Origin of the sequence: Actinomadura rudentiformis, from assembly GCF_008923185.1 — a bacterium.
GTDB lineage: Bacteria > Actinomycetota > Actinomycetes > Streptosporangiales > Streptosporangiaceae > Spirillospora > Spirillospora rudentiformis.
Genome location: NZ_WBMT01000001.1, coordinates 1 through 115343 on the forward strand (window position 1 = coordinate 1; position 115343 = coordinate 115343).

The 115343-nt window shown below is 69.1% G+C and carries 103 protein-coding genes, 7 tRNA genes, 1 rRNA gene, 2 pseudogenes and 1 riboswitch (1 of these 114 running past the window's edge); of the genes and pseudogenes, 53 read left to right on the forward strand and 60 right to left on the reverse strand.

All coding sequences use genetic code 11. From position 1 onward, the window contains the following. Positions 1-184 precede the first annotated feature (184 nt). Positions 185-301, forward strand: a 5S ribosomal RNA gene (rrf, locus tag F8566_RS00005). 39 nt (positions 302-340) lie between these two features. Here the strand turns inward: rrf and F8566_RS50735 are convergent. The 7 genes from F8566_RS50735 to mhpA form a co-directional block, all read right to left on the reverse strand. Continuing rightward, positions 341-1693: an amidohydrolase family protein gene (locus F8566_RS50735; protein ID WP_225992709.1), complete on the reverse strand. Its 1353-nt coding sequence runs from the start codon at positions 1691-1693 to the stop codon at positions 341-343. Next, positions 1690-1851 carry a hypothetical protein gene (locus tag F8566_RS49565; protein WP_192809429.1) on the reverse strand — a complete coding sequence of 54 codons (162 nt, stop codon included), beginning with the start codon at positions 1849-1851 and terminating at the stop codon, positions 1690-1692. Before F8566_RS49565 ends, F8566_RS50735 begins: the two co-directional genes overlap by 4 nt. Continuing rightward, the gene (locus F8566_RS00020) at positions 1848-3554 is read right to left on the reverse strand and encodes an AMP-binding protein (RefSeq protein ID WP_151556696.1); all 1707 of its coding nucleotides are present in this window, start codon (positions 3552-3554) and stop codon (positions 1848-1850) included. The genes F8566_RS49565 and F8566_RS00020 overlap by 4 nt, the downstream gene beginning before the upstream one ends. Further along, on the reverse strand, positions 3551-4462 hold the full coding sequence (locus tag F8566_RS00025) for a VOC family protein (protein ID WP_151556698.1): 912 nt from the start codon (positions 4460-4462) through the stop codon (positions 3551-3553). The genes F8566_RS00020 and F8566_RS00025 overlap by 4 nt, the downstream gene beginning before the upstream one ends. A 1-nt stretch (position 4463) precedes the next feature. Then, on the reverse strand, positions 4464-5324 hold the full coding sequence (locus F8566_RS00030; RefSeq protein WP_151556700.1) for a fumarylacetoacetate hydrolase family protein: 861 nt from the start codon (positions 5322-5324) through the stop codon (positions 4464-4466). Between the two features lie 115 nt (positions 5325-5439). After that, positions 5440-6708 carry a PucR family transcriptional regulator gene (locus F8566_RS00035; RefSeq protein ID WP_151556702.1) on the reverse strand — a complete coding sequence of 423 codons (1269 nt, stop codon included), beginning with the start codon at positions 6706-6708 and terminating at the stop codon, positions 5440-5442. Then, positions 6705-8222, reverse strand: coding sequence for a bifunctional 3-(3-hydroxy-phenyl)propionate/3-hydroxycinnamic acid hydroxylase MhpA (mhpA, locus tag F8566_RS00040; RefSeq protein ID WP_151556704.1), 1518 nt, complete (start codon positions 8220-8222; stop codon positions 6705-6707). Before mhpA ends, F8566_RS00035 begins: the two co-directional genes overlap by 4 nt. Before the next feature lie 189 nt (positions 8223-8411). Between mhpA and F8566_RS52120 the strand changes: the two genes are divergently transcribed. Next, entirely contained in the window at positions 8412-8534 is a 123-nt protein-coding gene (locus tag F8566_RS52120; RefSeq protein ID WP_264159272.1) for a hypothetical protein, read from the forward strand. A gap of 53 nt (positions 8535-8587) precedes the next feature. On the opposite strand, the gene F8566_RS00045 is transcribed toward F8566_RS52120, so the two are convergent. Beyond that, entirely contained in the window at positions 8588-9196 is a 609-nt protein-coding gene (locus F8566_RS00045) for a TetR/AcrR family transcriptional regulator (protein WP_151556706.1), read from the reverse strand. A gap of 83 nt (positions 9197-9279) precedes the next feature. Between F8566_RS00045 and F8566_RS00050 the strand changes: the two genes are divergently transcribed. The 5 genes from F8566_RS00050 (at position 9280) to F8566_RS00070 (ending at position 17174) form a co-directional block, all read left to right on the forward strand. Next, positions 9280-11094, forward strand: coding sequence for an acyclic terpene utilization AtuA family protein (locus tag F8566_RS00050; protein WP_151556708.1), 1815 nt, complete (start codon positions 9280-9282; stop codon positions 11092-11094). Further along, complete coding sequence (locus tag F8566_RS00055) at positions 11091-12683, forward strand: acyl-CoA carboxylase subunit beta (RefSeq protein ID WP_151556710.1); 1593 nt, start codon at positions 11091-11093, stop codon at positions 12681-12683. The genes F8566_RS00050 and F8566_RS00055 overlap by 4 nt, the downstream gene beginning before the upstream one ends. A 17-nt stretch (positions 12684-12700) precedes the next feature. After that, positions 12701-14674, forward strand: coding sequence for an acetyl/propionyl/methylcrotonyl-CoA carboxylase subunit alpha (locus tag F8566_RS00060; protein ID WP_151557828.1), 1974 nt, complete (start codon positions 12701-12703; stop codon positions 14672-14674). Continuing rightward, on the forward strand, positions 14671-15825 hold the full coding sequence (locus F8566_RS00065) for an acyl-CoA dehydrogenase family protein (RefSeq protein WP_151556712.1): 1155 nt from the start codon (positions 14671-14673) through the stop codon (positions 15823-15825). Before F8566_RS00060 ends, F8566_RS00065 begins: the two co-directional genes overlap by 4 nt. Positions 15826-15959: 134 nt before the next feature. Beyond that, a complete protein-coding gene (locus F8566_RS00070; RefSeq protein WP_151556714.1) occupies positions 15960-17174 on the forward strand; it encodes an RDD family protein in 1215 nt (404 codons plus the stop codon). On the opposite strand, the gene F8566_RS00075 is transcribed toward F8566_RS00070, so the two are convergent. The 6 genes from F8566_RS00075 to F8566_RS00100 all read right to left on the reverse strand — a co-directional run bounded on the left by F8566_RS00075 (position 17171) and on the right by F8566_RS00100 (position 23152). After that, a complete protein-coding gene (locus tag F8566_RS00075; protein ID WP_151556716.1) occupies positions 17171-17758 on the reverse strand; it encodes an AAA family ATPase in 588 nt (195 codons plus the stop codon). The two genes, F8566_RS00070 and F8566_RS00075, sit on opposite strands and share 4 nt — an antisense overlap. Continuing rightward, positions 17755-18813: an enolase C-terminal domain-like protein gene (locus F8566_RS00080; RefSeq protein WP_151556718.1), complete on the reverse strand. Its 1059-nt coding sequence runs from the start codon at positions 18811-18813 to the stop codon at positions 17755-17757. The genes F8566_RS00075 and F8566_RS00080 overlap by 4 nt, the downstream gene beginning before the upstream one ends. Positions 18814-19088: 275 nt before the next feature. Then, entirely contained in the window at positions 19089-19385 is a 297-nt protein-coding gene (locus tag F8566_RS00085; protein WP_151556720.1) for a hypothetical protein, read from the reverse strand. Positions 19386-19480: 95 nt separating this feature from the next. After that, positions 19481-19915: a hypothetical protein gene (locus F8566_RS00090; RefSeq protein WP_151556722.1), complete on the reverse strand. Its 435-nt coding sequence runs from the start codon at positions 19913-19915 to the stop codon at positions 19481-19483. A gap of 63 nt (positions 19916-19978) precedes the next feature. Further along, complete coding sequence (locus tag F8566_RS00095) at positions 19979-21484, reverse strand: LCP family glycopolymer transferase (protein WP_151556724.1); 1506 nt, start codon at positions 21482-21484, stop codon at positions 19979-19981. Positions 21485-21715: 231 nt separating this feature from the next. After that, complete coding sequence (locus F8566_RS00100) at positions 21716-23152, reverse strand: GuaB1 family IMP dehydrogenase-related protein (RefSeq protein WP_225992710.1); 1437 nt, start codon at positions 23150-23152, stop codon at positions 21716-21718. 716 nt (positions 23153-23868) lie between these two features. Here F8566_RS00100 and F8566_RS00105 point away from each other — a divergent pair. Beyond that, positions 23869-24780 (forward strand): Lrp/AsnC family transcriptional regulator, encoded by a 912-nt coding sequence (locus tag F8566_RS00105; RefSeq protein ID WP_151556728.1) that lies wholly within the window; start codon positions 23869-23871, stop codon positions 24778-24780. Positions 24781-24852: 72 nt separating this feature from the next. Here the strand turns inward: F8566_RS00105 and F8566_RS00110 are convergent, their stop codons facing one another. Both F8566_RS00110 and F8566_RS00115 read right to left on the reverse strand, forming a co-directional pair. Continuing rightward, the gene (locus F8566_RS00110; protein WP_225992711.1) at positions 24853-26457 is read right to left on the reverse strand and encodes a Na+/H+ antiporter; all 1605 of its coding nucleotides are present in this window, start codon (positions 26455-26457) and stop codon (positions 24853-24855) included. Between the two features lie 60 nt (positions 26458-26517). Next, the gene (locus F8566_RS00115) at positions 26518-27384 is read right to left on the reverse strand and encodes a LysR family transcriptional regulator (RefSeq protein ID WP_151556730.1); all 867 of its coding nucleotides are present in this window, start codon (positions 27382-27384) and stop codon (positions 26518-26520) included. 97 nt (positions 27385-27481) lie between these two features. Here F8566_RS00115 and surE point away from each other — a divergent pair, with 97 nt between their 5' ends. Continuing rightward, entirely contained in the window at positions 27482-28402 is a 921-nt protein-coding gene (surE, locus tag F8566_RS00120; protein WP_151556732.1) for a 5'/3'-nucleotidase SurE, read from the forward strand. A 95-nt stretch (positions 28403-28497) separates the two neighbouring features. Here the strand turns inward: surE and F8566_RS00125 are convergent, their stop codons facing one another. The 5 genes from F8566_RS00125 to F8566_RS00145 form a co-directional block, all read right to left on the reverse strand. Then, positions 28498-30075: an MFS transporter gene (locus F8566_RS00125; protein WP_151556734.1), complete on the reverse strand. Its 1578-nt coding sequence runs from the start codon at positions 30073-30075 to the stop codon at positions 28498-28500. Continuing rightward, a complete protein-coding gene (locus F8566_RS00130; protein ID WP_151556736.1) occupies positions 30075-30338 on the reverse strand; it encodes a UBP-type zinc finger domain-containing protein in 264 nt (87 codons plus the stop codon). The genes F8566_RS00125 and F8566_RS00130 overlap by 1 nt, the downstream gene beginning before the upstream one ends. A gap of 43 nt (positions 30339-30381) precedes the next feature. Further along, on the reverse strand, positions 30382-31416 hold the full coding sequence (gene gmd / locus F8566_RS00135) for a GDP-mannose 4,6-dehydratase (protein WP_151557832.1): 1035 nt from the start codon (positions 31414-31416) through the stop codon (positions 30382-30384). Between the two features lie 203 nt (positions 31417-31619). Then, positions 31620-32180, reverse strand: coding sequence for a CGNR zinc finger domain-containing protein (locus tag F8566_RS00140; RefSeq protein WP_151556738.1), 561 nt, complete (start codon positions 32178-32180; stop codon positions 31620-31622). Positions 32181-32404: 224 nt separating this feature from the next. Beyond that, a complete protein-coding gene (locus F8566_RS00145; RefSeq protein WP_151556739.1) occupies positions 32405-32977 on the reverse strand; it encodes a hypothetical protein in 573 nt (190 codons plus the stop codon). Positions 32978-33174: 197 nt separating this feature from the next. Here F8566_RS00145 and F8566_RS00150 point away from each other — a divergent pair, with 197 nt between their 5' ends. The 6 genes from F8566_RS00150 to F8566_RS00175 all read left to right on the forward strand — a co-directional run bounded on the left by F8566_RS00150 (position 33175) and on the right by F8566_RS00175 (position 34176). Beyond that, on the forward strand, positions 33175-33672 hold the full coding sequence (locus F8566_RS00150) for a PaaI family thioesterase (protein ID WP_151556742.1): 498 nt from the start codon (positions 33175-33177) through the stop codon (positions 33670-33672). 78 nt (positions 33673-33750) lie between these two features. Then, positions 33751-33822, forward strand: a tRNA-Trp gene (locus F8566_RS00155). A gap of 17 nt (positions 33823-33839) precedes the next feature. Continuing rightward, a tRNA-Ala gene (locus F8566_RS00160) sits at positions 33840-33910 on the forward strand. Between the two features lie 22 nt (positions 33911-33932). Continuing rightward, a tRNA-Gly gene (locus F8566_RS00165) sits at positions 33933-34004 on the forward strand. A 6-nt stretch (positions 34005-34010) separates the two neighbouring features. Continuing rightward, positions 34011-34083, forward strand: a tRNA-Lys gene (locus F8566_RS00170). A 5-nt stretch (positions 34084-34088) separates the two neighbouring features. Next, positions 34089-34176, forward strand: a tRNA-Ser gene (locus tag F8566_RS00175). Positions 34177-34255: 79 nt separating this feature from the next. Here the strand turns inward: F8566_RS00175 and F8566_RS00180 are convergent. Beyond that, complete coding sequence (locus F8566_RS00180) at positions 34256-35608, reverse strand: pyridoxal phosphate-dependent aminotransferase (RefSeq protein WP_151556744.1); 1353 nt, start codon at positions 35606-35608, stop codon at positions 34256-34258. A 138-nt stretch (positions 35609-35746) separates the two neighbouring features. On the opposite strand from F8566_RS00180, the gene F8566_RS00185 reads away from it, so the two are divergent. Next, positions 35747-36685: a LysR family transcriptional regulator gene (locus F8566_RS00185; protein ID WP_151556746.1), complete on the forward strand. Its 939-nt coding sequence runs from the start codon at positions 35747-35749 to the stop codon at positions 36683-36685. Positions 36686-36697: 12 nt separating this feature from the next. Here F8566_RS00185 and F8566_RS00190 read toward each other — a convergent pair whose 3' ends face one another. Next, a complete protein-coding gene (locus tag F8566_RS00190) occupies positions 36698-37177 on the reverse strand; it encodes an SCP2 sterol-binding domain-containing protein (RefSeq protein WP_151556748.1) in 480 nt (159 codons plus the stop codon). Positions 37178-37621: 444 nt separating this feature from the next. Between F8566_RS00190 and F8566_RS00195 the strand changes: the two genes are divergently transcribed. The 9 genes from F8566_RS00195 to F8566_RS00235 all read left to right on the forward strand — a co-directional run bounded on the left by F8566_RS00195 (position 37622) and on the right by F8566_RS00235 (position 45898). Further along, positions 37622-38332 carry a VC0807 family protein gene (locus tag F8566_RS00195; RefSeq protein ID WP_225992713.1) on the forward strand — a complete coding sequence of 237 codons (711 nt, stop codon included), beginning with the start codon at positions 37622-37624 and terminating at the stop codon, positions 38330-38332. Between the two features lie 221 nt (positions 38333-38553). Then, on the forward strand, positions 38554-39690 hold the full coding sequence (locus F8566_RS00200) for a L,D-transpeptidase (protein WP_225992714.1): 1137 nt from the start codon (positions 38554-38556) through the stop codon (positions 39688-39690). Between the two features lie 199 nt (positions 39691-39889). Beyond that, complete coding sequence (locus F8566_RS00205; protein WP_225992715.1) at positions 39890-41134, forward strand: L,D-transpeptidase; 1245 nt, start codon at positions 39890-39892, stop codon at positions 41132-41134. A 172-nt stretch (positions 41135-41306) separates the two neighbouring features. Then, positions 41307-42515 carry a glycosyltransferase family 4 protein gene (locus F8566_RS00210; RefSeq protein ID WP_404800248.1) on the forward strand — a complete coding sequence of 403 codons (1209 nt, stop codon included), beginning with the start codon at positions 41307-41309 and terminating at the stop codon, positions 42513-42515. 125 nt (positions 42516-42640) lie between these two features. Next, a tRNA-Glu gene (locus tag F8566_RS00215) sits at positions 42641-42712 on the forward strand. Between the two features lie 5 nt (positions 42713-42717). Continuing rightward, positions 42718-42793, forward strand: a tRNA-Glu gene (locus F8566_RS00220). Positions 42794-43187: 394 nt separating this feature from the next. Further along, positions 43188-44333, forward strand: coding sequence for a DUF3466 family protein (locus F8566_RS00225; protein WP_151556754.1), 1146 nt, complete (start codon positions 43188-43190; stop codon positions 44331-44333). A gap of 249 nt (positions 44334-44582) precedes the next feature. After that, positions 44583-45284, forward strand: coding sequence for a helix-turn-helix domain-containing protein (locus F8566_RS00230; RefSeq protein WP_151556756.1), 702 nt, complete (start codon positions 44583-44585; stop codon positions 45282-45284). A gap of 59 nt (positions 45285-45343) precedes the next feature. Next, positions 45344-45898 carry a dihydrofolate reductase family protein gene (locus F8566_RS00235; RefSeq protein WP_151556758.1) on the forward strand — a complete coding sequence of 185 codons (555 nt, stop codon included), beginning with the start codon at positions 45344-45346 and terminating at the stop codon, positions 45896-45898. A gap of 151 nt (positions 45899-46049) precedes the next feature. On the opposite strand, the gene F8566_RS00240 is transcribed toward F8566_RS00235, so the two are convergent. Then, positions 46050-46409 (reverse strand): hypothetical protein, encoded by a 360-nt coding sequence (locus F8566_RS00240; protein WP_151556760.1) that lies wholly within the window; start codon positions 46407-46409, stop codon positions 46050-46052. A gap of 253 nt (positions 46410-46662) precedes the next feature. On the opposite strand from F8566_RS00240, the gene F8566_RS00245 reads away from it, so the two are divergent. Both F8566_RS00245 and F8566_RS52770 read left to right on the forward strand, forming a co-directional pair. Next, positions 46663-46947, forward strand: a complete 285-nt coding sequence (locus F8566_RS00245) for a hypothetical protein (RefSeq protein WP_151556762.1) — start codon at positions 46663-46665, stop codon at positions 46945-46947. Further along, positions 46944-47305: pseudogene (locus F8566_RS52770) on the forward strand (DUF6980 family protein). The gene F8566_RS00245 and the pseudogene F8566_RS52770 overlap by 4 nt, the downstream one beginning before the upstream one ends. Positions 47306-47779: 474 nt before the next feature. Here the strand turns inward: F8566_RS52770 and F8566_RS00255 are convergent. After that, on the reverse strand, positions 47780-48811 hold the full coding sequence (locus F8566_RS00255) for a GNAT family N-acetyltransferase (RefSeq protein WP_225992717.1): 1032 nt from the start codon (positions 48809-48811) through the stop codon (positions 47780-47782). Between the two features lie 63 nt (positions 48812-48874). On the opposite strand from F8566_RS00255, the gene F8566_RS49570 reads away from it, so the two are divergent. Together F8566_RS49570 and F8566_RS00260 are read left to right on the forward strand one after the other, a co-directional pair. Beyond that, positions 48875-49069, forward strand: a complete 195-nt coding sequence (locus tag F8566_RS49570; RefSeq protein WP_192809430.1) for a hypothetical protein — start codon at positions 48875-48877, stop codon at positions 49067-49069. A gap of 8 nt (positions 49070-49077) precedes the next feature. Further along, positions 49078-49779 (forward strand): TetR/AcrR family transcriptional regulator, encoded by a 702-nt coding sequence (locus F8566_RS00260; RefSeq protein WP_151556764.1) that lies wholly within the window; start codon positions 49078-49080, stop codon positions 49777-49779. Positions 49780-49815: 36 nt separating this feature from the next. Here the strand turns inward: F8566_RS00260 and F8566_RS00265 are convergent, their stop codons facing one another. The 5 genes from F8566_RS00265 to F8566_RS00285 form a co-directional block, all read right to left on the reverse strand. Continuing rightward, entirely contained in the window at positions 49816-52002 is a 2187-nt protein-coding gene (locus tag F8566_RS00265; RefSeq protein ID WP_151556766.1) for a xanthine dehydrogenase family protein molybdopterin-binding subunit, read from the reverse strand. Then, on the reverse strand, positions 51999-52982 hold the full coding sequence (locus F8566_RS00270) for an FAD binding domain-containing protein (protein WP_151556768.1): 984 nt from the start codon (positions 52980-52982) through the stop codon (positions 51999-52001). Before F8566_RS00270 ends, F8566_RS00265 begins: the two co-directional genes overlap by 4 nt. Then, complete coding sequence (locus tag F8566_RS52555; RefSeq protein WP_192809431.1) at positions 52979-53935, reverse strand: 2Fe-2S iron-sulfur cluster-binding protein; 957 nt, start codon at positions 53933-53935, stop codon at positions 52979-52981. Before F8566_RS52555 ends, F8566_RS00270 begins: the two co-directional genes overlap by 4 nt. Before the next feature lie 462 nt (positions 53936-54397). Further along, positions 54398-54763, reverse strand: a complete 366-nt coding sequence (locus F8566_RS00280) for a hypothetical protein (RefSeq protein ID WP_151556772.1) — start codon at positions 54761-54763, stop codon at positions 54398-54400. Between the two features lie 223 nt (positions 54764-54986). Continuing rightward, positions 54987-55958: a helix-turn-helix domain-containing protein gene (locus tag F8566_RS00285; RefSeq protein WP_151556773.1), complete on the reverse strand. Its 972-nt coding sequence runs from the start codon at positions 55956-55958 to the stop codon at positions 54987-54989. 1215 nt (positions 55959-57173) lie between these two features. Between F8566_RS00285 and F8566_RS00295 the strand changes: the two genes are divergently transcribed. Next, a complete protein-coding gene (locus tag F8566_RS00295; RefSeq protein ID WP_151556775.1) occupies positions 57174-57575 on the forward strand; it encodes a hypothetical protein in 402 nt (133 codons plus the stop codon). 36 nt (positions 57576-57611) lie between these two features. Here F8566_RS00295 and F8566_RS00300 read toward each other — a convergent pair whose 3' ends face one another. Further along, positions 57612-58466: an aldo/keto reductase gene (locus tag F8566_RS00300; protein ID WP_225992718.1), complete on the reverse strand. Its 855-nt coding sequence runs from the start codon at positions 58464-58466 to the stop codon at positions 57612-57614. A 184-nt stretch (positions 58467-58650) separates the two neighbouring features. Here F8566_RS00300 and F8566_RS00305 point away from each other — a divergent pair, with 184 nt between their 5' ends. Then, a complete protein-coding gene (locus F8566_RS00305; protein ID WP_151556777.1) occupies positions 58651-59049 on the forward strand; it encodes a hypothetical protein in 399 nt (132 codons plus the stop codon). 309 nt (positions 59050-59358) lie between these two features. Beyond that, positions 59359-59952 (forward strand): ASCH domain-containing protein, encoded by a 594-nt coding sequence (locus tag F8566_RS00310; protein ID WP_151556778.1) that lies wholly within the window; start codon positions 59359-59361, stop codon positions 59950-59952. Between the two features lie 325 nt (positions 59953-60277). Here the strand turns inward: F8566_RS00310 and F8566_RS00315 are convergent, their stop codons facing one another. After that, entirely contained in the window at positions 60278-61366 is a 1089-nt protein-coding gene (locus F8566_RS00315) for a hypothetical protein (RefSeq protein WP_151556780.1), read from the reverse strand. A 460-nt stretch (positions 61367-61826) separates the two neighbouring features. On the opposite strand from F8566_RS00315, the gene F8566_RS00320 reads away from it, so the two are divergent. Beyond that, the gene (locus tag F8566_RS00320) at positions 61827-62414 is read left to right on the forward strand and encodes a hypothetical protein (RefSeq protein WP_225992719.1); all 588 of its coding nucleotides are present in this window, start codon (positions 61827-61829) and stop codon (positions 62412-62414) included. 161 nt (positions 62415-62575) lie between these two features. On the opposite strand, the gene F8566_RS52125 is transcribed toward F8566_RS00320, so the two are convergent. From F8566_RS52125 to F8566_RS00340, 6 genes are all read right to left on the reverse strand, one after another. Continuing rightward, positions 62576-62701, reverse strand: coding sequence for a hypothetical protein (locus F8566_RS52125; protein WP_264159273.1), 126 nt, complete (start codon positions 62699-62701; stop codon positions 62576-62578). 29 nt (positions 62702-62730) lie between these two features. Beyond that, on the reverse strand, positions 62731-67770 hold the full coding sequence (locus tag F8566_RS00325; protein ID WP_404800249.1) for a DNA repair ATPase: 5040 nt from the start codon (positions 67768-67770) through the stop codon (positions 62731-62733). A 31-nt stretch (positions 67771-67801) separates the two neighbouring features. Further along, positions 67802-69877 carry a flotillin family protein gene (locus F8566_RS00330; protein WP_151556782.1) on the reverse strand — a complete coding sequence of 692 codons (2076 nt, stop codon included), beginning with the start codon at positions 69875-69877 and terminating at the stop codon, positions 67802-67804. Positions 69878-69994: 117 nt separating this feature from the next. After that, a complete protein-coding gene (locus F8566_RS00335; RefSeq protein ID WP_151556784.1) occupies positions 69995-70699 on the reverse strand; it encodes a hypothetical protein in 705 nt (234 codons plus the stop codon). A 124-nt stretch (positions 70700-70823) separates the two neighbouring features. After that, on the reverse strand, positions 70824-70949 hold the full coding sequence (locus F8566_RS52130) for a hypothetical protein (RefSeq protein WP_264159274.1): 126 nt from the start codon (positions 70947-70949) through the stop codon (positions 70824-70826). A gap of 461 nt (positions 70950-71410) precedes the next feature. Further along, positions 71411-71878 carry a CBS domain-containing protein gene (locus tag F8566_RS00340; protein ID WP_151556786.1) on the reverse strand — a complete coding sequence of 156 codons (468 nt, stop codon included), beginning with the start codon at positions 71876-71878 and terminating at the stop codon, positions 71411-71413. Positions 71879-72011: 133 nt separating this feature from the next. Here F8566_RS00340 and F8566_RS00345 point away from each other — a divergent pair, with 133 nt between their 5' ends. Together F8566_RS00345 and F8566_RS00350 are read left to right on the forward strand one after the other, a co-directional pair. After that, the gene (locus F8566_RS00345) at positions 72012-73289 is read left to right on the forward strand and encodes an ArsB/NhaD family transporter (RefSeq protein ID WP_151556788.1); all 1278 of its coding nucleotides are present in this window, start codon (positions 72012-72014) and stop codon (positions 73287-73289) included. Between the two features lie 431 nt (positions 73290-73720). Continuing rightward, positions 73721-74119, forward strand: coding sequence for an STAS domain-containing protein (locus F8566_RS00350; RefSeq protein ID WP_192809432.1), 399 nt, complete (start codon positions 73721-73723; stop codon positions 74117-74119). A gap of 533 nt (positions 74120-74652) precedes the next feature. Here F8566_RS00350 and F8566_RS00355 read toward each other — a convergent pair. Next, positions 74653-75030 (reverse strand): STAS domain-containing protein, encoded by a 378-nt coding sequence (locus F8566_RS00355; RefSeq protein ID WP_192809433.1) that lies wholly within the window; start codon positions 75028-75030, stop codon positions 74653-74655. A gap of 578 nt (positions 75031-75608) precedes the next feature. After that, complete coding sequence (locus F8566_RS00360) at positions 75609-75935, reverse strand: STAS domain-containing protein (RefSeq protein WP_192809434.1); 327 nt, start codon at positions 75933-75935, stop codon at positions 75609-75611. A gap of 713 nt (positions 75936-76648) precedes the next feature. Between F8566_RS00360 and F8566_RS00365 the strand changes: the two genes are divergently transcribed. Further along, positions 76649-78628, forward strand: coding sequence for a sensor histidine kinase (locus F8566_RS00365; RefSeq protein ID WP_151556796.1), 1980 nt, complete (start codon positions 76649-76651; stop codon positions 78626-78628). Positions 78629-78651: 23 nt separating this feature from the next. On the opposite strand, the gene F8566_RS00370 is transcribed toward F8566_RS00365, so the two are convergent. Then, entirely contained in the window at positions 78652-79257 is a 606-nt protein-coding gene (locus F8566_RS00370) for a response regulator transcription factor (RefSeq protein WP_151556798.1), read from the reverse strand. 140 nt (positions 79258-79397) lie between these two features. Between F8566_RS00370 and F8566_RS00375 the strand changes: the two are divergent. Then, positions 79398-79598: pseudogene (locus tag F8566_RS00375) on the forward strand (MFS transporter); the annotation flags it as partial. Positions 79599-79831: 233 nt separating this feature from the next. Then, the gene (locus tag F8566_RS00380; RefSeq protein ID WP_151556800.1) at positions 79832-81094 is read left to right on the forward strand and encodes a PP2C family protein-serine/threonine phosphatase; all 1263 of its coding nucleotides are present in this window, start codon (positions 79832-79834) and stop codon (positions 81092-81094) included. A 278-nt stretch (positions 81095-81372) separates the two neighbouring features. On the opposite strand, the gene F8566_RS00385 is transcribed toward F8566_RS00380, so the two are convergent. Both F8566_RS00385 and F8566_RS00390 read right to left on the reverse strand, forming a co-directional pair. Beyond that, positions 81373-82215, reverse strand: a complete 843-nt coding sequence (locus tag F8566_RS00385; RefSeq protein WP_151556802.1) for an NAD(P)H-binding protein — start codon at positions 82213-82215, stop codon at positions 81373-81375. 102 nt (positions 82216-82317) lie between these two features. Beyond that, positions 82318-83505, reverse strand: a complete 1188-nt coding sequence (locus F8566_RS00390) for an epoxide hydrolase family protein (RefSeq protein WP_151556804.1) — start codon at positions 83503-83505, stop codon at positions 82318-82320. Positions 83506-83829: 324 nt separating this feature from the next. Here F8566_RS00390 and F8566_RS00395 point away from each other — a divergent pair, with 324 nt between their 5' ends. Next, positions 83830-84585, forward strand: a complete 756-nt coding sequence (locus F8566_RS00395; RefSeq protein WP_151556806.1) for an ABC transporter ATP-binding protein — start codon at positions 83830-83832, stop codon at positions 84583-84585. Positions 84586-84600: 15 nt separating this feature from the next. Then, positions 84601-87189 carry an FtsX-like permease family protein gene (locus F8566_RS00400; protein WP_151556808.1) on the forward strand — a complete coding sequence of 863 codons (2589 nt, stop codon included), beginning with the start codon at positions 84601-84603 and terminating at the stop codon, positions 87187-87189. A 331-nt stretch (positions 87190-87520) separates the two neighbouring features. Here F8566_RS00400 and F8566_RS00405 read toward each other — a convergent pair whose 3' ends face one another. Further along, positions 87521-87934, reverse strand: coding sequence for a PPOX class F420-dependent oxidoreductase (locus tag F8566_RS00405; protein ID WP_151556810.1), 414 nt, complete (start codon positions 87932-87934; stop codon positions 87521-87523). Between the two features lie 110 nt (positions 87935-88044). After that, positions 88045-88566: a pyridoxamine 5'-phosphate oxidase family protein gene (locus F8566_RS00410; RefSeq protein WP_151556812.1), complete on the reverse strand. Its 522-nt coding sequence runs from the start codon at positions 88564-88566 to the stop codon at positions 88045-88047. 20 nt (positions 88567-88586) lie between these two features. Between F8566_RS00410 and F8566_RS00415 the strand changes: the two genes are divergently transcribed. Next, entirely contained in the window at positions 88587-89543 is a 957-nt protein-coding gene (locus F8566_RS00415; RefSeq protein ID WP_225992721.1) for a LysR family transcriptional regulator, read from the forward strand. A 257-nt stretch (positions 89544-89800) separates the two neighbouring features. After that, positions 89801-91249 carry a sialidase family protein gene (locus tag F8566_RS00420; RefSeq protein ID WP_151556816.1) on the forward strand — a complete coding sequence of 483 codons (1449 nt, stop codon included), beginning with the start codon at positions 89801-89803 and terminating at the stop codon, positions 91247-91249. A gap of 559 nt (positions 91250-91808) precedes the next feature. Here the strand turns inward: F8566_RS00420 and F8566_RS00425 are convergent. After that, complete coding sequence (locus F8566_RS00425; RefSeq protein WP_151556818.1) at positions 91809-92549, reverse strand: dihydrofolate reductase family protein; 741 nt, start codon at positions 92547-92549, stop codon at positions 91809-91811. A 2-nt stretch (positions 92550-92551) separates the two neighbouring features. Then, positions 92552-93079 (reverse strand): pyridoxamine 5'-phosphate oxidase family protein, encoded by a 528-nt coding sequence (locus F8566_RS00430; RefSeq protein WP_151556819.1) that lies wholly within the window; start codon positions 93077-93079, stop codon positions 92552-92554. A 79-nt stretch (positions 93080-93158) separates the two neighbouring features. Here F8566_RS00430 and F8566_RS00435 point away from each other — a divergent pair, with 79 nt between their 5' ends. Together F8566_RS00435 and F8566_RS49575 are read left to right on the forward strand one after the other, a co-directional pair. After that, complete coding sequence (locus tag F8566_RS00435; protein WP_151556821.1) at positions 93159-93839, forward strand: winged helix-turn-helix transcriptional regulator; 681 nt, start codon at positions 93159-93161, stop codon at positions 93837-93839. Positions 93840-94086: 247 nt separating this feature from the next. Beyond that, entirely contained in the window at positions 94087-94254 is a 168-nt protein-coding gene (locus tag F8566_RS49575; protein ID WP_192809435.1) for a hypothetical protein, read from the forward strand. 38 nt (positions 94255-94292) lie between these two features. On the opposite strand, the gene F8566_RS52775 is transcribed toward F8566_RS49575, so the two are convergent. The 8 genes from F8566_RS52775 to F8566_RS00470 all read right to left on the reverse strand — a co-directional run bounded on the left by F8566_RS52775 (position 94293) and on the right by F8566_RS00470 (position 101011). Continuing rightward, positions 94293-94439, reverse strand: coding sequence for a Mu transposase domain-containing protein (locus F8566_RS52775; protein WP_404800257.1), 147 nt, complete (start codon positions 94437-94439; stop codon positions 94293-94295). A gap of 51 nt (positions 94440-94490) precedes the next feature. Next, positions 94491-94982 (reverse strand): hypothetical protein, encoded by a 492-nt coding sequence (locus F8566_RS00440; protein WP_151556822.1) that lies wholly within the window; start codon positions 94980-94982, stop codon positions 94491-94493. Continuing rightward, the gene (locus tag F8566_RS00445; protein ID WP_151556824.1) at positions 94979-95188 is read right to left on the reverse strand and encodes a hypothetical protein; all 210 of its coding nucleotides are present in this window, start codon (positions 95186-95188) and stop codon (positions 94979-94981) included. Before F8566_RS00445 ends, F8566_RS00440 begins: the two co-directional genes overlap by 4 nt. Before the next feature lie 143 nt (positions 95189-95331). After that, entirely contained in the window at positions 95332-95700 is a 369-nt protein-coding gene (locus F8566_RS00450; RefSeq protein WP_151556826.1) for a hypothetical protein, read from the reverse strand. Between the two features lie 280 nt (positions 95701-95980). Then, positions 95981-97015 (reverse strand): hypothetical protein, encoded by a 1035-nt coding sequence (locus F8566_RS00455; protein WP_192809436.1) that lies wholly within the window; start codon positions 97013-97015, stop codon positions 95981-95983. Between the two features lie 767 nt (positions 97016-97782). Then, positions 97783-98295, reverse strand: coding sequence for a hypothetical protein (locus tag F8566_RS00460; RefSeq protein WP_151556828.1), 513 nt, complete (start codon positions 98293-98295; stop codon positions 97783-97785). A gap of 293 nt (positions 98296-98588) precedes the next feature. Next, the gene (locus F8566_RS00465) at positions 98589-99101 is read right to left on the reverse strand and encodes a hypothetical protein (RefSeq protein WP_225992722.1); all 513 of its coding nucleotides are present in this window, start codon (positions 99099-99101) and stop codon (positions 98589-98591) included. Between the two features lie 602 nt (positions 99102-99703). After that, the gene (locus tag F8566_RS00470) at positions 99704-101011 is read right to left on the reverse strand and encodes an ankyrin repeat domain-containing protein (protein WP_151556830.1); all 1308 of its coding nucleotides are present in this window, start codon (positions 101009-101011) and stop codon (positions 99704-99706) included. Between the two features lie 650 nt (positions 101012-101661). On the opposite strand from F8566_RS00470, the gene F8566_RS00475 reads away from it, so the two are divergent. From F8566_RS00475 to F8566_RS00495, 5 genes are all read left to right on the forward strand, one after another. After that, the gene (locus F8566_RS00475; RefSeq protein WP_151556832.1) at positions 101662-102288 is read left to right on the forward strand and encodes a lytic transglycosylase domain-containing protein; all 627 of its coding nucleotides are present in this window, start codon (positions 101662-101664) and stop codon (positions 102286-102288) included. A gap of 553 nt (positions 102289-102841) precedes the next feature. Next, positions 102842-103831 carry a phytoene/squalene synthase family protein gene (locus F8566_RS00480; RefSeq protein ID WP_151556833.1) on the forward strand — a complete coding sequence of 330 codons (990 nt, stop codon included), beginning with the start codon at positions 102842-102844 and terminating at the stop codon, positions 103829-103831. A gap of 22 nt (positions 103832-103853) precedes the next feature. Then, positions 103854-104972 (forward strand): polyprenyl synthetase family protein, encoded by a 1119-nt coding sequence (locus F8566_RS00485; protein WP_151556835.1) that lies wholly within the window; start codon positions 103854-103856, stop codon positions 104970-104972. A 252-nt stretch (positions 104973-105224) separates the two neighbouring features. Next, complete coding sequence (locus tag F8566_RS00490) at positions 105225-105749, forward strand: DUF6230 family protein (RefSeq protein ID WP_151556837.1); 525 nt, start codon at positions 105225-105227, stop codon at positions 105747-105749. A gap of 31 nt (positions 105750-105780) precedes the next feature. Then, positions 105781-106164, forward strand: a complete 384-nt coding sequence (locus F8566_RS00495; RefSeq protein WP_151556839.1) for a DUF6114 domain-containing protein — start codon at positions 105781-105783, stop codon at positions 106162-106164. A 1330-nt stretch (positions 106165-107494) separates the two neighbouring features. Here F8566_RS00495 and F8566_RS00500 read toward each other — a convergent pair. Further along, positions 107495-108280 carry an alpha/beta fold hydrolase gene (locus F8566_RS00500; protein WP_151556840.1) on the reverse strand — a complete coding sequence of 262 codons (786 nt, stop codon included), beginning with the start codon at positions 108278-108280 and terminating at the stop codon, positions 107495-107497. Positions 108281-108447: 167 nt separating this feature from the next. Continuing rightward, a riboswitch (cyclic di-AMP (ydaO/yuaA leader) is annotated at positions 108448-108595 on the forward strand. On the opposite strand from F8566_RS00500, the gene F8566_RS00505 reads away from it, so the two are divergent. Beyond that, the gene (locus F8566_RS00505) at positions 108596-109600 is read left to right on the forward strand and encodes a CHAP domain-containing protein (protein ID WP_151556842.1); all 1005 of its coding nucleotides are present in this window, start codon (positions 108596-108598) and stop codon (positions 109598-109600) included. A gap of 49 nt (positions 109601-109649) precedes the next feature. On the opposite strand, the gene F8566_RS00510 is transcribed toward F8566_RS00505, so the two are convergent. The 3 genes from F8566_RS00510 to F8566_RS00520 form a co-directional block, all read right to left on the reverse strand. Continuing rightward, a complete protein-coding gene (locus F8566_RS00510) occupies positions 109650-110171 on the reverse strand; it encodes an aspartate carbamoyltransferase (protein WP_151556844.1) in 522 nt (173 codons plus the stop codon). A gap of 78 nt (positions 110172-110249) precedes the next feature. Further along, positions 110250-110678 (reverse strand): MarR family winged helix-turn-helix transcriptional regulator, encoded by a 429-nt coding sequence (locus F8566_RS00515; protein WP_151556846.1) that lies wholly within the window; start codon positions 110676-110678, stop codon positions 110250-110252. Between the two features lie 213 nt (positions 110679-110891). Continuing rightward, the gene (locus F8566_RS00520; protein ID WP_225992723.1) at positions 110892-111479 is read right to left on the reverse strand and encodes a TetR/AcrR family transcriptional regulator C-terminal domain-containing protein; all 588 of its coding nucleotides are present in this window, start codon (positions 111477-111479) and stop codon (positions 110892-110894) included. Between the two features lie 45 nt (positions 111480-111524). On the opposite strand from F8566_RS00520, the gene F8566_RS00525 reads away from it, so the two are divergent. The 3 genes from F8566_RS00525 (at position 111525) to F8566_RS00535 (ending at position 114562) form a co-directional block, all read left to right on the forward strand. Further along, positions 111525-112937 (forward strand): FAD-dependent monooxygenase, encoded by a 1413-nt coding sequence (locus F8566_RS00525; protein ID WP_151556848.1) that lies wholly within the window; start codon positions 111525-111527, stop codon positions 112935-112937. Positions 112938-113154: 217 nt separating this feature from the next. Beyond that, complete coding sequence (locus tag F8566_RS00530) at positions 113155-113889, forward strand: DsbA family protein (protein ID WP_225992724.1); 735 nt, start codon at positions 113155-113157, stop codon at positions 113887-113889. Then, on the forward strand, positions 113870-114562 hold the full coding sequence (locus F8566_RS00535) for a vitamin K epoxide reductase family protein (RefSeq protein ID WP_151556850.1): 693 nt from the start codon (positions 113870-113872) through the stop codon (positions 114560-114562). Before F8566_RS00530 ends, F8566_RS00535 begins: the two co-directional genes overlap by 20 nt. A 130-nt stretch (positions 114563-114692) precedes the next feature. Here F8566_RS00535 and F8566_RS50750 read toward each other — a convergent pair whose 3' ends face one another. Then, positions 114693-115343 carry the 3' portion of a hypothetical protein gene (locus F8566_RS50750; protein WP_151556852.1) on the reverse strand. 279 nt of this gene lie beyond the right edge of the window, so the window shows 651 of its 930 coding nt (coding positions 280-930); its start codon lies beyond the right edge, outside the window — the gene reads right to left on this strand; its stop codon occupies positions 114693-114695.

A 115343-nucleotide genomic window follows, 5' to 3' on the forward strand; every position in this document is an offset into this window, starting at 1 on the left:
ACTGGTACTAATAGGCCGAGTGGCTTGAACACACACAACGTTCAAACCAATCGCTGCACGATGTTCGCGTCCCTGTGTGGTTCCCAGAAAACAAACGGGAACCGCGACAACACAACTCTATATTTCTGAGCCTTGGCTCGGACGACGAGTTTGCCGGCCCCTGTTTGGGGTTGTGCGTTGGTCGTTCGGTGGTTATGGCGAAGGGGAAACACCCGGTCCCATCCCGAACCCGGAAGTTAAGCCCTTCAGCGCCGATGGTACTGCACGGGAGACTGTGTGGGAGAGTAGGACACCGCCGGACACATATTAAGAAAGGCCCCGCCTCACGGCGGGGCCTTTCTCATTTCCGGAGACGATAACGAAGCCAGACGATCCCGTCGTCGAAAGTCTGGCTGGCGATGCGCTCCAAACGCTTCGTGGTGAGCGACTGCGTTCCGTACCAGGGCTTGCGTTCCTCGGACCCGGCCAGCAGCGGATGCACGAGAAGACTGACCTCGTCGATGAGCGAGCCCTGTAGCAAGGCGCCGGTAAGGGCGCCTCCGCTGTCCACTCGGACGACGTTGACGCCTCCCAGATCGTTGATCGACGTCAATGCGGCGTTGAGGTCGACGCGTTCGCGGCCGATGACGAGCTCGCGGACTGCACGGCCCGGCGGCCGCGGCGGGGTCTTCTCGGCGTGCAGGGCGAGTACGTCGGACCAGTGGCCGGCTTCGCGGAGGGCGTCCCATCCCCGCACTCGGCCCTGGCCGTCGACGACGATCAGCAGAGGGCCGTCCTCGGCGGGACCGGGGCGAGGGGCGTTCGCGAGCGCCTCCTCCTGGGCGAGGATGGTGTCGGCTCCTGTGAGCGTGACGTCCTCGTCCCAGCGTGCCGCCAGTTCGTAGAAGAGACCGATGTTCGGCTGGAAGCCTGTCGTAGAGCCGTCGAGGGACACGGCCACGTGGACCACCACATAGGGCCGTCCCGATGGCGTGCCGGTGGTGATGGGTGACATGGCACCCAAGGTAGGACGGGAGTCGGACGGTTTGTCCTGCTGTGGCCGATCAGGTGGTCGACGTCGGCCTTTCGCGGTCGAGGATCTGGTCGAGGGCCGCGGTGAGGGCGCGGTCGGGCTCGACGACAGGGCCGTGTCGAAGTAGAAACCGGCCAGGTCGTCCAGGACCGTGCCCGGATCGCGGCCCGTCTCGGCGAACAGGCTGACCGCCAGCCGGCGCGCCGCGTACGGCACGAAGCCGCCCGCGTGGGACAGGACGAAACGCATGCGCGGGAACCGGCGCGGCACGTCATGGCGCACGAGGTTGTACGCCGCGCGGGTGGTGTCCAGGAGGAAGTCGGCGGCGAACGGCCGGATGCCGACCGCCGGAGGCCCGGGCAGCTCGGCGGGGTGCACGAACACCACCGCACCGCGCCCGTCGAGTTCGGCCATGAGCGGGTCGAACGCCGGATCGCCCAGATAGACGCCGCGGCTGTTGGCCAGCAGCACCACCCCGTCGGCCGACAGCTCGTCCAGCGCGTGCGCCGCCGCCGCGACGGCGCCGTCCACGTCGGGCAGCGTGAGCGTCGCGAACAGCCCGAACCGGTGCGGGTGGTCCTTGACCAGCTCGGCGCCGAACTCGTTGACCTCCCGTGCCGCCGCGGCCGCCTCCCGGTCGTCGCCGAGGTGCACGCCCGGCGTGCTCAGCGACAGGATCACGGTCGCGATGCCTGCCGGCCATGAGCTCCAAAGGCCATGGCCGGGCTCCATCCCGGTAGGTCGCGGACGCCGGGCGCGGTGATCCCGTGACGCCGCAGCCGGTCGGCGTCGGCGGCGGGCACCAGGTGCTGGTGAACGTCGATACGGCCACCGGTCATGGGCCCTCCTCGGTCATCCGGCGAACGGCGTCCGCGACGAGCGCGGGCTTGAAGATCTTGCCGATGGACGTCGTCGGCAGCTCGTCCACGATGTGGACGGCCTTGGGTGCCGCGGCGGGTTCGGGTGCGCGCTCGCGGGCCCAGGCCAGCAGTTCGTCCGCGCCGATCCGCGCCGACGCCGTCACATACGCGACGGGCACCTCACCGGCGTGGTCGTCGGGCCGCCCGACGACGGCGGCGCCGGTGACGAGGGGGTGCGCCAGCAGCGACTCCTCGACGGGCCGGGGGTCGATGTTGTGCCCGCCGCGGATGATGAGGTCCTTGGCGCGTCCGGTCAGGTAGACGTAGCCGTCGGCGTCCACCCTCCCGAGGTCGCCGGTCAGCAGCCAGCCGTCGACGACCTTGCCGCCGCGGTCGGGGCCGCCGGGCCCGAGATACCCGGGGAAGACCGCGGGTCCGCTGATGGCGAGCACGCCCGTCTCGCCGGGAGCGCAGTCGCCGGTGGGACGCTCGTCGGCGTCCACCCGCACCGCCTTGATCTGCTGGTAGGGCAGCCGGAGGCCGACCGAGCCCGCCCGCGGCGCGAACGCCGGGGTGGCGGCGCTCGCGCACGTCGCCTCGGTCAGCCCGTATCCCTCCAGCATCGGCACCTTCGCGTCCGACTCGAAGCCCGAACGCACCCGCTGCGGCAGGGGCGCCGCGCCCACCGCCCCGGCCCGCAGGCTGGAGATGTCGACGCCGTCCGGCACGAGCGGCAGCGCCGCGTACACCGTCGGCACCGCGGAGAACGAGGTGACGCGGAAGTGCTCGACGATCCGCCAGAAGTCCGCCATGAGCGCGCGGTCACGGTAGCCGAGCGGGCCGAGGCTGACCACAGGCCTGCCGTGCATGAACGGTCCGAGGCCGGTGACGTGCACCGCGTTCACGTGGAAGAGCGGCAGGCCCGCGAGCGCCACGGAGTCGCCGAGGAACGCGCCCGTGCAGCCGAGCGCCCACGCCATGTAGACCTCCATGGCGTGCGTGTGCGGGGCCACCTTGGGCGTTCCGGTCGTCCCGCCCGTGTGGAAGTAGGCGGCGAAGTCGTCCGGCCGCGGCCGGTGCCCAGTCAGCAGCCGGTCACCCGGTTGATCTCCCGCGAGCCGCGCGAGGTCGCCGATGTCGAGGACGGCGCGGACGGCGGGGAGCCGTTCGGCGACGCGCCGGGCCTTGCCGGCCAGCTGCGGGACCGTGATGACGACGCGCGCGCCGGTGAGCGCGAGGATGTCGGTGATGTGGTCCTCGGCGAGCAGCGGGTTCACGGGGTTGGCGATGCCGATCGCCTGGGCGCCGAGCAGGGCCGCGTACGCCCAGCCCGAGTTGGGCAGCAGCAGGCCGACGGGCTCGCCCGGCCGCAGCCCGGACGCCAGGAGGGCGTTGGCGGCCTGGTGAACGTGGCGCAGCAGGTCGCCGTACGTCCACGTGTCCGGCTCGGACCAGCGCCGGCCGTTCTCCCCGAGCAGGTGAAGGGCGGTTGCGCCGCAGTGCGCGTCGGCCGCACGCGAGAGCAGCTCGTACGTGCTCGGCGGAAGGTCGCGGTCGGCGAGCGGGACCCGCTCGACCAGTGGCAGGTCCTCGGGACCGAAGACGAGGGGCCGGTCGCCCTGGGTGTGGTGAGGCTGAGTGGGGTGAGGCTGCGGGTGGTGATTGGTGTGTTCGGGGGTCATGAGCTGTGCGTTCCCGCCATGAGGGCCGCCAGGTCCTCGGGTTCGATGAACGAGGGCGGCACGGGCGGGCCCCAGTCGTAGAGGGCGCGCATGTCGGTGAAGGCCTCCGGTTTCCAGAGGGCCTCGTCGACGATGCAGTCCAGGTCGCTGTAGTACTCGGAGAAGTTGCCCGCCGGGTCCTTCAGGTACCAGAAGAAGTTGGAGCCGATGTGGTGCCGGCCGAGCCCCCAGACATGCCGCTCGGGATGCCCTTCGAGCATGCGGTGCGCGCCACGGCCGATCTCGTCGACGTCCTCTACCTCCCAGGAGGTGTGGTGCAGGAACGGGACGGGCGCGGGCTGCACGAGCACGTTGTGGTGGTCGGTCGAGCAGCGCATGAACGCCGCGATGCCTGGTACCTCGTCGCTGACCTTCAGGCCGAGGCCCTCGGTGAACAAGCGCAGGCTCGCCTCGTGGTCGGTCGACCCCACGACGACGTGCCCGAGCTTGCGGGGCCGCACGGGCTCGTCGCGCAGGACGCCGGGCGCCCGGCCGTTCGGCCGCGACACGCGCCCGGGACCGTTGTAGACCGGCGGCGGCTCCTCCGGCCGGACGATCCGGCCGGCGACCTCTACCCGCACCCGCACCGCCGTGCCGGGGTCGGTGACGGTGCCGCCGGCGTCAAGGGCGAGGCCGAGCCGGGCGAGCGCGGAACCGATCCGGTCCAGGTCGTCCGGGTCGTCCACCCCGATGCCCAGCTCGACCAGCCGGCGTGTGGGGGAGTGGACGACGCGCAGTTGCTCGCCGCCGTCCACTGTGGCGAAGATGCCCGGTCCGGCGGGGGTGAGGCCGAAGTCGGTGTAGTACGCGGCGGTCTCGGCGACGTTCGGGACGCCGATGGTGATGGTCGTCAGCCGGTGCAGTGGCATGTCAGGCCTCCACGAACGAGGTGCGGAGCGTGCCGACACCCTCGACGAAGCTCTCCAGGCGGTCGCCGGGGGCCAGGAAACGCGGGGGAGTGCGGGTGCCGCCGATCCCGGCCGGTGTCCCGGTGAAGATCGCGTCGCCGGGCAGCAGCGGGGCGACCGCCGACAACACCTCCAGCAGCTGCGGGACGCTGAAGATCATGTCCTTGGTGCGGGCGTGCTGCATGCGCTCGCCGTTCAGGTCGCAGCCGATCTCCAGGTCATCGGGGTCGCCGAACTCGTCCGGCGTCACCAGCCAGGGTCCCATCGGCCCGAACCCGGGATAGGACTTGCCGAGCGAGTACTGCTGCGGCTGGGGCGGGGCGAGCTGGGTCAGCCGCTCCGACAGGTCCTGGCCGACGGTGACGCCCGCGACGTGATCCCAGGCGTCCTCGGCGGCCACCCCGGCGGCGCGGCGGCCGATGACCACGACCAGTTCGGTCTCCCAGTCGGTCAGGCCGTCCTTCGGGAGCGCGACGCGCGCGTCCTGGCCGGTCAGGCAGGTCACGAACTTGGTGAACACCGGCGGCCGGTCAGGCCGGTCGCCGACGTCGATCCCGGACTCCTCGGCGTGGTCGCGGTAGTTCACCCCGATGGCGAAGATCTGCCGGGGTGCCGGGGCGGGAGCGCGCAGGCGTGCCTGGTCGTACGGGACGGCCGCGGCGGACGGCGCGCCGGGAGCCCAGTCGCGCAGCTCGTCCCACACCTCGTACAACGCCTGCGGGTCGGCGGGGAACCGCCCGCCGCCGGCCTCGGCGATGTCGATCGCTCCGCCGCCGTCGTCGGCGAGCAGCACCGCCCGCCCGGAGAGGTTGGCAACACGCATGGATCCGGCCCTTCGTCCTCGGCTACTGGAGCTACAAGGCCGATTCAACGATGCCAGCGCGGACACCGCTTGGGCCCGCAGCCCAAAGACCGGACGCGGCTTGGGCTCAGCCGGATCAGGGCAGGGTGCGGACGATCTCCAGCGCCATCCGGAGCTCCAGCAGGTCACCCGGCAGCGGCGCGCCGAGGAGCTCCTCGGCGCGCTTGACCCGGTAGGTCACGGTGTTGCGGGCGACATGCAGCAGCCCGGCGGCGACCTGCGGGCTGCGTCCGCACGCCAGGTAGACGCGCAAGGTCTCGCGCAGCTCCGCGGCCCGTTCGTCCGCCCCGTACAGGCCGCCGAGCGTCTCCTGCGCGAACCACCGGGCCTGCTCGGTGTCCGCCGTGAGCAGCGCGCCCACCCGCAGATCGGCGAAACACGCCGGCCCACCGCCACCCGGCATCACCCGCTTGGCCTCCAGCGCCCCCAGATGGCTGCGCCGGAAGCCCTCGACGCCGTGCGCGACCGGACCAGCGGCGATGCGCAGCCCGTCCGGTACGGCGAGCCGTTCGCGCAGCGCCCGTTCGGCGGCCCCCGGCTCGGGCCGGGCCGGCCAGCCGGTCCACGCCCACAGCTGCGCGGTCCCGGCGGGGATGGTGAGCACACCGTCCCCGCCCGCCGCCCTCGCCGCGTCGACCGCCAGCCGGTGCAGCTCTTCGGCCGGTGTCTCCAGCGCGTCGGCGTTGACCACGAACGCCAGGTGATGCCGGGTGAGGTCGTATCCGAGCGTCCGGCTCGCGGCCTCGGCCGTCACGCTCCGGGCCGCCACGACGTCCTCGACCACCCGCCGCCGCGCCGCCTCGGTGCTCGACCGCCACCGGTCGCGTTCGGCGATGTACTCCTCGGCCATCCGGCTGGCGTGCACGTCGGCGTAGGCGAACAGCAGGTCGCTGAGCCGGTGGTGCTCGGCCAGGCGCACCGGCTCGGGCTCGGCGTCGACCGCGTCGAGCAGGGCCCGGTGCAGGAGCGCGTGGCCGAGCCGCACGCCGCGCAGCACCCGGTCGAGCGGCACACCGCGGCGGACCAGGTCGGCGTTGCCCTGCACGGTCTCCTCGGGGACCGTGCTCCCGTCGGGTATCGCGTCGAGACGGAGCCCGACCAGCGCCGCCAGCACGGCCGCCTCCACCGAGCGCCGGAACGTCTCGTACGGCGCCGGTCCGCCGCCGTACTCGGGGATCTGCCGGACGATCTCCTCGGCCATCATGCGGGCGGTCTGCCCCGCCCAGCCGATCGGCCCGTCCCCGAGGTTGTCGCGGGCGATCGCGACGGTCACCGGGGAGGCGATCGGCGGGCCCTGGGGCTCGGTGGCCCGCAGCCGCAGCAGCCATCCGCCCGTCTCGTTCACCCCGGTGATCCTCCTCCGCCGAGCGCGGCGCGCAGGTCGCGGACCAGTCCGCCGAGTCCGCCGAGAGCGCCCGGGCCCGCCGCGCCGAACACCTGGAAGTCCGGCCGGACCACCATCGCCGTGCAGCCCGCCCCCGCCAGGAACGCCCGATAGGTGCCGTCCACGTCGAAGGTGTCGTCGAGCCGTATCGCCCGTACTCCGAGTCTGGCACAAAAGGCCAGCTCATCGTCCTTGAGGGCGGCCTGCGGATCGTCCACGGCGAGCGCGGCGAAGCGGCCCGTTCCCACCACCTCGTCGAAGAGCCCGACCCTCCCGTTCCAGGCGACCCGCCCCTGCGGGCACAGCCGCCCGCCCAGACCATCGGCCCGGATGAGCCCGCTCGCCAGCGGAAACCCCGGCAGGTCGGTGATCACCATGCCGCCGCCGTCGGCGTTCAGCTCCTTGTCCCGTACGGCCGCGGCCGCCGCGTCCGGCACACAGATGATCTTCCCGAGCTCGATGGACGTCTCGATGACCGCCCGCACGTGCCCGCCGCGTTCAGCGCCGTAGGTGTCGAGCAGCGCGGGACCGGCGTGCCCGTTGATCACCAGGTCGAGCTTCCAGGCCAGGTTGGCGGCGTCGCGGATGCCCGCGCACAACCCCTGCCCGGCGAACGGGGGCATACGATGCGCGGCGTCCCCGGCGATCAGGACGCGCCCGTCGCGCCAGCGATCGACCCAGGCGGCCTGGAACGTGTAGACGGCGTGACGTTCCAGCGCGGCGTCCGCAGGGGTGAGGCCGAACGGGGCGAGCAACGCCCACGCGACCTCCGGCCGGTTGAGATCCTCCTTGCGTTCATCCGGCAGGCACATGAACTCGAACCGGCGCCGCCCTGGCCCGCCCGACACCACGGTGGTGGGCCGCGCCGGATCGCAGATCTGCAGGTTGACCGGCTTCCAACGGCGTTCGGTGACGAGATCGACGACCAGCCAGTCATAGAAGAAGCCGAGATCGGTGACCGCGGTGTCCATGAACGAACGAACCGTACTGCCCGCCCCATCACAACCGGCGACGTATCGGGCGTGGACGGCCTCGCCGGTGTCCAGCGTCAGCGTCGCCCGTTCGGGCGTCTGCGCGACCCCCGTCACGCGCACGCCGCGCCGTACGGTCACGTCCAGCTCGCGGGCTCGTTCGGCGAGCAGGGCCTCCAGCGCGGGCTGGCTGAACATGCTGGTCCGCGGCCAGCCGGAAGGGCCCGGCGTATCCCATTCGAAGCGAAGCAGCACCTGACCCGACGCGTTCTGCCATTCGTACTCGTCCGCCGGTTCGCTGATGTCGCCGAGCCGGTCGCCCAGGCCCGCCGCCGCCAGCAGCCGCGCCACCTCGTCATCGAACGTGACGGCCCGCGGCAGCCCGTACGCCGCCGCCTGACGTTCAACGATCACGACCCGGTGCCCGCGCATGGCGAGCGACACCGCCGTCATCAGCCCCACCGGCCCGCAGCCGACGACGGCGACATCCCAGATTTCACCCATGCCAGCAGTGAAATCGCGGGCGGGGAAGGCCGCTTGGGCTCCGGGCCCAAACACACGCCCCGCTTTGCGTCCCACGCCTGAACGGCTCCGGCCCTCTTGGCAATCACCCCTGAGTGAAGCGACATTAGGACCATGGGGCGACGAGGCAGGAGCGGGCTGCGACGCAAATGGCGACGATGGCTGGACCGCGTGAGCGCTGACGCCGACCGTGATCTGAGAGCCCGCATGGAGGCCCGCAGGGAGGAGGTACGCGCCCAGGTGTACGCCCGCCCGAAGCCGAAAGACTGGAACCGCTACCACAGCCCCGACTGACCACCCCGCCTGAAGTCCAGCGCCGCAACAGCGCGCCGTAGTGGCCAGGTGCGTCAGCGGCCCAAGGCCATGTCGAGGGTCGTGGCCCACTGCCGCAGGAGCCGCTCGCGGCGGGCGGAGTCGTCGGTCAGCAGGTCGGCGAGGCCGAGCCCGCGGACGAGGTCGAGGGTGGCCTGGACGGTCTCCCGGACGCCGGGGACGCTCTCGTCCACGCCTAGCGCCTCCACGGTCAGGCGGTGGGCCTCGCGGCCGAAGCGGGCCTCCATCGGGACGACCTGGGCGCGCAGCTGCTCGTCGGAGCTGGCCGCCACCCACAGCTGCAACGCGGCCCGGAAGAGCGGGCTGGTGTACATCTCGCCGAGGAGCGTCAGGACCTCCAGCGTGGAGGGCCGCTCGTCGGCGAGGCTGTAGAGCCGTTCGCGGACCCGGTCGACGCGGACGTCCGAGCCGTACTCTACGGCGGCGGTGACCAGCTCCTCGCGGGTGCGGAAGTGGTGCTGGGCGGCGCCTCGCGAGACGCCGGCGCGTTTGGCCACCACGGCCACGGTCGTGCCGGTCCAGCCCACCGACGCCAGGCAGTCGATGGCCGCCTCGAGGAGCCGCTGCCGGGTGGCCCGGCTGCGATCCTGCTGGGGCTCGCGGGGGATTGCCTGCGTGGTCATCCCGTTCAGTCAACCAAATGATCGGCCCAGAAAACAATCAAGCGCGATTGATTTTTTTGGGCGGGACTGGCAGTGTTCGGGGCATGAGCCAACCGTTGCGGATCGGCAACGCCTCGGGCTTCTACGGCGACCGCTTCTCCGCGGTGCGGGAGATGCTGGAAGGCGGCCGGCTCGACGTCGTGACCGGCGATTATCTCGCCGAGCTGACCATGCTGATCCTCGGCCGGAGCAAGCTCAAGGATCCCGGCGGCGGTTACGCCACCACGTTCCTCCGGCAGATGGAGGACGCGCTCGGCCTGGCCGCCGACCGCGGCACGAAGATCGTCACGAACGCGGGAGGCCTCAACCCGCGCGGCCTGGCCGCCCGGCTGCGCGAGCTCGCCGAACGCCTCGGCATCGACGTGGAGATCGCCCACGTCGAGGGAGACGACCTGCTGCCGCGCGCCGAGGAGCTGGGATTCGCCGACACCCGCTACGGGCGGCCGCTGACCGCGAACGCCTATCTCGGGGCCTGGGGCATCGCCGAGTGCCTCAAGGCCGGGGCCGACGTCGTCGTCACCGGCCGCGTCACCGACGCCTCGCTCGTCGTCGGCCCGGCGGCGGCCCATCACGGCTGGGCGCGCGACGACTGGGACGCCCTGGCCGGAGCCACGGCGGCCGGGCACGTGCTGGAATGCGGCGCGCAGGCGACCGGCGGCAACTACGCGTTCTTCCAAGAAATCTACAACGTAAAGCCACTGGGCTTTCCGCTCGCCGAGATCCACGCCGACGGTTCCAGCGTCATCACCAAGCACGAAGGCACCGGCGGCGCGGTGACGACCGAGACGGTCATGGCCCAGCTGCTGTACGAGATCGGTGGCCCCGCCTATCTCGGGCCCGACGTGACGACCCGCTTCGACACGATCGAGCTGAACCAGGACGGGCCGGACCGCGTCCGCCTGAGCGGGACCAAGGGCTCCCCTCCGCCCGCCACCACCAAGGTCTGCCTCAACCACCTCGGCGGCAACCGCAACGAGATGACGTTCGTGCTCACCGGCCTGGACATCGAGGCTAAGGCCGAGCTCGCCAAGGCTCAGCTGGAGGCCGCCTTCGGCGACGACCGTCCCGCGCAGGTGGAATGGACGCTGATCGGCACCGCCCGGCCCGACCCCGCCACCCAGGGGGAGGCCACGGCCCTCCTGCGCTGCGCCGTTTTGGACCCCGACCCGGACAAGGTCGGCCGCCCCTTCAGCAGTGCCGTCGTGGAGCTGGCCCTGGCCGGATACCCCGGCTTCACGATGACCTCCCCACCGGGCAAGGGCAGCCCGTACGGCGTCTACAAACCCGCCTTCGTCCCGAACGAGGAGATCGAGCACATCGCCGTCCTCCCCGACGGCACTCAGATCCCCGTCCGCCCGGCATCGATGGTCGCACCGCCGGCCGCGACCTCGGAAGTCGATGAAAAACAGCCCCCACCCGCCCAGGGGGGCGACCCCAATGACATTGTCGAACGCGCGGGCGGCCGTGAGGAAGGCCCGCAGCGAACTGTGGATAACCTCCCGTCCATTCCCGCCCTTCGGACGTCGTTGGGACGGGTCGCCGGGGCGCGCAGCGGGGACAAAGGCGGTGACGCCAACATCGGCGTGTGGGCCCGGACGGACGCGCAGTGGCGCTGGTTGGAGACCTTCCTTACCGTCGAGCGGCTGCACGAGCTGCTGCCGGTGACCTCCGCGCACTCCGTCACCCGGCACGTCCTGCCCAACCTCAGGGCGGTCAACTTCGTCGTCGAAGGGCTGCTCCAGGAGGGCGTATCCGCATCGACCCGATTCGACCCGCAGGGCAAGGCGCTCGGGGAGTGGCTGCGAGCCCGTCTCGTGGACGTTCCGGAGGCGATCCTGACCACGGAGGCAATCCTTTGACCCTCAAGAGCACGCTCGACCCGCGGAGCCCGGAGTACCGGGAGCGGCGCGAGGCCATGCTGGCCAAGCTCGCGGACCTGGAGGCCGAGCACGCCAAGGCGCTGGCGGGCGGCGGCGAGAAGTACGTCACCCGGCACCGCAAGCGCGGCAAGCTGCTGGCACGCGAGCGGATCGAGCTGCTGCTCGATCCCGACTCGCCGTTCCTGGAGCTCAGCCCGCTGGCGGCGTGGGGGAGCGACTTCCCGGTCGGCGCCAGCGTGGTCACCGGCATCGGGATCGTCGAGGGCGTCGAGTGCATGATCGTGGCGAACGACCCGACCGTGCGGGGTGGGTCCAGCAACCCGTGGACGGTCAAGAAGAGCTTCCGGGCCTCCGACATCGCCCTGGAGAACCGGCTCCCGGTGATCAATCTGGTGGAGTCGGGCGGCGCCGATCTGCCCACCCAGAAGGAGATCTTCATCCCGGGCGGGCGGATGTTCCGGGACCTGACGAGGCTCTCGGCCGCGGGCATCCCGACGATCGCGCTGGTGTTCGGCAACTCCACGGCGGGCGGCGCCTACATCCCGGGCATGTGCGACCACGTCGTCATGGTCAAGGAGCGGGCGAAGGTCTTCCTGGGTGGCCCTCCGCTGGTGAAGATGGCCACCGGCGAGGAGGCCGACGACGAGGAGCTCGGCGGCGCCGAGATGCACGCGCGCACCTCTGGCCTGGCCGACTACATGGCCGTGGACGAGGCGGACGCGCTGCGGCTCGGCCGGCAGATCGTCAAGCGGCTCAACCACCGCAAGCTCGGCCCCGAGCCGGGCCCGGTGGAGGAGCCGCGGTACGACGCGGAGGAGCTCGCGGGCATCGTGCCCGAAGACCTCAAGACCCCGTTCGACCCGCGCGAGGTCATCGCCCGGATCGTGGACGGCTCGGAGTTCGACGAGTTCAAGCCGCTGTACGGCACGAGCCTGGTGACGGGGTGGGCCCGCCTGCACGGCTACCCGGTCGGGATTCTCGCGAACGCGCAGGGCGTGCTGTTCAGCGCGGAGGCGCAGAAGGCCGCGCAGTTCATCCAGCTCGCCAACCAGAGCGCCACGCCGCTGATCTTCCTGCACAACACGACCGGCTACATGGTCGGCAAGGAGTACGAGCAGGCCGGGATCATCAAGCACGGCGCACTCATGATCAACGCGGTCGCCAACAGCACGGTGCCGCATCTCTCGCTGGTCATGGGCGCCTCGTACGGCGCGGGCAACTACGGCATGTGCGGCCGCGCGTACGACCCGAGGTTCCTGTTCACCTGGCCGAGCGCCAAGTCCGCGGTCATGGGTCCGCAGCAGCTCGCCGGGGTGTTGTCGATCGTCGCCCGTGCCGCCGCCGAAGCCCGCGGGCAGGTGTACGACGAGGAGGGGAACAGGGCGATGCGCGAGATGGTCGAGTCGCAGATCGAGGCCGAGTCGCTGCCGTTCTTCCTGTCCGGCCGGCTGTACGACGACGGCGTGATCGACCCGCGTGACACCCGTACCGTCCTCGGCCTGTGCCTGTCGGTGATCCACAACGCGCCCGTCTCCGGAGCCGCGGGCTTCGGCGTCTTCCGGATGTGAGCGAGCAGCCCATGACCATGATCGACAAACTGCTGGTGGCGAACCGCGGCGAGATCGCCCGGCGCGTCTTCCGCACCTGCCGCGACCTCGGCGCCGGCACGGTCGCGGTGTTCTCCGACGCCGACGAGCACGCACCGCACGCCGCCGATGCCGATGCCGCCGTCCGGCTCGCCGGTGTCGCGCCCGCTGACACCTACCTGCGCGGCGATCTCATCATCGACGCCGCGAGGACCGCGGGCGCCGACGCGGTCCACCCCGGCTACGGCTTCCTCTCCGAGAACGCCGGGTTCGCGCGTTCGGTGATCGAGGCCGGGCTGACCTGGGTCGGGCCGCCGCCCGCCGCCATCGAGGCGATGGGCTCGAAGATCGAGGCCAAGAAGCTGATGGCGTCCGCCGGCGTGCCGGTGCTGCCCGAGCTCGACCCGGACGCCGTGACCGGGACCGACCTGCCGATCCTGGTGAAGGCCTCGTCGGGCGGCGGCGGGCGCGGGATGCGCGCCGTACGGACGCTCGCGGAGCTGCCGGAGGCCGTGGCGGCCGCGCGGCGAGAGGCCCAGTCCGCGTTCGGTGACCCGGCCGTCTTCTGCGAACCGCTGCTGGAGAACGCGCGGCACATCGAGGTCCAGATCCTCGCCGACCGGCACGGCACGGTGTGGGCGCTGGGCGAACGCGAGTGCTCCGTCCAGCGCCGCCACCAGAAGATCATCGAAGAGGCGCCGTCTCCGGCGGTGAGCCCTGACCTGCGCGCCGAGCTGTGCGCGGCCGCCGTGAACGCGGCCAAGGCCATCGGGTACGAGGGCGCGGGCACCGTGGAGTTCATGCTCGCCCGCGACGGCCGCTTCTTCTTCCTTGAGGTCAACACCCGCCTCCAGGTGGAGCACCCCGTCACCGAATGCGTCTACGGCCTCGACCTGGTCCGGCTGCAACTGGAGATCGCCGAAGGTGCGCAGCTGCCCGCCGAGCCACCGGCGCCGAGCGGCCACGCGATCGAGGTGCGCCTGTACGCGGAGGATCCCGCAGCCGAATGGAGGCCGGGTAGCGGGACGCTCCACACGTTCGAGGTGCCGGGCGTCGACGCCGCGTTCACCGTCCCGGAGTCCTACGGCCTGCGGCTGGACAGCGGCGTCGAGAGCGGCAGCGAGGTCGGGATCCACTACGACCCGATGCTCGCCAAGGTGATCGCCTGGGGCCCGACCCGTACGGCCGCCGCACGGCGGCTGCGCGCGGCGCTCACCGGCGCGCGCGTCCACGGCGTGACCACCAACCGCGATCTGCTCGCCCGGATCATGGCCGAGCCCGCGTTCCTCCAAGGCGAGACCCACACCGGCTATCTCGACGAGATCGGCCTGGGCGTGCTCGCCGCTCCGCTGGCCGGTGAACGGGCCGTACGGCTGTCCGCGCTGGCCGCCGCCCTCGCCGACGCCGCCGTCAACCGAGCGGCCGCCCGCGTACAGGGCGGACTCCCGTCCGGCTGGCGCAATCTGCCCTCGCAGTTTCAGCACAAGTCGTACGAGGGACCGGACGGCACGATCGAGGTGTCCTACCGGCTCACCCGCGACGGCCTCGTCGCCGAGGGGCACGACGGCGTTCACCTGACCGCCGCGACGCCCGCCGAGGTCACGCTGGACGTCGACGGCGTCCGCCGCGCCTTCGCGATCCGTACCGCCGGAGACGGCAGAGTGTTCGTCGACTCCGGCTTCGGGCCCGTGACGCTGCGCGCGCTGCCTCGTTTCGCGGACCCGAGCGACCTGGTCGCGCCCGGCTCGCTGCTGGCTCCGATGCCCGGCACGGTCGTCCGGATCGCGACCGAGCAGGGCGCCGCCGTGGCGGACGGGCAGACGCTGCTCGTGCTGGAGGCCATGAAGATGGAGCACCGCATCGCCGCCCCGGCAGGCGGCATCGTCGCCGAACTGAACGTCAGCGCGGGACAGCAGGTCGAGGCCGGAGCGGTCCTCGCCGTCATCACCGAATCCGAAGGGAACCCCGCGTGAGCTTCATCGAGACCGAGGAACGTCAGGCGCTGCGTGCCGCCGTAGCCGGGCTCGGCGCCAAGTACGGCCCGTCCTACTACGTGGCGAAGGCCAAGAACGGCGGCAAGACCGACGAGCTGTGGACCGAAGCGGGCCGGCTCGGCTATCTGGGCGTCAACGTGCCCGAGGAGTACGGCGGCGGGGGCGGCGGCATCGGCGACCTCGCGGCGGTGTGCGAGGAGCTGGCCGCGGCCGGCTGCCCGCTGCTGCTGATGGTCGTCTCGCCGGCCATCTGCGCCACGATCATCGCCCGGTCCGGCACCGAGGAGCAGAAGAAGCACTGGCTGCCGCGGTTCGCCGACGGCTCGGTCAAGATGGCGTTCGCCATCACCGAGCCCGACGCGGGCTCCAACTCGCACCGGATCACGACCACCGCGCGCCGCGACGGCGACGGTTGGACATTGAACGGGCAGAAGACGTTCATCTCCGGGGTGGACGAGGCGGACGCGGTGCTGTTCGTCGGCCGCAGCCAGGACCAGAAGGGCTCGCTGCGCCCGTCGCTGTTCATCGTGCCGACCGACGCGCCCGGCTTCACCTCCACGCCCATCGAGATGGAGATCGTGTCGCCGGAGAAGCAGTTCATCTGCCACCTCGACGACGTGCGGCTGCCGTACGACGCGCTCGTCGGCGACGAGGACGGCGGGCTGCTGCAGCTGTTCGCCGGGCTCAACCCCGAGCGCATCATGGCCACCGCCATGGCCGCCGGCATCGGCCGCTACGCGCTGGACAAGTCGATCGCGTACGCCAAGGACCGGCAGGTCTTCAAGACGCCGATCGGCGCCCACCAGGGCATCGCGCACCCGCTCGCGCAGGCCAAGATAGAGCTGGAACTGGCGCGGCTCATGGGCCAGAAAGCGGCCTGGCTGTACGACGAGGGCGACGACATGGGCGCGGGCGAGGCCGCCAACATGGCCAAGTACGCCGCCGGTGAGGCCGCCGTCCGCGTCGTCGACCAGGCGATCCAGACCCACGGCGGCAACGGCCTCACCACCGAGTACGGCGTGGGCATGCTGGCCGGTGCCGTCCGCCTCATGCGCATCGCCCCCGTGAGCCGCGAGATGATCCTCAACTTCGTCGCCCAGCACTCCCTGGGCCTGCCCAAGTCTTACTAACGGGGTTGTAGGTTGCGGCCGGCTGACAGGAGTTGCCGGGAGTCCCTAAGATTCGGGGGGTTTTCACCGTCCTGATCGCGTCAACGTGACTAAGGGGCATCCCTGTGCACGGCCCTCCGCCACCGTCGTTCCCCGTGCCCGACCCACCGCTCCCCATCCCCGACGGATCACCCCCGCCCGCCACGGCGGACGCCCGCGCCGCCGCCGCGCCGCGCGGCAGACGGCTCCTGGCATGGTCGATCGACACCGGCCTGCTCATCGTCGTGGCCGTGCTGCTCGGGGGCATGACCTGGGGGCGGCTGCACGCGTACGTGGCCCAGGACCTGCCGTCCAAGGCGTTGTCGGCCACCGGCGCACTCCTGTTCTCGGGTGGGAACGTCGAGAAGGCCGCGACCGAGTTCGGCGCGGGCGTGTGGGACACGTTCGTCAGCAACATCGAGCAGGCTCTCCTGCTTCTCGTCCTTGCCGAGCTGCTTCACCAGACACTGGGGCTCGCGCTGGGCGGACGCACGATCGGCAAGGCCGCGATGGACCTTCGCGTCCGCCATGCCGGCGACGACGCCAAGCCCGGCAAGGCGCGTTCCGTCAAGCGCGCCCTGGTGACCACCGCATCGGGCACCGGTCTCTATGCGCTGTCCTGGGTGCTGCTCCTCGAAGGGCTGTACCTCTTCGCGGTCCTGTTGTGGCTCATCGCGGTGGCGGCCTTCCTGGCCAACAGCGCGCCCGCCCTCATCGGCTCGCGGCGGCGTACGTTCGCCGACCTGGCGGCCGGCACGGTGGTCGAGCGCGCGCACAGCTACGAGAGGGCCGTGGCGGCGGCGCGGCAGGGTGCCGTACGTGCCTGGGACGGCGCTCAGAACGCGGGTCAGATCGCTCGCGAGAACGCGACTCGGGTCGTCCAAGCCGAGCGGGTTCAGCAGGCGATGGAATCCGACCGGGCCCGGAGGGTCCAGGAGCTGGGGCGCCGCGCCGGGCAGCAGTCGGCCGACAAAGTGCGTGAGGCCGCGGCAAGCGAACGCGTACAGCAGGTGCAGGACGCGGGCAAGCGCCTGGGCGGCCGCATCAAGGGCGCCTACCAGGACCGGCGGGCAGGCGGGTCTCCCGAGCCGCAGCAAGCCGCAGTCCCGGCCCCGGGCGAGCAGCCCGCTCTGCCTCCGCCGCAGCCGTCCTACGGCCAGCCCGAGTGGGCAGCAAACGACTTCTCCTACCAGACGCCCTACGTGCAGCCCGGAAGCGAGCCTGCCCACCAGGCGCCCTATGCGCAGCCGGAAAGCGACCCTTTCCGCCAGGCGCCTTACGCGCAGCAGCCGTATTCGCCGCCACCCGAGCCGCCGTCGCAAACGCCTTAGAGGCCCGAGACCTGGGCCTCCAGGGGAGTGGCCGCTGTCAGGCGGTTGTCGATCGCGATGTGGGGCACCGGTGGTGCCTGGCCAGGGCGCATGCGTTCGATGAACGTGTCGAACGCGGCGAGCTTGCCGCTGTCGCGCGGGAGGCCGCGTTCGGTGAGCCGGTGCCGGAGCGTCGCGGCGTCGGTGTGGATCCAGACCAGCCGGACCGGATCGCCGCCCAGCGCCGCGGTCCACTCCCGCCACCGGCCGGGGGAGTGGATCTGGCCGGTGAACGGGCCGCTGAGCATGACCGGGCAGCCGTGGGACCGGATCTCACGGGCCGTGGCGGCCAGCCCCTCGTACTCGTGCCGCTTGACGTGCTCGTCGTACCACGGACCCTCACGTTCGCCCAGGTCACGTCCGTACGCCGACAGGGTCGCGGCGACGAACGAGCCGTAGAGGGTGTCCTTGTCGAGCAGGGCGGGCACCGGGCGCAGCCGCGCCAGCAGCAGCCGGCAGACGGTCGACTTGCCCGAGCCCGGCGGCCCGGCGACGACCCATACCGTGCCGGGCTCCACCGGTCCAGACGGCGCCGTGCCGCTCATGCGTGGAGGCGCACCTTGCGGCTCGCCAGCCGGGCGATGCGTTCCTCGTCGATCTGGTGGCCGAGCCCCGGCTGCGTCAGCGGCACCCCCACCACGCCGCCGGACGAGCGGACCGGCGGGGTGACGAACGCGGGCCCGCCCGCCGGATCGGACACATCGCTCGGCAGATCGCAGCCGGGCAGCGCGGCGAGCGCCACCGCAGCGGCCTGGCCGATGCCGAAGGGGCCGGAGCCGGTGCACCAGACCTCCCAGCCCGCCGCGTACGCGCGGTCGTGGGCGCCACGAGCCGCCGTCAGCCCGCCGAGGCGGCCGAGCCGCAGATTGAGCGCGCGCCCCGCCTCCAGCGAGATCGCGGCGTCGAGAGTGTCGATGTCGCCGATGTCGGGCGCGACCGCGGTCTCGATCAGACGTTGCAGCCGCGCGTGCGACACCAGGTCGCCGGCGGGGAAGGGCCGTTCGATCGCCAGCACGCCATAGGCGTCGAGCCCCTCCAGCACCGCCATGTGCTCGGCGGACTCGCGGTAGGCGTTCCCGGCGTCGACGATCAAGGCCAGCGCCGGGTAGGCCTCGCGGATGAGCCGTACCGGCTCGATGTCCCAGCCGGGCCGCACGCTCACGGTGACGCGGGTGTGACCGGCGCCGACGGCACGGTTGACGCGGGAGACCACGGTCTCCAGAACGGGCTCCGGGCTGATCCGGGCTCCCGTCACGATCGAGGTGCGGGTGCCGCCCAGCGCATGGGCCAGCGGCATGCCCTTGGCCCGGCACCACAGGTCCCAGCAGGCGACGTCGATCGCCGCCGCGGCCGGGCGGTCACCCAGCTCGGCGGCCGCCGAGACGTCCTCGGGGCGTTCCCACTCCAGGCCGATCAGCGCCGGGCCCATGCGCTCGGCGATGTCGGCCCAGATCGAATCCGGCGTCCCGGCGCCGGACAGCACCGCCTCCCCCCAGCCCACCGCGCCGTCGTCGGCGGTGAGCCGCACGAGAATGCTCTCCGGCCGCTGCCCGCGCGGCAACGCCGCCCGGAAGGCATCGCAGCCCTGGATCTGAGGCACCCGCGCCCGCCCTTCGCCTCGGAGAAGTCGTCCCTCCCATGATCCCCCCTCCGGGGACTTGGGAAGACAACCCGGACGCGACGGACCCGCCGGGCGAACGAGACCCCCCGCTGCCGCCAGGCGGCGCCAGCCGACCGTAACGGGCGCCAGATGGCCGTAGAGCGGCGCCAGCGACTCTGTGGCGCAGGGCAAGGGGCAAGTGCTCACGACGGCGTCAGGTGGCTGTGAGGCGCCAGGGGGCAGCTGTGAGGGGAGATGGGGCGGCGCGGTCGTCTTCAGGCGACGCTGGACGCCCGCTGGAGGCTCTGGTCGATCAGGGCGGCCGCGCGGTCGAGGTCACGCGCGGGCGCGATGCGGTCGGCCCAGGTCCACCAGAACCAGGCCGTGCCGTCTGCGTCGCGTTGGCAGACGATCGTGCCCGACCGCCCTGGCTCGGTGCGGTGGAGGACCTCCAGCCGTGGCCCGGTCCCGGCGGTCACCATCATCGTGAGATGGCCGTGGCGGGCCAGGGATTGGCCGAGATCTTCGAGGGCCGCCAGTTCGGTGTCGGTCTCTTCGATCGTCCGCAGCATTTCCGATCCCCCTGAGTCTTCGGCGTCAAGAGTTGGGACGCCGGGAAACCGCCAGAAGTTTGCGGAACGGCGGTGAGACCGAGCTGACCGAGGAGTCAGGGGCGCCGCCGGAACGCGCGCAGCGGCCGCCGCTCGTACCCGCCGTCGGCCAGCCCTGCCAGCCGTTCGAACGGGTTGTACGAGGAGTGATCACCGCACAGGGCCAGGGAGACGCCCGCACAGGCCAGATAGGCGACGATCATGAACGGGCCGAAGCAGAACGCGTACTGGGTGGCGTGCCGTCCCTCGTGCAGCAGCAGCCGAGGACGGTCCAGGAGATCAGCCGCCTCGCTCCGGACGAGGATCACGTTCCCGCATGTGAAGGCATGCGCGTCGGGCAACGGCAGCCGGTAGCGACCGGCGACCAGCAGCCCGTCCGGCCCGCGGTGGACGGCCGGCCGCCGCGTCCCGGCCACGATGAGGAGGAGCCCCAGCGGCGTCGACAGGTTGATGATGTTCACGACCTGGCGAAGGCGGTGTGCCGGCTTCACATGGGAGTTCTTCCCGCGGAGCCAGCGCCGCACCCGTCACCCAGAGGTCCCCAGAGGTGTTGTTCAGGAGGGGCAGGTGGCATCCAGCGAGACGGGCTTGGACTGCGGGCCCTTGGTGGATCCAGGTGAAGGGTCGCCGGACTTGCCCGGCGTGGCGCTGGGGGAGCCGCTGGTCGTCGGGCTCGTCGGGGCCGTGGGCGTGCCGCTCGGCTTGGTCCCGCTGCTCTCGACGGCCTGGGCCGACAGCTTGCGGATGAGCCCGAAGTCGGGGTTGCCGGTGCTGATGAGCGGCGGCACGAACTGCAGGCTGTTGATCTGGGCCCCGCTCTTGACCTTGCTGGACAGCGACACGAAGGCCGGCAGGAGCTCCTGCGGGATGTCGGTGGAGATCGCCCGCTTGGTGGCGGCGGCCAGCCTGTCGAACTTCGTCAGCACGGTCTGCGGGTCGGCCTGCTTGGCGATCGCCCGCATGATGCACTTCTGGCGGCCCATCCGGGTGTAGTCGTCGCTGTTGGTGCGGGAACGGCCGTACCAGAGGGCCTCCTTGCCCGACAGCGTCCGGGTGCCGGCCTTCAGCACGCGGTTCTCGCGGCTGTAGAGGATGTCTTCGGGAATCGTCATCTTGACGCCGCCGATGGCGTCGACGATGTCGGCGAACCCGCGCATGTCGACCAGGATGTAGTAGTCGACGCGCTGGTGGAGGATCCCGGCGATCGTGGCCTTGAGAAGCTCCGGGCCGCGGTTGTTCTTGGTCACGCCGGGGACCAGGTCGGGGTGCTCCTCGGCGTACTGGTACACCTCGTTGAGGAGGCCGGGGGTGCCGGCGCCGTCGCCGGTGAAGCCGTACGGGAAACGGTCGCGGGCGGGCCCCGGCGGCAGCTGGAAGCTCTCGAGGTTGCGGGGGAGGCCGAGCAGGACGGTGTCGCCGGTCTTGGTGTCGACGCTGGCGAGGGTCATGCTGTCGGTGCGCACGCCCACGCGGTTGGGGGCGGCGTCGCCGCCCAGCAGCAGGACGTTGACGCGGGACTGCCCGTTCCACGGGTCGGCGGTGTTGACCGGGCGGCCGTTGCTGTCGCCGGTGCGGAAGATGCTCGTCAGCGCGTCCTTGTAGACGTAGGTGCTGTGCGCGGCCCACGTGACGGGCACGGCCACCGCGAAGCAGAGCAGCGCGACCGTCACGGCCCCGGCGGTCTGGGCGCCGGTGGACAGCCCGTCGGGCCGGACGATCTGGTACGAGCGGATCACGACCGTCACCCACACCAGGCCCAGCGCGAGGATGCCGACGGCGAACGCCGACAGCCAGGTGGGCTGCACCGCCAGCCGGATCAGGTCGGGCCGGAAGACGGCCGCCGTCACCGCGCCCGCGATGATCAGCAGGCCGAAGGCCCCCAGCAGGATCGAGCCGACGACACGGCGGCCGGCCCGCAGGTGGGCCACACCCCAGACGAGCGCGGAGGCCAGGGTGAGTCCCAGGGCGCGCTGCAGCCCCCGCGCGGCGGCACCGCCGCCGTCCCGGGCGAGGGTGTCATCGTCCCGCTGGGCGCGCCCACCGGCCAAACGACTCGCCATGTACGCTCCGATCCCCCACCCAAGGTGAAATTAGGCGCTGCCTTACATTATGGACGCGCAAAACCGGAGCTGGTTTACGTAGTAGTCGACCAAATGCGGGCTGTGCTGCTGTTATGTGAGGCTTTTGCCTAGAATATGCAATTCGGCGCCGCGGGGGAAACGGATCAGGACGCATGACGTCCCGTGGCGCGACGGACACGGTGGGTCGCCGAATTCGGCTGTTACCAGGCGTTACCAGCTGCTGGAGAGCGGCATGCCTTCGGCGTAGCCCGAGGAGCTCTGGATGCCGACCGTGGCGCGTTCGTGGAACTCCTCCAGCGAACGGGCGCCCGCGTAGGTGCACGAGCTGCGCAGCCCGGCGACGATCGAGTCGATGAGGTCCTCGACGCCCGGCCGCTCCGGGTCCAGGAACATGCGCGAGGTCGAGATGCCCTCCTCGAAGAGCGCCTTGCGGGCCCGGTCGAACGGGGAGTCGTCGGCGGTGCGCAGCCGCACGGCCCGCGCGGAGGCCATGCCGAAGCTCTCCTTGTAGAGACGCCCGTCGGCGGCCCGCTGCAGGTCGCCCGGCGACTCGTACGTCCCGGCGAACCAGGAGCCCACCATCACGTTGGCCGCCCCGGCGGCCAGCGCCAAGGCCACGTCGCGCGGGTGCCGCACGCCGCCGTCGGCCCAGATCTGCTTGCCGAGGCGGCGTGCCTCGGCGGCGCACTCGAGGACGGCGGAGAACTGCGGCCGGCCCACGCCGGTCATCATCCGCGTGGTGCACATGGCGCCCGGGCCCACGCCGACCTTGACGATGTCGGCTCCGGCCTGGATGAGGTCGCGGGTGCCCTCGGCGGTCACGACGTTCCCGGCCACGATCGGGACCTGCGGGTCCAGCCCGCGGACGGCCGCCAGCGCGCCGATCATCTTCTCCTGGTGGCCGTGCGCGGTGTCGACCACGATGAGGTCGGCGCCGGCCTCCAGCAGGGCCTTGGCCTTGCGGGCCACGTCGCCGTTCACGCCCACGGCGGCGCCGACGCGCAACCGCCCGGCGTCGTCCACGGCGGGCTTGTAGAGGGTGGCGCGCAGGGCACCGGTGCGGGTGAGGATGCCGGTGAGGCGGCCGGCGCCGTCGACCACGGGCGCGAGGCGGTGGCCGCGCTCGTGGAGGCGGTTGAACGCCTCCTGCGGGTCGACGCTGTCCGGGAGCGTGACGAGGTCGCGGGACATGATGTCGCGCAGCTGGGCGAACCGGTCCACGCCGTGGCAGTCCGCGTCGGTCACCACGCCCACCGGACGGTCGTCCTCCACCACGATCACGGCGTTGTGCGCGCGCTTGGGCAGCAGCGCGAGCGCCTCGCCCGCGGTCGCGGCCGGTGTGAGGGTGATCGGCGTGTCGTAGATCAGGTGGCGGTCCTTCACCCAGCCGATCACGTCGGAGACGACCTCGACGGGGATGTCCTGCGGGATGACCGCGAGGCCGCCTCGGCGGGCGACGGTCTCGGCCATGCGGCGGCCGGAGACCGCGGTCATGTTGGCCACGACGAGCGGAACGGTCGTCCCGCTGCCGTCCACCGTCGCCAGGTCGACCTCCAGCCGGGAGCCGACCGACGAGCGGCGGGGGACCATGAAGACGTCGTTGTACGTGAGGTCGTGAGCGGAATGCTCACCGTTCAACAAGCGCACGGCTGTTCTACACACCAATCGCGGATGAAAGTGGCTGGGCCACCGTACATTGTGATCCATACCCGGCAGTGCTCCGGCCAAAGCGGGCACCGCGTCCCGCTCCTGCGGCCCGGCATCGGACAAGGCGGGCTTGACCCTCTCGCAGAACGGACCGTACTTCCGGGTGACTCCTGGCTGACCGTCGCGTGTGCCCCCTCTGACCAGCCTCTCTGTCATTTGCCGGACGTCCGTGACCAGTGGGATGTGGCGGACTCTGTGGAATGAGGTGCAACGTGAGGTTTCGCTCTCTGTAAAGTTACCTCTTGACGATGGTGCGGCGTGGATGCACTTTTTTTACATGTGCCTCACACGGACGGCCGTCCCCCCGTAGAGGCTTCACACAGCAGAACACCGGGAGAGGCGCATGCAGTTAACGCTCTTGGGCCCGGTGTGCCGCGCCCGATCCGGCCGTACCCCGCATGGTCATCGCCATCCGGGGCGCTGTGCGTACGGGCTCGGGCGTGCCCGGCCTGACGGAGGGGGCCGGGCGTCAATGCATTGCCGCACCGGTTTAGCGGCGTCATTTTCGTCGCTGGAGAGGCCGTTCACCGACGCATCAACGGTGACCGGACGTGACGAACACGAGCAAGATCAATATTTGACGTCATACCGTCCTGAAATGGAATGATCTTGCAGTTGCTGGCGAAACGATTCATTGCATGTCGAGGAGGAGAGCCGTGCTGGATGCGGTCGACGCCGTGCTCGTCCGCGAGCTCCAGCGGGATGGCAGGGCGACCTTCCAGGCGCTCGCCGACCGCGTCGGGCTTTCCCGCACGGCAGTGCGGGCACGCGTGCAGAACCTTCTCGAAACCCAGGTCGTCCGCGTTGTCGGCATCGTGCACGCCGCCGTCGTGGGAGCGGAGGCGATCGGGCACGTCTCGGTCACCGTCGACGGATCCGCCAGGGAGGTGGCGGCGGCCATCGCGGAGCGGCCGGCGGTCAGCTTCACCGCGCTGACCGCCGGGCCCTACGACCTCGTCGCGCAGGTGCGGACGCGGGACGACGCGGCGCTGGCCGCCGAGGTCGACCACATCCGCGCCGTGCCCGGCGTGCGGTCGGCGGAGGTGTTCCGCTCGGTCTCCACCGTGCGCGACTCCCACGCCGTGGTCCGTGAGCTCGGGGACATCACCCTCGACGACATCGACTGGCGGTTGCTCCAGGAGTTGCAGCGCGACGGCCGTGCCCCCTACACGCGGCTCGCCAACATCATCGGGCTGTCCCAGGCCGCCACACGGGCCCGGGTGGTGCGGCTGATGCGCTCGGGCGTGATCCAGGTGACCGGCCTGGCCGATCCCCTGGCGCTGGGCGCCGCGGAGCTGGGCGGCTTCGGGCTCACGGTGACCGGCGGGCTCCGCCGGGTCGCCGAGGCCGTGGCGGAGAAGGACGGCGTGCGCTACCTGGCGACGGGCTTCGGCCGCTACGACATCGTCGGCCAGGCCGAGGCCGCCTCGCGCGGGGAGCTCGTCGCGGTCATGGACGCGATCCGCGCGGTCCCTGGCGCGACCGTCCGGGAGTCCTGGCACCACCTCGACGTGGTGAAGGAGTCCTACGCCGTCGAACTCCCCGAGAAGCCGCTCAACGGTTCGTGACACCGCCGAGGGCCCGCGTTCACCCCATGAACGCGGGCCCCGCACCGACGCGAGATGAGGCGCGGCGGGGGGTCAGTCGCGGTTGAGGGCTGCCTCTTCGAGGTCCAGCTCGTGCAGCACGCGGTTCATCACCTCGTCGTCGAGGCGGCGTTCGTCGCGCATCTGGATGAACACCTGCCGTTCGGCGGCCAGCATCTCGCGGCGGAGGCGCCGGTAGGTGCTCGTCGGCACCTCCTCGCCCTCGGGGCCCGTGCCCCCGCCGAGCCGCTCCCAGGCGCGGAGCTGCCGGTGCTCGGCGAGCTGCCGCAGACGTTCCGTCACCGTCTCGTCGATGGCCTTGGGCTCGGCGGCGACGAGCTCCTCCAGCCGCTCCAGGGCCGCCTTCGCGGCGGCGTGCTGGGCACCGGCCTCGGCGACCCTGTCGGTGTACTCCTCGTCGGCGCTCCCGACGCCGAGGCGGCGGATCAGCATGGGGAACGTCATGCCGTGGACGAGCAGCGTGGCCAGCACGGTGGTGAACGTCAGGAAGAGGATCAGGTCTCGGCCGGGGAAGGGTTCACGGGACGAGGTGAGGATCGGGACCGCGAACGCGGCGGCCAGCGAGACCACGCCGCGCATGCCCGCCCAGGACACCACGACCGGGCCCCTCCATCCGTACCAGGCCTCCTTTTCGCGGATCCGCGCCGAGAGCAGCCGGGGCAGGAACGCCGCTGGGAACACCCACACGAACCGCGTGACGACGGTGATCGCGAAGATCGCCACCGCCCACCACATGAGGCTGGCCCAGCCGTACCCGGACACGCCGTCCAGCACCGCCGGCAGCTGGAGCCCGATGACCAGGAAGACCACCGACTCCAGGATGAAGATGACGACCTTCCAGAACGCGTGGCCGATGATCCGGGTCACGGCGGCCGACTCGGTGAAGCGGTGCCCGAGATACAGGCCGCTGACCACCACCGCGATCACACCGGAGGCGTGCAGCGCCTCGGCGATCAGATAGGCGGCGAACGGCGCCAGCACCGCCACCCCGTTCTCCACGATCGGGTCGTTCAGGCGCGTCCGCAGCCAGTGCAGCGGCGGCCCGAGCACCAGCCCGATCGCGGCACCGGCCACCGCGGCGAACAGGAACCGCCCGGTGCCGTCCAGCAGCGTGAACCCCGCGCCCGCCGCCGCTGCGACCGCCACCCGGAACGCGGTCAGCGCGGTGGCGTCGTTGAACAGGCTCTCGCCCACAAGGATCGTCACCGTCCGGCGCGGCAGCCCCAGCCGCTGCGCGACGCTCACCGCCGCGACCGCGTCCGGCGGCGCGATGATCGCGCCGAGCACGAACGCCGCAGCCAGCGGCAGGTCCGGCACGAGGTAGTACGCGGAGTACCCGACGACGAAGGTGGTGAACAGCACGAGGCCGAACGACAGCAGGCCGATGGGCCGGACGTTCTCGCGGAGGTTGTAGTACGAGATCTGCCAGGCCGCCGAGAACAGCAGCGGCGGCAGGAACACGTACAGGACGAATTCGGGATCGAGCTCGAAGCCGGGCACGCCGGGGATGAACGTGAAGAGCAGCCCGGCGACCACCAGGACGAGCGGCGCGGAGAGCCCCCACCGCCTGGACAGCCCGGCGACCGTGACCGCTGCCATCGGCACCGCCAGCAGCCACAACGCATGAGTCGCTTCCACGCTCAGATCATGGCACGGGCGGCGCCTCGGCCGGGTTCCCGGCCCCTGGCGCCCGCTGGGTCAGCCGCGTGAGGCCTCCTTGGCGAAGGCGAGGAAGTCGCGCGCCACCGGGGGAAGCTGCCGGTGCGCATGGACCAGGCCGATCAACTTGGTGAGCGGCGGCATGAACGAGCGCACCACCAGGCCCTCGGTGTCGTCGATCTGATTGCGGTACCAGAGCAGCGAGCCCATGCCGGAGCGCACCCACCCAAGCCATGACCCGCGTTCGTCGGACTCCACCGCCACCACGGGCGTGGCGCCGATACGTTCCAGCATCGCGTCGAGCTCCGCGCGGCGTGAGCTGCCGCGGCTCGGCAGCACCAGGCGCATGCCGTCCAGCGCGCTGAGCGGCACCGGATCCCGCACCTTCAGCGCCGGCGGCGAGATCAGCACCACCTCGCGCTGCTCGAACGGGTGGGCCGCCAGGTCGCCGGGGACGGGCAGGTCGGTGAGGGCCAGATCGGCGCGGCCCGTACGGATGGCCGCGGCGACCTGCTCGCGGCCCTCGCAGCGGATCACCCGGACCCGGACCGCGGGCTGGTCGCGGGCGAACCGGGGGATCAGCCGCCCGGTCAGCTCCGGCTCCAGCGAGGAGGTGGAGGCGATGCGCAGCTCGGATCCGCGGCCGTTGGCGCGCGAGACCGAGAGCCCTTCGATCGCGTCGATGGCGTCCAGAGCGACGCGCGCCTGCCGGACCACCTGTTCGCCGACCGCGGTGAGCACGACACCCCGCCCGGAACGGGCGAACAACTCCACGCCGAGCTCGCGTTCGAGCTCGCGGACGGCCCGGGACAGCGCGGGCTGGGCGACATAGAGCGCCTGAGCCGCCGACGTCATCGTGCCGTGGTCGGCGGTCGCCACGACATAGCGCAGCTGCCGCAGATTCATTCCCTGACCGTATGACAACGAACCGATCCGGTCTTGGACATAGCCGGAATCGGACCCGAGATTTGCAAGTCACCAGGATCGAGAAAGAGGTGCACACATGTCCGTGTTGCGAATCCCGGTGACGCGAGCGCGAGCGCGTACGCTGGCCGCCGTCGCCTGCGTGCTCGCCGCTTCCGCCCTGATCATGGCTTCCTCGGCGCACGCCGTGCCCGAACGCCCGGGCGAACGCCCCGCCGCCGTCCAGGGGCTGAACATCATGCTGACCAACGACGACGGGTTCGGCGCACCCGGTCTCCAGGCGGTGCGGCAGGCGCTGATGGCCGCCGGGCACAGGGTGACGGTGGTCGCGCCGGCGGCCGACCAGAGCGGGGTCGGCACCGCGATGACGCTCAGGTTCGGGGCGCGGATCACCGCCAGGCAGGAGTCCCCGGGCGTCTGGTCGGTCGCCGGGACGCCCGCAGACTCGGTCTCCTTCGGGCTCCAGGCCGTCTTCAAGGAGGCCAAGCCCGACCTGGTGGTCTCGGGAAGCAACTTCGGCCACAACACCGGCGCGGTCGCCACCCATTCGGGCACGGTGGGGGCCGCGATCACCGGGCTGGCGAACGGCGTGCCGTCGATCGCGGTGAGCACCGAGATCGATCTGCGGGCGGGGCAGGAGGCCACGCTGAAGGCGTTCCCGGCCACGGCGGAGTACCTCGCGGATCTGATCGCCCGCCTCCGGCGGGCCGGAGGCGGGCGCCTGCTGCCCGCCGGGGTGGCGCTCAACGTCAACTACCCGATCACGGCGGGCGCGCCGAGGGGCACGAAGATCACCAGGCTCGGCACGACCGCGTTCGTGCTGCCGGTGTACCAGCCGGCGGGCCCGGACACGTTTTTGATCACGCCGCGGTTCCCGGCCGACCCGGAGACCGTCGAGGGCGCCGACACCACCGCGCTCAGCCGGGACCACGTCTCCGTCACCCCGCTCGACGGCGACTGGACGCACCCCGCCGCCCGGATTCCCGGTCTCACCCGCTGAGCCGAGGGCCCCAGGGCATCGCGGGACAGGGCCTCAGGGCATCGCGGGATGAGGTCTTTCCGGGGCCTCATCCCGCGATCGGCTGGGCAGGACAGTCAGCCCGCGGCGGGACGCGCGGTGCTGCCCTCGCGTTCAGGCTCCAACGGCGGCGCCCCCACGCAGCAGTGGTGCTTGCACTGCGGCTCGGACGCGGCAGGCGCGGCCCGGAGCGTGTCGTCGCGCACGGTGAAGAAGGTCAGCACGGCTCCCGCCGCCATGATGACGGCGGAGACGATCATCGCATTGCGGAAGCCGTCGGAGAACGCGGCCGGATCGTTGTAGGCCTCCCCGGTCAGCCCCGCCAGCGGCGGGATCGCGGCGACCGCCAGCAACCCGGCCGCCCGCGCGACCGCGTTGTTGGTCCCGCTCGCCACCCCGGCGTGCCGGACGTCCGCGCTCGCGAGGACGGTGGCGGTGAGCGGCGCGACCATCGCCGACAGCCCCAGGCCGAACACCACCACGGCGGGCAGCACGTCGCGCAGGTACGAGGCGTCCTGGCCGACGCGCGAGGCCATCAGCATGCCGGCCGCGGCCACCACGAGCCCGACCGCCATCGGCGTCCGCGGCCCGATCCGCTGGGCCAGCCCGCCCGCCCGGGACGACAGGAGCAACATCAGCACCGTCACCGGCAGCAGGGCCGTCCCGGCGGCGATCGGCTCGAAGCCCGAGACGACCTGGAGGTTCAGGACGAAGAGGAAGAACATCACGCTCATCGCGCCGTACACCACGAACGTGACGATGTTGACCACCGTGAACTGGCGCGAGGCGAAGATCTGCAACGGCAGCATGGGCTGAGGCACCGGCCGAGCCGCGCGATCCGCGCTCTCCGCGGAACGGCCGAGAAGGCGTCGGCCGAGAAGGCGCCGGCCGCCACCGCGCGCCCGTTCGACGAAGACGAACGTCACCGCGGCACCGAGTCCCAGTGCGGCGGCACCGCCGATCACGGCGCTCCCCACGTTCGACTGCGGGGCCTCGGTCAGGGCGTACGTGGTCCCGGCCAGCGCCAGCGCCGCCAGCACCGCGCCCAGGATGTCGAAGCCGCCGTGCGCGTCGGGGTCGACGCTCTCCGGTACGTGCCGTACCGCCACCAGCACCACGATCGCGGCGAGCGGCAGGTTGAGCAGGAACACCCAGCGCCAGCCCGCCGCCTCCACCAGCCAACCGCCCAGGAACGGACCGATGGCGCCCGCGACGCCGCCGAGCCCGGACCAGGCGCCCACCGCGCGCGGCCGGTCGTCGGAGCTGAACGAGGCCTGGATGATCGCCAGCGAGCCGGGGGTGAGCAGCGCGCCGCCGATTCCCTGCAGGGCCCGCGCGGCCACCAGCGTGGTGACGTCCTGCGCGGCGCCGCACAGCAGCGACGCGAGCGCGAACCACACCACGCCGATCACGAACACCTTCCGGCGGCCGTACCGGTCGCCCAGCGAGCCGCCGAGCAGGATGAACCCGGCCAGCGTGAGGGTGTAGGCGTTCACCGTCCACTGCAGCCCGGCCATGTTCGCGTCGAGGTCACGGGCCACCCGCGGCAGCGCCACGTTGACGATCGTGGCGTCCAGCATCGCCACGCTGGAGCCCAGCACCGTGGCCAGCAGGATCCAGCGGCCCGGCGCGCTCGCCAGCCGGATGTCGGGCATCAGACGATCTGCTCGTCCACGAAGCACCAGCGCCAGTCCTCGCCGGGCTCGAACGACCGGACGATCGGGTGACCCTCCTTGCCGGAGTGCGCCGTCGCGTGGCGCATCGGCGACGAGTCACAACACCCGACATGGCCGCAGGAGAGGCAAAGGCGCAGGTGGACCCACCGGGAGCCTTCCGCGAGGCACTCCTGACAGCCCTGCGGCGTCACCGGGTCCGGATCGACGTCCGGCAAGGCCTGCACATGCTCACAAATAGCCATGGAGGCATCGTCGCACGCCCGCGTTCACTCCATGAACGGCGGCTCACCAGTGGTCGGGGCTGAACGGCTCGTCCTCGGGACGGGCCGACTCCGAGAGCAGCCGGAGATCGGACTCGACCATCATCGAGACGAGCTCCTCGAAGGTCACCTGCGGCTCCCAGCCGAGGTGCATGCGGGCCTTCTTGGGGTCGGCGCAGAGCAGGTCGACCTCGGCGGGACGGGTGTAGCGCTCGTCGAGAACGACGTGGTCCTCCCAGTTGAGGCCGACGCTGGTGAACGCGTACTCCACAAGATCGCGCACCGACTGGGTCTGGCCCGTTCCGATGACGTAGTCCTCGGGCGCCCCCTGCGCCAGCATCATCCGCATCGCGCGGGCGTAGTCGCCGGCGAAGCCCCAGTCACGCCGGGCCTCCAGGTTGCCCAGCCGCAGCTCCGAAGCCAGGCCCAGCTTGATCCGGGCCGCGCCCAGCGTGACCTTGCGGGTCACGAACTCGGCGCCCCGGCGAGGCGACTCGTGGTTGAACAGGATCCCGCTCACCGCGAACATCCCGTACGACTCGCGGTAGTTCTGGGTGATGTAGTGCCCGTAGGTCTTGGCGACGCCGTACGGGCTGCGGGGATGGAACGGGGTCTTCTCGTTCTGCGGAGTCTCCCGGACCATGCCGAACATCTCCGAGGAGGACGCCTGGTAGAAGCGGATCTGCTCGTCGCCCGGCGTACGGGACGGGCTGATCCCCGACACCACGCGGATCGCCTCCAGCATGCGCAGCACGCCCATGCCGGTGACCTCGGCCGTGAGCTCCGCCTGCTGCCACGACATCGGGACGTAGGAGATCGCACCCAGGTTGTAGACCTCGTCGGGGCGGACCCGTTCCACCGCCGAGATCAGGCTGCCCTGGTCGAGCAGGTCCCCGGTGGTGATCTGGACGTCGCCGATGTGCTTGCGCAGCCGCGACACGTGCGGATTGGCCTGACCGCGCACCAGGCCCCAGACCTCATACCCCTGCTCGAGCAGATGCTCGGCGAGGTACGAACCGTCCTGCCCGGTGATGCCGGTGATGAGCGCTCGCCTGGACAGCGGATCCTCCATGGCTGATTGGGTCAGACGTCGGAGCCCACTGCGGGCGGAAACCCGCAAAGGGTGTGAACGACGAGGTTAGCGACCCCGTGCGGATGCTGACGAGCGAGGGCGCGGTTTACACCGAATTTGCTTCAAGTTCCACGAGTGACGCTTGTGATCATAAGCCCGGAGGCCTTCCGGAGCCCCAGGTCAAGGTGGCGCTAAGGGGCGGTGGCTTCGCGCTGTCGGGCCCGGTAGGCGGCCACGTGCATGCGATTGCCGCACGTGCGGCTGTCGCAGTAACGGCGGCACCGGTTGCGGGAGAGGTCGACCAGGACCCGGGCGCAGTCGGGCGCCTCGCAGGTCCGCAGGCGGTCGAGCTCACCGGCCGACACCACGTACGCCAGGGCCATGCCGCAGTCGGCCGCCAGATGCTCGCCCATGGGGGCGCCGGGCGCGAAGAAGTGCACGTGCCAGTCGTGCCCGTCATGATCGGTCAGATGCGGGGTCGTGCGGACACCGCCGACGATGTCGTTGATCAACTCGACCGCCTCGGGCACCTCGGTGGCGCCGAAGACGGCGTGGAAGCGGCCCCGCAGGCTCCGCACCTGGGCCAGGTCCCGCCCGGTGAGCTCGCGGATGTCGCTGAAGCTGTTGCGATCCACGAACGCGCGCAGGCCGTCGAGATCACCGAGCCGCTCCTCCCCGGACGCTTCGGGCGCGGTGTTGATCAGATCGACGACGGTGGCGAGCGCGTGCTCGGTGTCGTGAGTGAAGATCACAATGACTCCAGTCTCAGGGGACCGGGACGGTCGCAGGACAGGGGGCCCAGCCGAGGGGAGCAGCTCGAGGCCGGGCCACGTTCTCCACCATATGACGCAGATCTAGATCGTCCACGCAACCCGATGCCGCCGTGCCTGCCAAGCGAGCGACATTCAGCTGTCCGTAACCAGCCGTACCGGTCCGACCACTTGATCGCGAAGCCACCGGGCCGGCCAGATGGCGCTCAACGCGAATAGAGCGGGTCTGCGACCACCGGGTAGAACGACCCCTCGTGCTGCACCCGCATGGTCACGATCGAGCCTGAGAGGGTGTAGTCGGCCTTCACGGGCCGGTACATCGAGTCGCACGCCCAGGGGTTGTAGAGGCGTCCCACGGTGGCGCCGTAACGCAGGTGCACGACGTCGTAGCCGCCGGAAGGCATCGCCTCCAGCGCCAGCCCGTCCGCCAGCGACACCGAGAACCGGAACTCGCTCGGCGCGTCCGGACCGTGGATCACCGTCAGCAGCCGGATGCCGGTCGACGTCGTCTGCGCCACGATGTCGGTGTCGACCTCGATGCCCACGAACACCCGCAGGCTCGGCCGCAGCACCTGCGCGACCGTGTCGGCCGCCGGCACGTCGATCCCGAAGTGGATGCGCTGCCCGTCCTTGGTCGGCACCCAGACCCCGTCACGAGCCCGCTGCCCCCAGGCGACATCGGGGTTCTCCAGCTCCTGCGGCTCGTTCTTCCCCCGGGCGACGAGAACCCGTGAGGCGGCGTTCATCGCCGCGGCAGCCCCGTCCCGTGCATGCCTCATGGCGGGCCCCCTCGCCTTCTTTCAACACAACCGTGATGCTTTGGGTTTACCACGGGGGAGTACGTCATGCCGCGCCTTGACCGGCACTTGAGTGGTTTGTGACGTTCGCCCGTGCGACGTCGCACCATACACCACCCCTGATCGCCCCGGTCAGGGCCGTAACTAGGATGAGCGGGTTCGTGACTGAGGAGTGATCCATGAGCACCATCCGCGTCGCCGACCTGCCCGAGGCCGAGCAGGACTTCATCCGCACGACCCTGCGCCAGTCCACCCCGCTCCACGAGCTGCTGGGCCTGGAGATCGTGGAGATCGGCGACAGTCACGCGCTCCTCTCGATGCCCGTCCGCGAGCAGGCCTTCAACAGCACCGGCAACCTGCACGGCGGCGCCATCGCCACCCTCATCGACGTCGCCGCCGGCACCGCCGCCGCCCGCGGCAGCGGCTTCGAACCCGGCAAGAACAGCCTGGTGACCGCCGACCTGCACGTCCGCTACCTCGGCCGCCCGCACGGCGACCAGGTGTACGCCCGCGCCGAGGTCCTCAAGGCCGGCCGCCAGCTGGTGATCGTCGAATGCCGGGTGACCGACGTCGAAGACCGCATCATCGCCGCCGCCGACTTCTCGATGATGCTCGTGCCCCTCCGCCGTCCGCTCCGCCCCGTGGCCACCGCCAAGGACACCGACCCCGACCTCTGACCGAGTGCCCGGAAAATCAATTGCCCGGGATCATGAACCACCCCATCATTGAGTGCATCGAAGAAAACGAACGCACGAAGGGGTGAGCCACCGGTTAGGCGACTGGTCTCCAAAACCAGTGAAAAGTAGGTTCGACTCCTACCGCCCCTGCTGAAAAAATGATCAATGGGCTTGTGGTGTAACGGAAACATACCTGTCTTGCAAACAGGCGATCGGAGTTCGATTCTCCGCTGGTCCACGCAGTAGCAGCACCACCACCCGCCGTAGAAGCCTTGGCGGTGAGGCACCAGGTTTCCACCCTGGCTAACGGAGTTCGACTCTCCGCTACGGCTCGACGAGCGTCGCGAGCATGACTGGAAATGCAGCAGACTCTTAATCTGCGAGATCGGGGTTCGAGTCCCCGGCGACGTACGCAAGGAGGACTGGCCGAGCGGCAAGGCACCCGTTTCGAAAACGGAGATCAGGGTGATACCTGCGGGAGTTCGATTCTCTCGTCCTCCGCCATCGGGGAAAGGCGCCGCGGTCCCGGCAATTCGATCGGAAAGATCGGATTGCCGGGACCGCGGCGTTGACGTCACGTGCCTCAGGCGATGGCCGCCGCGTGGTGGAGGCCGGGTTTGGTGGCTCCCGCGGTGAGGTCGGTGAGGATCTCGGAGATGCGGTCCAGGGACTCGGCCACCCAGGGGAGGGCGGTCGGGTCCAGGGCGGCGAGGGCGGTCAGGCGCTGCTCGTCGGTCTCGCCGTAGAGGCGGGTCGTGGCGACGCGGAAGCGGAGGGCCTCGGCGGGCTCGCCGAAGGCGCTGCCGGGCAGGATGCACATTCCGTAACGTTCCAAAAGGTGGCCGCAGAGTTCGGCGGCGGTGGCGATGCCGTACGCCTTACGGAGCGTCTCGCGGTGCGGGTCGAGGTCCGGATAGACGTAGAACGCCGCCTCAGGCGGACGGACGCGGGCTTCCGCCTGCCTGAAGCGGTCGGCCACGGCTCGCGCGATGGCCGCGTGGAGGCGGCGGCTGCGGTCGACGTGGGTGATCAGCTCGGGTGGCTCGGAGAAGGCGTAGGCGGCGGCCTGCTGGATCGGGGCCGGGGCGCTGGACCACATCTCGCTCGCCACGCCGAGGAGGCTGGCGCGAAGGGCATGGCCGAACGGGCCGTCCGGCAGGCGGGCCACGCCGAGGCGCCAGCCGCCCGCGGCCAAGTGCTTGCTCAACGCCGTCGTCACGACCGTGCGTTCCGGCGCGTAGGAGGCCGGGTTCGGCACCTTGCGCGCGGGATCGTGCACCAGGTCGCGGTAGATCTCATCGGAAATGATCAAAAGGTCGTGCTCACGGGCGACCGCGCAGAGCCTGCGGACCGTGGCCTCGGAGGCGAGGGTCCCGGTGGGGTTGTCCGGCAACGTGACGACGACGGCGCGGATCGAGCGGCCCTGGGAACGGGCTCGGACGATCGCGTCGGCGAGCAGGGCCGGGCTCGGCACGCCGCCCTCGCCTGGCGGGGTGGCGATGAAGACGGGCTTGGCTCCGGTGAGAGCCGCCTGCGCCGCGTACGACACCCAGCTCGGCGCGGGGATCGCCACGTCGCCGTCGGTCAACGACATCAGCAGGCCGAAGAGCAGCGCTTTGCTCCCAGGACCGCAGACGACCAGGCCGGGATCGGTCGGCAGGCCACGCCGGCTCCAGTAGCCGGCGGCGGCCGCGCGGAGCGGCGCCGAGCCTGCGACCGGGCCGTACGCCCCGCGGTCGGCGGCCGAGGCCAGCTCGCGGACGAGGGCCGGGTGGATGGGGATCCCGGCCTCGCCGAAGCCCAGCGGGAGGACGGGAAGCCCTTCGCGGCGCCTGCGGGCGATGGTGTCGTCGGCGGCCAAGGTGGGGGAGACCGGCAGGTCGCGTAGGGGAGGGTGGAGCGGCCGGGACGGTGCGGGCGTGTGCTGGGCGGACATCAGTAACTCCAGGGCATGCGAATAGCGGTGTGTGATACAGGAATTCCTGTCAGTGACCCGGCCGGGCTCGACTAATGTTTGCCCGCTTCTAGCATCATCACAAGCGAGTCTGGGCGATGCTGACCGTAAGGAGATCTAATGCTTGAGGTGCGCAGGCTGCGTCTGCTGTCCGAATTCGCGCGCCGTGGCAGCATCGCGGCGACCGCGACGGCCTTGGGATACACACCCTCCGCGGTCTCCCAGCAACTCGCCGCGCTGGAACGCGAGGCGCGGGTCGCTCTGCTGGACCGGACCGCGCGGAGCGCCGAGCTGACCGATGCCGGACGGCGGCTCGCCGAACGTGCCGACCAAATCCTCACTTTGGTCGAGGCGGCGGAGGCAGAGCTTTCTGCCCAGGCGGACACACCGATGGGCCGCGTGGTGGTCACGTCGTTCCCGACCGCGGCGGTGGCGTTCGCCCCTGCGCTGGCGCACAGCCTGGCGGACCACCCGGGTCTGACGTTCGTCCTGCGGCAGACGCGCCCGGGAGACGGCATCCGGCAGGTCCAGAGCGGCGAGGTGGACATCGCCCTGATCGACGACTGGACCGGCAAGATCGCTGATCAGGCGCCCGCGACCCTGAAGTTCTTTCATCTGCGCCGAGATCCGCTGGTGCTGGCGTTGCCCGCGGGGCATCCGATGTCGGACCCCGATCAGCCGATCGACCTGCAGGCGTTGCGGGAGGAGCCGTGGATGGCGGCGCCGCCGGGCGAGCCGTCCCGCCAGGCGGTCGACCGGCTGCTGGACGCGGTGGGCGGGGCGCGCCCGGTGCCGTGGGAGTTCGAGGGACTGCACACCATCCTGAGCCTGGTGGCGCAGGGCCTCGGTATCACGGCCATCCCGGCGCTGGCCCTCGCCGCGGGCGATCATGGCGTGGCGGTACGGAGCCTGCCCGACCCTTCGCTCGCCCGCGAGGTGTACGCCGTCACCCGTACGGCCAGCGTGCGCCGGCCGTCGGTGGCCGTGACCCTCCGCGCGATCTACGCCGCCGCCCAGGACGTCCGGCAGCCGCCGTCCGACACCCGCCCGGAGGAGTGACCTGCCTGGCCGTCAGCTGTAGTCGAACCAGCCTTGCATCTTCGCGCCGAACATCATGTCGCCGGAGATCTTGATCTTCCCGGTCATCACGCCGGTGACGCCGTTGAGGCGGCCGGCGCAGAGGCGCAGGAGGTTCGGCAGGGACATCCCCAGGGTGACCTTGGCCTTGTCCGGGGCGCCGCGCCGGCCCTGCGCCGTTCCGCCCGCGATGAGGAGGTGGTACGTCCGGACGCCCTCGGGGGTGTCGATGTTCCACTGGACCGAGCCGCCGTCCTTGCCCGCCTTCTCGGGTATGAACCGCGTGCCCATCAGGGTGAAGACCCGGTCGAGGACGTCGTCCACGCCGACCGTCTGGACGAACTGCGTGATCACCGCGTCGTCCACCCCGGGTGCCTCCAGGAGCTGGCGGAGCTCGTCGGGCGTGCCGACCGCGTGGAGCATGCCGCGCAGCTGCTCGGCGTTGTCATGGTCGGGGGGAAGAGTCTCGCCCATCCGCGCCTCCTCGTTGAGAACGTGTGCGAGAACTATTAACGAACGGTCTAATAACGTCAAGGGCGCGGAGGGATGGTGTTCTCTGCCCTCTGGATCCAAGGCCCGGGAGGGGGCTCGAACGCGCCGGCACGGTGACGATAGCGCCGGAAGGGCCAGGTCACCCGGGACTCGGCCCAGTGGGGGCGATACCGCCCGCGATGCGATGAAGGTTCGATATTGGCCGCATCCGGCCGCGACCCGCACTTTGCCCGGCGCGCATCCGAACTAATCCCCGAGCCGGTCCGGTTCGCGGGCCGCGGCACGGGAGGCGCCGAACGTGACGAGCCGAACCGTACGGCTGACGGTCGTTCATCACGTACCGTGGGGCGGATCGTGACCATTTCTTCAGCGGCCCGCCGGGCCGAACCGGGGGCACCAGGCTTGATGGATCGACCCGCACCAGGCTTGCTGGACCGACCCGCGACGCCGACCGCCGAGTCGCCCGCGAAGCCGACGGCGGAGTCGGTGGAACCGGCACCGGCGGACAGCGGTCACCACGGCTTCGAGTTGCCCAGGCTCGCGTCCATGCTCCGGCACGCCCTGCCGCGTTTCGTCGAAGGCGTCATCGCGCCCGTCGTCGTCTTCTACGCCGCGTTCGCCGTGCTCGGTCTCAACGGCGCGCTCATCGCCGCCGTCGTCTGGGTGTACGGAGGCATCGCCTGGCGTTACGCGCGCGGCCACGGGGTGTCGGGCATGCTCCTGCTCGCCGCCGTCGGCGTCACCGTCCGCGCCGTGCTCGCCGCCGCCACCCACAGCGCCGTCGTCTACTTCCTCCAGCCGACGCTCGGCACGCTCCTGGTGGCCATGGCGTTCCTCGCCTCCGTGCCCCTGCGCCGCCCCCTCGCCCAGAAGCTCGCGACCGACATGGTCCCCATGCCCGAGGCCTTCCTCGAGCACGCCCGCGTCCGCCAGTTCTTCCTGCGCATCTCGCTGCTGTGGTCGCTGGTCTTCTTCTCCAACGCCGTCATCAGCCTCTGGATGCTCTTCAACGAGTCCATCGGCATGTACCTCTGGGTGCGCACCAGCCTGGTGGCGGCCCTGGGCGCGGCTGCTGTGGCCGTCTCGGTCCTGAGCTTCCGCCGCTGCCTGGCTCACGTGAACGGCACACCTGCCTGAACCGCCGGAGCCGCCGGAGTCGCCGCCCAGCGGAGCTCACCCAGGAGGCCTCACCACGTAGCACGCGGTGATGCACTGCTTGCCGATCGTGTTATTTCTTGGAAGATCGAACTTTTCGGTCGTTCGTTCTGTCTCAAAATCTCGGATACCTTTCCCTGTCTGTAGGGAAATAAGAGGTTTTGGGGGAGATTGTGCCTGTACGGGGTCGTTTGGGGCTTTTCGTGGCCGGTAGTGCGAGCGCGGCCGTGCTCGTGGCCGGCTGCAGCGGGGGTGGCGGCTCGGGAGAGCTGGCCTCGAACGAGACCGGGTCGGTCACGATCACGCCGGGGAACGGTGGCGCGTCGGTGAAGCCGGACAGCCCCATCGAGGTGAAGGCTTCGAACGCCACGCTCGAGAACGTGACCGTCCAGGGTGAGGGCGCCACCATCACCGGGAAGCTGTCCGCCGACCGCAAGACGTGGCGGTCCGGCCGCACGCTGACACCGGGCGCCTCGTACACCGTGACGGTCCAGTCCAGGCACGACGGCAAGATCAACACCGCGACCAGCACGTTCAGCACGCTCAAGCCGGCCAAGACGCTGTCGGTCATCGACGTCACCCCCAACCTCAAGGGGGAGGAGGTCGGCGTCGGTATGCCGATCATGGTGCGGTTCAACCGGCCGGTGACCGACAAGGCAGCCGTCGAGCGGGTGTTGCAGGTCACGCCGGAGAAGCCGGTCGAGGGCGCATGGCGCTGGATCACGCCCGACCAGGTGATCTACCGGACCAGGACGTACTGGGCGCCGCACCAGAAGGTGCGGTTCACCGCCCAGCTCGCCGGAGTGCCCGCGGGCAAGGACGTGTACGGCGCCAAGGACGTTGAGCAGACCATCAGCATCGGCGCCGCCCAGATCACGACGGGGAACATCAGCAAGCACCGGATGACGGTGACCCGCGACGGCAAGAAGCTGCGCACCATCCCGTTCAGCGCGGGCAACGGCCAGACCCGCGAGTACACCACCACGAGCGGTGTCCACCTGCTGATGGAGAAGGCCAGCCCGGTGACGATGGTCTCTCCGGGCCGCAAGGAGGGTGACCCGGGCTACTACAAGACCGTGGTCCAGCATGCGGTGCGGTTCTCCAACAGTGGTGAATACACTCACTCGGCGCCGTGGTCGGTGGGTTCACAGGGATCGGCCAACGTCAGCCACGGCTGCCTGAACCTCAGCCCCTCCAACGCCAAGTGGTACTACGACATCATGCAGCGCGGTGACGTGCTCAAGCTGACCGGCAGTGACCGGGAAGTCGAGTGGAACAACGGCTGGAGCTTCTGGCAGGAGTCGTTCGACGACTGGAAGCAGGGCAGCGCACTCGCCTGAGCCGGCATGAAGGCCAGCCGCTGTGAGAGGCAGGCCTTCACGCTGCGTGAGGAACAGGTGTCGCACTGCAGGGCATTTCGTGCCGAGTTGATGGATCTTGCAACGCTTTGATCTCGGAGGTCGGCCAAAACCAGTGGTTGTGACATCATCGACGATTTTTGTCGCTAATGTCTCCCTGGTATCAGGCGGGGTCGGGAGGATGATGGTGCAGCGAGGTCTTACCGCAGGGGTGCGGGCGGGCACGGGGCTTGCGGGGGCCGTGCTGCTCCTCGCGACCGCCTGTTCGGGGGGCGGCGACGACGGTGGGGGCGGCACCACGGTCGGCGGTAAGAACGAGCCGAACGCCCCCCAGGTGACGATCACGCCGGGTAACGGGAACGGCAAGGCCAAGCCCGAAGAAGGCGTCCAGGTCAAGGTCGCGAACGGCGCGCTCGAACAGGTCACCGTCACCCGCAAGGGCAAGCCGGTCGAGGGACAGCTGTCGCCGGACAAGACCAGCTGGAAGTCCCGCACGCTGCGGCCGAACTCCGACTACGAGGTCTCCGTCGTCGCCAAGAACCCGCAGGGCAAGACGACCGCGGCGACGAGCAAGTTCAAGACGCTCAAGCCCGCCGCCGAGTTGACCATCGCCGACATCACGCCGACCAAGGGCGAGAAGGTCGGCGTCGGCATGCCGATCATCGTCACGTTCAACCGCGGCGTCGACGACCGCAAGGCCGTCGAGCAGGCGCTGGGGGTCAAGTCCACCAAGCCCGCCGTCGGCGCCTGGTACTGGGCGAGCGACAGCCAGGTGATCTTCCGTACGAAGAACGGCAGCTACTGGAAGCCGAACCAGAAGGTCACGTTCACGGCGAAGCTGGCGGGGATCAAGGCGGGCAAGAAGACCTACGGCGTCAGCGACGTCTCCCGCAGCTTCCGGATCGGCAACGAGCACATCACCACGGTCAGCACCAAGACCAAGAAGGCGACGTTCAAGGTCAACGGGAAGGTCGTCAAGCGCAGCGGCGTCAGCGCCGGCAAGGGCGGCCGGGTCCGGAACGGCGTCGACACCTACCTGACCACCAGCGGCGTCCACCTGACCATGAGCAAACACCTGGTCGAGCGGATGACCTCCGCCTGGATGGGCGTCACGGACAAGAAGGACCCCGAGTACTACGACCTGAAGCTGCCGCACGCGGTCCGCATCTCCAGCACGGGTGAGTACCTGCATGCCAGCCCCGACCGCTACTGGGCGTTCGGCCGTACGAACGCCAGCCACGGCTGCGTGAACCTGCCGCCGCCCGTGGCCCAGTGGTTCTACAACCTGTCCTACCGCGGCGACCCGGTGATCGTCACCGGCAGCAAGCGCGGGCTCGACCCGTTCAACGGCTGGAGCTTCTACGCCATGTCGTGGAACCGGTGGGTGAAGGGCAGCGCACTGGACCGCACAGTCACCACCGGCTGACCACGTTGACCTGTGCCCGATCTCGGGAAGGTAGGGAACACGACCTGCCTGAGATCGGGGACAGATGGCGGCGAAAAGAGGCCCGCTGGGCCGGATACGACACGGAATGCTTCGGCGTGGGCACCGAACGTTGCGGCGAGCGCTGCTCATGGCGCTGGTGCCATTGGTCCGGATGCGCCAGGTGCAGCGAACTGACCGGCTGAAAATCCGGATCCTGCTGCAGCACGCGTACGGTGCCGGTGGGACGATCCGGACGGTGCTCAACCTGTGCGGCCATCTGGCCCAGGAGCACGATGTCGAGCTCGTCACCGTCGTCCGTGACCGCCAGGACCCGTGCTTCCGGATACCTGACGGCGTCAGGGTGACCGTCGCGGACGACCGCCGGAACAAACCGACGAACAGGGCCATCCGGCTCATGACCCGCCTTCCGAGCCTGCTGACCCCGGCGGGCGACGCCTCGTTCCGCAGCATGAACCTCTGGACCGACCTGCGACTCGTCCGAGCGCTCTGCCGCTCCGCCCCCGACGTTCTGATCGGAACGCGCCCGTCGCTCAACCTCCTCATCGCCGCGCTCGCGCCGCGCGGGACCATCACGATCGGGCAGGACCACATGAACCTGCCGTCGTACCGCCCGCACCTGCGCCGCGAGATCCTGCGCTGGTACGGCCGCCTCACAGCGCTCGCGGTCCTCACCGAGGTGTCCCGCGCCGATTACGAGGCCGCGCTCGCAGGGACACCTGTCCGGATCGTCAAGATCCCGAACGCGGTCCCCGAGCTCAGCGGCAGCGGCCCCTCACCACGAGACGCCAAGGTCGTCCTGGCCGCGGGCCGGCTGACCCGTCAGAAGGGCTTCGACCTGCTGATCCGGGCGTACGAGCCCATCGCGGCCGACCATCCCGACTGGACGCTGCGGATCTTCGGCGGCGGACCCCACCGCGACCGGCTTCGGAAGATGATCGCCGATCTGGGCCTGGCGGGCCGCGTCGACCTGCGTCCGCGAACACTCGATCTGCCGGGAGAGATGCGCCGCGCCTCGATCTACGTGCTTTCCTCCCGCTTCGAAGGCATGCCCATGGTGATCCTGGAAGCGATGTCCCTGGGCCTCCCCGTGGTGGCGTTCGACTGCCCCACCGGCCCAGGCGAAATGATCACCTCCGGTCACGACGGCCTTCTCGTCCCGCCAGGCGACCAGGCAGGCCTCACAGCAGCCCTGCGCAAGCTCATCGAGGACGCCCCCCTGCGGGACCGCCTGGGCGAGGAGGCCCTCCGTTCCGTCCGGGCCTATGACATGGCCCGAGTCGGTGCCCAGTGGCAGCACCTCCTAGCCGACCTCCACCCACAAAAACCCGTTGCGGCCACTACCCGGGTCCAGGCATCGTAGGGATCAGCCGCAGACAGAAAGGAGCGGCCGCCATGACCGAAAAGCGCGAACGCCGCTCCGGAGAACGCCCGTAGGCTCACCCGCCCTACGACCGCCCTCCCCTCGCGGAGCGGCGCCCTTTTCCAGGCGCGTTCGTCCAGTGGCCAGGACACCAGGCTCTCACCTTGGAGACACGAGTTCGATCCTCGTACGCGCTACGCAAGGCCGGGTCGACTAATTGGCAGGTCCCCTCACTTTCAATGAGGACAGTGCGGGTTCGAATCCCGTCTCGGCTACCACCCCAGACATCGATGACCAGGCAAAACACGCCATCACGACCGACCGCCCGAGGCATCATTTGATCGTTTGCCATCGAGATGTCATCAGGATTCTCCGGCATCAGATGACACCATCCGGCCGCAGGTAACCCACCGAGTCTCCGCCGGACCGCGGGATCATGCCGAGGAGCGCCGGTGGCCGGACCCTTCTATGCGCTCAGCTTCGGCTTGTATTCGCGTTCCATCCCGACAGGGCGGCCAGCACGGTGAACACCAGGCCGGACGGGTCGTGTGATCCCTGCCGCAGACGGCGTATCCGTCCGGGTGTCGCCGGATGCGGCCAAGACGGGGCCGCCTCAACCGTGCCAGCATATGGTGGCGTGGTCGATGGAATCGATGGTGAAGGGCCGGCATCGTGACAGGTCTTGTACAACGCGCCGTGGCCGTGCCGACGGCCGCCGCCTTCGGGTTGATGCTGGTGGCGGCGCCCGCGACGAGCAGCCAGGTGACGATCCGACTGACCGAACTCCCCGCCGACGGTGCCGGGCTCGCCCGGGACATGGCGATCAACGATCGGGGGCAGATCGGCGCCACCCTGACCCCGGACGAGAACGTGTACGCAACGCGGATCGTTCGTTGGGACTGCGGGCCCAGCGGCTACGTTCTCCACCCGCTCTCCTCACCCCGGCCCGGAGCCCGATTCGCCGCCATCAACGACCGAGGTGATGTCCTGGCCGAGGATGGCACACTCTGGGATCGCCGTGACCAGGTCGTCGCTACGGTCCCGCCGCCGGGCGCCTACAGAGTCGCCCTCAACAACCGCCGCCAGGTCCTGCAATTCCACGACCAGGAATGGCCGCCGGGACTGCCCCGCACCACCGGCCTGTGGAGCCGGAGCGGGCTGGCCGAGCTGAAGAACCCCGGCCACTACGTCCTCCCGTCCGGCATCAACAACCGAGGGCAGGTCACCGGGACCGTGCTGGCCCAGCTGGGCACCCAGAACTCCGGCTTTGTGTGGAACGGCCGGACGCTCACCAAGGTGCAAGGTCCGGCCGGGGCACCGGTCAACTACATGGCCGACATCAACGACCGTGGGCAGGCGGTCGGCCTCTACCAGGAGCAGAGCAGGACGTTCCTGTACGCCCATGGCAGATCGACCGACATCGGAACGCTCGGCGGGTCGGCAACAGTCGTCCACGGCCCGTTCGGCAAAGCCATCAACGAACGGGGACAGATCGCCGGACTGAGCACCACGGCGTCCGGTACGCCTCGTGCCTTCCTGTGGGACCGGGGCAAGATGACCGACCTGGGGCCCCTGGGCGGCGACCGCAGCGGCTGGGTCAAGGACGTCAACGACATGGGCCAGGTGATCGGCCAGAGCTTCACCGCCGACGGGGAGGTCCACCCGTTCCTGTGGGACAGGGGAACGATGTACGACCTGCACGTGCCGGGCGCCCGCTCCACCGAGGCGTTGGACATCAACAACCGGGGTCAGATCGTCGGCACGATCTTCACTCAATCCCGCCAAGAGCGCGCCGTCACCTGGACCGCGACCCGGTGACCACGCCGGGCGCCTGCGGACGGCCCGCCACGTCTCCTTCGGGGTAGTTGTCAGTGAAGGATAATTCGGAAGATCTTCTTCCAGGTGCTGGAGGTTCGGCGCGGCAGGGATCCGGCGCTGTAAGGGAGCTCGTACTTGTCGGCCATGGCACGGACCCGTGGGGAGACTGGGCCAAGCGGTTCCCCCGGACAAGCCCGGCGCCATCGCGGTCATCCATGCCAGACTCCCCTCGGGAAGGGGTGGTATCGGATGGGTTTGGAGCTTGAGAGCCGGCCTTCCGACTCGCCCTACATCGAACGGGTGTGGCGCAGCCGGAGCGTGGACGTCGGCCAGATGACCTCGGTCGCAGTGCCGCTGTGCGATCTGGTCTTCTGGGAACAGCACGGCCGGATCCGTGCCAGTGTCCAGGGCCCGGAGTCCAAGGCGACCATGGCGCCGATCCCGGCGGACGCCACGTTCTTTGGGATCGTCCTCTCGCTCGGCACGGTGATCCCGCATATGGCGACCGAACGGCTCGTCGACGGCGCCCTGGAAATCCCTGACCTCACCCGCCTGTCGGTCTGGATCAAGGGCTCTGCCTGGCGCCTCCCGACCTACGACAACGCCGAAGGGTTCGTCGACCGGCTGGTGCGTGAGGGCGTCATCGTCCGCGATCCGGTCGTCGCGGCCGTCATGGACGCAAGACCTCCGGCCATTTCCCAACGCAGCGTCCAGCGGCATTTCGTGGCGTCCACAGGCCTTACCCAAGGCGCCATCCGGCAGATCTATCGCGCCCGCCACGCAGCCGTCCTGCTCCGCGAGGGCATGGCCGCGGTCGAGGTGGTCCATCAACTCGGCTACTTCGACCAGCCGCATCTTTCCAGGTCGCTGAACCGATACATCGGGCTGACCGCCACACGGCTAGCCGCCGCCGACGAGGCGGAGCCGGTGTCGCTTCTGTACAAGACCTGACCTCGCGGGGCCTCTAGCGTTCCTTTCGCACGCACAGACAAGCAAGCGAGGGAGTCATCATGCGCAAGGTCGTTTCAGCTCTGTTCATCTCGCTCGACGGCGTCGCCGAGGCGCCGGACCAGTGGCAGTTCGACTTCGACGCGGAGATGGGCGAGGAACTCGGCAAGTCGATGGAATCGGCCGACGCGATCCTCCTCGGCCGGGTCACCTACACCGAGTGGGCAGGTTACTGGCCGACCGTGACCGAGGGCGAGGACGCGGGCTTCGCCAACTGGATCAACAACTCGCCCAAGTACGTCGTCTCCTCCACCCTCGACAATGCCGACGACTGGGCCAACAGCACCCTGCTCAAGGGCGACCTCGCCGCCGAGATCGACAAGCTCAAGGCCACCGAGGGCAAGGACATCACCGTCGCCGGCAGCCCCGGCCTGGTCAGGTCCCTCATCGAGCATGACCTCCTGGACGAGCTCGTGCTCCTCATCCACCCGGTCGTCGCCGGTGGCGGCCGCAAGAAGCTCTTCGCCGACGACGCCACTCTCACCAAGCTCGAACTGGTCAGCGCCAAGCCCACCAGCAGCGGCGTCATCATCGCCACCTACCGGCCCGGTCGCTGAACCCGGACAACGGCGGGCCGCCGCACCACCGCCTGGCCCACCGGCCGTTGAGATCGCGTACGAAGAAGGGTGCAGCGCCCCCGGGGCTTGCTGAGCTGGGCGAAAGGCAGCGGCACCCAACCTCCTTAATGGTGCTGTGCCCGCCCGATCATCACCGGCCGCGGCGGACGTCGCGGCCGGTGACGACCCGCAGTGGAGTCAAACGGGCGGCGATGATGTCGGTGGCCCCGCCGGCTCGCTCCAGCCGTCCGAAGATCGTCAGGGCGGCGGCGTCGAGGATGATTCGGCGTTGGCGGTCGAACAGGGCCGGTGAGATCAGCACGTTGGCCATACCGGTTTCGTCCTCGACAGGAAGCACACGCCGCCGGCGGTGGGCGACCAGTCCGGCGACGTGCACGTTGGTGCCGTGGGCGAGCTGGGGGAGCCGGCTGGTGGGGTGGATGCCGGCCTCGTCCAGCTCGGGGCGTAGGCACCATCCACTGATTGCGCAGATCGGTGTCTGCCAGCGCACTGGTCCAGAACTAGCTGATCTCAACGCTCGCCGCTTCGAAGGCTCTTTGTTCACCCGGTAATGCAATGCATCTGACCACGGTCGAAGACGTCTGGACCCGATGAACGCGCGGGCGTCGCGACTGTGATGGGTCCGGATCGCTTGATCACCCGAGCCCTTGCTGATGCCGATACGCCTGCTTCGCTCCTTGTTTGTTTATCGGTGGACCGCAGGTTCGTGATCCCGTGATGATGAGCCTGCGGAGGGGAGTGATGTGGACAGGTCGGGTTGGTATGGGGTGCGGTGTTTCTTTGCCGTGACGGCGGGTTCGTACGAGGAGAGCATCACCGTTTGGCGGGCTGATTCGTTCGACGAGGCGATTGCCAAGGCGGAGGCGGGCCAGGACGGGACTTACCTGGAAATGGCTCAGGCCTTCTTCATCGGGGATGAGCTCGGTGAGGGGACGGAGGTGTTCTCCCTGATCCGGGATTCTGAACTCGAGGCAGACGATTACCTCACGCGGTTCTTCGATACTGGACGGGAGCGTCAGGCCTCTTGAGGCACTGCTGTGAGGTGATGGAGCGTCGACTCGGTCACCAATGTGATGCGCACACCGACCCCTGCGAGTGCGCGGATGCGCTGGTGAGCTACAGCGAGCGGTTCGATGAGTACGGGCTGATCATCCACGGCGGGGGTCTTCGATCTCCCGCATCTCGTTGTGTCCCTGGTGCGGGGCGCAGCTGCCCGAGTCGTGGCGCGATGTGTGGTTCAACGAGATAGAGCGGCTTGGGATCGATCCCTGGGAGGGCCAGGTGCCACCCGAGTTCGAGACCGGAGCTTGGCGGGTCGGGCGCATGCACCCCGGTGAGGGCGGGAACGTGGAGTCGCCGGTGCATGAGGACGCAGCGTCATCCTGACGGCGCGAACAGATGCTTGGCGCCCACGCTCCGCATCCCCGGCACCCCCAGAACCCGCAAGGCGGCCAAGCAGTCCTGATCCGGCGAGTCCAAAGCTCCCACGACCTCCACGTGTGGACACTCATCTCCGGAGGTGAACGAGGGGGCTGGGCCTCTGACCGCTGTCTACCACCACCTGGTTGAAGGATCACGGCGAAGAAGGGCGGACGAAGCTCATTGTTCGCGGCGTCGTTCCTCGGCGTCCATGCGGACCACGGCGATCACTACCCAGATGATGCCGACAGGGATCACAACACCAGGAGCAGACCGGCGAGGGCCTCCATTGAGAGACACCTTCCTGTTCCCATTTCGCCCGAGTCCCGGAACCGGTAGACCTTCTACGTTGCGTAGAAGTTTTCGTACTGTCGGCCCGGAACTGTCACTGAGGCGTCGTCAAATCCTGTGGACTGGCAGGGCAGCCCGATGACCGGTCGATCAGGCAAGTGGCTTGCGGTAACGGACGTACTGGTTCTGCCGCCGGAACCCTACGCTCTCGTAAAGATCGTAAGACCGATGCGGATTGGCCGTGCTCGTGTGCAGTCGGGCGGTTGTCGCGCCCTCCTCTCGGAGGCCGCGCAGCGCCTCCAGCAGCAGGGCCCGGCCGATTCCGAGACGCCTGCGGTCCGCCCGGACGCTCAGCTCTTCGACCTCGCCCACGGTGCGGTCGTGGCGGCGGATGGAGCAGAGGGCGACGCCGACCATGTCCTCCCCGTCCCACGCGGCCCTCCAGCATGCCGGGTCGGCCGTGTCGCAGAAGTCCCGGAAGGTCCACTTCGGGGTGAGGCTGGTGCCCGCGTACGAATCAACGACCATTCTCCAGGCTGCACGGTAGTGGCTTGTGCCAACAGGCCCCGTCCGTATCCCGGCCGGCAACTCGCTGCCTCGCTCGGGAAGCTGCCGCAGATTGCCCAGCTCCAGCTCGACCAAACTAAAGACCTGTCGATAGCCGGCTTCTTGCAGAAGTGCCGTGGCGTCCCGTTCGGAGGCCATGGCGTTGGCGCCGATCATTGCCGTTCGCGCCGTTCCATGCTGCCTGACGAGCTGGCGGATCCGTTCTTCGGCCCAGCTCAGCATGGCTGAGCCGATGCCCTGGCCGCGATGCTCGGGCAGGAGGTAGCCGCGGTGCAGGTACAGCCACGTATCATCTCGCTCCTGCCACCACCGGATCGTCGCGTAGCCGGCGACGTCGCCGTCGTGCACCACCAGGATCTGGTTCTTGGAGGGGTCCTCCAACTTTGCGGAGGCTTCGGTGATCTCGGCCGCTGTCGGGAGTCCTTCCACAACCGAGTGGGCATCGACCTGGTCACGCTCTGCACAGCCCAGCCGCACTGCGGCCATGGCGGCGTGGTCTTCGCCGCCGTGATAGGGCCGGAAGCCAAAGCCGGCTGGAAGGTCAGGAGACCGAAACCCGCGACTGCCGTTCACGCCCACCCAGCTTTCATCCCAAGCCTGATCTGCTGTGTCCAATGGCCAGTGAGCGTAGGCATGCCGATCAGACAGCGGAACTCATTTTCCCCAACGTGATCGTTCATGGACCTGACCGACGGCACGTGGAACGGCCACGGCCACTGCCCGATCACCGGCAGGTGGAGCAGTCGAGCACGGTCAGGCGGCGAGGGACTCAGGCCGCTCGACGAGCTGGCCGCGTTCGAAGCGGGCTCCGGCCCGGACGAGGGCGACGAGGTGGCTCTGGTCATCGAATCGATGACAGCAGAATTCTGTTAGCATCGACTATGGCCGATCAAGGAGAGGTCCGCCAGCGGATCATCGACGCTGCGACCCGGCTGCTTCAGGACCAGGGGCGCGAAGCCGTGACCACCCGGGCAGTCAGCGCGGCGGCGGGGGTGCAGTCCCCGACGCTGTATCGCCTGTTCACCGACATGAACGGGCTGCTCGAAGCCGTCGCCTCCGAAGGATTCGCGCGCTACCTCGCCGACAAGCACGCGCAGGGGCTCTCCGCCGATCCGGTGGAGGACCTGCGCCGTGGCTGGGACCTGCATGTGGAGTTCGGCCTGCGGAATTCCGCGCAGTACCTGCTCATGTACGGCCAGCCCATCCCCGGGCACCGGCACCCCGCGGCCGAACAGGGCCTGCAGCGGCTCCGCATGCTCATCGAACGCATCGCGGCAGCCGGACGCCTCGTCGTCGGCGTCGAGACCGCCATCAGCATGATGCACGCCGCCTGCGTCGGGATCACGATGAACCTCATCGAGACGCCACACGAGGAACGTGACCCCGCCCTTGCGGACCGACTGCGCGAGGCCGTCCTCGCAGCCATCACCAAGACCGTCCCGGACAGCCCACCCGCCGTCGCCGAGCGCGCCGTGGCGCTGAAAGCCGTGCTGGACGACACCGCCGGCCTCTACTCCGCCGGCGAGCGCGCACTCATGAACGAACTCCTCGACCGCGCCGCCGATCACACCCCGACCCGCTGACGCACCAGCAGGCCGTGCAGGTCGCCACGGCACTGATCACAGCAGTTTGTCCTGGGTGAAGGGGACGTCTCGGAGGCGGCGGCCAGTGGCGTGGAAGATGGCGTTGCCGACCGCCGCAGGGACCCCGGTGCCCGGTACCTCGCCGAAGCCGCGAGCATCGAGCGCCGTGCTGCTCTGGTCCGGCCGGTCCACGAACAGGGTCTCCAGCGATGGCGTGTCGGCGCAGACCGGCACCAGGTAGGTGGACAGGTTGGGGTTGACGACCCGCGCCGTCGCCGGGTCCACCATCGTGTGCTCCATCAGCGCGAAGCCAATGCCCCAGGTCACGCCGCCCATGACCTGCCCGCGTGCGGTCCGGGGGTTGAGCACCCGCCCTGGATCGTGCGCGGTCACGACCCGGCTCACGCGCAACACGCCCAGCCTCGGCTTTATCCGGACCTCTACGAACACAGCACCGAAGGAGTGCCCGGGACTGTTCCGCGTGTTTCCGGTGCCTGCGACTTCGCTGCCGTGACGGGTCACGATGTTGCGGTAGCTGTCGTTGCGGTAGCGGTCGCCGCGGGCGAACAGGCGTCCGCGCTCGATCACGACATCCGCGGCGGGCACGCCGTGCAGCGGGGAACGTGGGTCGGCGACAGCGAGCGCGATCACGGCGACTCGTGCGCTTTGCGCCGCCTGCGCTACGGGACCGACCACACTGGCCATGGTGGCCGACGCCGCCGACAGAGACGCAGGGGGGAACGCGGTGTCGCCGAGCAGCGTGGTGACGTGGTCGAGCGGCATGCCCAGCTCGTCCGCGGCGACCTGGGTGAGCACGGTATAGGTGCCGGTGCCGATCTCCTGGGTGGCGGCCCGCAGGGTCGCCCGCCCGTCCAGCCCGATGGTGAGGGAGGCGTTGGACGCGATCGCGCCGAAGGTGTGGGCCTCGGTGGCCATGCCCCAGCCGATGTACTCGTCGCCGTCCCTGGTCTTCCCAGGCCTGGGGTTGCGCCGTGCCCAGCCGAACGCCTTGGCCGCCTTCCGATAGCACTCCAGCAGGTGCTTGCTGGCGTAGGGCTGGTTGGTCACCTGGTTGAACGTGACGTGGTTGCGTACTCGTAGCTCCACAGGGTCGATGCCGACCTCGTAGCTCAGCTCGTCCATGGCGGTTTCGAGGCCGAAGTGCGCGGTCGTCTCCGGAGAGCGCATGAAGCTCGACGTCGGCAGGTCCAGCCGAACACCCAGCTGCCGCACGTGCACGTTCGGGCAGGCGTACAGGTGGACCGTGGAGTCGCTGCTGTTGAAGATGTGCTCGTCCAGACGGGTCAGCTGTGCCGTGGAGGTGTCGGCGATGGCGGTCAGCACGCCCTGCTGGGTCGCGCCGAGCTGCAGGCGGTGGCGGTATTCGGCACGGTGGCCGTTCGAGGTGTACATCTGCGCGCGGGACAGCACGAGCTTCACCGGCCGACGGGCGAGCCGCGCCGCCGCCGCGGTGAGCAGGGTGTGCGGATAGACGGGGCCCTTGCCGCCGAAACCGCCGCCCAGGTACGGCGAGATGATTCGGATTTTCGTCTCCGGCAGGGTGAACGCGATCGACACCATGCGACGGGAGAAGATCACGCCCTGGGCGCTCTCGTACAGCGTCAACGAGTCGCCGTTCCAGACGGCGGTGGTGGTGTGCGGTTCGATCGGGTTGTGGTGCTGCATCGGGCTGCTGTAGTTCTGCTCGACCCGGACCGCGGCCTGTTCGAGCGCCGCGGCGGCGTCACCGCGGACGACCTCGTTGGGGTCTCCAAGAATCGGATGCCCAGAGTCTTGATCCGGCAGGAACGCCTCGTCGAGCGCGTCGTCCAACCGCACGGTGGGCCGCTCCGTCCGGTAACGGACGCGCACCAGGTTCGCGCCCTCCTGCGCCTGCTCCAGGGTCTCCGCCACGACGTAGGCGACCGGCTGCCCGTTGTGGTGCACCCGCGTGTCCTGAAGCGGGATGAAAGGCCTGTTGTACGGGAAATCGGGCACAGTCAACCGTGGCATGTCCCGGTGGGTGTAGACCGCGACGACGCCGGGATGTGCCAGCGCCGCCCTGGTATCGATCTCGGTGACCTCGCCGCGGGCGATCGTGCTCAGCACCATGAAGCCGTGCAGCACGCCGGTCACCTCGTTGTCGGCGGCGTAGCGGGCCGCGCCGGTGACCTTCGGCCGGCCGTCCACTCGCGCCACGCCCTGCCCGACCAGCTTGGTCATCGGACGCCTCCCAGCTCACTGAGGATGCTCTCCAGTGCCCGCTGGACGAGTTCGACCTTGAACCTGTTGCCCTCGCGCGGCCGGGCGTCCTGGACCAGGACGCGTCCCGCCTCGGCGATCGCCGAGGCGGTCAGCGGCCCGCCCCGCAGCGCCGCCTCGGCGCGCGCATCTCGCCACGGACGGGTGGCCACGCCACCGAACGCCAGCCGCACGTCCTGCACGACGCGGCCCTTCATCCGTAGCGCGGCCGCCACCGACACCACGGCGAACTCGAAGGTGGCCCGGTCGCGCAGCTTCAGGTAGCGCGAGTGCGCGGCGAGGGTCGTGCGCGGGACGTCCACCCGGATGATGAGCTCGCCCGGCCGCATCGTGGTCTCCCGGGTCGGGGTCGACCCGGGCAGGAGGTAGAAGTCGGAGATGGGGACGGCTCGGTGGCCGTCGGAGCCCAGCAGGTGCACGGTCGCTTCCAATGCCGTCAGCGCCACCGCGAGGTCGGAAGGGTGGGTGGTGATGCAGTGGTCGCTGCCGCCGAGGATCGCGTGTCCGCGGTTGTGCCCGTTGATTGCGGGGCAGCCGCTGCCGGGGGCCCGCTTGTTGCACGCCGAGCCGGAGTCCCGGAAGTAGCCGCATCTGGTGCGCTGCAACAGGTTTCCGCCGATCGCGGCCATGTTGCGCACCTGCGGGGACGCCGAGGCGAGCAGGGCCTGCGACAGCACCGGGAAACCGCGCCGCACCCGGGGGTGCTCGGCGACCTGTCGCATCCGGGCCAGCGCGCCGACGCGCAGCCGCCTGGAGCCGACGGCGATCTCGTCGAGGCCCAGGTGGTTGACGTCCACGAGGTGGTCGTGGGCCTCCGCGCCGTCTCGCATCAGGTTCAGCAGGTCGGTGCCGCCCGCCACGAACGTGGAATCGGGGTTCCCGGCGGCGATCCGTACCGCCTCGGCCGGGCTGTCGGCGACCGTGTAACCGAAGGCCCTCACCGCCGCACCTCCGTCGCGGCGTCGCCGACCGCGGCGACGATGTTCTGATACGCCGCGCAGCGGCAGATGTTGCCGCTCATCCATTCGCGGATCTCCGCCTCCGAACCCGTATGGCCCTCATTGATGCAGGCCACGGCCGACATGATCTGACCAGGGGTGCAGGCACCGCACTGGAACGCGTCGTGCCTGATGAACGCCTCCTGCACCGGGTGCAGTTCCTCGCCCCGTGCCAGCCCTTCCACCGTGGTGATCTCGGCGCTCCGCGCCATCACGGCCAGGGTCAGGCAGGACTTGATCCGCTCACCGTCGGCCAGCACGGTGCACGCCCCGCACTCGCCCCGGTCACAGCCCTTCTTGGTGCCGGTCAGGCCGAGACGTTCCCGCAGCGCGTCAAGCAGCGTCACCCGCGGCTCGACGACGACCCTGCGCCGCTGCCCGTTGACCGACAAGACGATCTCCACCGTCACCCCGGCGGCGACCGCGGCGGCACGTTCGGTGACGGCCGGGGCCGCTTCCGCGGTGGCCGGGGCAGCGCCCGCGATCGGCCCGGCCACAGCAGTTCCCGCGGTGGCCGCCGCCATGGATGCGAGCACCGTGCGGCGAGTGTGCCCGGGCCCCTCCGGCAGGCGCTCGTACAGCTCAGCGATCTTCAGACCCAGCCGCGGGTCCGGGTCGTCGACGATGTCGAACGACAGCTGCTCCGCGATCAGCGGCAGTGCGATCTGGTCGGCGCGGCGGTGCGCCGGATGCATGAGGTACTCCCAGTAGCCGTCCAGATCCTCGATCACAAAGATGGCCGCCCACTCGTGTTCGCCGCCGTGGTCCTGGCCGACGATGAAGGACCTTACCGACGGGATGGTCCGCCCCTGGTCGCGCAGGCTTTCGAGGGCGGCTTTGCGCTGTTGCGGTGTGACATCGGGCTGGAACGTGAATCGAGTGCCGTGGTAGATCATCGAACACCTCGTTATCGACGCTAACGCTGAGACGATAACATCGATAGTTATCAGTGACAACAGAATCCCGCTATCGGCTGCATCGGGACTTCGGGTGGCGTTGTCGCCCGACCGGTACCTGACCCAGACCCGGCACACGAGTGGGCACGAAACCGACCTTCTACGTTCACGAGTACGCCGGGAACCTGCGGCAAGCGCTGCCGTATCCAGCGCGGGGCCCCCGTCGATCGTCAGCGTCACGGTCTGGTCTGCGAGCGCGACGACGTCGTGCATCGAATACGGCCGGGCCCGTGAGCTGGCAGGTGCCATCGGGAGGCTCGGAAAGGCCGGACACCGGGTGCGCGGCCCCTTGGGGTTGCGCACCCGGTGTCCTGTCCGCACGTGGCGCCTTGTGGGACTTGGCAAATCCCTCGGACGCCTGGCGGGCTCGTCGAAGGCCGGTCCCGTAGGCGCTGCCTTTGATCAGAGCTGGATCCAGCCTGTGGTGGACGGGTTGCATTGACGGTTTTCACTGCCGGGCCCGGTGCAGACACGGAATTTGACGATGGTGCCTCCGCCCGAAGGACCTTCCTCGCCGCATCCGGAGCTGGAGCCGTTCCAATCTCCGACGGAATCGCTGACTCCGTTGGAGGTGACATAGAAGGTGCGTACTCCCCAGTTGTTGCCGCTGGTGTCGCAGGCGCCTACGCGGGTTTTGCTGGTCCTGACGTAGCCGTAGCCGCCGGAGACGTTCGCGGTCCAGTCGGCGTGCGCGGGTGTGATCCCGCTGCCCAGCAGGACAGCCGCCAGACCGATCGTGACGGCCGTTCGTTTCCGGGTGATCAACATGGGTGCCTTTCTGCGGGCCGGGACGCCGTCAGGACGCACATGCCGTGCGACGCGATGTCGTTGAACAGAACATGCGCCCACGCTCGCCCTCTTGTGGTCCGGCCCGCCCTGGTCGAAAAGGGCGATGAACAGCGCCGCTTTGGCACTGGTATCGAGAATGCGCCGCGTCGACTCCGATGTCCTTGCCGATCAGTGCCGGTTGGTTGACCGTCCGTGCCAGGGATCAGCCAGGCGATGGGGGGCGCTGACGACGGTAGTCCTGTGGGCTGAGGCCATAGGTGGCCCGGAAGGCCCTGCTGAAGTGCGCACTGTCGGTGAAGCCCCAGCGGGACGCGATCACCTGGACAGGGCGGGAACGCTGCGCGGGATCGGCGAGGTCGTGGCGACAGCGCTCCAGGCGGCTGGCGCGAATCCAGGCGGCGACGGTCATCCCGTGCGCCTGGAACATCCGATGGAGCTGCCGGATGGAGATGTGATGAGCCGCGGCGATCATCTCGGGGGACAGCGCCGGGTCGCCGAGCCGGTTCCGCACGAACGAGCGGATCTGGATCATCAGGGTGCGATGCCGAGCCTCGGTCGATTCGGGGCCGGAGGGTTCCAGCCGGTGTTGAAGCAGAACGGCCAGCAGGTCCAGGAGCGTGCAGGACAGGCGCAGGCGGTCAGCCGGCCGGTAATGGCGGACGTCCTCGGCCAAGCGGTGCAGCATCGTGCCGACCAGTGCGCCTACGCCGTGCCGGCCGGGCAGGCGGTGGCCCAGAAGAGGTTCAGCGGCGCGCGAGGACATCGGGAGCAGACGTCGCGGAAAGGTCGCCATGATCCATTGGCTGCCCGTGGTTCTGGATCCTCGCCAGCCGTCGAAGGGACTGGACGTCTCGAACAGCGCCAGATCTCCTGGCGCCAGTTCGGCGTGTCGATGGTGGTGGGCGGTGCCGCTGCGCCCCCGCAGGTTGAGCACCAGCCGGTATGCGTCTGGATCCGATCGGCGGATCAGCTCGCGCGTTCGACGGAATCGGTACAGGCCGCGGCAGGAGGTCGACGCCACCGACAGGTCGCCAAGTTCCGTGCAACCCCACACGGCCCAGAAGTCATCCGGACGAGGGCAATCGAGGAGAACCGGGACCGGCAGATCCCTGACCGCCTCCTGAAACCGTTCAAAACGCTCGATCGACGGAAAGTCATCGCTATTGATCAGCATTGGAATCCCCCGTGCTTTGCGCGGAAAGCCACATCACTGAGAACACCACGCCGGCTGACCCGGTGCACGATCTGACCCAAGCCGGTCACAGAGACCGAAAGCGGGCGCGCCGATCCGAGGAACGAACGCGGGCACCAGCACCTGGCCGGCCGCCCAGCCGCGCCGTTCCGAGCCAGAGGACCTCACTGCCCAATGGCTTGCGAGCCAGCTCAGCCGAACATCTCATAGCCGAACCCGACTGAGCACATCAACCGGTACGCCGACACCAGTACGAGTAATCCCAGCTTGTCGCGTCCAGGGCCGAGTTCCATACCGCTTCCTCCTGCCGGGCCGTTTCCTGGTCGCCATGCGGGATCTCCCGATGACGGTGTCGCCGGAGTGGGCGCCGGTGGGCCACACAGAGGTGCGCCTGAGGTCGAGGAACTGGGACCATGCCGATGTGGCTGGAGACATAGAGTTCTTTCTCGCCCCAGATGACGAGGCTGCTGCCGCGACGCAGCTGAGAGGCTCTGGTCGACCCATCCATCCGTCGTGGGCCACGACTTCGACCCGGACGACGCCGTCGTTGAGTGGGATGTGTACTTCGAAGCGCCGTCTCCCAAGCTCCCAGCCACGTGAGCAGCTCTACTCATGGGAATGGCCCACCTGGGTCGCGCCAATACTCAAAGACGGCATCGGCGTCTTCACGTTTCCGGCAAGACTGACTCGCGCGCTCGCCAACACCGACTCCGGCGAACCTCACGAACTTGCCACGCGCTGGTCCGAGCGACTCAGGTAGGCCGACAGAGACGACATGACCAACGACGCTCCCGGGGTCAGCGCCACCGGAATCCGATCACTCACCACGCCAGAACGGGTCGATCCGCTGTGGAGGAGTTCACCCAGGAGCTGGCTGAGATCGTGCAACGGGTCGCGGCACTGGACATCGGGAAGGCCGAGCTGGTGGCGTGTGTGCGGGTGCCGCATGACCGCGACCCGGGTAAGCGCCGGCAGCAGGTGCCACCAGCCACCCCCGCTATCGTCTGCGCGCCGTCCCAAGCCCGCACCGGACGCGGCCCGCGCACCCGTGGCCTGCATAGAGGTCCAGGACACCGGCAATAAGGAGTGGCACTAATCGGCGTGTCACAGGCCCATGGCTGTGAAACCGCTAGGTCCGGCGGCGGGTATGACCCTTGCCGACAGCCGGGGCGATGCGCGGCGCGAAGGGGCGCGGCGATGCAGTGGCCGAAGGTGTCGGATGTGGTGGCGACGGTGCTGGCGCTTGGGGTGCTGGCCGCCGTATGGGGTGCGGTGCAGTGGGCGCCAGGTGACACGCTGCGGTGGCTGTTGGCCGGTGCGGCGGTGCTCGGTGCGGCAGCGCTGGTGATGTGGGGGCTGCTGGGGCCAGGCTCGCGGTGGCTGGCGGGCGAGCACACCGAGGGGTTCTACAACCGCCGCGGACGCCACTCCGCCCTGGACTACATGACACCGCAAGAGTTCGAAACCACCACCCCACCTGCCGAACCCGATCCCCTCACCCGCGAGTCCGTAAAACCGGGGCAACATCAACGTCGCCGTGGAACGGGGGAAGCTCATGAGCCGGCGATGCTGGGGTGGAGCGGTGTCGTCTTTCGGTGACTTCACGTTCGCACGCGGCTGGCTTGCCGTTTTCGGTCAGCTGGGTCGGGTGAGGGTGTCGATCGCGGTGATGTCTTCGGCGGCAAGGGTGAGGTGTTCCAGGTCGAGGTTGGCGGTGATGCGTTCTCGGCGTGATGACCTGGGGAGGATGACGATGTCGTGTTGCAGATGCCAGCGCAGGACGACTTGGGCGGGGGTGACTGCGTGACGTTCAGCGATTCCGGTGAGGACCGGGTGGCGCAGGTCGGTGTTTTTCAGGCCGCTGTAGCCTTCGACGACCACTCCTCGGCGACGGTGCTGGTCCAGCAAGGCGGGGTCGTGTTGTCCCGGGCTCCATGGGATCTGGTTGACCGCCGGTTGCTGTCCGGTGGCTTTGGTCAGCAGGTCGATCTGGGCCGGGCTGTAGTTGCTGACCCCGACGGTGCGGACCAGTCCCGCGTCCTTGGCGGACACCAGTTCCTGCCAGGTCGAGACGAGCTCGTCGCGGCCGGTCGGCCAGTGGATCAGCCAAAGATCCACATAGTCGGTGTCGAGCTGGCGGAGGCTGGCCTCCAGGGTGCGGCGGGCATGCCGTGCGTCCTGTGGGCGCAGTTTGGTGGTGATGAAGATTTGCTCTCGGTCCACGCCGCTGTCCTTGACGGCCCTGCCGACCTGTGACTCGTTCTGGTACAGCGTGGCGGTATCGACATGCCGGTAGCCGACTTCCAGCGCGGCGCGCACGGACTCGTAGGCGGTGTCGCCGCGCAGCTGCCAGGTACCGAAACCGATCAACGGCAGCGCGATATCACCAGGAAGCTTCGTCGTCCAAGTCATACATGGCATTCTCTCCCCGCGCCTTGATCGACGACACGCGCCACGGCCGCCATGACAGTTGCGCAGCGAGATCGACACCAACCCGTCCGCGCTCTACCGCTGTATGAGAGTCAATGATCAAGACACTCGGCGGCGGACGCTAGGTATCCGCTCAGTCCGCGTGCTGTGAGGCGGTGCCAGAAGTCGACCTCGTTCAGCGTCCCAGGAATCGCGATCCATCCTTCGGTACTGGCTGCTTCGGCGCGGTCGATACCGTGTCGGCATGCCGAGCGATGACAGCACGATCGGGGACGATCCGCTCGCCGACGGGATGGCCCTGTCCTTGCGGCTGCGGCGCGATTTCACGGTGACCGACGCCGACCGTCTCCTCACGGCCGCGCGCCGCATCTACCGCGAACTCCATCCGGATACGAGCGCCGACGAAGCCGCCGGAACGGTGACCTGCGCCGCAGACGCGTTGTTCGTCATCCTTGAGCACGCCGGCCTGCTCGGCGACGCAGTCGACGACCGGCTCTCCGGTCACGCCGCTGACGGGCTCGCGATCGGTGGATGGCGCGCGCAGATCGTCCTCGGCGAACCGGCTCCCTTGTCGCCCGAACCCAGGAGCGACTGCCTTCGCGGTGACGTCTTCGCACTCCCGCGCCGTGACCACGAACTCTGACCACGGCGCGGACGATCGCTGTCCGCCCAACGCACTCATCTGCCGCAGCCGGCGCCTGCTTGGCCCTCGATCGGACTCGTCCGCCAGTGGTGACCGGCGGTTCCTCGGCCAGTTGGCTGCGGCGAGGCGTCGGTGGTGGTCATTCGCAGCGCGGTGCCTGGTCGCGAAGCTCGTCGCCGAGTCTGGTCGACGGCCGGCGAGGTGGCCGCCGGGGTTGTCGTTCCTGCTCCGGGCCGCCTCCTGCAACTCGCTTAGCATGACCTACTGGGGTGCCCTGCATGAGAGAGGCGTATCACCTGGGAGGGAACGATGTTGTTCAGGAGGGAGGTCCTTGAGGGGATCGCGGGCGGGCGGATCGACCGGGTGTTCCGGGTGTGGGCTGAGCCCCGGGTCCGCGCGGGGAGCACCCAGCGCACCTGGGCGGGGATCATCGTCATCGACTCGGTCACGGCCGTCACCCCCGAGGAGATCACCGAGGAGGACGCCCTGCGTTCGGGCTTCACAAGCCGCGCGGCCCTGCTCACCGCCCTGTCCAAGAGCACCAAGGAGGGCGGCTACCACCGCGTCATGCTCCATCTGGGCGGACCCGACCCCCGATCGGAGCTGGCCGGGAACGCCGACCTGACCGACCAGGAACTGGCCGACCTCAAAACCGCCCTGGACACCGTCGACATCCGCAGCCACCGCGCCCCCTGGACCCGCGAGGTCCTGCGCCTCATTGAGGAACACCCCGGCCTGCGCGCCGTGGACCTGGCCGAACAACTGGGCCGCGACAAACTCCCTTTCAAGGCCGACGTCCGCCGCCTCAAAGCCCTCGGCCTCACCGAAAGCCTGGAGACCGGTTACCGCCTCTCTCCGCGCGGCAAAGCCCTCATGGCCTACCTCCGGTCCTCGGCCGAATGATCCATCACGGGTGCTGCTTCAGCCCTGACATCGGCTCCTGCCGCCGCCCGTGTGGTTGGGCTTGGTTCTGAGCAGTCCGGGTCCGGCGATTTTGGGGCGTCGGTCTCGTGGCGGGGTCCGTGGACTGCTGGAGCGGTGGTCTGGATCGGCGGAGACTGTCGAGCCATGGGTGGTAAAGGCGGATCCACCGGCTGGACGATCGTGGCCGGATCGGGGAGGACGGAGCACAGCTCTTCCGTGGAAGAGCTGTGCTCCGCGCCGGTCCCGGGCTGCGGTACGTCGAGATCGCGCGGCCCTGATGTTGGGGTGTGAGAGGCGTGGCGGGTCAGCGGCCGTACTTGAGGATCACACCGTTGCCGGAGGACTCGCCTACCGCCCAGGGAGCAGCGACCTGGTGGACCTGCAGGCCCGCCTTCTTGGGCAGTGCGACCTTGTGCCAGCGGCCCTTGGTGTAGCGCAGCAGGTGGCGGGTGGTCTCGGTGTCACGGAAGGCGGGAACGGCCCAGACGCCGCCGCTGCCGTCGGCGGTGACGGTCAGCAGTGCACGGACGCCGCCCGCGGTCGGCGGGTTCACACGCCGCCACTTCTTGCCGTTGTAGTGCAGCGCGAGCGGCGAGCTGGTCCATTGGGTGCCCTGGCGCCGGGTCACGTCACCGACGACCCACACGTCCTTGGCCGAGCGGGCGCGCACATCGCGGAGGTACGCGTAGTGCTCCTCGGTGTTCGGCAGGCCGGGAATCTTGATCTGCTTCCAGGCGCGGCCGTTCCAGCGGGCCACGAGCGAACAGGGCGCCATGGCACATCCGGTGGGGCCGGCGCCGACAGCCCAGATGTCGCGTGCCGACACCGCATCGGCCTCCCCCAGTGCGAACCCGGGCGATGGCATGCGCTTCCAGGTGCGGCCGTTGAAGTTCCAGGTGCCGACCCCGGCCCCGACGTTGTTGTAACCGAAGACCCAGACGTTGTTCTTGCCGAGTACGAGCGCGTCGCTCAGCAGACCCTCGTCGGGGCTCCACCGCTTGGACACCGTCCACTTGCGGCCGTTCCAGCGCAGCGCGAACGAGGTGGTGTCCTCGTCTCCGCCACCGCCGAACGCCCAGACGTTGTCCCGGGCACTCGCGCCGGCGGTGGTGATCTGGCGGGGGGCGTCCACTGGCTTCGGCAGCGCCACCTTCGACCACTTACGGCCGTTCCAGTGCCGGGCCACCAGGGCCCGGCGATTGCCGTTCTGCACGGCGCCGAAGGCCCACGCGTTGGACCGGCTGACCGACACCACCGAAGTCAGCCGGTCCGGCTGCTTCTCGGTGCTGGTGAGGACGGCCCGCCAGCGCGGCGCGGCGGCCATCGCGTCGGGCGTGAGGGATAACGAGAGGCCGACTACGACGCTGCCGGCCAGCACACGCTTGTAAGGCAAGGGGCATCCCTTCTCGGTGACCGCCCCAGGGACGGGTAAGCGGGGCCCAGGAACAAAGCGGTCACGATTTCTGACGCACACAACGATCATTCGGTTTACCCAGCGCGTGTGCGGCGCGGTCGGTGGGTCATGGTGCCGAGGGCATGAACTGGCTGGGCAAGCCGTCCAGCAGATGGCTCAACAGACCGTAACCTGTCGGTGCCGAAAACTGTGTCACCGAGCTTGACCTGCGAAAATCTGCTGTCTGGTTGTTCGGCACGAGGCCCACGGGTGCGCGGCGCCGTTTGTTTCGCCGCGCACGTTGCTGCGCTGGCACGCACGCTTGGTACGACGTCGCTGGACCTTCCCGCACCGACGGCTGGGACGCCCACCATTGCGGCGGTGATCCGCAAGCTGGTGCTGGAGATGGCGCGACAACCCGACCTGGGGTTACCGGCGCATTCAAGGTGAACTGGTCGGCGTGGGCTACCGCGTGACGCCGTCAACGGTGTGGACAATCCTCAAGGACGCCGGCATCGACCCCGCACCCTCACGAGCGGGACCGAGTCGGCGAGAGTTCCTGGCCGCCCAGGCCCACTGGATCATCGGGTGGACTTTTCCACGTGGAGACGGTGTTATTGCGCGGGTGTCGACGGTGTCGATGGAGACCATCCTGCTCGGACTGCTCGAGCGCATGGACGCCGAAAACCTGGCCTACGTGTGCGAGACCCTCGTCTGGAATGTCGAGGACAACGGCGCCGAGATCATGGCCGTTTGCCGATCCTGGCTGACCGGTTCCGACCCGGCCCTGATCGAAGCGGCGCTGACCGTCAACGACGGCCTCCTCTTCCGCACCCGCGACGAGATGTCGTCCGCCTTTACTCGGCTGGCCGAACGGCATCCCCAGTTCGCCCCCAGGACCACCGAAATCCTCCGGAACTGGGACGACCACACCAAACCCAAAGCCGTCCAAGACGTCCTCCAGGGCACCTGGCCACTCGAAACCGCCGCCCGAATTTACGGCATCACCGAAGACCAACTCAGAACCTGGATCAACGAAACCCGCTGACACTCGGCAGAACAGCGGCAGGCTTTCGGAAGCCTGACGGCGACCCGCTCGCCGGCATCAGCCGGATCAAGGTGTCGGGCGCCATCGCCGCGTTCACCACCTCAAGGAGCCGAGCGGGATGGCGGCCCTGCTCCCCGCCGGGACAGAGAAGATCCTGACATTCAGGCGAAGAAAGCCGTGGCCCGCTTGAGGATCTCCACATCCTCCCGAAGCCGGCGGTTCTCCCGCCGCAGCGCGGCCAACTCCTCGCGCTCGTTGGCGAACGCGCGGGCGAGGGATCCGTCCATGATCGTTTGTCATCGTTGAAGACATTCTGCTACTCGATGCGGTGCCGGTGGTTGTCGGTCGTCATGGGCGGGATGGCGTGGCGGCCCGCTGACCCGGGCGCGGGCGGGCGAGAGGCGCGGTCGATGGCGGTCTCGATGGAGGCCATGCGGTCGGCGAGCAGGCCGATGGCGCCGACGGCGCGGCCGACCGGGTCGTCGGCGTCGCCGCCCAGGGCCTGGGCTCGCAGGTAGGCGGTTTTCACCTCGGTCCAGCGTTCGGACTGGGCAGGGGTCAGGCGGCCACGGAGCTCGGCGAGCTTGAGGAGATTGGACTCGGCGCCGGTGGTGAGGGTCTGCGCCTCGCCCTGGTAGTGGTCGTCGATGATCGCTTCGAGTTCGTCGTCGTTCATCACCGGGATGATGCGTTCGGCGAGCTTGTTCATGTTGCGGTACGAGCCTTGGAGCTTGAACGGGGGCTCGGTGCGGGAGGCGTCGGACTGGGCGGCCGAGGCCATGTAGGCCTGGTTCACGGCCAGGACGGTCTGCTGGACCCGCAGCAGCTTACGAAGGACCGACAGGATCTGGTCCAGTTCGACCTGGGAGTAGGGATGGGACAGGCGGTCGGGCCGTACGGTCTGGTCGCCGTCGGCCAGGCGGACCAGCAGTTCCAGGTCGCCGCGGTCGCGGGTGGACAACGGCGCCAGGACGGGGTTCGAGGTGAGCGCGTTCTCGACATGGCTGAGGGCGAAGAGCTCGTCGCGGCCGGACAGCACGTCGCCCAGGTTCCAGACGTCGGCGCGGTTGGCGAGCATGTCGGGGATCTGGAAGCGGGTGCCCGACTCGGTGTACGGGTTGCCCGCCATGCACACCGCAAACCGCTTGCCGCGCAGGTCGTACGTACGTGTGCTGCCGTCCCGGACGCCCTCGATGCGGCGCTGGGCGTCGCAGAGCGGGATGAACTTCTGCAGGAGTTCGGACGAGGTGTGCTGGATGTCGTCGAGGTAGAGCAGGACATTGTTGCCGAGCTCCAGAGCGAAGTTGATCTTTTCGACCTCCTGGCGCGCGGTGGCGTTCGGTGCCTCGGCCGGGTCGAGGGAGGTGACCGCGTGGCCCAGCGCGGGACCGTTGACCTTGACCAGGAGGAGGCCGAGGCGTTCGGCGACGTACTCCATGAGGGTCGTCTTGCCGTAACCGGGCGGGGAGATGAGCAGCAGCAGTCCCATTTGGTCGGTGCGCTTGGCGTCGCCGGCGGCGCCCAGCTGCTTGGCCAGGTTGTCGCCGATGAGCGGCAGATAGACCTCGTCCAGCAGCCGGTTGCGGACGAACGCGCTCATCACCTTGGGCCGGTGCTCTTCCAGCCGGAGGCGCTTCTGTTCGGCGGTGATCAGCTCGGTGCGGTGCCGCTGGTACGCGCGGAAGGCGGGGACGCGTTCCTTGTGGAATCGGCCGGCCCGGGTGAGCAGCTCGTCCAGGCGCAGGACGAGAGTCCGGCCTGTGAGGCGCGGGTGGGCGCCCACGAGTCCGTCCACCGTCGCGGTCAGCTCGGCGGACGCGTCGTACCGGGGGAGGGCGGCGGCGAGCAGAAGGGCGATGGCCTCGGGTAGGTCGTCGTCGGTGCCGGGCTTGGTGGAGACGAACGAGGCAAGCCACGCCTCGGCGAGCTGGTGGCGCGCGGCGGGGGAGCCGCTCAGGGCTTGCAGGTCGCGGTCGAACGCATCGGACCTGGTGCCCAGCGCGGCGCGGAAGTCGCGGAGCAGTTTCCTGGCGCGAGCGCTGGTGACGAAGCCTTTGGCGGTGGCCAGTTCCTCGAAGAGGTATTCCCCGGCAAGGGCGGTGTCGCCGGTCGTGCCCATGTCGTCGACGAACGTGGCGATCGCACGGGAGAGCTCGGCGCACAGATCGTCCACGGCGACGGTACGGCCGAACGCGGCACGGGCACGGGACAGCGACACCGCACGGGTCGTCCAGGTGGTGCGGGCCGGCTCGTCGGTACCGTACGCCCAGAAGAGCTGGGCGGCGGCACGCGCGGCGGGCGGGAAGCGAAGCAGGCCGGCGCCCGTGTGCAGGCGGAGGAGGGCCGCCAGGATCAGGGCGGCGTCGTGGTCGTGCACGCCGCGTTCGTAGCCCTCGTCGTAGCGGCTTCCGGCGACGTGGCGCACGTATTCGAGCAGGCCGCCGTCGGTACGTGCGGCCTCGTGCAGGTCCGCCAGGGTCGCCGCCTTCTCCGCGTCCAGGAGGATCGATGCGGCGAGGTATTCGGCTCGATAGATCTCGGAGGTCTCTGAAACCAGCGGCTGGTCCCAGAACTCCCGGGTCGCCGAGAACGCCTCGTCCCGTACAGCGGCCCTGTAGTCGGTGCCGGTGACGGCGAACGCCATCGCGCCGTCCTGCGGCACGAGCGTCAGCTCGGTCGGCTGGGTGTTGACCGCGAAGCGGTGCCGCCCGAGCCGGATGGCCGAGCCGCCGTCGGCGTAGAGGTCGAGCCGGTCACGCAAGGACCGGCCGGCTTCCTGGCGTGCGCTCTTCAGCCGCCCTTCCAGCTCCTCCGCACGGACGGTCTCGCCAAGCGCACGCAGCTCGTCGGCCACTCCACGCAGCCGCGCCACCATGGCGTCGGTGGCGAAGTAGGTGTTGACCTCCTCAAGGGAAGCGAGCGCGGCCGTGCGGCGGTGGACACCTGCCAGGATGCGCGCCGCAGATTCGTTCAGGCGGTCGGCGCGGCGGGCGCGCTCGTCGAGCAGTGCCTGCTTGCGTGAGGAGAACGCCTCGTAGGCGTCGGTCCGCTTGGCTTCCAGGCGCGCGACGAAGTCGTCGAAGTCGGCGAACCGCGACTCCAGCGTCTCGAGTCGGAGCAGCAGACGGCCAAGCTGCTCGTCGCAGCGGTCCGGGGTGCCGGCCATGGCAAGGGCACCGGCGATGGCCTGGTCGAGCAGGGCGAACTCGGCGGCGAACGCGGCACGGCCCTCGACGTCCAGCAGCTCGCGGCGGCGCGAGTCCAGCACGGCGCGCGCCCGGTTGAGACCGCCGAGCACTTCGCCGACCCGTTCCAGGATGGCGGTGCGGATCGTGGCATCGGCGATGTCGAGCGAGCCGACGACCTCGGTGACGATCTCCAGTCCCTCGGTCTGGGCGGTGAGGCGCTCGCCCACCGGGGCGGCCTCGGCGGCGGTCGCGATGGCCCCGGATTCGGCGGTCAGCCGCTCGATCTCCTGGTGATAGCCGGTGAAGGCGCCGTCCGTCTGGAGGAAGGCGACGGTACGGCGGCCGGCGTCGTCCTGCTCGTCGGCCAGTGCCGCCGCCAGCTCGTCGATCCGCCCGACGTCCACGTACCGTACGTCGCGCAGCGTCTCCAGGTGACCTTGGGCTCGGCGCAGTTCGGCCAGCCGCGTCACCCACGCGTCGGCGGAGTCCGGGCCCTGGCCGTCGGTGGCGCGGATCAGCGATCCGACCTGGCCGGCCGCCTGGTCGACGGCCTCCGCCGCCCTGCCCATGAGCGCCTGGACGTTCTCGTACTCCTCCAGCACCTGCCGTGCCGTCGACCGCACGTCGCCGAGCGGAGCCAGGAGATCACCGAGCTCCTCCTCGCCCAGCCAGTGGTAGAAGTCGGCGGCACGGACACAGGAGGCGATGAGGGCCTCGAAGACCTCGGCGGACGGCGACATCTCCTCGACCATCCGCGCCACTGACAGGCAGTCGGATATCCCGCGCACGAGATCGGCGTTGCCCACCCGCTCCAGCGGACCGGCGCCGACGGGCTGCGCCGCGGCGTGCGCGTCGGAGACGTACGGGGTCTGCCACACCTGGACGGGGTGAACGCGTGCGGGTTCGTCGGAGAACGCCCGCAGGACGACCAGCGTGCCGTCCTCGAAGAGCGAGTAGCCGTGGCAGACGATCGGCGTGGCGACCTGCTTGCGGATCACGTTGTAGTGCAGCAGCAGCGAACGGCCATCGTCACGAGAGTGGAAGACGTACAGCACGTCCTCGCCGTTGGGTGAACGCACCGCACGCTCGTACTCCAGGCCGGTGACGTCGGTGTCGAAGGTCTTGGCGACGCCCGTGTCGAGGTAGTAGCCGCCAGGGAAGATGATCCCCTGGTCCTCGGGCAGCCGGCGGCAGGCCTGCTCGATGCCGTCGAGGCGCACCACGGCCTTGGTGCGGGTGTTGAAGACCAGATGCCGCCAGGCGACCTCGTTGTACGGGCGGATCCGCAGGAGGATCATCGCCCCGATGCGGGCGTGGTGCACGTCGGCGTCGGCCAGGCTCTGCAGCGGCTCGTCGACCGGCTCGCTGTAGATCCCGTGCCCGCTCTCGGTGTTGTCCTCGACCTTGACGGTCAGCGTCCCGCCGACCGTCTCGACGAACACCTCCCCCTCGATGGAGATGTGCGGGTGCCGCCCGAGCACATGGTCGTCACGGGTCGTCTCGGTCCACTCGAAGTCGTGGGAGGACGCGAAGACGTGGTCGCGTTCACCCCGGTTGTCGATGTAGCCGAAGTCGCCGTCCGCACTCGCGCTCCACCGCAGCACCCGGATGTCGTCCAGGCGTGGACCCGTCTGGAAGACCGCCAGCAGCCTGCCGTCCAGCCGCCGCAACTGCAGCAGCCTGGCCTGCCGGTAGTAGCGGTACAGCTCGGCGAAGTCGCGCTCGAACGCCGGGTCCCGCAGCAGGTCCGGCAGCGTGTCCGCCATCGCCTTCTCGAAGCCGACGCCCGCGCCGTCGTCGACGACGAAGCGGTGCAACGAGAAGACGTCGTCGACAGCCGTCTCGGGCTTGAGCCCGATGAAGACGTTGTAGCCGAACAACATCAGCCCGCGGCCTGCCGAGACGATGTCCCGGGGCACGCAGTTGTGCTCGGTACGAATCCGCTCCGTGCCGACAAGGCGCAATTCGGTGCCGCCGAACACCTCCAGGCGCCGCGCGTTCAGGGCTTCGGCCCGGCGGGCCAGCTCGGCGGCCTGGCCGGCCAGCCGGGCCCGCAGCACCTCATAGGTGCCGTGATCGAGCCCGGCCTGGCCCACCTGCGCTTCGGGCTGCCCATCGACCTTCGCTTCGCCGTCGCCGTCAGCGATCTCGGTGACGAGCTCGCTCACTGGTCTCCACCTTCTTCCTGGATCCGCCGCATCAGTGGGAGATGGCGTTGACCGCGTTGGCTGCGTTCGCCGTGTTGGCCGCGCTCGCCGCCTGCGCGTGGGTGCGGGGAGCCGTGCCCCGCGCGAGGGGCGCGTCGGCGACGCCGAGGCTGCGCGCGGACTCCAGCAGCTGGTGAAGCTTGTCGGTCTCCGGGCCGCCCGCCTTGATGAGCCGCAGCAGCAGCGCGGACAGCGTCAGATCCCGTACGCCCTCGGTGCCCAGTGACCCGAGCAGCCGGGAGACGTCGTCGGTGAAGCTCGACGTCCCGTCCAGCCACGGGCCGCCCAGCGACTGCGCGACGTCGGAGTTCTGGACGAAGCCGTCCACGCTCTTGCCCAGCGCGATCGAACCGACGAGCCGGTCGAAGAACACGCTGTCGCCGCCCACGATGTTGATGTCGGCCTTCTCCAGCCCGGTGGCAAGGACGGTCGCCTGCGCTTCGGCGACCTGCCGCTGCACGTCGAGCCCGGCCAGCCTGACGTCCTTCTCGGCCTCCAGCCGCAGCCGGTACTCCTCGTGCAGGCGAGTCGCGTCGTCCAGGGCCGCCATCGCGTCGGCCTTCTCGGTGAGTCCCTCGGCCTCGGCCTTCAGCTTCTCCCGGACGGCCATGGCGTCGGCGAGTGCCTTCTCCTGCGCGACCGCAGCCTCCGCGCGGCCGACCTTCTCGATGGCCGCGGCGTCCCGCTCCCGTACCTGGACGTCGGCGAGCCCGGCGGCGGCCGCCTCGGCCTGCAGGCCCTCGGCCAGCCGTATCTTGGCCTGCGCGTCCAGCTCCGAGGCCTGCTGCCGGGCCTCCGCCAGGACGACCTGCTCGCGGGCCTTGTGCGCGGCGGCCTGCTCGGCGGCCTCAGCGGCCTTGATGTCCTTGACCAGGTGCTCCTGCGCCTCGGCCTCGGCCTGGATGATGATCGCTTGGCGGACGCGCTCGGCCTCCTCGACGGCGCGCAGCCGCTTGATGTTCTCCTCCTGCTCGGCCACGGTCCGCTCCACCGCGATCCGTTCACGGATCACGTTGGCGATGTCCCGCTTCTCCGCCTCGACCTCCTTGTTCTTGGCGATCGTGGAGAGCTCGACCTCACGGTCGCGCGCGACGACCTCCAGCAGGCGGTCCTTCTCGATCCGCTCGCTCTCGATCGCGATCACGCGCTCCTTGTTCTTCTCGGCGACGGCGACCTCGCGGTTGCGGTTCTCGGTCTGGACGCCGAGCTGCTCGTCGGTGCGGATGTGGGCGGTCTGCGCACGCAGCCGCTCCTCGGCCTGCACCCGCTCGATCTCGGCCTTCTCCCGCGCCCGCACGGTCTCGATCTCCCGCTGCTGCTTGAGCTCGGCGTCGGCCTGCCGCCGCTCCAGCTCCAGGATCGCCTCGCGCGCCTCCACGTTCTGGCGGGTGATCTCCTTCTCCTCATAGCGGGCGTGCTCGTTGGTCTGAACGTGCTGGATCGCGGTCAGCTCGGTGATCTTCCGGATGCCCTGGGCGTCGAGGATGTTGGACTTGTCCAGCGACATCAGGGAGGTCTGCTCCAGGTAGTCGATGGCGGCGTCCTCGAGGCTGTAGCCGTTCAGGTCGGTGCCGATCACCTGGATGATGTGGTCGCGGAACTCGTTGCGGCGCGTGTAGAGGTCTTCGAAGTCCAGCTGCTTGCCCACGGTCTTGAGCGCCTCGGAGAACTTCGCCGCGAACAGCTCGCGCATCGTCTCCTGGTCACTCGCGCGAGTGGTGCCGATCGCGCCCGCCACCTTCTTGACGTCCTCAACGGTCTTGTTGACGCGGACGAAGAACGTGATGCGGATGTCGGCCCGGATGTTGTCCTTGCAGATCAACCCGTCCCGGCCGGTCCGTTCGACGTCGATGGTCTTCACCGAGATGTCCATGACCTCGGCCTTGTGCAGCACCGGTAGGACGACGGCGCCGGTGAAGGTGACGTCCACCTTGCGGAGCTTGGAGATGATCAGCGCCTTGCCCTGCTCGACCTTGCGGAACAGTCGCGTGACCATGAAAAGCAACGCCAGGGCGATGATGAGCAGGATGGCGATGATGCCGCCTATCCCTATGGCAATGGTTCCCATGCGAGATGCCTGTCTGTGAAGGGGGATGAGAGCGCGGGGATGGAATGAGAAGCGTGGAAGGTGAGGAGGACGGAGGACGGACGGATCAGGCGACGAAGGGACAGGCGACGGAAGGGATCAGGCGACCGACCCGTCCGGATCGAACGCGGCGTCATACGGCATGACGAGGAAGAACTCGCCCGCCGGCTCGTAGTCGAAGATCAACGCCGTTGTGCCGTGGGTGAGGTCTCCCTCGAACGTCGCACCCGCGACGGGTGCACCGGTCGACGCCAGGCTGGCGGGCGGGCGCCGCACCTGCACCAGGACGGTGGATCCGTCGGGCGTGATGACCTCCGCCTGGCCGAAGTCGGAGTCCACTCGTCCGGTGCGGATGACGCACATCCGGCCGACCAGGTCCCGGCGGGTCGTCCCGGCGTCGCGCCGGAAGATCGGGCGCAGTGGCAGGACGAGCAGGCGGGTGCCGGCCCAGGCGACCCCGAACGCGATCACCAGCACCGCGAAGGAGAGCACCGCCGCCACGTCGCCCGCGCCCTCGGCCAGCACCGAGCCCACCAGACTCGCGAACCAGCCGACGCCGATCAGCAGCGACAGCACCACCGTGACGGGAACGCCGCCGAGCCCGGCCGCGCCCAGCACCCCGGCCGGCCCACCGAGGCCGGTGTCTTCGGCACCGATATCGGCCCCTGTGTCGACATCGGCACCCAGATCACCGGCCCCCACGCCGCCCACCAACACCAGCAGCCAGTAACCCGCGACCACCAGCAACGGGAACGTGAAGAGCGCGGTCGGAAAACCGAGCACGATATCCAGGAACTCAGCCATATGAATGCACGCTTCCGCGTAGAGACACAATTTAAGGACCTCCGGACGAAGCAGAGGCGAAGCCATTCACCAAGGAATGGGAGAGAAACGCGGTATGGCTGCGACGGTAGGACGCACGGCAGCGCTAGACGGTTCCGCTATCTGGGAAGGCGGTCGCACGCGCGGAGATGCGTCCACCGGCGCGGATGGCGATGACCTCGGCGATCGGCATCAGGGGACGCTGCGGCACGAAATGGCCCCGGGGAGTCATGAGACCTCCTGGTAGAGAGACTTCTTCCATCTCGCCGACCAGGCTTCCCGGCACACCAAGGGATACGTTAACGCATTCTTTGCGTTTGCGAAAGCCTTTTAAAGTGCATTGGCCGATGCCTCGATGGCCCGTTGTGGCCGCGAATGCGCTACCGGCACTTGACGATGACGAACCAGGGCGGACAGGCAGCCGAGGATCTCTGTGGGGGCCCCGCTGTCGTGGCAGGCCCTCGGGCGGCGTTCCAGTGCGGGAGGTGAACTCGGGGCAGCGCCTGGCAGATGCGGGAGCGGTGTCCGGGCCGGTCATCGGCAGGACCCGGGTGAGGCGCCGGTGGGGTGAAGCAGGATCAGCCGGGAGATCAGCGGCCGTTACGCGTCACCGCCGCAGGGGCAGGTGCAGACGTCGAGCCGCCGCTGGAGCCGTGGGCCGCCGCGCGGCCAGGGCGACTGCCCGTGCCGCGGTCACGAAGGGGGCAGGAGCTTGTCCAGCAAGTCGGCCACGGTGATCGCGCCGATCATCGGTGGGTTCTTGCTCTTGCCGCCCTTGGATTCCACGACCGCGACCAGCGGGCTGTGGGCGCCGGCCATCAACGCGGCGATCTCGATGGCGGTGGCGTCGGCGTCGACCACCGGCAGCTGGCGGGGATCGTCGGGCAGCAGGTCTTTGACCTGGCGTCCGGCGAGTTTGGCGCACAGCTGGTCGGCGTGGCGTTCGCCGTAGACGTGCGCGAGGTTGGGGTCGTCCTGGACGTAGCGGGGGACGACGAATCGCAGGATCTGCGACCCGGGCAGCACCGCGACCGGGTGCTGGTCGGCGTCCACCACGATCAGGCCGGGTAGCCGCCGCTGTGCCAGCAGGCGGGCAGCGTCGGCAGCGTCGCTGTCGAGGCTGACGATAGGGAACTCCTGAGCCAGTTCATGAGCGAGCACGGTCCGACGCTACCTCTGCCTGGATGGTGGCCGATACGGCGGGAACCGTTAGGGTGTCGTCAAAGGTGAGCCGGGAAGCCTGGTCGGCAGCGTTGTTCGTCGTTTCCGCTGCTTGTTCCAGGAGGCCCACCGGATGGCTGCCGTCGCCGCAATTTCGATCTTCGTCGTCGCGTACGTGCTGATCGCGACCGAGAAGATCCACCGGACCGCGGTGGCCCTGGGCGGTGCGGCGCTGATGTTGCTGCTGCACATCACCGATGCCGAGGCCGCGTTCTTCTCCGAGGAGACCGGGGTCGACTGGAACGTCATCTTCCTGCTGCTGGGCATGATGGTGATCGTGTCGGTGCTGCGGCAGACCGGCATCTTCGAGTACGTGGCGATCTGGGCGGCCAAACGTTCGCGTGGCAAGCCCTACCGGCTGATGGTGCTGCTGGTGGTGATCACCGCGGTGGCCTCGGCGTTGCTGGACAACGTCACCACCGTGCTGCTGATCGCCCCGGTGACCTTCCTGGTGTGCGAGCGGCTTGGTCTCAAGGTCGTGCCGTACTTGATCGCGGAGGTGATGGCTTCCAACATCGGCGGCGCGGCCACCCTGGTCGGCGACCCGCCCAACATCATCATCGCCAGCCGCGCCGACCTGTCCTTCAATGACTTCCTGGTGCACATGGCCCCGATGGTCGTGGTGCTGATGATCGTGTTCTGCCTGCTGTGCCGGTGGCTGTTCCGCGGCGCGTTCACCTATGACCCCGACCGGGTCGCCGAGGTGATGGAACTGGAGGAGAAGGAGGCCATCACCGACCGGCGGCTGCTGATCCAGTCCCTGGCCGTGCTGGGTCTGGTGGTGGCCGCGTTCGTGTTGCACCCGGTGCTGCACTACGAACCCGCCATCGTGGCGCTGCTGGGCGCCGGACTGCTGGTGGCCGCCACCAAGGTCACCACCGAACAGGCGCTGGAAGAGGTCGAATGGCCGACCCTGGTGTTCTTCGCCGGCCTGTTCGTCATGGTCGGCGCCCTGGTCGAAACCGGCGTGATCGGCGACATCTCCAAGGCCGCCGCCGAGGCCACCGAAGGCCGTCTGGGCGCGGCGACCATGCTGTTGCTGTGGGCCTCGGCGGGCTTGTCGGCCATCGTCGACAACATCCCCTACGTGGCCACCATGAGCCCCATCGTCGGTGATCTGGCCACCCAGGCCGGTCCCGACGGGCAGGTGCTGTGGTGGGCCCTGGCCTTCGGCGCCGACCTGGGCGGCAACGCCACCGCCATCGGCGCCAGCGCCAATGTCGTCGTGCTGGGCATCGCCGCCCGCAACGGCCACCCCATCAGCTTCTGGACCTTCACCAAGTACGGCCTGATCGTCACCGTCATCACCATCGGCCTCACCGCCCCCTACCTGTGGCTGCGCTACCTGTAAGGATGGAACCTCGATGAACAGGCCACCCTCGTAGGCACATTGGCGGAAATGGCCATCATCGTCCCCACTGGTGACACGGCTCGCCACCGATCCGGTGTGGCTGCTGCGGTGCATCGCTTGTCTGGGTCAACGTTCACGGCAAGGTGCCCAAATCAGTGCACCAGCTTCCTGGCTGAGCGGGCGAGCAGGTGGCCCGGTGCTACGGCGCCTGCCCTTCCGGCAAGACGTATGCCCAGGCCTTAGCTGGACGCCATGTGCTTGTCGGTCTTCCGCGATGGCTGCCTCCGTTCGCAGGGCGTGGTCAGAGATTTGGCACTGTTACGCCGTAGCTCGATCCGGGTTGAGGGGACTGGTTATTGTGTCTGGAGGTGCGCCGGGAAGCCTGGTCGGCAGTGTTTGTTCTGCATGGCCGAGCAGGCAGGAGGATTCCGGTGGAGCCGCGCGACGAGGTCGAGACCGTATCGAGCCCGCTTCTGGCTGTCAGCACGGGGCTGCACGGCCCGTGCGTGATTCTTCGGCTGGCGGGCGAAGTGACCGGCGGTACGGCTTTGCTGCTTCACGAGCACCTCGCTCAGGTGCTGGCGTTAGGAGGGCCGCCGCTCCTGGTCGTTGACATGGCGCAGGTGACCGTCCTGGACGGTCATGGCCTGGCTTTGCTGTCAGCCGCGGATCTGCGGGCTGTGAACGATCACGGCAGGATGGTCCTTGCTGAGGTGCCCAATGCTGTCAGCGGGGAGTTTCGTGCATTGACGACCCACAGATTCCGCTGCGCACCGTCCACGGCGGAGGCGATCGTCGCGCTCACTTCCGGCAGCTCCGCCTCACGTTGACGGGCGACATCGACGCGGACAAGACGGTCATGTAGTCGTACGGGCCCGCGCCGATCAAGGACCGGGTGTCGTGCGGCTACGTCATGGCCGGGGGTCGTGTCATCGCAGGTCGCTGCGGCGGGATACCTGCCATCCGCCGGTGAAAAGCGCGGCGGACAGGGCGATGGAGAGCCAGAGACCTGTGGGGGTTGGGGCCTTCGACCAGGGGATTGCGGCCGAGATACCAGTGCCAGGGCTTGAGGGAGGCGACCGGGTCGGACGTGGCCAGGTTCTGGATGAGATAGCCGGTCACGGCGACCGCAGAGGCGACGGCAGGGCCGCGGCGGCCGGTGACGGCGCCGAACAAACTCGGCGCCGGAAGCTGCGGCGGACATCTGTCCCCTCCGAGAATCCACGAGACGCCGCCAGGTGAGCAATGCGCGACAAGAAACCCTTGGCCTAACCCTCCGCGCCCATCCCTCGGAGCGGGGCGGTCTTCTCGCGAATGCGTGCCCTGTCGCGGGCCCGTCCTACCCGGCGCTGCGCTCAGCATCTCAGTCGACGCTGCCGGGTGGGGGTTGTCGTGTCAGGGCGGCGGTAAGGGCGTCTTCGACGGTGGCGTGCACGCCGATGTGGGCGTTCAGCTGAGTGATGTTCAAGACCCGGGTGACCTGGGGGCCGGTTGAGGCCAGCCGGAGTGTGGCGTGGTGGGCGGTGGCGTGCAGGTGGGCGTTCACCAGCACCTGCAGGCCGGTGCTGTCGATCAGGCGCACCTCGGCCAGATCCAGCACCAGATGCTCGCCGGGAGTGCGGCGGGTCTGGTCCAGGTAGGCCGCCAGGTCTCCGGCCGAGCCCAGGTCGACGTTGCCGGCCACGACCACGACGGTGACGTGGCCGGGCAGGTGCTGGTGAGACATTCGCAGCTCGGACACGGCAGCGGGCCTTTCGCAAAGGGACGGCGGCGTTGAGGGAAATGACCCTGATCAGGGAAGCCCCTGAATGCGGATGTTGGGCGGACCGTGCCGACAGTGGCCTATTTATGTTCGTGCACCGGCGGAACCGCGTCACGGCAGTGGCCAGGTCGTTGCTCAGCCGCAACCAGGCGCACCAGCCGTGCTCGTTGCCAGATCGGCGGCGTACGCCGACATCCCTGTCTCCTGGCCGTACATGATGGTGGTGCAGAGCACCGGTTCACGTGCGTCGCCGGTTCCGCTCCCAGCCACGAGCTGTCATCGCCGATGTCCGGCGAGCGTTCCAGGCAAGCTTCGCCGCCGCCATACGAGGCGCTGGCCAGGAGTGCGTCCGATTGCGTTGGTTGGGGCAAGACGCGGTGACCCGCATCGGCTGGAGGCGCGGCCACCGCTCCACCGGACAGGCGAGCCACCTCAACACCGTGGCCGTCGGCGACGCTGCAGACACTTTTCGGGGTGAGGGGTGTTCGAGCTAGAGCACCGATGGGCGGCGACAACTCGGGCGCGGTCACCCGGACTGCTTCGCATGCGCGGAGGAGTCAGGCCGGTAGGGCGGCGATGATGGTGAGGTAGCGGTCCAGGCCGGTGCGGGCCAAGGTCTCGCGCAGGTGCTGGCGGGGGTTCAGCAGCAGCAGCCGTCCACCGATGGTGGTGATCTGTTTCCAGGCGCGGATGAGCAGGTTCAGGCCGGAGGAGTCACACAAGAGCAGGTCGGTCAGATCCAGCGCGACCTGTGGCGGTATGGCCTGCTGGGCCGCGGTGCGCATGGTGTCGTTCACGTGCCGGTGGAGGAACGGCGTGGTGGCGATGTCCAGCTCTCCGCGCAGCCCTAGTACCGTCCAGCCGTGGCGGTGACCGACGTCCACGTGCAGCCCCTCAGCTGGCCGCGGTGGCGGGATCGACGGGGTCGATGCGGCGGGATCGGCGGTGTGCGCCATGGAGCGGCTTTTCCCGGCGATCTGCGGTGCAAACCCCATCGTTCGTGCAGGAAGCGCCGTGCTTGGGATGTTGATTCCATCTGGTGGTCCACCGGCGGCTGCTGGGACGGTCCCCGGTGCAGTCGCCGCGCACCGCCGAGGCCTCAAGAACCCCCGCTGCAGGCACGGTCGGCGTGCCCGGTCCCGATCATGGTGACTCCCAGAAGGTCGCTACGCAGCCGGCCTGACAGCAACCGGTTCGCTTGGGGTGCATCGATGGTGGTGATGCAGCGCGGGTGCTCGTTGAGCCTGGCCTCGTGTGTCCGCCAGTCGACGCTCCACCAGACCCTGGACGTCGGTGAGCGGGACGCCGTATTGCCGGCCGGGATGGACCGGGGGCGAAGGAGGGCAGAGGGGTGGGTTGATCGGCGGGGCAGCTCGTTCGCCCAGCGGGTACGGCCCAGCTGGTCGTGGAGGTCGTGGGTCTGCGGGATGTCAATGGTGAGGGGCGGATCTCGGCGTGATCTGCCATGCGGATCACCCTTCTGCGCGGCCAGGGCCGCCCACCAGCGCACCGTGCACCAGTCCAGATGCGTGATGAACGCCCGATTTGTCCTATGTGCGTATCCTTCGGATGCATTTCGCAGGTAAAAGGGAGCAGGATGGCATCGAAGCCGCAGGTCGCGTGGGCGCTCGTGGTGGGCTCCCTGGTCGCCCTGCTCGCTGCGCGGGTGGGGTTCCTCTTCCACCCGGAGGTGGCGTCCCAGGGCGTCAGGGCTATCGCGATCATGCTTATTCTTGCGCTGTTCGCGGTGCACGCCCTCGTCCTTCTGCGCCCGCAGCGGCGCTGGTCGGTATCCGTCGAGGCGGTGCTGACCTTCGCCCCCTACCTCGTCGTCGGCCAGGCGTGGGGCCCGGTCGCCGGGCTGCTGGGCTCGGCGGTCCTGCTGTTGTGGGCCGCGCCCGCGTCCTGGCTTGCGTGCGCTCTGGTGATCGGCGGCGACACGGTCATCGCGGCCCTGGTCTTCGGGGACACCGCCCTCGCCGCCCTCGCCGGCCGGCTGGTGATCGATGTGAACGTCGCGATCATTCTCTTCGCCGTCATACGGCTCGCCCAACGCGTTCAGCAGGCGCATGCGTACCGGCGGGAGCTCGCCGCGCTCGCCGTCGAGCACGACCGCCTGGGCACCGCCCGGAGCCTGCGGTCGACCATCGGGACCGAGATTTCCGCCATCATCGGCATTGCCCGGCGACTGGCACCTGACACCGGCCCCGTCCCTTGGGACGCGAAGGTGGCCGAGATCGCCGAGCGCGGCCGGAGGGCCCTGACGGCCGCACGCCGGATCGCCGACGGCCACCGGCGGATGCCCCGGATCTCCGACGGCGGTGCGCCGGTTCCGGACGAGTTCGCGTTCGCCTGGTGGAGCTCCGTGGTCATCGTGATCGACTATTCGGCCGTCGCGCTCTCCAACATGGCCTACGAGCGCACGCAGGACGCGCGCGGATGGGCCCTGACGATCGCGATCATGGTCGTGGCCGGCGGCCTGCAGCTCTACCACGGTGCTCCGCGCCGCGGCGGGGCCACTCCGCGCGGCTGGCCGTTGACGCTGTGCGCCCAACTAGCGCTCCTGTCCTGGGGCGTGCACCTGCACGGGGCGCTGATGGCGCCGCCGCTGCTCCTCACCGTCGGCGCCGCCACCCTACGGGTTCGGCCGGGATGGTTGCCGGCCGCCGCGGCCGCCGGCTTCCTGCTGGTCATCGCCGGTCCGGACGAGACCGCCGCACTCCCGTACTGGTTCGCCGGCCTCGTCACAGCGATGATCGCCGTCTACGCGCTCTGCCGCCTGCCCGAGGTCACCCAAAGGCTCAACGAGACCAGGAACGAGCTGGCCCGGACCGCAGTGGCCCAGGCTCGTACGCAGGTCTCCCGCGACGTCCACGACCTGCTCGGATCGGGCCTGTCGGCGATCGTGCTCAAGGGCGAGCTCGCCGGCCGCCTCCTGCCCGCGGATCCGGCCAGGGCGCTCGGCGAGGTGCGCGATCTCCAGCGGATCGCTGAACGCACCCTCGGCGAGGTGCGCTCGATCACCGGCGTCCCGGCCGGCCTCACTCTCGCCGACGAGCTGGCCTCCGCCCGCGTCCTGCTCGAGGCCGCCGGGGTCCGCTTCTCGGCCGAGGCCGCGGTGCCGGATCTGGCGCCCGCAGCGAACGGGCTGGTGGCCACCATCGTGCGCGAGGCCGTCACCAACGTCGTCCGCCACTCCTCCGCCCGCCACTGTCACATCACCTGCACGGTGAGGGACGGCTGGGTAAGGCTCCGCGTTACCAACGACGGGTTGATTGGCCGCGTCGGCCTGTCCACACGTCACCTGCCCGGGCTGCGACTCCAGGATGCCTGTCACGTGGCTGCGTCTGCCCATGCGAAAGCGGCACCCGCCCCGTTCACCACCCATCTGGGGATCGGGCCGGGCGACCTGGCCACGCATCTGGGGATTGGGCCGGGTGACTTGGCCGGGCGGCGGGGAACCGGTCTGGGCAACCTCGCCGCGCGCGCCACGGAGGCGGGGGGCGAGCTGATCGTTCACACTGGCGCGGACCTGTTCACGCTCACCGCGCAGGTGCCCGCGGGCTGGAGCGGCTGAGCTCTCCATCCCGGATACCGCCGTCAGAGCCAGCCGGCCTCGGTAGCGATGCGGACGGCGTCCATCCGGTTACGGGCGTCGAGCTTGGTCACGGCCGAGGCGAGGTAGTTGCGTACCGTGCCATAGGACAGGTGAAGCCGCGCCGCCACCTCGCGAGGCGTCGCGCCCCTGGCGGTCAGGCGCAGGACCTCCGCCTCCCGCTCCGTGAGGGGACTGCCCTCGTCCGTCAGGGCGGCGTACGCAAGATGCGGGTCGATGAGGCGCCCTCCCTTGGCGACGGTACGGATCGCGTTCGACAACTCGCGCGGGCCGGTGTCTTTGAGCATGAAACCGGCCACCTGCGCGCGCATCCCGCGCCGCAGATTGGCCGGCCGGCCCACCGCCGTCAGGATCAGCGCCTTGCACGAGGGGAGCCGTTCGTAAAGCTCCGCAGCCGCGTCCAGCCCGTCCATTTCCGGCATCTCGATATCGATGACCGCCACATCAGGCCGGTGTTCCAGCGCGGCGGGCACGATCGAGTCGCCCCGCTCGACCTCGGCGACCACCTTGATGTCGTCCTCCAGCCCGAGCAGACCGGCCAGGGCCTCCCGGAGGATGCGCACGTCCTCAGCTAGCAACACTCGAATCATTCCGGCCCCCTCACATCAGCGTATAGGTCTGCATCGCCGCACGTTTCACCGTCGCATCACCGGCCGCAGCAACACCCGTCGTTCAGAAGCGGAAGCGACGTCGTATGGTCGTGCACCGGCCGGAGGAGCGGGTTTTGGAGGGGGCCCGACCTGGATCCGAGCGGCTGATCATCGGCGCGGCGGCGTTCGGCACCGCTTCGGCGCCGGCTGCGTATTCCACCAGTGCAGAGATGCTCATCGTCGCCCGCGCCGTACTCGGCATGGCCGGTGCGACGCTGATGCCTTCCACGCTGTCGCTGATGTTCGTCGACCTGCGGCAGCGCGAGATCGCGATCGGCGTCTGTCGATCTCGCGGCGTGCCACTAAGGCTGACGAACGGGAGCGTCTGGGCCCTGGATACTGGTGGTGTGCTGGGTATCCGCATGACAAGAGCGTGCCGGGTGCGAGATATAGGGTGGTTGTGACATTCCTTTTGGGCTTTTCGTATTTGTCTGCCAAGAAGCAGATCCCGAGCCTTCGAGGCTGAGGTCAACGGGCGGGCGCGGGCCGTCCCTGTCTGAACAGGGTGAACGGCATGACGTCACTGGCAGATTCCGCCCGCCTGCTGCGTACACTGCTGCGCGCCGGTCACCTGTCGGCGTTTGAGGAACTGCCCGGCTTGGTCGCCCGGCACGCCGACGCCGCCGGGCTGCGGCAGACGCGCTTTTACCTGTGCGACCTGCAAGAAGAGGTGCTCCGCGAAGCCACCGGCCGGGGTCTGGACGCCGGTGAGGGCGGTCAGGAGTTGCGCATCGACGCCACGCTGGCGGGCCGGGTCTTCCGCAGCGCGACGCCCTCATCGGCACCCACCGCCGCGCCGTCGTCGGCGCCCGCCGACGGCCCTGTGCAGCACTGGCTCCCGATTCTGGACGGCACTGAACGCCTCGGTGTCCTGCGCCTGAACACCGACCACGACCCCGACGAGCAGACTCGCGAGGCGATGGGAGATCTGGCGTCGCTTGTCGGCATGCTGCTTGCCTCCAAGCGGCACCACAGCGATTCCCACGCGCGTCTGACCCGGATCCACCCGATGAACGTGTCGGCCGAGATGCAGTGGACGCTGATGCCACCGCGCGCGTTCGCCAACCACCGGGTGACGATCGCGGCGGCGATGGAACCGGCCTATGCCACTGCCGGCGATGCCTTCGACTACGCGGTGGCCGGTGACACCGTTCACCTGGCCGTCTTCGATGCCATGGGCCACGACACCTCCGCCGGACTGACCGCCAACCTGGCCGTCGCCGGCTGCCGCAGCCAGCGTCGGCAAGGTAACAGCCTTCCCCAGATCCGTGACGCCATCGAGGCCATCCTGATCGAGCAGTTTCCCGATGTCCGCTTCGTTACCGCGCTGCTGGCCAACCTCGATATGACGACTGGGATGCTGACCTGGCTCGCCTGCGGCCACTCACCGCCCGTGCTGATCCGCGGCGGACGCTGGATCACCCACCTGAAGTGCCCTCCCGTCCCGCCGCTGGGCACCGGCCTGCCCCGCGAGGCCACGCTGTGCCGCGAGCAACTGGAACCCGGCGACCGGCTGCTGCTCTACACCGACGGCATCACCGAAGCCCGCGATGCCCAAGGCCGCGAGTTCGGCCGCGACCGCTTCGTCGACTTCATCATCCGCCACCAAGCCGACGGGATGGCCGCCCCCGAAACCCTGCGCCGCCTCATACGCGCCGTCCTGCACCACCACAACGGTCAACTCGGCGACGACGCCACCGTCCTGCTCTGCGAATGGCACGGCCCCCCGGCCAACACCCCCGACCTGACCCAGCAGGACATCGCCGGACAGCCGTGAACCCGCGACCAGCCGCAACAACTGCTCGATCGGATCACCGCCGCCGCTGATCTGGTCCGTTCGCACTCCGCCCGCCAAGTGTCTTGTCAGCCGACCGGTGACGTCCTGCTACTTGGCTGCGGGGACGTGCTCGGGGGAACGCGGGACGGTGGCGGTCGGATCCGCTGGGGGTGATCACCAGAACGCGTCAGACATCCCTGGATGTTGAGTGTCGAACGGCGTGGCCCTCGTTCCGTGCCGAGGGCAGGGGCGGTGGGTGCCGCCCCTGCCCTGGCCGGTCAGCCGCCGAAGTCGGCCCGGTGATCTGCGGTCCACTGGGCGTAGGTCCGCGGGGGATGCCCGGTGATCTGCTCGATGACGTCGTTGACCGGTGCCGGCCTGCCGACGGCGCTGGCCATGAGACCGAAGAGCGCGGTCAGGAACTCGCGGTCCATGAACTGGCTCATCTGCTCCAGCACGGGATCGGGGTCGAGGTCCTCGACGGTCAGCAGGCGGCCCAGCGTCTCACCAAGGATGCGGACCTGCTGCGCCTGGGTCAGTGACTCGCGCCCGGCCAGGTCGTGGACGCGCCCCGCGTGCCCGCCCCGGGTCAGGACCCGCGCCGCCACCTCGGCGACGTCCCGCTCGTGCACGGCGCTGAAGGCGGCTTCGGTGTACGGCGCGCGAACGACGTCGCCGCCTTGGAGCTGCATCGCGAACGTCAATGAGTTGATCGCGGGGAACAGCAGGCGCAGGAACGTCCACTCGAACCCGGACACCTCGATGGCGCGCTCCACATCCCGGTGATATTGAGCGATGACGTCGGGCTGGCGCTCGGCTCCCGCGATGACGGCGCCCGAGGACAGGAGCACCATCCGCCGCACGCCGGCCTCACGCGCAGCAGCCAGGAGCGCAGCGACGTCCATTCCGTACTGCAGGACCAGGAAGGCTGCCTCGATACCCGCCACCACCGCCGGAAGCGTCTCCGGCTTGGTCAGATCGCCCTGGACGACCTCGACGCCCTCGGGCAGGCCGGCCTTCTCCGGAGTCCGGGTCAGCGCACGCACGGGCGCCCCCGCGGCGATGAGTTCCTCTACCGCCTGGCGCCCGAAGTGGGCGGTGGCGCCTACGACCAGATACATGAGGGTTTCCTTTTCGATTGCTGCTGCGGCATGGCCTTGGAGGGGCCGGCCGAGCACCTTGTGCTTTGAAGATCTGAGGAGGGGTCTGCGACCCGCGGCGTCTCAGCGAACCTTGCGAAAGAACTGCCGGATGTCGGAGACGAGCAGCTCGGGGGCATCGTGCGCGGCGAAGTGGCCGCCCTGGTCGTAGACGTTCCAGGAGACGATGTTCTTGTGGTCGCGCTCGGCCAACGGCCGGATCGACTGGTAGTCCCAGGCGAAGTTGGCGAGGCCGAGAGGCACCGTGGTCGGCTCCGGGATGGTGTCGCCCCGCCCGTTCGACTTCTGCTGTGCGGGCGCCGACGCCGCGTCCTCGTAGTAGAAACGCGCCGAGGAGGCGGCCGTGTTGGTCAGCCAGTAGATCATCACGTTGGTGAGCACGTAGTCCGGGTCGAGCGAGGGGCCGAGCAGCTGCGCGCTCCAGCCCAGCTGGCCGGCCGGGGAGTCGGCCAGGGCGTGGGCCAGGTTCTGCGGCTCAGTGGATTGGAGCTTGTCGTACGCGCCCCGGTTCTGGGTGAACCACTCGGCGAATTGGAGCTTGCCGCGGTCCTCCTCGGAGAGGCCGGCCAGCTCGGCGGGGTCACCGGACGGGAAGGAGAAGACCTGCGTCACGTGCACGCCGCAAACATGCTCGGGATCGGCTCGGCCCACCTCGGGCGAGATCAGCGATCCGCCGTCGTTGCCGGCGGCGCCGTACCGCTCGTAACCGAGCCGGCGCATCAGCTCGGCCCAGGCCCGGGCCACCCGGTACCGGTCCCAGCCGCGCTCCCGGGTCGGTCCGGAGAAGCCGAAGCCCGGCACCGACGGGACGACCAGATGGAAGGCGTCCGCCGGGTCGCCGCCGTGGGCGCGGGGGTCGGTGAGCGGGCCGATCACGTCCAGCCACTCGACCACGGTGGTCGGCCAGCCGTGCGTCAGGATCAGCGGGGTCGCGTCCGGCTCGGGTGATCGGACGTGCAGGAAGTGAATGTTCTGGCCATCGATCTCGGTGGTGAACTGCGGGTACGCGTTGAGCCTCGCCTCCCAGGCCCGCCAGTCGTAGCCGGTGCGCCACCGCTCGATCAGCCGCTGCACATAGCCCACCGGGACGCCGTACTCCCAACCGGGCGGAACCGGGCCGACCGGTGCCGCCGACTCGTCGGCGGGGAGCTCCTGTGCCCAGCGTGTCCGCGCCAGCCGCTGCTGGAGGTCGTCCAGGTCGGCTTGCGGGATATCGATACGGAACGGCCGGATGCCGGTGTTATCGGTCATGGCAGCCAGCCTCCCGCCCGGACCGGGCCGCGCCCCAGTGCCTGCCGCACCACCCGATGTGAGGTTCGAACAGCCGGTCCATGCGTTCTGCATGCGCTCCGGATGCATGGTGCATGCCCGGGAGGCGGACGGGATGGACGCAACGTTCGAGCAGGTCGCCGGGCATGAACTCCGACTAGAACCGCCTGATATAGTCTCACTTGAGACTATCTCGACTGATTCGAAAATCATGATGGAGGAGACGTTCATGCCCGAACCGATCCGCTGCCGCCCGCACCCGGACGGCGCGTTGTGCTTGTTCCCCCACCTTGGGGGAGGGCGTCGATGATCGAGGCCCCGCCCGAGGAACGTGTCCGCGACCGAGTCCTGTTCGCGGCCGATGTGGTCAAGACCTATGGCGCCGGTGACGGTGCGGTGGCCGCGCTGCGCGGTGTGTCGGCGGAGTTCGCCCGGGGCCAGTTCACTGCGATCATGGGGCCGTCGGGGTCGGGGAAGTCCACCTTCCTGCATTGCCTGGCCGGGCTGGACGTCGTGACGTCCGGCACCATCGTCATCGGTGACGTCGACATCACCGGTCTGTCGCGCACCCGCCTCACCGAGTTGCGTCGCGATCGGCTGGGTTTTGTCTTCCAGTCGTTCAACCTGCTGCCGATGCTGACCGCCGAGGAGAACATCCGGCTGACCGGGCGGCTGGCGGGCCGCGACGCCGCCGAGACATGGTTCGACACGATCGTGGACGCGCTCGGGCTGCGGAAGCGGCTGGGCCACCGGCCCGCCGAGATGTCCGGCGGCCAGCAGCAGCGGGTCGCCGTGGCGCGGGCGCTGCTGACCAGGCCGGAGGTGCTGTTCGCCGACGAGCCGACCGGCAACCTCGACTCCCGTTCCGGCGCCGAGGTGCTGGGGTTCCTGCGCGCGGCGGTCGACTCCTACCGGCAGACGGTGGTCATGGTGACGCACGATCCGGTGGCCGCCGCGCACGCCGACCGGGTGTTGTTCCTGGCCGACGGGACGATCGTCGACGAGCTGGCCGCGCCCACCATCGACGCCGTACACGCCCGCATGCGCGAAATGGAAGGCTGAGCCGTGGGAAACGCCATGTGGCCGATCGCTCGCCGCTCGTTCACCGAGGGCTGGCCGCGGCTGGCCGCCACGCTGCTGGCGGCGCTGGGCTCGGTCGCGCTCATCGCAGGCTCGCTGCAGTTCGCGCTGCGCGCACAGGAGGCGGTATCAGGCAGCGACGCCAGCGAGTACTTCCGTGCGGACGTGCTCGTGCAGGGTGGGGATGCGGATCCTGACGACCCGTACGCGCCGGCCGCCGGCCGGATCCGTTTGGACCGGATTGCCTCCAAGCCCGGTGTGGCGGCGGCCGCCGGCGACGCCGCGGTGCCGGTGACGGCCGCCCGTCCGGACGGACAGGCGATCACGGCGTCGGCTGAGGGCAGGACACTGCTGCGTCCCTGGGTGTCCGACCCGCGGCTGAACCCCTACCGGCTGGTGGCGGGACGCGCCCCTGCCGCCGACGGCGAGGTGGCGATCGTCAGGCACATGTCGCGCGCCGGGAAGCTGCGCGTGGGCGACACCATGACGCTGACGCTGCCCCGTGAGACGCGTCAGGTGCGGATCGCTGGGATCGTCAGCGTCCAGGACCGCGGTGCGGTGGCCGCCGGCGACCTGGTGCTGGCCTCGCCCGAGGACGTGCGGCGCGTCGCCATGCTGCCCGCGGGCACCTGGCAAAGCGTCTGGCTGAAGGCCGCGCCGGGCATCCCGGCCGATCGGCTGCGCGGCGAACTGGCCCGGGAACTGGGCGGTGAGGCCACAGTGCGCACCGCGGAGTCGGTACGGGCAGCGCAGGCCGCGGCCGCAGCCGGCGAAGGTGCCTCGATCGCCGGTGTCATCGGCATGCTTGCTTCCGTGGCGGTATTCGTCGGGCTGTTCGTGGTGGCCAACACCTTCGGCGCGCTGGTGCGGCAACGGACCCGGCGGCTGGCGCTGCTCGGGGCCATCGGAGCCACGCCGCGGCAGCTCAAGCGGCTGATCCGGCTGGAGGCGCTGGTGATGGGCGCGGTCGCGGCGGCCGGCGGCGTGGCGGCCGGCTTTCCGGTGTCGGCGCTGATCACCCGGCTGTTCGCGCGTGACGGTTTCGACGTGTCCGCCGCCGATCCTCAGTTCGGCTGGGTCGCGCTGGCCGTCCCCGCCGCAGCCGGGATCGTGGTCACCCAGCTCGCCGCCTGGCGGGCGGCCCACCGAGCCGCGGGCATCTCACCCGTGCAGGCGTTGCGCAGCACCGTCACCGAATCCCGGGAACGCCGATGGCCGCGGCTGCTGGCGGCGTTCGCGCTCTTCGCCGGTGCCGGCCTCTTGTGCGCGCTGGCGGTCACGGTCCGCGTCGACGACCCGCCCGGCCAGGACCGCACGTTCGCGGTCTCGCTGATGATCCTCATCGGCTCGCTGCTGGCCGTGACCGGGTCGGCCGTCCTCACTCCGCTCTTCGTCGGACCGCTCGGCGGGCTGGTAGGCCGCTTGGGGACGCGGTTCGGCGGGGAGACCGGACGGCTGGCGCACGCCACCATCACCCGCAGCCCGCGCCGGGTCTCCTCGGCCGCCTCGTCGCTGATGCTCGGCGTGGCGCTGGTCTCCTCCGTCGCGTTGATCACACTGTCGGTGAACGACCGTTTCCAGGAGGCGGGGCGGGACGTCATGACGGCCGAGCACGCGATCACAGCGACCGCCCGTACCGCCGAGGGCGCGCCCGCGCCACTGGCCCGGGACGTGGCGATCCGGGTGGCCGCCACGCCGGGGGTGTCGCGAGCGACAGCTCTCACGCAAACCGAGGTCAAGCTGGTATCGCCCCCGCCGGGCGGACGCGAATCAGGCGAGGCACCCGAGCCGTTCCGCTTCCTCGTCAGCGGCGCCGAGCAGAACGGACTGCGCGAGGTCCTGAAGTTGGGCGGCCACACGTCCTCGCTGCATCCCGGCCAGGTCGCGCTGTCGTCGACCGTCATGAAGGAGCGGGGACTACGGCGCGGCCAGCAGATCGTCGTACGGGGCGCGCATGGCCGGGTCACGCTCACGGTGGCGGACGCGTACCACGATCCGTCCCACCTGTTCGCCGAGCAGGCACTGGTGGCGCCCGCGACGATGGACCGGCTCGACACCAATGCCGAGACCCGGGCGGTGCTCGTGCGGGGCGGCTCCGCACAGGCCCTGGCCCGCTCCGTGGCCACGGTGCCGGGCGTGCGAGTCCTCGACCGTGACGCCTACGTGGAAGCGGCGTCGCGTTCACTCACCCGCGCATTGCGCGCGACGCACATCTTCGTCGGCATGGCGCTGCTGCTGGCACTGTTCGGGATGGCGACCACGGTGTCGATGAGCGTCGCCGAACGCACCCGCGAGTTCGGACTCCTGGGCGCCGTGGGCGCCACCAGGGGACAGATCCGCTCGATCGTCCGCTGGGAGGCCGCCACCGTGGTCGCCCTCGGCACGATCCTCGGCATCTTGATCGCGATGGGAGCGCTGGCGCTGCTGCACGTGACGACCGGCAGCTCCTTCCTGCGGCCGGAACCGCCATGGTGGCTGTTCCCATTGGTGGCGGCGGGCGCGGCGGTGGCGACGCTGTCGACCTCGGCGCTGCCCGCACGCAGGGCCGCGGCCGTGGCCATCCTGCAAGCCGCCAAGGCCGACTGAGCCCGCAGCCGCCCTGCTAGCTGATCATTGGCGTTCCTTGGCCGAGGTTGGCCCAGGCCAGTCCCACCCACCCGAGGTAAATCACCGGATACCTCGGGTGGGGCGGCACTGTCGAGCACGGCGATCACCAGCTCCGCCCGATGGACATGTTCCAAGGGAATGGCGAAACTCCCGGTTGCCGCCGCTCGGGCGGCGATGGTGCGGCACGTGCGAGCCGCAGCGGTCCATGAACTCGGAGGCGCGTTCGGACGCGGACTCCTAGCATGATCGGGGTGGAGTTCCAGGACGGCCCGACCGGCTACCCCGGCTTCCTTGTCGATCGCCCTCCGTGTCAGCCGAGCCCAGATCGGCCGATGACGTTGGTGATGCTGATCCGAACTGCGGTGAAGCCTTCCTGTACGAATGATTCAACGATGTCCTCTGCGGGTTGAGCGGGGTAGTAGCGGTCGGCGATGCCTGCGGCGACGTGTTTGACCTGCTCTGGCTCGGCAGAGGTCCGTGCATGGCCTTCGATGGTCACGAAGCCGTAGGGTTGCCGCTCATCGCTGACGCAGACTGCGATGCGCCGGTCACGCGCCAGGCTCTTGCCTTTAACGCTCCCGGGCGAAAGGACAAAGGCGAGTTCATCGCCGTCGAGGATGAAGCAGACCGGGGTGACGTGGGGTCGCCCGTCGGCGCGGGTGAGGGCTATGTGGGCAAGCCTTGTTCCCGTTGTGACGAAGGATCGCCATTCGTTGTCGGTCATTGGTTTCATTGGTGTTTCCTTTCGTTCGATCTCGCGATTCCCGCGAGCGGGCGGCATCTGCAGGCACCCGCTTTGCTCTCCACCCTCGCGCTCCGCGCCGTCCGGCACATCTAGAAGCGCCAGCGGGTGGCGCTGAACCCCTTCTCCTTACCGAATGCGAATACCTGCGCCGGCTCAATCGCGTAGACGTGCCGAGGATCGCTGAGTGCGGTGTCGGACGGGTCGTAGAGCTCGTCATCTCTGACGAACGGATGCCACCACGGATATTTGGCCGGAAACAGGTCCGCGACTTGTGTCAGTCGGGCTGCATTCCGGACGAGATGGGCGGTGCCTTCGAAAACCAAGTCGACGTCATGACCGGGGATCGTGACCGCGCAGCCGTTGTTCTGCGCGAGGTTGCGGGCCTTGCGGGTCTGCCGATTGGTGACGAAGCAGATCGTTCCTTCGAGCCATACACCCAGCACCGGCACCACGTGCGGCCGCGCGTCCGGGTTGGTGGTAGCGAGCAGGTAGTCGCCCGCTTCGGCTGCTCGCGTCCGTACGTCCGCCCAGCCGAGTGCTGTCAGGGGTGTGCCGGGAGGACTGGACAGTGGCTCAGGAGTGGGCTCTGGCTCTTCCAGGTACGTCGTCATTCCAATGACGCTAGGCGAGGTTGCGCATTACGAAAAGCGATTGTTTTCGATCAAATCAATCGCCATCGACTATGCTTGACCTTATGGCTGACGTCGAGCTGCGCCACCTGAGGACCATGGCTGCCATCGCCGAGGAAGGAACGTTCGGGCGAGCGGCGAGCCGGCTTGGCTACACCCAATCGTCGGTGAGCCAGCAGATCGCCGCGCTGGAGAAGGCCGTCGGTGGCGCCGTCTTTGACCGGCCCGGAGGGCCCAGGCCAGTACGGATCACTCACCTCGGCGAGGTGGTCCTGGCCCACGGCCGCGATCTGCTCACCAAGGCAGCCGCCCTGACCGACGCCGTCGATCGCTTCAGGGCGGGCAACGGCCGGATCGACATCGGCACCTTCCCCGGCGCGACCAGGCTGATCCTGCCGGCCGTCGTGCGCCGACTGCTGAGCGAGCACCCCGGCTGCGACATCAGGCTGTCGGAGGTGGAACCGGAGGATCCACAGATCGGAGATCTTGACCTGTTGTTCCACTACGGCCAGATCGAAGGCGATGTCGAGCACGTCGAGCTGCTCGACGAGCCGTACCTCCTGGTGGCCGGCGCCGGCGTATTCCCCGAGGGCCCTGTGCCGGTGAAGCTGCTGGACGATGCTCCGATGGTCGCCTGGCCTCCCACGCATCACCAAACACGGCTGGAGCAGGCGCTCGCCCGCGGCGGCGCGCGGCCACGGATCGTGTTCCGAACCGCAGGTCACGAAACCATCGTGTCCATGGTGCGGGCGGGCATCGGCTCGGCGGTACTGCCGCAGCTCGGCATCCACGGATCCGATGCCTGGTCGGACGACGGGCTCAGCATCCACCAACTGCGACCATCGCCCGCCTCCACGTGGTACCTGTACTGGCCGGCCGGACGCACCCAATCGCCACTCGCGACCCGGGCCATCGAACTCGCCGTCGAAGCCGCCAACGAGCTCGCCGACCAAATGTGACATCAGAGTCGGCGAGTCGTGTTCCATCGCCCGCGCCAGCAGGACTCGATTGCGGGGCGCTCGAACCTTCCTGAGATTCCTCGAAGAGCACTCCAGAGTCTGCTTCCCCCTGGCTGATTGCCGCGTCGTCTCTGCGGCGTACGACGGGTGGCGGTTCCTGCTGTGCCGGGCGTAGCGGAGGTTGCGCCGTGGGGCCGACGACGGGTCAGCGGGGGCGCACGGACGATGGCTCGGTATTCGTCTGAAGGGAGCCATCCATGTGGCGCAGAATCACTCTCCTCGCTGCGGCGGTGCCCGCCCTGGCTGTGTTCGTCCCGGTGGACGCCACGTCGGCGGACGTGCGCGTGCCGGCGACGTCCCGGCTGTCAGGACCGAGCCCGTTCGCGAACTGCGCTCCGGGGCCACGTGACCACGACAAGGCCGACGGTGCGATCGAGCCGGTCCTGGCCGCCGATCCGTCCGACCCGCGTCGCCTGGCGGCGGTGTGGCCGCAGGACCACCAGCGTGGCGCGGTCATCGCCGTGACCCACGACCGCGGCAGGACGTGGCAACGTTCCGTCGTGCCAGGGTTGACCAGGTGCTCTGGCGGCGTCCACGAGTACGTGGACGAAGTGGCCGTCACGTTCACCGGCGACGGCGCGCTCGTGGTCACGGGCACTGTGCAAAAGGGCGACGGCGCGACCGCGGGGCTGTCGGTGCGGTCCGCCGACGGCGCCCGTACCTGGACCCGGCCTGCGGTCATCACGCAGGAAACCGACCCGGCCAACGGCGGGTTCATCACCGTTTCGACGGCGGCCGACCCGCGTGATCACCGGGTGCTGTATGCCGTCACCATGCAGTTCCCGCCGACCGAGCGGACCACCAACCGGGCGCTGCTCAGCCGCAGCGTCGATGGCGGGCGTAGTTGGCAGCCACCGCGGCTGCTGCTGGAGGCGGGAACGCGTCGTCTGGTGTCGGGGCACCGGCTGAGCGTGCTGGATGACGGCACGCTGCTGAACGTCTACACCCTCGTCCAGTTGCGCGACGGCGCCCGCGACCTCAGCGTGCAGGCCGTGCGTTCCCGCGACGGCGGCGCGAGCTGGTCCCGACCGCGAAAGGTGGCTGACCTACGCACCAAGTGGCTCTTCCAAGACCCCGAATCCGGAGACCAGGTCTCGCACACCACGAGCCTGCTGTCCGACACCGCCGTCGACCGCCGTACCGGCCGGGTGTACGCGGTGTGGCAGGACGCGCGGTTCAGCGACGGCGCCGCCGACGGGGTCGCCATGGCGTCCTCCGGCGACGGCGGCCGTACGTGGACCGAGCCGGTCAAGGTGAACCGGACCCCGGCCACGATTTCCCCGCCGAACCAGCAGGCGTTCACCGTCTCGGTGGAGACCGGCCGCGACGGCACGGTGGCCGTGGCCTACTCCGACTTCCGCCACAACGACGCCGGCACGCCGCTGCTCACCGACCGCTGGCTGGCGCTGTGCTCCCCGCGTCCGGTGTCCTGCGCCGACCCAGCCGCGACTTGGCGTGAAACCCGCCTCACCACGACGTCGTTCGACATGCGGAAGGCGCCGCGGATCCCCGATGCGACCAGCCCGCGCGGGTTCTTCCTCGGCGAACAGATGGGCCTCGTCGCCAACGGACGCGGATTCACCACCACCTGGGCCGCACCGGACGTTCCGGGACGAGCCGCCGTCCACGCCGCCAACCGCCGGTGACCCGCTTCAAACCCTCCAGAGCCCCGGCCTGCGCCGGGGCTCGCCGCACCCTTGGCCACAGTCCACGGCGCATCATGCCCGGGGCCCGAATCCTCCACCACGGTCAACACCGTGGCGGTCAGCTCCGCTGTCCCGACAAGACGGATCTCCACCTGGACCTCCTGCCTTGGAGGTCCCAACCCTCTGGTCTGGCCACAGCCGGCGGACGGGGTGGTCCGCATCGCCCGGCCACCGCGGTGCGCCACGCATTGTGCGGCCGACGGGTGGATTGTGCTGGCCGCCGAAACTGCGCCCGGACGTCGCAACGTGCAGGTCCCCATCTCGGACCTATCCGTGGATTTGCCAGGCGCGGAAATCGAAGCTTCTGGCTGACTCTGCTGGCGCCAGTCCTGCACCTCCGCTGCAGGACGGCTCAGGCGAGGCAGCAGGTCGGGCAGTGGGATGAGCGGATTACTGTTGGGACGAATGGTCGCGGGGAGTGGCAACTCACGGTCCATCCAGATCACTTCGGACCGCTCTGGCGGCATCGTCCAGGGCCGCCTCCCTGCCTGGATCGGGCTCAGAGCCCAGACCGATGGGCAGGTCGGAAGGATCGAACTGCAGAGTCAGTGGCCGTGTTCGGGGACCACTTCGGGCCGGGTTGAGCTCGTTGGGAGGGTTCACGAGCAGCAACCGACCCTGGCAAGCTGCTCTGTCGCCGGTTGTGCCGCGGTTCAGGAGGTGGCGGGACGCGGTCGACCGGCCGGTATTTCATCAGGACGACTCCTGAGGTGAACGGCTCGGCGGAGACCAGTTCCAGTCGTTGCGGTGGCCGGCCGTTCTCGAACAGGGCCTTGCCGTCGCGTAGGGCCACCGGGTGTACCAGCATATGGAACTCGTCGACCAGCCTGAGTTCAACGAGGGCGCGGATCACCGCGAGACTGCCGTAGACCACGATGTCCTTGCCGTGGCCGCGTTTGAGTTCGATGACCTCGTCCCGGTCGACGCGTTCGAGTCTGCGGGTGTTCTGCCATGCGGCGATGTTGCCCGAAGCGGAGACGACGATTTTCTCCATGGTGTCGACCCGGCGGGCGTACTCGCGCACCTCGTCCGTCTCGTCAGGGTCCTGCGCGGCCCGGGGCCAGTGGCCGGCGAAGTCGGTGTGTGTGATCCGTCCCAGCAGCAGACTGCCGGAGCCCTCCACCAGTTCACGCTCGTACCTGTACATCTGGTCGTCGATCAGCAACCAGTCCATCTCGTCTCGCGGACCGGCGACGAATCCGTCGAGCGTCGTCCACGTCGACACAACGATCTTGCGCATTTTCACTCCATCATGGTGCGTTGAGCTGCCAGGACGGGTTCGGGGGTCAGCTCGGGGAACCGTTCCTGGAAGTCCAGGACGCCGACCCAGGTGGGACGCAGGGCGATTCGGACCATCCGCAGGCCGGGCTTGTCGATCGCCGCCACGTAGGCGTCGCCCGCCTCCTGACCCAGCCCGGCGCGCTGGACGGCGGCGTACTCGGGCAGGACGCCCTCGACCTCGGCCAGGGTGACCTTTCCTCGCAGCATGAGTGCCTGTGGGGGGCCGTCGGCGATGTCGATGGTGATCGCCACGTCGGGGCGGGTGCGCAGGGCGCGGACCTTGTAGGTGTCGGCGAACGCGGGGATGACGACCTCCTCGCCGTTCCAGAGGAAGTTGACCGGGATCAGCCGTGGTGTGCCGTCCTTGACTGTGTAGGCCAGCCGCGCCATCAGAGTCAGGTCGTTGAGCAGACGCTGCGCGGTGGGAGTGTCCAGCAGTCGCACGTCGCCCTGCGGCAGCCGCGCCGCCGGGGTGTCAGAAAGGTTCATGAGGCCTCACCGTAGAGAAGCAACTCCTAAATAACAAGTGGCACTCCTGAATTAGGATTGCTGCGATAGGCTGACCACCATGAGCGGTATGCGCAGCTATGGAGATCCGTGCGGTGTGGCCCGCGGCCTGGACGTCATCGGCGAACGCTGGGCCCTGCTGGTGGTACGCGACCTGCTGCTGGGCCCCAAACGCTTCAACGACCTGCACGCCGGCCTGCCGGGCGTCAGCCCGAACGTGCTCACCCAGCGGCTACGCGACCTGACCGAGCACGGCGTCGTCCAACGCCGCGATCTGCCGCCCCCCGCCCGCGTCCGCCTCTACGAACTCACCGACTGGGGCCGCGACCTGGAGCCCCTCCTCCTCCACCTCGGCCGCTGGGGCAGCCAAACCCCCACCACCCCCGACGGTCTCCTCGGCATCGACTCCATCCTGCTCAGCATCAAGGCGGCCTTCGACCCAGCCAACGCCGCCGAGTCGAGCGGCCTCTACGAGCTGCGCATCGACGCCGACACCTACGTCATCGAGGACACAGCCGACTCGCTCCGCATCAGCCGCGACACCGCCCCCAACCCTCCGGACGCCACCCTCACCACGAACCTCGACACCCTCCGCGCCATCTACGACCACCAGATCACTCTGGCCACAGCACTGGACTCGGGCTCACTGCACCTTGACGGCAACGAAGCCGCCAAACAACGCCTCACCAGCCTCCTCTTGGCCTCGTTCGCGCCCTCACCCCGGCCGACCAACGTGCCCTGAAACTGCGAGATGCTCAGTGACATTGGCTGGCCCAGAGCCTCGACCACAGGTTGCGCCTGAGCCGGCCTCAGCACCCCTCTGGCCGAGGCGGCGCAGTAGTTGGTCGTAGGCAGCCACCGAGGATCAGGTGGCACGTGTGCCATGCGTCGTCCGGTCAGGAACGTCACCGTCGCCGAATCGTCGTCAGTGTCGGCCGCCGCGTCGGGTGGTGAACGGTGTGTGAACAGGTCGGCCTCGGCGGCCTTGCGTGCCGACGCTCGACCTGCAGCGCGACGGCCAGGTGCTCGTAACCCAGCAGCAGGACCTCGATCAGGACCCGGGTGTCGTCGCGGTCACCGTGGCTGTTCAGGCCGCCGTGCACGGGGGCGAACTTGCCAGCGGCGCGGGCTTGTTCCAGCGCCGTCGCCCCGGGTAGGGCGCCGGATTTTCGGACCAGGGCCTCCAGGACTTGAGTCAGATCCAGCCGACTGGCGCCCTTGACCAGCAGTGGCGGGCAACCTCGGCCTGACCGTCATAGACGATCAGGCCGGAGGCGTGCAGCTTGACCCGGATCGTGCGGCCGATCAGGTGGTCCAGGACCGAATAGCGGTTGGTGCGGATGACCTGTTCTCTGAACTTCGATCTTGGTCCGAGAAGCGTGTTCTGGAGCCCTCATTTGAGGATGCGGCCGGGATCGCTTCCAGGGGCGAAGCCGGCGAGCCTGCTTGGGTCTCGGTCGGTCTCCATGTCCTCTTCCCAGCCAACGGCGTGAGCGATGACGTAGTCGAGGTCGCCGCCGGTTTCGAGAAGTAGGCAGTGTGCGCCCTCGTGGATGCCGGTGTTATCGGCTCTGATCTTCTCCGCTTCGGCCAGGGTGGCGCAGCGGATGACGAGGCCGTCGTATTCGATCCTGATCTTCATGGCCCGGACGGGCTTGAAGACGATGTCGATGCGAGATTGACGGCTTCCCGCTTGCGTGGTTGTGCGCGTGCGCAGCAGTAGTTGGCTGTGGCTGATGGTGTAGGCCCAGGTAGTGAAGGCTCGGTCCGAGCGGAAGAGCTCTGCGCCGGGGGTGAAGCGGTCTTCGGTGTTCAGCCAATCCGATGCGTGCATGGCGGGGATCTTGTCAGCGTCGGTGTCGTTCGGCCAGCCGCAGCTGCTCATGGCCGGGCCTTGATCGGCATGCCGAGATCGACGGTTGTTGAGCCGGACGACCGCCGGTCGATCTTGTCGTTGGCGCCGGCGAGGCTGGCTTGAAGGCCTTCGACTTCGCCGAGCCGGCCTTCGCGTTCGGCTCCGGTGATGCGGGCGATGAGGTTGTCGCGGACCTCGACGAGGCGGTGGCGTTGGGTGGGGTCGGGCCAGTGCATGGAGCACCGCAGGCACGCTTAACCGAACTGATCTTGATTGCCGAAAATCAGGGCCTGCGGCACCGCCTAGGCCGTGCACTCTCCGTAGTGGAGGGAGACTTTGGCTTGACCGCTCGGTGTGTCGCAGTAGGTACCGGATCTCGTTAGAGAGAGCGGAACCGGCTGAGGAGGTCTTCAGCTCGTCGGCTGTCGGCTTTGAACCCGATGAGGTCGTGTCGATTGTCGAGTTCGGGCTGGATGACAAGTGCGTTATGGCACTCGAAGCAGAACGCGATTTCGAAGAACAGCTGATCAGTGCCATAAGCCCGGAGGCCGAATCCCGGCAGGAAGCAGCGCATGACGTCGCCTGTCGGCAGGGCAGCGACCAAGTCGAGGGCTTCGGCGGCGTCTGAGCCTTGCCAGGTCCCGATCGTCGCGCCGGGAACGCTGGTCCATCGATGCCATTCCGAGAGGTCATCGATTCGGATGCATTCCAGTCGGTCGGTCTTCACCGCGGATTCAGGCAGGCGCATCTGCTGATGATGTCACCTCAGATGATCGCCCTGTTATCCGACGGAGGCCTGGCATGCCGAGGTTGACAGCGCTTGTTCGTCTGGGCGCCTCGCGCATGGCTTGGAGTTTCTGATCGGCGGCGGCCAGGGTGGTCTCGATGGCTGCGACTTCTCCGAGCCATCCTCATCACTCACGTCGTGGCGGTGACTGATCAGGGTGTGCAGAGGGACGGCCTCGGCAGTGGTGGAGATCGAGGGTGGCGGGCTGGCCCGGGTAGAGCGGTAGCGATGCCCGTTCAGGTTATGGATCTTCAGCCAGCTCCTTACGGCTGTCGCGGTCGAATTTGACTCCCACACCATCGGCTGCCCGTCGTGCGACGTCCTCCGTCGAGATGGATCGCAGCAGGGCGGCCATGAGCGCCAAGCCCACGCCGATGCTCAGGGCATGCTCAACGACTGCGATCAGCGTGTATTCAGCGGTGACAAAGCCCCCGGGCCGGAGGATCACCATCGGCAACTTCCAAGCGCTCCATGCGAACAGCGAACCTGAAGCCCCGAAGGCCAGCGCCGTCGGGATCCACAACCGCAGGCTTCGCGGTCGACGGCGGGTTAGCGCCCAGAGGCTCCAGACGCCGACCAGGGCCCACAGTCCCGAACTCGCGTTCAGCAGCCGCCCGTCGAGATCCCAGCGATCGCGTGCCGGGTCAAGGCCCAGCGTCCCGCCCAGCGCCCAGTGACACCAGAGCAGGGCCAGTCCGCCGGCAACGACCATCGCCGCCGTGACCAGCGGGGATGAGAGAGCCTGGCCGTCCCCGACTCGGCCGAGGAAGGCCCGCGGCCATCTCTCCCGCAGGTAGATCGGAATGGCCACGGCCAGGCCCATGGCCATTCCGGCGAAGCCGATGGTGATGAAGACCGTCTCCCAGCGCGGAGCCGCATCCGAGCCGTCACCGCCGCCCCCCGAGTCGGCCCCGAACGCGCCGAGAACACTCCTGATCAGCGCGTACGGAAGCATCGGGACCAGGAAGCCCGCCCCCACCCAGGAAAAGAAGATCACCGGTACGGCGGGCAGCCGGCGTCCCCGTCGCTGGGCGAGCGCCAGCCCCAGCGCGACCCCGGTCACCGCCATCACCACGGTGACGGCGTTCAGCACCACCCAGTCGGCAGTGCCGAAGTCGTCCGGAGCGTCCCCGAGCAGGGCCGCGGTGACCCAGACGACCTTGACCACCAGGTAGAGGCCCATGCTCAGCGCCGCGGCATAGCCGGCGAGCCTGCGCATCACACTCCAGCGCGCACCCACGCTCGCCGCCGAAAGCCCTGCCATCCTTCGCGTCATCCGAATCCGCACTCCCCGCGCCAACTGATCTCAACACCTGCCGAGCCTTCCGGGGCCGGTGATCGCGCGGGACCCGCCACGGTGGGAACCGCCGCCGATCGCTTCCCCCGCGCGGGGGAAGCAAGATCGTCCTCAGGTGCCCCCGTTTCCGAACGCGGCGAGTCGCATCAACTGCAACCGGTTCAGGGGCCTGATGCCGGTACGACGTTGATCCGCACCATGTAGGGGCGACGAGGTTGGGGCGGGTGTTGACGATCGTGCGGCGCATCGCCGCGATGTGGATGCGGCCGTTCGGGGTGGTCGACCTCGACCGCCAAGCCGAGAGACCCGCATGCGGTGACCACGCTGGCCGGGTTGGCAGTGTCGGCCTGCCACGCCTCCCACAGCTCACCGCCAGCTGAAAGGACCTGCTCGGCCTTGCACGCGAGCTCGGCGGAGGCGTTGTGACGGCCGGATGCGATGTGCGAGACACAGGAGCGGTCGTGTTCTGCGTCCGGCGCGCGTGGTGTACGGCGTGCTAGAGCGAGCCGAGAGGATTCAAGAGTGCCTGATCTGATTGCACGCTCGGTGAATGAAGCACTCGGTGACTGGATGGAAATGGCTGCACTGCTACCTGCAGGTCTACGTCCTTGAACGACGCCCTCGCCGCCCCGGCGGGCTGGGATGTCTGTCGGAGCCTTGCGGACCTTCGGCCGGGTGAGACCCCTGGAACGGCGAGTACGCCACCTGATCATCCGGATCTATCGCGACAACTCGATACGCGATTCCTAGCCTGGGGTGGCTGACGCTTGTCCAACTTGTTCCATGCAGGCTTGGCGGACCAGAGCCGCCAGTTCGTTGCGGGGGCGGCCCCATCCGGCCTCCCACTCGTCGTGGAGTCCGTAGAGGGAGCCGAGGGGAGGTTCGTGGTAGGCGTCGTGCCAATCGGAGCTGACCATGAACTGTTCGACCTGGGCGATCAACCATTCGGCGTCGACCTGGTCGGCGAGGTGGAGAGCGGCGAGATCGTCGTAGACGGCGTTCACCGCGGAGCGGAGATCATCCGGAATGGGGGCCCGCGCATCGTTCAATGCCGCAGGGAGGACGTCGCGGACCTCTCGGGTGTCGGATCCGTCCAGCCCGGCCAGCGTCCGGAGTGCTTCTCCATCATGACCGTCGGCGATCCAGTGCGCCGCCCAGAGCGGCACTCGCTCGGCCGCCAGATTGTCGATCTTGAGCCAGGCTGCGACGAGGCGGGGCGAAGGGATCTTTCTGCCGCGGCCGTAGTAGGGGACTCTCACCCTTTCATTATGGCCTCTGACCACGTCCGGTGATTGAGCGTCCTCCTTCGAGATCACGTCCGGTACCGGCGGCCTTGGCAGACTGCCCGCAAGGCGCCAAGGGCCCCAAGGGCAGCCTGGGAAGCCGCTGGTGAATGGCTTCGGCCGCGCCTTAGTCGGCGTCGGGCATTATGACCTCGCGCCACCACCTGATCGGCGGCCGCACCAGGCCCCGATCGCTTACAAACAGCTGCATCCGTCAAGGATCGCCACAAGAACGAGGGGCACCGGCAGGCGCATCGTTGGTGATGTGATCACACGTCTTCGACGAACCGTCCCATCCAGCTCGCCAGCTGGGCTCCCAGCTCCTCATCGGCCGCCTGTACCAGCTCGTTGGGATCAGACGGCGGGGCGAGTCCGAACTGCTGATCCAGCCAGGCGAGATACTCCACGTGGTCGGGGCTGGCCTCATCGCCCTGCTCATCCTCGTCGTCCTCGACGAATCCGGCACAGTCATCCCACACATGGATCTCCCTGTCACACCCAAACAACCGCAGCAGCTCGCGGATGTTGTGCGCGACGATGAAGATTCCGCCTTCATCCCCGAACACCACAACGGGCAAGGTGCTCAGGTCCGCACGGTCATCGACGCGCCAAAGCGCGTAGGTCGAGCCGGACAGAGTGGCGTCGGCGAAACCGAGGAAGCCGGCGACGAATTCCGGATCGGCCGTCCAGGTCTTGATTCCGGGAACGACTCCGAATTCGCGGAGCTCGACCGCTTGCGAATAGCACGCACGTCCGAGCCGTTCCTCGAACTCCTTGAGCATGTTCAGCTCGGGGACGGGAGAATACGCGTGACTCATCGGCCGCTCCGCGACCAAGGCGTACTGCAAGATCGTTTCGGCCGGGCCGAGGGTACGAACCCAACACGCCCTCGCCACCAGCAGTCACCAGGACAAATGCCTCATCACTGCTTGACCGGTCCAGTGTCGGGTAGCGGCGTCGCATCGCTGTGCCGCCGCCCCTCACAACCGGGCGAGTGGGCTTTCCTCGTACCACGGCTCAAGCAAGCGCCGAGGGCTTGACGGGGTGAAGGTGTCGCCGGTCGCCTGCGGTCGCGGGCCCGAAGACTGCGTTAGCAGGAGGTGCACACCAGGCGCGTTCGCTTACCGTCCGGCGCCGTACCGCTCGGGGGACGCGCAGCAGCGGAGCCAGTCTGCCGAGGATCTCTCCGATCGCCTGTGCGCGGCGTCAGGCTCGGCGCGGATGGCGCGCACGTACCCGCGTTGCCGCGCGGGAACGGTCTGGTCGGTGCCGGAGAGCGCGGTCTCCCCTCCAGGGTGGGCTCCAAGGGTGGTGTGGCCCTGGCCTTGGCGGGAGCCTGCCGCACCTGCCGAAAGTCCCGCCAAGCCTTGGGCGCTGGGTCAGGTCAGCGTTGGGAGTGGAAGGCGCGGAGGCGTTCCACTACCGGCTCGTAATTGAGATGGTTGCCTTGGGCGAGCCAGTGCTCGGCCAGTTCCAGGGCGGTACGGCCTCTCAAGTCGGGGGTGTCGTCGGCGCCGTGGCGCAGGATCTCCTCGACCAGGGCGAGGAGGATGTCACTTGCCACCTCATGTTCGTAGTACCCGTAACGGTCGAACAAGGCGTGCAGAGACCCTTCGGTGCCTGCGCCAGACTCAACCAGGAATCTCACCTCGTTCACCCGGATCTCCAAGTCCTCCCTTGAGCCGTACGGCAAGTCCCGCAACAGCGAGACGAGGCGGTCTTTCGCGTAGTGCATGGTGTGCGCCCCATGCTCGGTCAAGAAGCGGATTGCCTCCTGCGGGTAGGGGCGGGTCCTGATCGCCAGGTCGAGCAGTCGTGCATCGCGCCGGTTGGGTGCGTTCACCGGTGCTCCCGCTTCGACCAGCGTGCGGAGGATTCGCCAGTGGTCGTCGTGTTCGATGCGCTCGGCGGCGGGCTCAACGGTCTGGTCGCGGCCGAGGGCGGCGAAGTGCGGTGCGTTGCCGCCCTCGGCCTGCAGGGCCGGATCGGCCCCGGCGGCGAGCAACGCCGCGACGACGTCCAGGCGGCGGCGTGCGACCGCATGATGCAGCGGGGACATGCCGCGGTCATCGAGCGTGTTGACGCTCGCACCGCGAGCGATGGCCGCTTGGACGGCCGCTGGATCGTCCGCCTCCAGCAGGGAACGGTCGGCGGGCGAGAGCGCACCGGTCGGCCGGAGTTCCAGGACGGCGTACGCCTCATCTTGATGCGGCGGAGAGGCTCTGGTCAGAAATACGAAGCGGGCGCTCACAAAGCGCCGAGGGGCAGCACCCAGGTAGGGATCGTTCCAATGCTCCTTGGTCAGGACGTCCATGAGCGCGATGCGGTCGAGCACGATCAGGGCGAAAACTCGCCGTTCCCGCGCCTGGATCTCGCCCAGCACGGGGAAGTCCTCCTCGGCATCCGCGTGCTCGGCCAAAAGGTCCTCGATCACGTCGGTGTCGTAGGGGCCCGCAGCCGCACGCGCCAGCAGGTCAAGGGCGCCGTACACGGAGGTGGCCTCGCCGAGCACTCGGATGCCGACCAGGTCCTCGTCCTGCTCGCTGTCTTCCTCCGTGATCGGGGCATCGTCCGGGTCGTACATGACCGCGACGTAGCGTCCGCCGCACAGTTCGGGACGCAGTCGTCCAGAGTCGGTGTCGGCCAGGCAGCGCAGCAACTCGTCCACGTCCATGATCGTGAAGTCTGTCACCAAGCCGATCCACCGCTATACCGCCAACGTCTTTCATGGGATCCGGTCAAGACCTGTTTGCATGTCCGTACTCATCGCGAGTGGCGTTCGGTGCTCACGACGAAGGTCGCACAACACCCGCCTGCACCGACGCGTCAGCAGTGAACGTCCGTCACCGTCCACCAAAAGCGCCAGAACGCGTTTACCTATACCTCGCTTCGTACGTGTGCGACGCGCGTGCGGCCCGAGAGCCGGCGGCCGCTTACCGCGCCGCCATCCCTCAAGCGCACAGCGGGCCTACACAGCGATGTGCCGCGGTTGGTATCCCCCAGGCTGCCGTCCGATCGGCGCCCAACCTCTCCGAAACGCAGGCGCGGACCAGGGCAGTGGCGACGCTTTGACGTCGACCCGCCGACCCGCCGACGAGCACGATCGGGTGACCTTGTTCGGGGACACCAGGGCGAATGGTTTCCCGGAGCTGCCCTGCTTGTACGCGATTGCTGCCGGGATCTCCACCTGAGGGACGGCGACGTCGGAAGGTATGCCCTCGGTCAAGGGAGACCCTCGGTCGCTCCTGGCGAGGGGCGTCGGGTCGGCTTTGGCGGGTCTGGCTCCTAGGCTCCCCGGGGCCAGGAACCAGCCCGCGCCGTACTCACCGATCAGGACGTGCAATGAACCTGCTGCATCCCGCCGCGCTGCGCCGTGACACGGGTCGCGATACGGGTCGCGATACGGGGGCCGCCGGGATCGTGCTTGCCATCATCGGTGGCATCGCCGTCCTGGCGGTCTTTTCCAGCCTCAATCACGAAAGCTGCGACGACCAGCCCGCCTCTGTCGGGCAGGCGAACGCCATCCCTGCCGGCTACCTCAAGCTCTACAAGAAGGCCGGCACCGACTACGGCCTGCCATGGACCCTGCTGGCCGGCATCGGAAAAGTCGAAAGCGGCCACGGAACCAGCACACTGCCTGGCGTCCACGACGGCGAGAACTACGCCGGCGCGGGCGGCCCCATGCAGTTCCTGTCGGCGACCTGGAAGAGCTTCCGCGTCGACGGCAACAACGACGACGAAAAGAGCCGCTACGACCCCGCAGACGCCATTCCCTCGGCCGCCAACTACCTCAAGCACAACGGCGCTCCCGAACGGACCCGCACCGCGGTCTACATGTACAACCACTCCCGGGAATACGTAGATCGCGTTCTACAGTGGGCCGAGCGCTACGACGGCGGCGACTACTCCGTCACCGGCCGTACCGCCGCCCGCCCAGCGCCCTGCCACCGACCCGACGGCAAACGCTGACCAGCACAGATGGCGAACCGCAAGGATGAGCGGGCCGTCCGGAGGCTTGGTGGTGAGTGCCGGGCGGTTGCGCCGGAGCCCGTGCGCAAGTCGCAGGCGCGTCGAAGGCTCCGGTGAACGCCTGGACCAGGGCGGCGTTCTTGCTGTGCATCGCCCACGGGCCGGCTCGGCCAGGACTCGCGGGTCGCGTTCCCCGGACGATCAGTGCCGACAGAATCGCCGGGCCAGAGGCGTCCATGATGTCGGTGGACACCGTCGACAGCAGTGCTCCTGCTGCATCGAGAGCAGAGCTAATGGCGGGACCGGCTGCGTGCTCTGCGCATCGTTCTGCCAGTGCTGCTAGGCCTGGCGGCTGCGCTGGCATCGGTAACCGAGTCAAGCGGGGACCCCCGACCTGGCCGGGAGGGCGGACAAAAGTTCGATCCCGCCACCCGGGCCCCACCATCTCCGTCACTTAGGGGAGGCATTCGATTACTGTGCGGCAATTCGATTGTTTCTTGCTGACTGACTGGCGCTCGGACATGGTGAGATCCGGACGGGCACGGGAGGCATCATGTTGGTTCGGCGGTGGCTGGATGCGGCTGGGATCGCCGATCCGCGTCTGCGGCTGGCCTACACGGCGTGCGTGCGCATGGTCGTCGCGCGTGAGGGTGATCCCGCAAGGCTCGTGGCGCGGTTGCTGCCGGCGTCGCTGCGGCCATACGGGTTCGCGCTGGTGGCCTTGGTGGCGGTCGCCGATGATCTTTCGGACACCGGAGCTCCCGCGGGTCGCCGGCACCGGCTGGACGCGTTTGCGGACGCGGCTCTGACCGCGGTGGCGGCCGGTGATTCCGACCAGCCCGTTCTGCATGCCGTGGCGGACACCTTCGGTGTATGGGGGCTCAGCACGGTGCCGTTGGTCGACTATTTCGAGGCGACCCGGCGCGACATCGACTTCACCGGCTTCGCGACCTACGAGGACCTGCGGTCATGGACTCGGGCGGTGGGGGGCGCGATGTTGCGGCTGGGCTGGCCGATCTTCCGGCATCCCGAGGCGCCCGGCACACCGCCTGCGGTGCTGGCGGATGTCGGCGAGGCGGGACAGTTCACCGACATTCTCTGCGATCTGGCGGTTGATCTGCGCGAGCACCGGCTCTACCTGCCCCTGGCCGACCTGGACCGGTTCGGGGTCGAGCCGAACGATCTGTACGCCGGTCGCTGGTCGCGTTCGGTGCACGCACTGATCGGCTTTGAGGCGGGGCGGGTCCGTGCTCGCCTGGATGGTCTTGAAGCCCGGGTGCTGCCGCTGACGCATCCCGCCGCGGGACCCTTCGTGCGGACAATGGTCGCCCGTGCCCGCCTGACCCTCGATGAGATCGTCGACAGCGGTGCGTCGCTCTTGCAGCGGCCGATCACTCCACTGGTGGGACGCGACATGCACCTGTGGCTGACGGAGGTGCGCTCTGGCGAGGCCGGCCGGGTCGTGCCGCCGAACCCGCCGGTCGCCCGGGCTTCACTGCGGCGGGTACCGACCGGGTCGGACGACCTGACACGCATCGACTGACAACGAGCGGAAGGAGCCCGAGGTGGCGACCTCGCAGGGGATCCGAGTCCCGTCGGACGACAGCGACGTCCCGTCGGATGACCGGAACGTCCCGCCGGATGACCGCGAGATCCCATGGGATCACCGCGACGTCCCGTCGGATGACCGCGACGTCGGCGTAAGAGCTTGGGCGGTGACGGCGGTCGAGGCAGAGCTACACCGCCAGGTGGCACAGCTGGAAGACCGGGATGACCTGTTCGACGTCATCGTGGCCGATGCGCTGTTCCCGCCGGGCAAGTTGCTGCGCCCGGTGCTGTGTCTGCTGTCGGCAGCGGCGGTGGGGGGCGACGCGACGGAGCTGGTGCCGTACGCGGCCGGTCTGGAGTTCCTCCATGTCGCCTCCCTGATCCACGACGACATCGTCGATCAGGACCCCGTCCGGCGCGGGCGGGTGTCGGCCGCCGAGCATCACGGGATCAGCGAGGCGCTGCTGGCCGGAGACGGGATCATCGCCCTGGGGATCAGATCGTTGCTCGGGCCGCCGGACGGTGCCGTTCCGGCGGCCCGGTCGGTCGACGCCTACCGGGTGGTCGCCGATACGGCCGAGCACATGGCCCGGGCCGCGCTGAAGGAGACCGAGATACGCGGCGACCCGAACGTCTCGGTGGCCGACGGCTTGGCCATCATCCGCGGAAAGACCGCCGGGGTGCTGCGCGGCGCATGCCGGTGCGGCGCGGTGCTGGCGGGCGCATCGGCAGCCTGGACCGACAGCCTCAGCCTGTACGGCCTGCGGCTGGGAATGGCCTTCCAGATCCGCGATGATCTGCTGCCCTACACCAGCACCGAGCATCTGGCGGGCAAGCAGCCCGTCAGCGATGTGGCCAACCGCCAGCCCACCCTTCCGGTCCTGCTCGCCCACGCCGCTGCCGACCCAGGAGACCGGCGACTGCTCACAGAGCTCTTCGCCGGTGGCGACGACTCGCTGGCAGCCCACCGGGAACTCGCCGCTCTGCTCGAACGAACCGGCGCGTTGCGTGAGGCGGCGCACCTGGCCACCTCCTACGCCGAACAAGCCCGCGACGCCTTGGCGGACTTGCCTGCCACCGAAAGCCGGGACTGCCTGGCGGATCTGGCGATGACCGCCGCAGAGCGCGATCACTGAAGCCGACGGCGAGTCGCGCCGCCCGCTTCTGTACTTTCCCAGCCGCAATCCACTCCTGGGCCCCACGGCCATGACACCATGACAACGTAATGACCTCGTCACGGAATGTAATAGCTTCCCGTGTGGTGCGGGGATGCCGACAGGGGGAACACGCCGAACATGTCATGCCACGGCCAAGGAGTCGCGCCCCGAGCCAGACTGCGGTGGAATCGCTTCGCGGTCACGCTCACCGCCTCCGTTCTGCTGACCGGTGTGCTGGTTGTGGCAATGGTCCAGGGAACGCTCGCCACATCCTTCGCGTTGTCCAGCCGCGACATGAAGGTGTCGGCGAACCGGATCCAGGGCAACGGATATATCACCTACCCATCGGTGGTCACCTCCGCCGACGGCCGTAAGCACCCCGTCGTGGTGATCGCGGTCAAGTCCGCTCACGTACACGGCCTGTGCCAGTCCTCAGCCATTCCCACCCCGCTGGGCCGCTATGTCCTGCGGCTGCACTTTCCCGCACGGACGACATCGGTGAGCGTCACCGATCTGAGGGTGTCAGCCACCACCATCAACGCAGGCCTCGACTTCTCCAGCCTGCAGCTCAACCGCGATGCCGCGAGCCTGGACGCCGTCCCAGGAGCCGTCGGCGACCCCGGCCAATACGGCCTGAAAGCCCTCGGCTTCGCCGTCGAGAACGTCAAAGTACGGTCCTGGTCCGTGGTCAGCGGCTCCCTCCAGGGGCAAGGAGCGCGGATGGCCATCGGACGTACCGAGCCCGAGTGCTTCTGACCGGCTTCACGTCAAAGGCGGCCACGACGACATGACCCGAACCCTGCCACACCGCTTCCACACCTGGCGGCATCGTCGCCCCTTCGGTGCGGGGCTGCTCACCGCCTTGGCCGGAGCCGAAATCCTGTTGGCTCCCGTCATCGGCGTCGGCCTGATCATCAATACCGGGCTCGCCGGGACGTCCGGCTTCCTGCTCGGCATCGTCCTGATCGGCCTGGGACTGGTTTTCTGGACGGCGCCCGCCCATCGCACCCTCACCGCGGTGTTCACCATCGCCATCGCGTTCGCCGCGTTCCTCACCACGAATCTGGGGGGCTTCCTCATCGGCCACCTGTTGGCCCTCGCCGGGGCCGCCGCGGGCATCGCCTGGACCCCCGCCACCGACACCGAAGACGCGGCTCCTCGACAGGTATGACGACACCAGGCGCCGCGCCGACACCATGCCACCGCGACCGCCGCCTGCCGCTTACCGCCACGTCCGCCGGTGCCAGCGCTCACTGGTGCCTTCTAGCCGATGACCTCACAGACACGCATGCCTTGAACCAGATTTCGCACCATGAAGCAGAGCGAGTCCCCGGGGTTCGAGACCGTCACCGCTCGCGACGACGCCGCGCTCGTCGGCTTTGCCTACGGCCTGCCCCTGTATGCACGCTCGACTTGGTGGAACGGACTGGACCCGCCCCCGCCCGGACGGCTCCACACCGAGACCGGACACCCGCACCTTCGCTCTGATCGACCTGGCTGTACTCCCTGGCCAGCGCGGCTGCGGACTCGACCGCCGGCTCGCCGATGAGCTTCTGCGCGGCCGCCCTGAGGAACGCGCGACCCTGGCGACCAACCCCGCCAAACGCCAGGTCCAGCACATATCTCCTTGCCCTGAGCCCCTGCCACCAGCGTTTCCCGGTAGCCGGCCACCAGGGGCTCGCCGCGGCTTCCGGTCGGCGCCGCGTCCAGAATCTGAGCCGCCAGGCTGGTCACAGTGTCGTCCGTTGCTCGGCCGGATGCGCCTCGTAGACGGCCGCCGCGAGGGCGGGCGCGGTGGTCTTGTGCGGAGCACCGCGCGGGTAGGCGCGATTCTTGCCCTCCGCTACGACAGTCAGCGGGAAAGCTCCAGACTTGGCGGTCGTAGCGTTCGCCCATACCGATGAGCACGGCGTCGCCTGGCTGTGGGCCGCACGCGGAAGCCGTCGGTGTGCGTCACGGTCATCCGGTGTCCGGCGATAGCCACGCGGAACGCGGTGTCGCCGCCCGGTGTTGATGAGTCGGATGCGCACACGGTCGCCCGGTTTGGCCTTGAACGTCTATGGTGCGCGGGCTGTGCGGCTGTTGAGGAGGTAGTGCGGGTAGCGGACGTCACCGGCGTCCCGCCCCACTGTTTGGCTCGGTGCCCATGAGCATGTGGGAAGTCGACTGCGGTGAGGGGGAGGGTGTCGTTCCGCTGCCCATGCCGTCCATGTCACCCATTCCTCGCTGCAGCTCTGCGAGGACCTGACCGGGATTGCCGGTGACGCCGTCGAGTCAGTGGTCAAGGAGACGATCCATTCGGCGTCGTACGAGAGCGGCTCTCGCGGGTCGTCGACGATCAGCAGGGCGTAGAGACTGCGGTGGAGTTGCGTACCACCGCGGATGACCCGCTCGCAGGGGCGAGTCGCCTTGCCGCCATCACACCAGGCCTTCCTTGGCCATCTGTGCTGCTCGGCGCCATCTACGATGCGCAGTAGTAGGTGCCATGCTTGGGTGAGCGGTTATGGAGACGTCTTGCTGCCGTGGAGGAGTGTGGCAGCGACTTTCTGTGGGTCGTCGGACATGGGGACGTGACCGCAGCCGTTCAACCGGACGTGAGTCGCGCTGGGGAGGATCGCCTGGGCGTGGCGTGCTTGGCGCGGCAGCAGCAGCCGGTCGCGAGTGCCCCAGGCGATCGTGACCGGAACGGAAATCGGTGGTTCGGCCGTGAACCGGTAGTTCCGGGTGTGCGGAAGCGTGACGGGCAGCGCCGTGGACGTCGCGAAGGCCTCGGCGGCGGCGCGCGCGTCGGCCGGGCTGAGGCGTGCCGGGCGGCCGTAGAACTGGGCGAGCAGAACGGCGCGTGCCCACGGATGCCCCAGCAGCGCCGGGATGAGCGGGCGGAGAGCCCGATTCAGTGCGCGGGTTGATCGCAGCGACGCCATGGTGAATCTGATCTCCGCCGGGCTCCAGAAGCCGATCGGAGCCAGTGCGGTGGCCGAGCGTGCGTCACCGCTGCGTGCCAGCTCCAACGCGATCGCGCCGCCCAGGGAGTTGCCGGCCACGTGGGGACGTTCCAGGCCGAGGTCGTTGATCGCACCCCGTACGGCATCGGCATAGGCCTCGACGGTGTAGGCCCTGTCGGTGGCCAGGGGCGATGAAGCGCCATGCCCGGGGAGATCAAGGGCGATCAGTTCGCGCTGGTCGGACAGCTCTGTGAGGACGGGTCGCCACGCGCTGCGGTCGTGGCCGACGCCGTGGATGAGCACGAGGGGTGATCCCCGGCCAATGCGTTCATAGGCGAGCATTCGACGAGCCTAGCAACAAGTCAAACACCAGTGTATGGGATATCTCCTCTCGGGGTCCGGCAGATGGTAGATCGTTTATGTGACTTCTTGGGGTCAAGTTGCCGTTCTGTCGGACTCGCTACTACATTGCTTCGTAATTCGTTTGTGACCGGCTCCCGACCGGGGGCCATCGACCGACGCCGAGTCCCGTGCCGCAGCCGGCGCTACGGGAGCCGGGGACCCATCTGTCACTCGGGGTGAATCCGCATGTCCGCGGTAGGGCGACTCCTGGCCCGAACCCGTCAGCTAACCCGGTAGGCCGCATGTGGAGAATTCATGGATCCCGTTGGCAAGAAGCTACTTGACGTCGCCAAATCCCAGCTCGGCTATCGCGAGAAGGCCGGCGGCTACACCAAGTTCGGCGACTGGTACTCCAAGAACGTTGACGACGACTCGTACTTCAAGACAGCGCCGTGGTGTGACATGTTCCTTGCCTGGGCCGCCAACCAGGCCGACGTCCAGGACTGGGTGGGCGAGTTCGCCGCCACCATCGAGCACGCCAAGTGGTTCAAGAAGCAGGACGCCTGGGGGACCAAGCCTGAGCCCGGCGCCCTGGTGTTCTTCGCCTGGTCAGGATCCAAGGACATCGACGCCATCGGTCACGTCGGTTTGGTGGAGAAGGTCGACGGCCGCACGCTCACCACGATCGAAGCCAACACCGACGCGGTCTTCCTCAAGCGCAAAACCCGCGATGTCAAGGACGTTGTCGGCTACGGATATCCCGCGAAGGTCCAGGTCAAGGGAAAGTCCCTCCCCGCCGAGGTGACGGCGCAGGCGACACCGTCCGCCAAGTACGCGCCCAAGCATGCAGCCCCCGCGCCCTCGGTGACGGAAGTGACAGCCCCGCCCAGCAGCACGACCGAGGCGACACAACAGGGCGAGGACGCTCCACTGGGCCCACTGCCGATGCAGGAGGCCGTTCTCACTGGCACCCTGGCGTTGGTCGTGGCGGGGACCGTGGCGCTCGCCGTCGGCAGGTCCACGGCGACCAAGCTCCCGGCGGCATCGCCCGTCCGGGTCCGCAAGCGCGGCAAGCACCACCGGACCCCGGTGGAACTGCCCGCCGAGATCACGCCGGCCGCTCTTGAGGCCGCAGACGCCTCCACCGCCGTGATGCCGGCGATCACCGCCGCCGTCGCCGCGGAGGCGGAGGACCGCGAATTCTGGGGACGCGTCGCCCACCTTTCCGACGACCAGGACCTGGCCTTCTGGGACACCCTGCACGCCGAATTCCTGGGCCCCCGGGCGGACTCGGGCGACCACGCCGGGATGCGCTCATGACGCCGGTTCGCCCAAGCCGCCGCCTCCGTTAAGGCGCTTGATCTGGCTCTTATCCGTGTTCAGCGTGCTGGCCGTGGTCGGTGACCTGGGCATCGAACCAGGCGTGCAGTGCCTTGATCAAGGACGGATCGGACGTGGTGTAGGTGATCTGGGCGCCGGAGGGCGTTTGCGTGTAACGGGTTTCGATGCGGGTGTGGCCTTGTTCGAGTTCTCGCAAGCCAGGCATCTGTCCGCCGTGGATGGATGCGGGGTCGCCGTAGTCGCCCTTGCGGAAGGCCGCGGCCTCTTCAGTGAGATGCTCACGGATCAGTTTGATCTGCTGGGCGTCGGCCTGGTCGTCCGCGGTGACCGTCTGGACCCCGCCGGTGGCGGTCTTGGTGAAGCGGTGGGTGGTGCGGTCGAGGTCGAACGGCATCACCTGGCGGCTCTTGGCCGCGATCTCCGATTGGCGGGCGGCCGGCGGCTGCTGCTGTTCATTCCGGTCGATGATCGCGTAGGTGGCTGCGGACGACAGGGCGATGACCACCGGGGCGGCGACGAGCAGCCATGTGCGTCGGTTCTTCAGGTTCACCTTTAACTCCTAAACCCTACACGGGTAGGGTATCTGCACGACCTGGTAGGCCCGCGACGTGCAGGTTGACGGCGATTCCTAGGGTTGGTCCGTTGCGCTCGTGAGGAGTTCCAGGGCGCGCACCACGTTGGCGCGTTCATCCGGGGGGACGCGCTCCAAGATTGCGGAAAAGCGAGCTGCCCTGGCCTTGGCCAGCTGCGTCGCGGCGTTCATTCCGTTCGGAGTGAGCTGGACCAGCACGCCTCGTCCGTCGCCTGGTGCAGGGATGCGCTCGGCCCAGCCGCGGTTGATGAGTTGGGTCACCAGACGACTGGTCGTGCTTTTCTCCAGGCGGAGCCGATGGGTCAGGTCGTTCTGCCGCAACGCGCCGTCCCTGGCCAGTTCCCCCAACGCATGGGCCTCTGACACGGGGATGGGTTGCCCGCAAGGGGTCTGGTCCGGCTGATGGAGTCCGAAAGTCCGCACGAAGCGCGCTATGGCTTCCTGGAGTTCGCGTCCATCCGTCATGGTTGGACCGTACAACTATATCGTTGCGTCCTGCAACTAGTGCTCGGTGTTCACCTCCTGGACGTGGGGGCGGCTGTCGAGGGGTGTGGCCCGCTCTTCACCGCGCTTCGTTCGCGCAGATGTCAGGGCGTGGTGGCGTCGCTGCGGCGAGTCTGCGGGGGGGGGGCTGGCGCGGGACGGATTTGCCCTCGTTCTTGTCGGAGGGGATGAGGCTTACAGCGGTCGCAGCATGAGGGCTAGGCCGTGGTCGAATCGTTCGTCGAACGACGCATCCTCCAGCCGCGGCAGCACCTTGGCCAGTGACGGGAAGTCACCTGTGGCAATGGCCTCGGCCAGGCGGCGATCGCCCGGCAGTGGGGCGGCCTGTTCTTCCTGAGTCAGCCCCAGCGTGAAGTACACGATCGTCCAGCAGGTCCAGGCCGCTTCCCGTGCGTCGAGACCGCCTTCGAGCAGGGCCTTGACCATTGTGTCGGCGAAGCGCAGGGTCGCGGGTTTGGCCGCGTAGGTGCCGGTCACGACGGCGGCCCCGTCGCGGTGCGCCAGGAGCGCCGCGCGGTAGCGGCGGGCGAGCTCGTGGACCCGTTCCTTCCAAGGTGCGGGGAGGTCCTGCGTGGACGCCTCGCCGACGATCGCGTCGGCCATGAGTTCCAGCAGGTGGGCCTTGGTCTTGGCGTGCCACAGCACGGTGTTCATCCGCACGCCCAGACGCTCGGCGATGGCGCGCATCGACACCGCCTCGACGCCCTTGTCCTCCAGGATCTCCAGCGCCGCCCGCACAACCGCCTCTTGCCTTTTGGTCACTGACCAAGTCTACTGTTGGTCACTGACCAAGAGAGAGGATCCTTCATGGAACAGGTCATCGTCGTCGGGGCCGGCCCGGTGGGACTGTGGCTGGCCGCCGAGCTGCGGCTGGGCGGCGTGGAGGTCACGGTGCTGGAAGCCAGGAACGAGCGTGATCCGCACTCCAAGGCGCTCACCATCCATCCCCGCACGCTGGAGATCCTGGCCTTCCGCGGCGTCGTCGACCGCTTCCTCGCCGAGGGTCCGCACATCCCCAGTGGCCACTTCGGCGGCTTGGACGACCGCATGGACTTCAGCGTGCTGGACACACCGTTCCCCTTCACACTGGCGCTACCGCAGGCCCGCACGGAGGAACTGCTGGAGGAGAATGCGCTCGCCGCAGGCGCCACGGTACGGCGCGGCCACCGCGTCACCGGCCTCACCCAGGACGCGGACGCGGTGACGGTGACCGCAGAAGGACCGGCCGGGTCGTACACGCTGAAGGCCGCCTATGTGGTGGGCTGCGACGGAACGGGCAGCGCCGTTCGCCAGGCGGCCGGCATCGGCTTCTCCGGCACCGACACCACCGTCTGGGGCTGGCTCGGCGACGTCGTGCTCGATCAGCCCCCGGCGGGCATCGCCAATCTGTCCGGCCTGGACGGCGGCCTGATGATCGTTCCGCTCCCGGGTGGCGTCCACCGGATCGTCGGCAGCGACCCCGCCAGTGTCCAGTCCGGCTGGCCGGGAGAACTCACCCTCGACGAATTGCGCGCGAAGGTCGCCTCGATCGCCGGCACCGACTACGGCATGCGCGCCCCGCGATGGCTGTCCCGCTTCGGCAACGCCACGCGCCAGGCCGAGCGCTATCGCGCCCGCCGGGTCTTCCTCGCCGGGGACGCCGCGCACATGCACTTCCCCACCGGCGGCGTCGGCCTCAACGTGGGCATCCAGGACGCCACCAACCTCGGCTGGAAGCTGGCCGCGGCAGTCACCGGCACCGCGAAGGACGGCCTCCTGGACACCTACCATGCTGAACGCCACCCGGTCGGCGCCGACCTGCTGGTCAGCACGCGGGCGCAGACCGCGCTCATGACCACGTTCACCCATGAGGGGCGGGACCTGCGGGCGCTGCTCAGCCGCCTCATCGCCACCGTGCCCGACTTGTCCAGGGAACTGGCGGAACGGTTGTCGGGGCTCGCGGTCGCCTACGAGGCGCCTCCCGGCGCACATCCCCTGACCGGAAGGCGCGCGCCCAACCTGCGGGTGGCCGACGGCGAGCTGTTCGCCCTGCTCCGTCCTGGTCGCCACGTGCTGCTGGACCTGGCAGCCACGCCGTACGAAGGATGGCCGGCGGCCGCACTCATCCGCCCCGACGGCCACGTGGCCTGGGCCGGCGACGACCCTTCCAACGCCCCGGCCACCGCTGGCCCGGCCACCGCCAGCCCGGTCACGCATGGCCTCGACGCCAATTGCCGTTGAGGGCGGGCACAGCGGTCCGCGATGTGACAGATGTGGAGCCGTTCGGCGGCCCGCCGCAGGTCAGTCATCAAGTGACGGCGCCGAATCGGGCGTTGTGCGGGGTGGCTCCCGTGGCCCGTATGGGCGCCCTGCCTGTCCCCAGCGTGTGAAGTGATGGCTCGGCTGCCCCGGCCTTCTCCTACACTCTGTAGAAATTCGAGGAGAGTGGTGATTGCGCGTGGCGGGAGAGGCTGGGCGGCCGGAGGCGGGCCGTACCAAGGTGGAGGAGCTACGGATCCGGCAGCAGCGCGCGGCCGCTCGCAAGCGGAATCTCATCGCCACGCTGGCGGTCGCCAGCGCGTTCGCTTTGGTGGTGGGCGCGTTGCTGGTGGTTGACCGGCTTGGCTCCGACGAGGGGAAGCCGACCGTCCTTGCTGGGGAGTCCCGCTTCGTCCGGGCTGACAGCCATCGGCTGCAGACGGCTGCGGACGGCAAGGTGACGCTGGTGGAGTTCCTGGACTTCGAGTGTGAATCGTGCCGGGCCGCCTTCCCGATAGTCGAGCAACTCCGCAAGGAGTACGCCGGGAAGGTGACCTTCGTGGCGCGGTACTTCCCGATCCCCAGCCACTTCAATGCCGAACGCGCCGCCCGTGCGGTCGAGGCCGCCTCCCGGCAGGGCAAGTTCGAGGCGATGTACCAGCGGATGTACGAGACGCAGACCCAGTGGGGTGAGAAGCGGGTGGCCGCTGACAAGACCTTCCGTGGTTTCGCGGTCGATCTGAAGCTGGACATGGCCGCCTGGGACAAGGCCTACAACGACCCGGCGACGTTGGCGAGGATCAAGAAGGATGTAGCCGACGGGCAGGCACTCGGGGTGCAGGGAACCCCCACGTTCTTCCTGAACGGCAAGAAGCTCGAACCCAGCTCCGTCAACGACTTCAAGGCGGCCATCGATGCAGCACTCGCCGCCTGAAGCAGCCGGCGCCCAGGACGAGGAGTCCGTCGCCGTCCGTGAGTCGATCGCGGCATCCTGCACGACAGGGCATGGAGCCTTCGGCGGAGCCTTTCCACGTCTTCTGCCGGGTCTGTTGGCAGGCGGTGGCGCGATCGGCCTGCTCTCGGCGTTCGTGCTCGCCGTTGAGAAAGTGGCACTGCTGAAGGATCCCGGCTACACGCCCAGTTGCAGCATCAATCCGGTGTTGTCGTGCGGCTCGGTGATGACGACCCCACAGGCAGAGGCGTTCGGCTTCCCCAACCCGCTGCTGGGCATCGCGGGTTTCGCCATGGTGACCACGATCGGCGTGATCCTGTGGACAGATGCCGTGCTGCCGCGCTGGTTCTGGTGGGGCCTGCAGGCCGGGACCACCTTCGGCGTGCTGTTCGTGCACTGGCTGATCTTCCAGAGCCTCTACCGGATCGAGGCCCTGTGCCCGTACTGCATGGCTGTGTGGGCGGTCATGATCCCGATCTTTCTGTACACCACGCTGCACAACCTCACCGATGATCGGTCGCGGATGCCCCCGCGCCTGCAGCACGCAGCCCGATCGGTAGCCGGATTCCACGGTGTCGTGCTCACCGCGTGGTACCTGACCATCACCGCGCTCATTCTTGAGCGCTTCTGGTCGTACTGGACCGCCCTCGTATGAACGTCAGCCGCGCCACAGCTCCGGCCACGGCCGGCAATTTCGCGCTCGGAGTCCCGCACTGCCGTAGGCGACAGGTCTGCGACCCGCGCTTCACGCTCGCGTGCAGGTGCGGTGACTCAGGTGCGGTTGCTCAGGTGCGGCTCTGGCGGCGGCGTCGGAGGAGGAACAGGACGACGACGAGCGGCGCCACCAGACCTCCCGCGATGGCCACGCGCGCCGCGACCGGCAGGTCGTCATTGACGTCCTGAGGGGAGGGTGCCGATCCGGCAGGGGCATGCATCGGCGCAGGCGAATGTGCTGGAGCGGAAGGGACGGAGAGGGGCTTGCCGGCGGGCCGTGTGCCGCCGCAGAGATTCGCCCGCAATACGTCGCCGTCTCGCTGAGCGAAGACCAGGTACTCGCGCCCCTTCTGTGCTTCGAGTCCGCAAGTGGCGCTCTCGGAGACGGTATGGAGATCCTGCCGACGCGAGACCTTGCCCTTGTTGACCGCGCTCACCTCGAAGACGAGAGTTGTGGGATCACCGCTGCCGCGTGCCTTCCACAGACCCCACCCCTGGGACTCCACCTGACGCTGAAGGACTCGTCCGGTGAACACCGCATCGGCCTTGGCATACGCCTCTTGGTCGGTCATGGTCGCGCAACTGCAGGCACACGCCCGTCCCGGTGTCGCCGCGCCGACGAGAAGGACGACCGCCAATGCGATCAACGTTCGAGTGATCGTTAGCGACGGCACGGCCTTTGGACGCACTCCGCTGCAAGGTGGTTCCGGGCAGTTGTCTGG

What these genes read in the sequence shown, in the direction of transcription:
- F8566_RS49565 (WP_192809429.1), bottom strand. Translation starts at nt 1,851, where the DNA reads ATGACCGGTGGCCGTATCGACGTTCACCAGCACCTGGTGCCCGCCGCC.
- F8566_RS00020 (WP_151556696.1), bottom strand. Translation starts at nt 3,554, where the DNA reads ATGACCCCCGAACACACCAATCACCACCCGCAGCCTCACCCCACTCAG.
- F8566_RS00025 (WP_151556698.1), bottom strand. Translation starts at nt 4,462, where the DNA reads ATGCCACTGCACCGGCTGACGACCATCACCATCGGCGTCCCGAACGTC.
- F8566_RS00030 (WP_151556700.1), bottom strand. Translation starts at nt 5,324, where the DNA reads ATGCGTGTTGCCAACCTCTCCGGGCGGGCGGTGCTGCTCGCCGACGAC.
- mhpA (WP_151556704.1), bottom strand. Translation starts at nt 8,222, where the DNA reads ATGGGTGAAATCTGGGATGTCGCCGTCGTCGGCTGCGGGCCGGTGGGG.
- F8566_RS00045 (WP_151556706.1), bottom strand. Translation starts at nt 9,196, where the DNA reads ATGACCACGCAGGCAATCCCCCGCGAGCCCCAGCAGGATCGCAGCCGG.
- F8566_RS00050 (WP_151556708.1), top strand. Translation starts at nt 9,280, where the DNA reads ATGAGCCAACCGTTGCGGATCGGCAACGCCTCGGGCTTCTACGGCGAC.
- F8566_RS00060 (WP_151557828.1), top strand. Translation starts at nt 12,701, where the DNA reads ATGATCGACAAACTGCTGGTGGCGAACCGCGGCGAGATCGCCCGGCGC.
- F8566_RS00075 (WP_151556716.1), bottom strand. Translation starts at nt 17,758, where the DNA reads ATGAGCGGCACGGCGCCGTCTGGACCGGTGGAGCCCGGCACGGTATGG.
- F8566_RS00085 (WP_151556720.1), bottom strand. Translation starts at nt 19,385, where the DNA reads ATGCTGCGGACGATCGAAGAGACCGACACCGAACTGGCGGCCCTCGAA.
- F8566_RS00095 (WP_151556724.1), bottom strand. Translation starts at nt 21,484, where the DNA reads ATGGCGAGTCGTTTGGCCGGTGGGCGCGCCCAGCGGGACGATGACACC.
- F8566_RS00115 (WP_151556730.1), bottom strand. Translation starts at nt 27,384, where the DNA reads ATGAATCTGCGGCAGCTGCGCTATGTCGTGGCGACCGCCGACCACGGC.
- surE (WP_151556732.1), top strand. Translation starts at nt 27,482, where the DNA reads ATGTCCGTGTTGCGAATCCCGGTGACGCGAGCGCGAGCGCGTACGCTG.
- F8566_RS00125 (WP_151556734.1), bottom strand. Translation starts at nt 30,075, where the DNA reads ATGCCCGACATCCGGCTGGCGAGCGCGCCGGGCCGCTGGATCCTGCTG.
- F8566_RS00130 (WP_151556736.1), bottom strand. Translation starts at nt 30,338, where the DNA reads ATGGCTATTTGTGAGCATGTGCAGGCCTTGCCGGACGTCGATCCGGAC.
- F8566_RS00145 (WP_151556739.1), bottom strand. Translation starts at nt 32,977, where the DNA reads ATGAGGCATGCACGGGACGGGGCTGCCGCGGCGATGAACGCCGCCTCA.
- F8566_RS00150 (WP_151556742.1), top strand. Translation starts at nt 33,175, where the DNA reads ATGAGCACCATCCGCGTCGCCGACCTGCCCGAGGCCGAGCAGGACTTC.
- F8566_RS00180 (WP_151556744.1), bottom strand. Translation starts at nt 35,608, where the DNA reads ATGTCCGCCCAGCACACGCCCGCACCGTCCCGGCCGCTCCACCCTCCC.
- F8566_RS00185 (WP_151556746.1), top strand. Translation starts at nt 35,747, where the DNA reads ATGCTTGAGGTGCGCAGGCTGCGTCTGCTGTCCGAATTCGCGCGCCGT.
- F8566_RS00190 (WP_151556748.1), bottom strand. Translation starts at nt 37,177, where the DNA reads ATGGGCGAGACTCTTCCCCCCGACCATGACAACGCCGAGCAGCTGCGC.
- F8566_RS00205 (WP_225992715.1), top strand. Translation starts at nt 39,890, where the DNA reads ATGATGGTGCAGCGAGGTCTTACCGCAGGGGTGCGGGCGGGCACGGGG.
- F8566_RS00210 (WP_404800248.1), top strand. Translation starts at nt 41,307, where the DNA reads ATGCGCCAGGTGCAGCGAACTGACCGGCTGAAAATCCGGATCCTGCTG.
- F8566_RS00230 (WP_151556756.1), top strand. Translation starts at nt 44,583, where the DNA reads ATGGGTTTGGAGCTTGAGAGCCGGCCTTCCGACTCGCCCTACATCGAA.
- F8566_RS00235 (WP_151556758.1), top strand. Translation starts at nt 45,344, where the DNA reads ATGCGCAAGGTCGTTTCAGCTCTGTTCATCTCGCTCGACGGCGTCGCC.
- F8566_RS49570 (WP_192809430.1), top strand. Translation starts at nt 48,875, where the DNA reads ATGGACCTGACCGACGGCACGTGGAACGGCCACGGCCACTGCCCGATC.
- F8566_RS00260 (WP_151556764.1), top strand. Translation starts at nt 49,078, where the DNA reads ATGGCCGATCAAGGAGAGGTCCGCCAGCGGATCATCGACGCTGCGACC.
- F8566_RS00265 (WP_151556766.1), bottom strand. Translation starts at nt 52,002, where the DNA reads ATGACCAAGCTGGTCGGGCAGGGCGTGGCGCGAGTGGACGGCCGGCCG.
- F8566_RS52555 (WP_192809431.1), bottom strand. Translation starts at nt 53,935, where the DNA reads ATGATCTACCACGGCACTCGATTCACGTTCCAGCCCGATGTCACACCG.
- F8566_RS00280 (WP_151556772.1), bottom strand. Translation starts at nt 54,763, where the DNA reads ATGTTGATCACCCGGAAACGAACGGCCGTCACGATCGGTCTGGCGGCT.
- F8566_RS00285 (WP_151556773.1), bottom strand. Translation starts at nt 55,958, where the DNA reads ATGCTGATCAATAGCGATGACTTTCCGTCGATCGAGCGTTTTGAACGG.
- F8566_RS00295 (WP_151556775.1), top strand. Translation starts at nt 57,174, where the DNA reads ATGCAGTGGCCGAAGGTGTCGGATGTGGTGGCGACGGTGCTGGCGCTT.
- F8566_RS00305 (WP_151556777.1), top strand. Translation starts at nt 58,651, where the DNA reads ATGCCGAGCGATGACAGCACGATCGGGGACGATCCGCTCGCCGACGGG.
- F8566_RS00310 (WP_151556778.1), top strand. Translation starts at nt 59,359, where the DNA reads ATGTTGTTCAGGAGGGAGGTCCTTGAGGGGATCGCGGGCGGGCGGATC.
- F8566_RS52125 (WP_264159273.1), bottom strand. Translation starts at nt 62,701, where the DNA reads ATGGACGGATCCCTCGCCCGCGCGTTCGCCAACGAGCGCGAGGAGTTG.
- F8566_RS00330 (WP_151556782.1), bottom strand. Translation starts at nt 69,877, where the DNA reads ATGGGAACCATTGCCATAGGGATAGGCGGCATCATCGCCATCCTGCTC.
- F8566_RS00335 (WP_151556784.1), bottom strand. Translation starts at nt 70,699, where the DNA reads ATGGCTGAGTTCCTGGATATCGTGCTCGGTTTTCCGACCGCGCTCTTC.
- F8566_RS52130 (WP_264159274.1), bottom strand. Translation starts at nt 70,949, where the DNA reads ATGACTCCCCGGGGCCATTTCGTGCCGCAGCGTCCCCTGATGCCGATC.
- F8566_RS00345 (WP_151556788.1), top strand. Translation starts at nt 72,012, where the DNA reads ATGGCTGCCGTCGCCGCAATTTCGATCTTCGTCGTCGCGTACGTGCTG.
- F8566_RS00365 (WP_151556796.1), top strand. Translation starts at nt 76,649, where the DNA reads ATGGCATCGAAGCCGCAGGTCGCGTGGGCGCTCGTGGTGGGCTCCCTG.
- F8566_RS00370 (WP_151556798.1), bottom strand. Translation starts at nt 79,257, where the DNA reads ATGATTCGAGTGTTGCTAGCTGAGGACGTGCGCATCCTCCGGGAGGCC.
- F8566_RS00380 (WP_151556800.1), top strand. Translation starts at nt 79,832, where the DNA reads ATGACGTCACTGGCAGATTCCGCCCGCCTGCTGCGTACACTGCTGCGC.
- F8566_RS00385 (WP_151556802.1), bottom strand. Translation starts at nt 82,215, where the DNA reads ATGTATCTGGTCGTAGGCGCCACCGCCCACTTCGGGCGCCAGGCGGTA.
- F8566_RS00390 (WP_151556804.1), bottom strand. Translation starts at nt 83,505, where the DNA reads ATGACCGATAACACCGGCATCCGGCCGTTCCGTATCGATATCCCGCAA.
- F8566_RS00395 (WP_151556806.1), top strand. Translation starts at nt 83,830, where the DNA reads ATGATCGAGGCCCCGCCCGAGGAACGTGTCCGCGACCGAGTCCTGTTC.
- F8566_RS00400 (WP_151556808.1), top strand. Translation starts at nt 84,601, where the DNA reads ATGTGGCCGATCGCTCGCCGCTCGTTCACCGAGGGCTGGCCGCGGCTG.
- F8566_RS00405 (WP_151556810.1), bottom strand. Translation starts at nt 87,934, where the DNA reads ATGACCGACAACGAATGGCGATCCTTCGTCACAACGGGAACAAGGCTT.
- F8566_RS00410 (WP_151556812.1), bottom strand. Translation starts at nt 88,566, where the DNA reads ATGACGACGTACCTGGAAGAGCCAGAGCCCACTCCTGAGCCACTGTCC.
- F8566_RS00420 (WP_151556816.1), top strand. Translation starts at nt 89,801, where the DNA reads ATGTGGCGCAGAATCACTCTCCTCGCTGCGGCGGTGCCCGCCCTGGCT.
- F8566_RS00425 (WP_151556818.1), bottom strand. Translation starts at nt 92,549, where the DNA reads ATGCGCAAGATCGTTGTGTCGACGTGGACGACGCTCGACGGATTCGTC.
- F8566_RS00430 (WP_151556819.1), bottom strand. Translation starts at nt 93,079, where the DNA reads ATGAACCTTTCTGACACCCCGGCGGCGCGGCTGCCGCAGGGCGACGTG.
- F8566_RS00435 (WP_151556821.1), top strand. Translation starts at nt 93,159, where the DNA reads ATGAGCGGTATGCGCAGCTATGGAGATCCGTGCGGTGTGGCCCGCGGC.
- F8566_RS00440 (WP_151556822.1), bottom strand. Translation starts at nt 94,982, where the DNA reads ATGAGCAGCTGCGGCTGGCCGAACGACACCGACGCTGACAAGATCCCC.
- F8566_RS00445 (WP_151556824.1), bottom strand. Translation starts at nt 95,188, where the DNA reads ATGCACTGGCCCGACCCCACCCAACGCCACCGCCTCGTCGAGGTCCGC.
- F8566_RS00450 (WP_151556826.1), bottom strand. Translation starts at nt 95,700, where the DNA reads ATGCGCCTGCCTGAATCCGCGGTGAAGACCGACCGACTGGAATGCATC.
- F8566_RS00455 (WP_192809436.1), bottom strand. Translation starts at nt 97,015, where the DNA reads ATGACGCGAAGGATGGCAGGGCTTTCGGCGGCGAGCGTGGGTGCGCGC.
- F8566_RS00465 (WP_225992722.1), bottom strand. Translation starts at nt 99,101, where the DNA reads ATGCTCAAGGAGTTCGAGGAACGGCTCGGACGTGCGTGCTATTCGCAA.
- F8566_RS00475 (WP_151556832.1), top strand. Translation starts at nt 101,662, where the DNA reads ATGAACCTGCTGCATCCCGCCGCGCTGCGCCGTGACACGGGTCGCGAT.
- F8566_RS00480 (WP_151556833.1), top strand. Translation starts at nt 102,842, where the DNA reads ATGTTGGTTCGGCGGTGGCTGGATGCGGCTGGGATCGCCGATCCGCGT.
- F8566_RS00495 (WP_151556839.1), top strand. Translation starts at nt 105,781, where the DNA reads ATGACCCGAACCCTGCCACACCGCTTCCACACCTGGCGGCATCGTCGC.
- F8566_RS00500 (WP_151556840.1), bottom strand. Translation starts at nt 108,280, where the DNA reads ATGCTCGCCTATGAACGCATTGGCCGGGGATCACCCCTCGTGCTCATC.
- F8566_RS00505 (WP_151556842.1), top strand. Translation starts at nt 108,596, where the DNA reads ATGGATCCCGTTGGCAAGAAGCTACTTGACGTCGCCAAATCCCAGCTC.
- F8566_RS00515 (WP_151556846.1), bottom strand. Translation starts at nt 110,678, where the DNA reads ATGACGGATGGACGCGAACTCCAGGAAGCCATAGCGCGCTTCGTGCGG.
- F8566_RS00525 (WP_151556848.1), top strand. Translation starts at nt 111,525, where the DNA reads ATGGAACAGGTCATCGTCGTCGGGGCCGGCCCGGTGGGACTGTGGCTG.
- F8566_RS00535 (WP_151556850.1), top strand. Translation starts at nt 113,870, where the DNA reads ATGCAGCACTCGCCGCCTGAAGCAGCCGGCGCCCAGGACGAGGAGTCC.